This window comes from Nocardia sp. NPDC006630, assembly GCF_040611495.1.
GTDB lineage: Bacteria > Actinomycetota > Actinomycetes > Mycobacteriales > Mycobacteriaceae > Nocardia.
The window spans coordinates 345,891-461,233 of sequence record NZ_JBEXOK010000006.1 but is presented as its reverse complement, the minus strand read 5'-3'; the positions used below and the strand labels follow the sequence as shown (position 1 = coordinate 461,233).

The 115,343-nt window shown below is 66.7% G+C and carries 99 protein-coding genes and 1 pseudogene (2 of these 100 cut by a window edge); 48 read left to right on the top strand and 52 right to left on the bottom strand.

The genetic code is table 11. The features are described 5' to 3' along the window. From ABZX86_RS20330 to ABZX86_RS20300, 7 genes and pseudogenes are all read right to left on the bottom strand, one after another. Positions 1–668: the 5' portion of an alpha/beta hydrolase family protein gene (locus ABZX86_RS20330; RefSeq protein WP_355125541.1), read on the bottom strand. 442 nt of this gene lie to the left of the window's left edge; 668 of the gene's 1,110 nt are visible here — the first part of the coding sequence; the start codon lies at positions 666–668; its stop codon lies beyond the left edge, outside the window. Positions 669–893: 225 nt separating this feature from the next. Next, a pseudogene (locus tag ABZX86_RS20325) lies at positions 894–2,237 on the bottom strand (alpha/beta hydrolase-fold protein); the annotation flags it as partial. Between the two features lie 109 nt (positions 2,238–2,346). After that, the gene (locus ABZX86_RS20320) at positions 2,347–3,354 is read right to left on the bottom strand and encodes an alpha/beta hydrolase family protein (RefSeq protein ID WP_355125865.1); all 1,008 of its coding nucleotides are present in this window, start codon (positions 3,352–3,354) and stop codon (positions 2,347–2,349) included. Positions 3,355–3,645: 291 nt separating this feature from the next. Continuing rightward, positions 3,646–4,623, bottom strand: coding sequence for an alpha/beta hydrolase family protein (locus ABZX86_RS20315; protein ID WP_355125863.1), 978 nt, complete (start codon positions 4,621–4,623; stop codon positions 3,646–3,648). A 191-nt stretch (positions 4,624–4,814) separates the two neighbouring features. Then, complete coding sequence (locus ABZX86_RS20310; RefSeq protein ID WP_355125539.1) at positions 4,815–5,837, bottom strand: alpha/beta hydrolase family protein; 1,023 nt, start codon at positions 5,835–5,837, stop codon at positions 4,815–4,817. 162 nt (positions 5,838–5,999) lie between these two features. Then, on the bottom strand, positions 6,000–6,962 hold the full coding sequence (locus ABZX86_RS20305) for a bacterial transcriptional activator domain-containing protein (protein WP_355125537.1): 963 nt from the start codon (positions 6,960–6,962) through the stop codon (positions 6,000–6,002). Positions 6,963–7,179: 217 nt separating this feature from the next. After that, positions 7,180–7,341: a hypothetical protein gene (locus tag ABZX86_RS20300; protein ID WP_355125535.1), complete on the bottom strand. Its 162-nt coding sequence runs from the start codon at positions 7,339–7,341 to the stop codon at positions 7,180–7,182. A gap of 197 nt (positions 7,342–7,538) precedes the next feature. On the opposite strand from ABZX86_RS20300, the gene ABZX86_RS20295 reads away from it, so the two are divergent. Then, on the top strand, positions 7,539–8,138 hold the full coding sequence (locus ABZX86_RS20295; protein WP_355125533.1) for a class I SAM-dependent methyltransferase: 600 nt from the start codon (positions 7,539–7,541) through the stop codon (positions 8,136–8,138). Here ABZX86_RS20295 and ABZX86_RS20290 read toward each other — a convergent pair. The 9 genes from ABZX86_RS20290 to glf form a co-directional block, all read right to left on the bottom strand. Further along, on the bottom strand, positions 8,104–9,897 hold the full coding sequence (locus ABZX86_RS20290; protein ID WP_355125531.1) for an HEXXH motif domain-containing protein: 1,794 nt from the start codon (positions 9,895–9,897) through the stop codon (positions 8,104–8,106). The two genes, ABZX86_RS20295 and ABZX86_RS20290, sit on opposite strands and share 35 nt — an antisense overlap. A gap of 50 nt (positions 9,898–9,947) precedes the next feature. Then, a complete protein-coding gene (locus tag ABZX86_RS20285; RefSeq protein WP_355125529.1) occupies positions 9,948–11,213 on the bottom strand; it encodes an FxsB family cyclophane-forming radical SAM/SPASM peptide maturase in 1,266 nt (421 codons plus the stop codon). Between the two features lie 182 nt (positions 11,214–11,395). Next, a complete protein-coding gene (locus ABZX86_RS20280; protein ID WP_327143108.1) occupies positions 11,396–12,445 on the bottom strand; it encodes an alpha/beta hydrolase family protein in 1,050 nt (349 codons plus the stop codon). 278 nt (positions 12,446–12,723) lie between these two features. Next, positions 12,724–13,737: an alpha/beta hydrolase family protein gene (locus ABZX86_RS20275; RefSeq protein WP_355125526.1), complete on the bottom strand. Its 1,014-nt coding sequence runs from the start codon at positions 13,735–13,737 to the stop codon at positions 12,724–12,726. Positions 13,738–14,079: 342 nt separating this feature from the next. Further along, on the bottom strand, positions 14,080–16,017 hold the full coding sequence (gene zomB / locus ABZX86_RS20270; protein WP_355125861.1) for a flagellar motor control protein ZomB: 1,938 nt from the start codon (positions 16,015–16,017) through the stop codon (positions 14,080–14,082). 82 nt (positions 16,018–16,099) lie between these two features. Continuing rightward, positions 16,100–17,047, bottom strand: a complete 948-nt coding sequence (locus tag ABZX86_RS20265; protein ID WP_327143106.1) for a decaprenyl-phosphate phosphoribosyltransferase — start codon at positions 17,045–17,047, stop codon at positions 16,100–16,102. Between the two features lie 29 nt (positions 17,048–17,076). After that, a complete protein-coding gene (locus tag ABZX86_RS20260; protein WP_355125859.1) occupies positions 17,077–17,592 on the bottom strand; it encodes a phosphatase PAP2 family protein in 516 nt (171 codons plus the stop codon). A 59-nt stretch (positions 17,593–17,651) separates the two neighbouring features. Then, the gene (locus ABZX86_RS20255) at positions 17,652–19,610 is read right to left on the bottom strand and encodes a glycosyltransferase (RefSeq protein ID WP_355125524.1); all 1,959 of its coding nucleotides are present in this window, start codon (positions 19,608–19,610) and stop codon (positions 17,652–17,654) included. Between the two features lie 23 nt (positions 19,611–19,633). After that, entirely contained in the window at positions 19,634–20,833 is a 1,200-nt protein-coding gene (glf, locus tag ABZX86_RS20250) for a UDP-galactopyranose mutase (RefSeq protein ID WP_355125522.1), read from the bottom strand. A 322-nt stretch (positions 20,834–21,155) separates the two neighbouring features. Between glf and ABZX86_RS20245 the strand changes: the two genes are divergently transcribed. Then, on the top strand, positions 21,156–22,331 hold the full coding sequence (locus ABZX86_RS20245; RefSeq protein ID WP_355125520.1) for a hypothetical protein: 1,176 nt from the start codon (positions 21,156–21,158) through the stop codon (positions 22,329–22,331). A 72-nt stretch (positions 22,332–22,403) separates the two neighbouring features. On the opposite strand, the gene ABZX86_RS20240 is transcribed toward ABZX86_RS20245, so the two are convergent. Next, positions 22,404–23,159, bottom strand: a complete 756-nt coding sequence (locus ABZX86_RS20240) for a MerR family transcriptional regulator (RefSeq protein WP_355125518.1) — start codon at positions 23,157–23,159, stop codon at positions 22,404–22,406. Positions 23,160–23,417: 258 nt separating this feature from the next. Between ABZX86_RS20240 and ABZX86_RS20235 the strand changes: the two genes are divergently transcribed. Next, positions 23,418–24,149 (top strand): S1 family peptidase, encoded by a 732-nt coding sequence (locus ABZX86_RS20235; protein ID WP_355125516.1) that lies wholly within the window; start codon positions 23,418–23,420, stop codon positions 24,147–24,149. A gap of 66 nt (positions 24,150–24,215) precedes the next feature. Here ABZX86_RS20235 and ABZX86_RS20230 read toward each other — a convergent pair whose 3' ends face one another. Beyond that, the gene (locus ABZX86_RS20230; protein WP_355125514.1) at positions 24,216–24,854 is read right to left on the bottom strand and encodes an NAD(P)H-binding protein; all 639 of its coding nucleotides are present in this window, start codon (positions 24,852–24,854) and stop codon (positions 24,216–24,218) included. 182 nt (positions 24,855–25,036) lie between these two features. After that, entirely contained in the window at positions 25,037–25,963 is a 927-nt protein-coding gene (locus ABZX86_RS20225; RefSeq protein WP_355125513.1) for an EamA family transporter, read from the bottom strand. A gap of 101 nt (positions 25,964–26,064) precedes the next feature. On the opposite strand from ABZX86_RS20225, the gene ABZX86_RS20220 reads away from it, so the two are divergent. Next, the gene (locus ABZX86_RS20220; RefSeq protein ID WP_355125511.1) at positions 26,065–26,565 is read left to right on the top strand and encodes a MarR family transcriptional regulator; all 501 of its coding nucleotides are present in this window, start codon (positions 26,065–26,067) and stop codon (positions 26,563–26,565) included. A gap of 132 nt (positions 26,566–26,697) precedes the next feature. Here the strand turns inward: ABZX86_RS20220 and ABZX86_RS20215 are convergent, their stop codons facing one another. Next, the gene (locus ABZX86_RS20215; protein ID WP_355125509.1) at positions 26,698–28,047 is read right to left on the bottom strand and encodes a SpoIID/LytB domain-containing protein; all 1,350 of its coding nucleotides are present in this window, start codon (positions 28,045–28,047) and stop codon (positions 26,698–26,700) included. A 316-nt stretch (positions 28,048–28,363) separates the two neighbouring features. Here ABZX86_RS20215 and ABZX86_RS20210 point away from each other — a divergent pair, with 316 nt between their 5' ends. Then, a complete protein-coding gene (locus ABZX86_RS20210) occupies positions 28,364–30,454 on the top strand; it encodes an N-acetylmuramoyl-L-alanine amidase (protein WP_355125507.1) in 2,091 nt (696 codons plus the stop codon). 63 nt (positions 30,455–30,517) lie between these two features. Here the strand turns inward: ABZX86_RS20210 and ABZX86_RS20205 are convergent, their stop codons facing one another. Further along, positions 30,518–31,318 (bottom strand): HAD family hydrolase, encoded by an 801-nt coding sequence (locus ABZX86_RS20205; protein ID WP_327146340.1) that lies wholly within the window; start codon positions 31,316–31,318, stop codon positions 30,518–30,520. A gap of 233 nt (positions 31,319–31,551) precedes the next feature. On the opposite strand from ABZX86_RS20205, the gene ABZX86_RS20200 reads away from it, so the two are divergent. From ABZX86_RS20200 to ABZX86_RS20170, 7 genes are all read left to right on the top strand, one after another. Further along, on the top strand, positions 31,552–32,529 hold the full coding sequence (locus ABZX86_RS20200; protein ID WP_355125505.1) for an ABC transporter permease: 978 nt from the start codon (positions 31,552–31,554) through the stop codon (positions 32,527–32,529). Further along, entirely contained in the window at positions 32,526–33,455 is a 930-nt protein-coding gene (locus ABZX86_RS20195; RefSeq protein ID WP_355125503.1) for an ABC transporter permease, read from the top strand. Before ABZX86_RS20200 ends, ABZX86_RS20195 begins: the two co-directional genes overlap by 4 nt. Positions 33,456–33,526: 71 nt before the next feature. Next, on the top strand, positions 33,527–35,398 hold the full coding sequence (locus ABZX86_RS20190; RefSeq protein WP_355125501.1) for an ABC transporter ATP-binding protein: 1,872 nt from the start codon (positions 33,527–33,529) through the stop codon (positions 35,396–35,398). An 11-nt stretch (positions 35,399–35,409) separates the two neighbouring features. Beyond that, the gene (locus ABZX86_RS20185; protein ID WP_355125499.1) at positions 35,410–37,074 is read left to right on the top strand and encodes an ABC transporter family substrate-binding protein; all 1,665 of its coding nucleotides are present in this window, start codon (positions 35,410–35,412) and stop codon (positions 37,072–37,074) included. Between the two features lie 35 nt (positions 37,075–37,109). Further along, the gene (locus ABZX86_RS20180; RefSeq protein WP_355125497.1) at positions 37,110–38,783 is read left to right on the top strand and encodes an ABC transporter family substrate-binding protein; all 1,674 of its coding nucleotides are present in this window, start codon (positions 37,110–37,112) and stop codon (positions 38,781–38,783) included. Next, positions 38,780–39,451, top strand: coding sequence for a hypothetical protein (locus ABZX86_RS20175; protein WP_355125495.1), 672 nt, complete (start codon positions 38,780–38,782; stop codon positions 39,449–39,451). The genes ABZX86_RS20180 and ABZX86_RS20175 overlap by 4 nt, the downstream gene beginning before the upstream one ends. A gap of 64 nt (positions 39,452–39,515) precedes the next feature. After that, the gene (locus ABZX86_RS20170) at positions 39,516–40,175 is read left to right on the top strand and encodes an XRE family transcriptional regulator (protein WP_327143061.1); all 660 of its coding nucleotides are present in this window, start codon (positions 39,516–39,518) and stop codon (positions 40,173–40,175) included. A 72-nt stretch (positions 40,176–40,247) separates the two neighbouring features. On the opposite strand, the gene ABZX86_RS20165 is transcribed toward ABZX86_RS20170, so the two are convergent. From ABZX86_RS20165 to ABZX86_RS20140, 6 genes are all read right to left on the bottom strand, one after another. Beyond that, entirely contained in the window at positions 40,248–41,510 is a 1,263-nt protein-coding gene (locus ABZX86_RS20165; protein WP_355125493.1) for an allantoate amidohydrolase, read from the bottom strand. Beyond that, the gene (locus tag ABZX86_RS20160; RefSeq protein WP_355125491.1) at positions 41,507–42,826 is read right to left on the bottom strand and encodes an FMN-binding glutamate synthase family protein; all 1,320 of its coding nucleotides are present in this window, start codon (positions 42,824–42,826) and stop codon (positions 41,507–41,509) included. The genes ABZX86_RS20165 and ABZX86_RS20160 overlap by 4 nt, the downstream gene beginning before the upstream one ends. A 199-nt stretch (positions 42,827–43,025) precedes the next feature. Next, entirely contained in the window at positions 43,026–43,721 is a 696-nt protein-coding gene (locus tag ABZX86_RS20155; RefSeq protein ID WP_355125489.1) for a protein glxC, read from the bottom strand. Then, entirely contained in the window at positions 43,706–44,614 is a 909-nt protein-coding gene (locus tag ABZX86_RS20150; RefSeq protein ID WP_355125487.1) for a glutamine amidotransferase family protein, read from the bottom strand. The genes ABZX86_RS20155 and ABZX86_RS20150 overlap by 16 nt, the downstream gene beginning before the upstream one ends. A 34-nt stretch (positions 44,615–44,648) precedes the next feature. Continuing rightward, complete coding sequence (gene glnT / locus ABZX86_RS20145; protein WP_355125485.1) at positions 44,649–45,989, bottom strand: type III glutamate--ammonia ligase; 1,341 nt, start codon at positions 45,987–45,989, stop codon at positions 44,649–44,651. 40 nt (positions 45,990–46,029) lie between these two features. Next, the gene (locus tag ABZX86_RS20140) at positions 46,030–47,265 is read right to left on the bottom strand and encodes an FAD-binding oxidoreductase (RefSeq protein WP_355125483.1); all 1,236 of its coding nucleotides are present in this window, start codon (positions 47,263–47,265) and stop codon (positions 46,030–46,032) included. Positions 47,266–47,478: 213 nt separating this feature from the next. Between ABZX86_RS20140 and ABZX86_RS20135 the strand changes: the two genes are divergently transcribed. Next, complete coding sequence (locus tag ABZX86_RS20135; protein WP_355125481.1) at positions 47,479–48,828, top strand: ammonium transporter; 1,350 nt, start codon at positions 47,479–47,481, stop codon at positions 48,826–48,828. Positions 48,829–48,972: 144 nt separating this feature from the next. Here ABZX86_RS20135 and ABZX86_RS20130 read toward each other — a convergent pair whose 3' ends face one another. Beyond that, positions 48,973–49,722: a lysophospholipid acyltransferase family protein gene (locus tag ABZX86_RS20130; RefSeq protein ID WP_355125479.1), complete on the bottom strand. Its 750-nt coding sequence runs from the start codon at positions 49,720–49,722 to the stop codon at positions 48,973–48,975. 80 nt (positions 49,723–49,802) lie between these two features. Between ABZX86_RS20130 and ABZX86_RS20125 the strand changes: the two genes are divergently transcribed. Beyond that, positions 49,803–50,381, top strand: coding sequence for a hypothetical protein (locus tag ABZX86_RS20125; RefSeq protein ID WP_355125478.1), 579 nt, complete (start codon positions 49,803–49,805; stop codon positions 50,379–50,381). Positions 50,382–50,425: 44 nt separating this feature from the next. After that, positions 50,426–51,970: a Rieske 2Fe-2S domain-containing protein gene (locus ABZX86_RS20120; RefSeq protein ID WP_355125476.1), complete on the top strand. Its 1,545-nt coding sequence runs from the start codon at positions 50,426–50,428 to the stop codon at positions 51,968–51,970. A gap of 56 nt (positions 51,971–52,026) precedes the next feature. On the opposite strand, the gene ABZX86_RS20115 is transcribed toward ABZX86_RS20120, so the two are convergent. The 3 genes from ABZX86_RS20115 to ABZX86_RS20105 all read right to left on the bottom strand — a co-directional run bounded on the left by ABZX86_RS20115 (position 52,027) and on the right by ABZX86_RS20105 (position 54,610). After that, a complete protein-coding gene (locus ABZX86_RS20115) occupies positions 52,027–52,380 on the bottom strand; it encodes a calmodulin (protein ID WP_327143051.1) in 354 nt (117 codons plus the stop codon). A 154-nt stretch (positions 52,381–52,534) separates the two neighbouring features. Continuing rightward, on the bottom strand, positions 52,535–53,566 hold the full coding sequence (locus ABZX86_RS20110; protein WP_355125474.1) for a MauE/DoxX family redox-associated membrane protein: 1,032 nt from the start codon (positions 53,564–53,566) through the stop codon (positions 52,535–52,537). 96 nt (positions 53,567–53,662) lie between these two features. After that, positions 53,663–54,610, bottom strand: coding sequence for a DMT family transporter (locus ABZX86_RS20105; RefSeq protein WP_355125472.1), 948 nt, complete (start codon positions 54,608–54,610; stop codon positions 53,663–53,665). Positions 54,611–54,853: 243 nt separating this feature from the next. Between ABZX86_RS20105 and ABZX86_RS20100 the strand changes: the two genes are divergently transcribed. Continuing rightward, on the top strand, positions 54,854–55,561 hold the full coding sequence (locus tag ABZX86_RS20100; protein ID WP_355125470.1) for a hypothetical protein: 708 nt from the start codon (positions 54,854–54,856) through the stop codon (positions 55,559–55,561). On the opposite strand, the gene ABZX86_RS20095 is transcribed toward ABZX86_RS20100, so the two are convergent. From ABZX86_RS20095 to serS, 3 genes are all read right to left on the bottom strand, one after another. Further along, complete coding sequence (locus tag ABZX86_RS20095; protein ID WP_355125468.1) at positions 55,550–56,908, bottom strand: MFS transporter; 1,359 nt, start codon at positions 56,906–56,908, stop codon at positions 55,550–55,552. The two genes, ABZX86_RS20100 and ABZX86_RS20095, sit on opposite strands and share 12 nt — an antisense overlap. A 117-nt stretch (positions 56,909–57,025) precedes the next feature. Beyond that, complete coding sequence (locus tag ABZX86_RS20090) at positions 57,026–58,894, bottom strand: bifunctional diguanylate cyclase/phosphodiesterase (protein ID WP_355125466.1); 1,869 nt, start codon at positions 58,892–58,894, stop codon at positions 57,026–57,028. A 53-nt stretch (positions 58,895–58,947) separates the two neighbouring features. After that, on the bottom strand, positions 58,948–60,210 hold the full coding sequence (gene serS / locus ABZX86_RS20085; protein WP_355125464.1) for a serine--tRNA ligase: 1,263 nt from the start codon (positions 60,208–60,210) through the stop codon (positions 58,948–58,950). Between the two features lie 215 nt (positions 60,211–60,425). On the opposite strand from serS, the gene ABZX86_RS20080 reads away from it, so the two are divergent. From ABZX86_RS20080 to ABZX86_RS20055, 6 genes are all read left to right on the top strand, one after another. Further along, positions 60,426–62,051: a GMC family oxidoreductase N-terminal domain-containing protein gene (locus ABZX86_RS20080; protein ID WP_355125462.1), complete on the top strand. Its 1,626-nt coding sequence runs from the start codon at positions 60,426–60,428 to the stop codon at positions 62,049–62,051. Positions 62,052–62,324: 273 nt separating this feature from the next. Continuing rightward, positions 62,325–63,368 (top strand): septum formation family protein, encoded by a 1,044-nt coding sequence (locus tag ABZX86_RS20075; RefSeq protein ID WP_355125460.1) that lies wholly within the window; start codon positions 62,325–62,327, stop codon positions 63,366–63,368. 10 nt (positions 63,369–63,378) lie between these two features. Continuing rightward, entirely contained in the window at positions 63,379–63,732 is a 354-nt protein-coding gene (locus tag ABZX86_RS20070; RefSeq protein WP_327143042.1) for a metallopeptidase family protein, read from the top strand. A 101-nt stretch (positions 63,733–63,833) separates the two neighbouring features. Further along, on the top strand, positions 63,834–64,145 hold the full coding sequence (locus ABZX86_RS20065; protein WP_355125458.1) for a PE family protein: 312 nt from the start codon (positions 63,834–63,836) through the stop codon (positions 64,143–64,145). A gap of 15 nt (positions 64,146–64,160) precedes the next feature. Continuing rightward, positions 64,161–65,348: a PPE domain-containing protein gene (locus ABZX86_RS20060; protein ID WP_355125456.1), complete on the top strand. Its 1,188-nt coding sequence runs from the start codon at positions 64,161–64,163 to the stop codon at positions 65,346–65,348. After that, entirely contained in the window at positions 65,345–66,172 is an 828-nt protein-coding gene (locus ABZX86_RS20055) for an ESX secretion-associated protein EspG (RefSeq protein ID WP_355125454.1), read from the top strand. The genes ABZX86_RS20060 and ABZX86_RS20055 overlap by 4 nt, the downstream gene beginning before the upstream one ends. A 15-nt stretch (positions 66,173–66,187) precedes the next feature. On the opposite strand, the gene ABZX86_RS20050 is transcribed toward ABZX86_RS20055, so the two are convergent. The 3 genes from ABZX86_RS20050 to ABZX86_RS20040 form a co-directional block, all read right to left on the bottom strand. Continuing rightward, complete coding sequence (locus ABZX86_RS20050) at positions 66,188–66,850, bottom strand: histidine phosphatase family protein (protein WP_355125452.1); 663 nt, start codon at positions 66,848–66,850, stop codon at positions 66,188–66,190. Then, positions 66,847–67,764: a prephenate dehydratase gene (gene pheA, locus ABZX86_RS20045; RefSeq protein ID WP_355125450.1), complete on the bottom strand. Its 918-nt coding sequence runs from the start codon at positions 67,762–67,764 to the stop codon at positions 66,847–66,849. Before pheA ends, ABZX86_RS20050 begins: the two co-directional genes overlap by 4 nt. Before the next feature lie 154 nt (positions 67,765–67,918). Continuing rightward, positions 67,919–68,344 carry a hypothetical protein gene (locus ABZX86_RS20040; RefSeq protein WP_355125448.1) on the bottom strand — a complete coding sequence of 142 codons (426 nt, stop codon included), beginning with the start codon at positions 68,342–68,344 and terminating at the stop codon, positions 67,919–67,921. Positions 68,345–68,427: 83 nt separating this feature from the next. Between ABZX86_RS20040 and ABZX86_RS20035 the strand changes: the two genes are divergently transcribed. The 4 genes from ABZX86_RS20035 (at position 68,428) to ABZX86_RS20020 (ending at position 72,102) form a co-directional block, all read left to right on the top strand. Further along, positions 68,428–69,198, top strand: a complete 771-nt coding sequence (locus ABZX86_RS20035; RefSeq protein WP_355125447.1) for a DUF2470 domain-containing protein — start codon at positions 68,428–68,430, stop codon at positions 69,196–69,198. A gap of 34 nt (positions 69,199–69,232) precedes the next feature. Further along, positions 69,233–70,027 carry a CPBP family intramembrane glutamic endopeptidase gene (locus ABZX86_RS20030; protein ID WP_355125445.1) on the top strand — a complete coding sequence of 265 codons (795 nt, stop codon included), beginning with the start codon at positions 69,233–69,235 and terminating at the stop codon, positions 70,025–70,027. Positions 70,028–70,076: 49 nt separating this feature from the next. Further along, a complete protein-coding gene (locus ABZX86_RS20025; protein ID WP_355125443.1) occupies positions 70,077–71,462 on the top strand; it encodes an LCP family protein in 1,386 nt (461 codons plus the stop codon). Between the two features lie 91 nt (positions 71,463–71,553). Continuing rightward, entirely contained in the window at positions 71,554–72,102 is a 549-nt protein-coding gene (locus ABZX86_RS20020; RefSeq protein WP_327143032.1) for a ferritin, read from the top strand. A gap of 143 nt (positions 72,103–72,245) precedes the next feature. Here ABZX86_RS20020 and ABZX86_RS20015 read toward each other — a convergent pair whose 3' ends face one another. From ABZX86_RS20015 to ABZX86_RS20000, 4 genes are all read right to left on the bottom strand, one after another. Next, positions 72,246–73,160, bottom strand: a complete 915-nt coding sequence (locus tag ABZX86_RS20015) for a DUF5926 family protein (RefSeq protein WP_355125442.1) — start codon at positions 73,158–73,160, stop codon at positions 72,246–72,248. Between the two features lie 68 nt (positions 73,161–73,228). Next, positions 73,229–73,996, bottom strand: coding sequence for a glycerophosphodiester phosphodiesterase (locus ABZX86_RS20010; protein ID WP_355125440.1), 768 nt, complete (start codon positions 73,994–73,996; stop codon positions 73,229–73,231). Continuing rightward, entirely contained in the window at positions 73,993–75,096 is a 1,104-nt protein-coding gene (locus ABZX86_RS20005; protein ID WP_355125438.1) for a DUF4328 domain-containing protein, read from the bottom strand. Before ABZX86_RS20005 ends, ABZX86_RS20010 begins: the two co-directional genes overlap by 4 nt. Before the next feature lie 47 nt (positions 75,097–75,143). Continuing rightward, positions 75,144–75,515 (bottom strand): rhodanese-like domain-containing protein, encoded by a 372-nt coding sequence (locus ABZX86_RS20000; protein ID WP_355125436.1) that lies wholly within the window; start codon positions 75,513–75,515, stop codon positions 75,144–75,146. A gap of 368 nt (positions 75,516–75,883) precedes the next feature. Between ABZX86_RS20000 and ABZX86_RS19995 the strand changes: the two genes are divergently transcribed. The 4 genes from ABZX86_RS19995 to ABZX86_RS19980 all read left to right on the top strand — a co-directional run bounded on the left by ABZX86_RS19995 (position 75,884) and on the right by ABZX86_RS19980 (position 79,548). Then, entirely contained in the window at positions 75,884–76,495 is a 612-nt protein-coding gene (locus tag ABZX86_RS19995) for a hypothetical protein (RefSeq protein ID WP_355125434.1), read from the top strand. Positions 76,496–76,784: 289 nt separating this feature from the next. After that, on the top strand, positions 76,785–77,408 hold the full coding sequence (locus ABZX86_RS19990; protein WP_297611090.1) for a superoxide dismutase: 624 nt from the start codon (positions 76,785–76,787) through the stop codon (positions 77,406–77,408). 540 nt (positions 77,409–77,948) lie between these two features. Then, the gene (locus tag ABZX86_RS19985; RefSeq protein WP_355125432.1) at positions 77,949–78,485 is read left to right on the top strand and encodes a peptidase; all 537 of its coding nucleotides are present in this window, start codon (positions 77,949–77,951) and stop codon (positions 78,483–78,485) included. Between the two features lie 319 nt (positions 78,486–78,804). After that, positions 78,805–79,548, top strand: a complete 744-nt coding sequence (locus ABZX86_RS19980) for a TMEM165/GDT1 family protein (protein ID WP_355125430.1) — start codon at positions 78,805–78,807, stop codon at positions 79,546–79,548. 1 nt (position 79,549) lies between these two features. Here ABZX86_RS19980 and ABZX86_RS19975 read toward each other — a convergent pair whose 3' ends face one another. After that, positions 79,550–80,200, bottom strand: a complete 651-nt coding sequence (locus ABZX86_RS19975; RefSeq protein ID WP_355125428.1) for a TetR/AcrR family transcriptional regulator — start codon at positions 80,198–80,200, stop codon at positions 79,550–79,552. 28 nt (positions 80,201–80,228) lie between these two features. Next, positions 80,229–81,140: an SDR family NAD(P)-dependent oxidoreductase gene (locus ABZX86_RS19970; protein WP_355125426.1), complete on the bottom strand. Its 912-nt coding sequence runs from the start codon at positions 81,138–81,140 to the stop codon at positions 80,229–80,231. Between the two features lie 175 nt (positions 81,141–81,315). On the opposite strand from ABZX86_RS19970, the gene ABZX86_RS19965 reads away from it, so the two are divergent. Then, on the top strand, positions 81,316–82,083 hold the full coding sequence (locus tag ABZX86_RS19965; protein WP_297611074.1) for an SDR family NAD(P)-dependent oxidoreductase: 768 nt from the start codon (positions 81,316–81,318) through the stop codon (positions 82,081–82,083). 97 nt (positions 82,084–82,180) lie between these two features. On the opposite strand, the gene ABZX86_RS19960 is transcribed toward ABZX86_RS19965, so the two are convergent. The 3 genes from ABZX86_RS19960 to ABZX86_RS19950 form a co-directional block, all read right to left on the bottom strand. After that, positions 82,181–82,381 (bottom strand): cold shock domain-containing protein, encoded by a 201-nt coding sequence (locus tag ABZX86_RS19960; protein ID WP_033085228.1) that lies wholly within the window; start codon positions 82,379–82,381, stop codon positions 82,181–82,183. Between the two features lie 349 nt (positions 82,382–82,730). Further along, entirely contained in the window at positions 82,731–84,683 is a 1,953-nt protein-coding gene (gene htpG / locus ABZX86_RS19955) for a molecular chaperone HtpG (RefSeq protein WP_355125424.1), read from the bottom strand. Continuing rightward, the gene (locus ABZX86_RS19950) at positions 84,680–86,329 is read right to left on the bottom strand and encodes a TM0106 family RecB-like putative nuclease (RefSeq protein WP_355125422.1); all 1,650 of its coding nucleotides are present in this window, start codon (positions 86,327–86,329) and stop codon (positions 84,680–84,682) included. Before ABZX86_RS19950 ends, htpG begins: the two co-directional genes overlap by 4 nt. Before the next feature lie 461 nt (positions 86,330–86,790). Between ABZX86_RS19950 and ABZX86_RS19945 the strand changes: the two genes are divergently transcribed. From ABZX86_RS19945 to ABZX86_RS19915, 7 genes are all read left to right on the top strand, one after another. Then, the gene (locus ABZX86_RS19945; protein WP_355125420.1) at positions 86,791–87,432 is read left to right on the top strand and encodes a DUF6474 family protein; all 642 of its coding nucleotides are present in this window, start codon (positions 86,791–86,793) and stop codon (positions 87,430–87,432) included. 10 nt (positions 87,433–87,442) lie between these two features. Next, on the top strand, positions 87,443–87,961 hold the full coding sequence (locus ABZX86_RS19940; protein ID WP_355125418.1) for a hypothetical protein: 519 nt from the start codon (positions 87,443–87,445) through the stop codon (positions 87,959–87,961). A 47-nt stretch (positions 87,962–88,008) separates the two neighbouring features. Beyond that, entirely contained in the window at positions 88,009–88,659 is a 651-nt protein-coding gene (locus ABZX86_RS19935) for a YcnI family protein (protein WP_355125416.1), read from the top strand. Further along, complete coding sequence (locus ABZX86_RS19930) at positions 88,656–89,192, top strand: copper resistance CopC family protein (RefSeq protein WP_355125414.1); 537 nt, start codon at positions 88,656–88,658, stop codon at positions 89,190–89,192. The genes ABZX86_RS19935 and ABZX86_RS19930 overlap by 4 nt, the downstream gene beginning before the upstream one ends. Beyond that, positions 89,189–90,157 carry a CopD family protein gene (locus ABZX86_RS19925; RefSeq protein ID WP_355125412.1) on the top strand — a complete coding sequence of 323 codons (969 nt, stop codon included), beginning with the start codon at positions 89,189–89,191 and terminating at the stop codon, positions 90,155–90,157. The genes ABZX86_RS19930 and ABZX86_RS19925 overlap by 4 nt, the downstream gene beginning before the upstream one ends. 78 nt (positions 90,158–90,235) lie before the next feature. Beyond that, positions 90,236–90,697, top strand: a complete 462-nt coding sequence (locus ABZX86_RS19920) for an SRPBCC family protein (protein WP_327143003.1) — start codon at positions 90,236–90,238, stop codon at positions 90,695–90,697. 94 nt (positions 90,698–90,791) lie between these two features. Then, on the top strand, positions 90,792–91,172 hold the full coding sequence (locus ABZX86_RS19915) for a DUF5313 family protein (protein WP_355125409.1): 381 nt from the start codon (positions 90,792–90,794) through the stop codon (positions 91,170–91,172). A gap of 20 nt (positions 91,173–91,192) precedes the next feature. Here the strand turns inward: ABZX86_RS19915 and ABZX86_RS19910 are convergent, their stop codons facing one another. Continuing rightward, positions 91,193–93,427, bottom strand: coding sequence for a serine/threonine-protein kinase (locus ABZX86_RS19910; protein WP_355125407.1), 2,235 nt, complete (start codon positions 93,425–93,427; stop codon positions 91,193–91,195). Positions 93,428–93,606: 179 nt separating this feature from the next. Here ABZX86_RS19910 and ABZX86_RS19905 point away from each other — a divergent pair, with 179 nt between their 5' ends. Continuing rightward, a complete protein-coding gene (locus ABZX86_RS19905) occupies positions 93,607–94,113 on the top strand; it encodes a nitroreductase/quinone reductase family protein (protein WP_355125405.1) in 507 nt (168 codons plus the stop codon). Between the two features lie 4 nt (positions 94,114–94,117). Beyond that, positions 94,118–94,624, top strand: coding sequence for a ribonuclease E activity regulator RraA (gene rraA, locus ABZX86_RS19900; RefSeq protein ID WP_355125403.1), 507 nt, complete (start codon positions 94,118–94,120; stop codon positions 94,622–94,624). 143 nt (positions 94,625–94,767) lie between these two features. Here rraA and ABZX86_RS19895 read toward each other — a convergent pair whose 3' ends face one another. Further along, positions 94,768–94,995, bottom strand: a complete 228-nt coding sequence (locus tag ABZX86_RS19895) for an RNA-binding S4 domain-containing protein (protein ID WP_327142998.1) — start codon at positions 94,993–94,995, stop codon at positions 94,768–94,770. A gap of 164 nt (positions 94,996–95,159) precedes the next feature. Between ABZX86_RS19895 and lysX the strand changes: the two genes are divergently transcribed. From lysX to ABZX86_RS19880, 3 genes are all read left to right on the top strand, one after another. Further along, a complete protein-coding gene (lysX, locus tag ABZX86_RS19890; protein ID WP_355125857.1) occupies positions 95,160–98,456 on the top strand; it encodes a bifunctional lysylphosphatidylglycerol synthetase/lysine--tRNA ligase LysX in 3,297 nt (1,098 codons plus the stop codon). Positions 98,457–98,582: 126 nt separating this feature from the next. After that, the gene (locus ABZX86_RS19885) at positions 98,583–99,200 is read left to right on the top strand and encodes a histidine phosphatase family protein (protein ID WP_355125401.1); all 618 of its coding nucleotides are present in this window, start codon (positions 98,583–98,585) and stop codon (positions 99,198–99,200) included. A gap of 111 nt (positions 99,201–99,311) precedes the next feature. Next, positions 99,312–99,632 carry a hypothetical protein gene (locus tag ABZX86_RS19880; RefSeq protein ID WP_355125399.1) on the top strand — a complete coding sequence of 107 codons (321 nt, stop codon included), beginning with the start codon at positions 99,312–99,314 and terminating at the stop codon, positions 99,630–99,632. Between the two features lie 141 nt (positions 99,633–99,773). On the opposite strand, the gene ABZX86_RS19875 is transcribed toward ABZX86_RS19880, so the two are convergent. Continuing rightward, positions 99,774–100,670 (bottom strand): cutinase family protein, encoded by an 897-nt coding sequence (locus ABZX86_RS19875; protein WP_327142995.1) that lies wholly within the window; start codon positions 100,668–100,670, stop codon positions 99,774–99,776. Between the two features lie 266 nt (positions 100,671–100,936). Here ABZX86_RS19875 and ABZX86_RS19870 point away from each other — a divergent pair, with 266 nt between their 5' ends. Further along, on the top strand, positions 100,937–102,559 hold the full coding sequence (locus tag ABZX86_RS19870) for a cellulase family glycosylhydrolase (RefSeq protein WP_355125396.1): 1,623 nt from the start codon (positions 100,937–100,939) through the stop codon (positions 102,557–102,559). Positions 102,560–102,658: 99 nt separating this feature from the next. Here the strand turns inward: ABZX86_RS19870 and ABZX86_RS19865 are convergent, their stop codons facing one another. Together ABZX86_RS19865 and gltB are read right to left on the bottom strand one after the other, a co-directional pair. Then, a complete protein-coding gene (locus ABZX86_RS19865; RefSeq protein WP_355125394.1) occupies positions 102,659–104,128 on the bottom strand; it encodes a glutamate synthase subunit beta in 1,470 nt (489 codons plus the stop codon). Positions 104,129–104,187: 59 nt separating this feature from the next. Beyond that, positions 104,188–108,861 (bottom strand): glutamate synthase large subunit, encoded by a 4,674-nt coding sequence (gene gltB / locus ABZX86_RS19860; RefSeq protein ID WP_355125392.1) that lies wholly within the window; start codon positions 108,859–108,861, stop codon positions 104,188–104,190. Between the two features lie 849 nt (positions 108,862–109,710). Between gltB and ABZX86_RS19855 the strand changes: the two genes are divergently transcribed. Continuing rightward, positions 109,711–111,528 (top strand): DUF4407 domain-containing protein, encoded by a 1,818-nt coding sequence (locus tag ABZX86_RS19855; RefSeq protein WP_355125390.1) that lies wholly within the window; start codon positions 109,711–109,713, stop codon positions 111,526–111,528. Between the two features lie 215 nt (positions 111,529–111,743). On the opposite strand, the gene ABZX86_RS19850 is transcribed toward ABZX86_RS19855, so the two are convergent. Continuing rightward, positions 111,744–113,342, bottom strand: a complete 1,599-nt coding sequence (locus ABZX86_RS19850; RefSeq protein WP_355125389.1) for an MFS transporter — start codon at positions 113,340–113,342, stop codon at positions 111,744–111,746. 79 nt (positions 113,343–113,421) lie between these two features. On the opposite strand from ABZX86_RS19850, the gene ABZX86_RS19845 reads away from it, so the two are divergent. The 3 genes in view from ABZX86_RS19845 to ABZX86_RS19835 are tightly spaced (at most 37 nt apart) and all read left to right on the top strand, a layout consistent with a single transcriptional unit that may run on beyond the window. Continuing rightward, a complete protein-coding gene (locus tag ABZX86_RS19845; RefSeq protein WP_355125387.1) occupies positions 113,422–114,039 on the top strand; it encodes a TetR/AcrR family transcriptional regulator in 618 nt (205 codons plus the stop codon). A gap of 37 nt (positions 114,040–114,076) precedes the next feature. Continuing rightward, positions 114,077–114,949 (top strand): hypothetical protein, encoded by an 873-nt coding sequence (locus ABZX86_RS19840; RefSeq protein ID WP_355125385.1) that lies wholly within the window; start codon positions 114,077–114,079, stop codon positions 114,947–114,949. After that, a protein-coding gene (locus ABZX86_RS19835) for a DUF4129 domain-containing protein (RefSeq protein WP_355125383.1) crosses the window boundary here: on the top strand, positions 114,946–115,343 show its beginning. 673 nt of this gene lie beyond the right edge of the window; only the first 398 of its 1,071 coding nucleotides appear in the window; it begins with the start codon at positions 114,946–114,948; its stop codon lies beyond the right edge, outside the window. Before ABZX86_RS19840 ends, ABZX86_RS19835 begins: the two co-directional genes overlap by 4 nt.

Sequence of the window (115,343 nt, the reverse complement as noted above, 5' to 3'; positions counted from 1 at the left end):
CGGTGGTAGGCGGCGAGAGCCAGTGCCGACGAACCGCCCATGGAGAGTCCGGCGATCGCGTTCTTGCTGCGGGACACCCCGAGTGGTTCCAGGAAGGCGGGCAGCTCCTGGGTCAGGAAGGTCTCCCAGCGATAGGTGAACTTCTGACCGTTGGTGCTCGAGGGCGCACGCCAATCGGTGTAGAAACTCGATTGCCCGCCGACCGGCATCACCAGCGTCACATTGTCATCGGCGAAGAGCTGCATGGCATTGGTCTCGAAGGACCAGGCATTGAAGTCGTCCCGCGCGCGCAGACCGTCGAGCAGGTACAGGGCGGCGTCACCGCCGCGGGCGGCCCACTGCACCTGCACTTTGATCGGCCCCATGCTGGAGGGAACCATGAGCTCTTCGAAACGCGGGCGCGGCGGCGGCGCGGGTTCGGCGGCGGGCACTGGTGCGTCCGCGGGGGCGGCAGCGGGTGCGGGTGCGGCCGCGGGCACGACGGGCGGCGCCGCCGGAGCCGCGGGCTCCGCCGAGCCGGCGGGCGCACGATGCAGCGGCCCGGACACCGGGGCGGCCTGCGCCGCTCCCGAAATGCCGGGAAGTCCCGACATTCCAGGCAGCACAGCCACTCCCGGTAGTGCGGCCGCCGCGACCGCGGCCGCGACCAGGCGGCGCCAGCCGGGCACCCGGACGCCCCGCGCGGCGGGTATCCGGTGTGCCGAAACAGTTTTCCGAACCGAACGCGGGCATGACGCACCCTGGACTGCCATCAGAATGTGCTCCTGAACCACACAAGGGGGGAACGACACCAAACGTGACCGGCGTCACGGACAGGAGCACTTTAGCGGTGCGGGGAGGGTAACTGGCTGGTATCCCAGTCAGCTGGCGTGTATTTCGGCTTTCCCGTCGTGAAAGACGATCGATCCGTGTTGGAAGTTTTGTTGCACTCCGCCCGGAATGGGAGTTTCGTCGCTAATCGGAAATCCGAGCGCCCCAGTGGGTCCCGCCGCTCCTTCATACGCGCCGCCGATCATTCCGCCCACCGCATGCGCGCCGCCGGCCTGCGACCACAGCACCCGGCCACCGCGGAAATCCTGGGCCGCGCCGCCGGTCAGCGGAATCTCCGGGGTCAGGCAATCTCCCAGCCATGTCTTCCCCTGCGCCACAGGCAGTATCGCGCCGCCGGCCGCACAGTCCGGTTTGCCGGTATCGACCCCCAGCGCGGCCGCCGCCTGCGACCAGGACTGGCGCATCTCGAAATCCCAGTACGGCCAGGAATGCGTGCCGGACGGACGGTAATTCACCTGCACCGGAATGCTGAGCTTATCGAGCTTGGCCACGAACTGCGTCGAGGAGAAACGCGAGAGACTCTCCAGCGCCATCCCGGTGAAATTGGTGCTCACACCGGGAATTCCGGCGGGGATGTCGAACCGGCCCGCCAGGCCGCTGCCGCTCGAGACATAGAGGCTCACACCCCTGAGCTTCTCGGCTATCGCGTACGGATCGTGGGCACCCCACTCCGCATCGGCGGGCGGACCCCACATGGCATCGGAGTCGAAACCGCCCGCATCGTGCATGGCGTACTTGATCGCCTGCGGCATACCGAGAGTCGTGGTCGCGAGCAGTCCGGAGTACGAAGCCGCGTAGCGGACGAACCCCGGATTACGCGCCGCGAGCGTCATGGCCGCGCTGCCGCCCATGGACAATCCCGCCAGTCCGCGCACGTTCGTGGTGCGCCAGTCCTTGTCCAGCAGTGGCGGTAATTCCTTGGTGAGAAAGGTTTCCCACTTGTAGTTCTTGCCGTTGTCCGGTCGCAGCCAGTCGGTATAGAAACCGGCCTGCCCGCCCACCGGCAATACGACCGTCACGTCTTTATCGGCGTAGAAAGCCTGCGCGCCAGCGTCTTTGGTCCAGCCGTTCTCCTGATCGGTGGCCCGCAAGCCGTCGAGCATGAACAGTGCCGGAAATTTCATATCCGGTCTGCTGTTCCATTCCCGCGCGAGCAACAGCTGCACCTGGATCTGCGTGCCCATGGACGGTGAATCGATCCACAGGGCGACCCGTCTGTCGGTCAGCCACACCACATTTCGAATGGCGGACTTCGTCGGCACCTGCGCCGCACCCGGATCCGCGAATGCCGTTCCACCCCCCAGCAGTACCGTCGTAGCCGCCGTAAGCGCCACGAGCCCACCCCACCTGGGTCTCCGTCGTCTACCTCTTGCCACAGGTGCCACCCTAGTTCGCTTCCGCCCCATCGGCTTCCGAACCCTGACAGAGCGAAGAACCGGCCACCCCGCAGGGGTGACCGGTTCTTTTCGTCTGTCGCGCAGGCGCGGCCTACGACATCAGGAATTCAGTGCCGCATCAGGAATTCAGCGCTGCCAGGATGCCTGGGCGTGCTTTCCACAGCTCGGCCTCCCAGTTCTTCCAGTTGTGCACACCGATCGCCGGGTAGTCGTAGGTCACATTGTTCTTGAAGCCCAGCTGATTCATCCGGGCCTGGAACAGGTGCGTGGTGACCATCGCGATGGCCTCGATACCCATGGCGTTCATGGTGTTGAAGGCGCCCGACGCCGCATCGGCGCCACTGGGCAGACCGCTGGCCGCCGAGATGTACATCGGCAGACCCTTCAGCTGCGGCGCGAACACCGACGGGTCCATGCGCAGCCAGGCCGGGCTCCACGGCGCGGCCATGGAGTCCACATTGAAGCGGCCGGCGTCGAGCATCATGACGCGCATGGCCTCACGCATACCCGGTGCGTTCCAGTCCAGCGGACCGGAGAAGGAGGAGGCCTGCTTGAACTGATCGCGGTGGTAGGCGGCCATGCGCAGCGCGGCGGGGCCACTCATCGAGAGACCGACCACCGCATTGTTGGTACGCGAAACACCGTAGCCCGCAAGGAAATCGGGAAGTTCCTTGGTGAGGAACGTCTCCCACTTGTAGGTGTACTTCTGACCGTTGGTATTGCTCGCCGAGACCCAGTCCGCGTACCAGCTGGACTGACCGCCGACCGGCATCACCAGGGTGACATCGTCGTTCTCGAACTGCTGCTGGGCGTTCGTCTCGAACGACCAGGCATTCTTGTCATCGCGGGCGCGCAGGCCGTCGAGCAGATAGATGGCCTTGTCGCCACCGTTCTTCGCCCACTGCACCTGCACCTTGACCGGGCCCATACTGGACGGAACCATCAGCTCGTCGTAACCGCCGGCGGGGGTGCGATGCACCGGGCCGGCAATCGGAGCGGCGATGGCGATAGTCGGAGCCGCCACTGCCGCGGCGGTCGGGATAGCCAGTGCCGCAGCGCCTGTAGCCAGAAGTCGTGCGCTCCAGCCACGGTGAGCACTACGTCCTGACCGGACTCCACCCGGCATGGCGGACCTGCCGAAACGCATGGATACTGCTCCTTCTCTACTGCATAAGTTCAGTTGTTATCACGCAGCGCGCACGGCAATGCCGTTGCAGGCGTGCATGATCAGCGTTCACCGCGAATCCCGACCTTCGAAGTGAACGATGCGCTACCACGGTCTGGTCACATGCGCTCGCTGGAGGGTATTCGACCTTCCACACGGTTGGCAAGGTGACGCTAAATTTCGACCGTAATCGTGCGGTGACCTTATCGCGAAACATCAGTGATGTCGCGGCAACAGCAGAATCCCTTACGGTCAGCCGATGTTCGCACTCAGATCCGGAAGCATGTTGTAGACCTGATCCGCCCAGTAACCCCAGCTGTGCACACCGTTCGGGGTGTAGTCGAAGACGGCATTGCCGGGACCGAGCGAGTCCATACGCGCTTGGAAGGCACGGGTATTCGCGAGTGCGATGGTCTCCAGCCCGGCCGCATTCGTCAGGTTGAAGGCATCCAGTGCGGAGTTCACCGCATCCCGCGGGCCCGGTTGGCCGTTACCCGAGGAGATCCACAGCCGGGTGCCATTGGCCCGCAGCAGTGGTGCGAACACGAAAGGGTCGTTGCGAAGCCACAATTCGCTCCACGGCGGTCCCCACATGGAGTCGATGTTGAAGCCGCCGGCATCGAGCAGCGCCATCCGCAGCGCTTCGCGCATACCGGGCGCGGAGATATTGAGATAACCGGAATACGATGCGGCATAACGGAACTGATCCGGGTGATACGCTGCGAGCACCAGGGCCGCGCTACCGCCCATGGACAATCCGAACACACCGTTCCCGTTCGGATTGAAGCCCAGCCGCCCGGCCAGCGCATTTCGCAGATCTCGGGTCAGAAAGGTTTCCCAGGCATACGGCGCGGGTTGCCCATTGGTATTGCTGGGCGCCACCCAGTCGGAGTAGAAACTGGACTGGCCGCCGATCGGCATGACCACATTGATGTTCCACGCGGTGAGCGCCCGCTCGACATCGGTGTCGATCTCCCAGCCGGACAGGTCATTACGCGCCCGCAAACCGTCCAGCGCATACACCACCCGCTGGGTATTGCCGTCCTGTGCGCGGAAGATGCGCGACTTGATCGGGCCCATACTCGAATCGACCCAGAAGTCGGATCCGGCCGGATCGAATCCGGCTGCCGCCGGGGCCGCTCCCCCGCCTACCGCCACCGCCCACGGCAACACCATGGCGAATGCCAGACCGGCTCCGGCCCTGCGGAGTGAACCCATCGAGAAACGCATCTGTGTCGCCTTTCCGAGTGTGGTCACCGTTGACCACCACTGAAATGCAGAAGCTGTCGCCGCTCTCGCTTCTCTATAGGCCCTTATTCGGAGCCGATCGCTCGAAAAACACCTCGGACGCCGAATTGTGATAAGCCCGATATACGAAGGCCCCCGCCCGGTTCGGGCGGGGGCCTTCGTATTCGGTCGATTTACCCGATATTTGCCGACATGTCCGGAATCATGCGATACGCCTCGTCCTGCCAGTTGGTCCAGGCGTGCAGACCGACGGGCGGGAACGAATACGTGACGTTCCGGGCGCCCAGCGTGTCCATGCGCACCTGGAAGGCGCGAGTATTGGCCAGCGCCAACGCCTCCAGCGGCGAACCCCGCACGATGCGATCCGTGGCCGCGCCGAGTGGGATATCGAGATCCTGCTGCATGGGCAGACCGCTGCCCGCCGCGACCCAGAGCCGGGTGTTGTTCCCGACCAGGGTGGGGGCGAAGACGAACGGATCCATGCGCAGCCAGCGGTCACCCCAGGGCGGGGCCATGGAATCCACGTTGTAACCACCGGCGTCGATCATGGCGACCCGAATCGCCTCCCGCATACCCGGCGCGGAGATGTTCAGGTAGCCGGAAAAGGAACCGGCATAACTGAACTGATCCGGGTGATAGGCGGCCAGGGTCAGTGCCGCACTGCCGCCCATGGACAGGCCGAAGACGCCATTGCGATTGGGGTTGAACCCCAGGCGATCTCGCAGCGCCCAGCGCAACTGGTTCGTCAGGAAGGTTTCCCAGTCGTACCGGTAGCTCTTGCCGGGCCCGGCGCCGAGCGCCTCGGTGGCGCCCGAACCGGTATTGGCCGCGGACGAACCCGCGCCCGCCGGGACCCCGAAGAACGAACTCGGGGAATTCCAGTCGGCATAGAAACTGGACTCACCGCCGACGGGCATGACCACATTGATATTCCAGCTGGCCAGGACGTCCGCGACATTGGTGTCGTTCTCCCAGCCGTTCAAGATCTCGGTGGCGCGCTGACCATCGAGGGCATAGACGACCCGGTCGGTATTGCCGTCCGCCGCACGCAGGACGCGCGTCTTGATCGGACCCATGACCGGTGAGTCCACCCAGAAGTCGAAGGCCGCCGGGTTGAACGCCGCTGTAGCAGGCCCGGTTCCGACCACCGTGAGAGCAAGTGGCAGGACGAGCGTCGCGGCGACGCCCAGGACCATTCTTTTGAAGCCTCTAACCCGCATCGACCTAGCCCTCTCGTTGGAGCAGAACCGAGCTTGCACACCAGTCTTCTTCGATTGATCTTCTTCGATACCGGGCAAATGTCGGTGCATCGCCCCGGCGTGTTTGCGAGCCCGATTACCGCGAGTCCGGACCGAGACCTACCGGGCCAGCCGGGTCCGCGCGTAGACCGTGTACGGCGCGCCGAGCACGGCGGCCCGGCGATAACCCTCGCGCGCCTCGTCGATTCTTCCCGTCCGGAAGAGGAAGTCCGCGAGGCGCACATGCGCTTTGGCGTCCCACGGGTCGTGGTCGGTGTGCCGCCGGAAATAGCGTTCGGCCGAGTCCAGATCACCGGCGGACCAGCAGGCGCGGGCGCGGGTCTCCAGCACGGCGTTCATATTCTCCAGCGCCGCGATCGGCTCGAATCCGTCCGCCGCGCCCATGGCCCAGCGCGCGAGATCTTCGGATCGATCCATCATCCGGGCCACCTCCCCGTGGTCACCCTCCACGAACCGGATCAGTCCGAGACCGCGCCAGTACGCGCTGCGCAGCAGGAGGCTCAGACTGTTCGGGGGTGCGGACGATGCCAGTGACTCGGCGATCGCCTGCCAGCGTTTCGCCGCTCCGATTTCCCCGGACGCCCGCGCGTGGTGGACCGCGACATTCAGCGCGGCCGAGAGACGAGCGGCCGGGGTCAACTCCTGATCCGACGCTTTGGCGATGGCCAGCTCACGCATGCGGGCGCTGCCGGCGGGGTCCCGCGGATCGAGCCGGAAGAGCGCCGCGGCGTGCAGAAAGGCCAGCGCGCGAGCCTTCGCGCCGCCGACCGGGGCCGGGTCGGCCGGCGTGAGAGCGAGGACGAGCTCCCAGAATCCCAGCTTGGCCAGAACCTGCGCCACCCGCAGCTGCTGGGCGCTCGGCAGCGTGCTCCACGCGTCGACCTGATCACACAGCAGACGCCACGGCTCGGAGCGGTGCTGTGGTGGCAGCCGGCGCGGATCCTCGAGATACGGCACATGGGGCGCATCGAGGGATATCAGCGCCCGCAGCGGGCCCGGAGTGATGGATTGATAAGCGGGAAAGGGGGAACCGGACAGCAGGCGGTTCCCGAGGTCGGCCACGATTCGCGCATGGATAGGCCCTCTATCGCTCCGCAGGTCGGAATAGGCGGCCAGGAGTTCATGCGTACGCGGGGCAGGGGCGGGCGTGTTCATATCGTCGAAAGCTGTGGCCGACACCCACGATCGCGAAGAGCTGCACGGCTGGTGCGCGCGGACCATGACGCGGAGTTCGATGCTCGGCGACCGCGCCCTCCGCAATCGGGGCGTTCGTCAACTATCAGGCAAGATCGGCATCGATGAAGGAGCAGAAGGCTCCGTGATCGACGCTTTCATTGTTCGAATCGTAGGCGCGCAGTACAGCACTGCGCAGTGCGGGCGGCACGTTCTCCAACATGCCTTCGAGTTCGATATCGGCCAGTGTCAGAGTGTCACGGCTCATGAGCTTCTCCTTGTGCAGAGTGCGCCGATGCATCGGACCCTTCGGGTACGCGACATCGGCATTGCAGAATTAATTCTGCCGTACGGAACGCGCGCTGGACCTCCCGAAGATGGGAAGCGCTAAAATGTGCTGCACTGGAACATATTTCATATCGAAGGCCGCTCCCCCGGTCCCCGGCCGACCGTATAGTCGGAGCCGTGGACTACTGGAATGCGCTGTACAGCAACGACTCTGCGCCTTGGGTCATAGGCGGGCCACAACCCGAGATCGTCGCATTGGAGCTCGCCGGAGGCATCAGCGGTACGGTGCTCGATATCGGTTGCGGCACTGGCGAGAATACAATTCATCTCGTCGCGCTGGGCTACGACGTGCACGGCATCGATATATCACCGCAGGCGATCGACGAGGCTCGTCGTAATGCTGTCGCCCATCGGATTTCGCCCGATCGATTCACGGTTGCCGATGCGCTCGGGCTCGGCGGACCGGCGTACGACACCATTGTGGACAGTGCCGTGTTTCATACGTTCGATCCCGAACATCGCCTCGCTTATATCCGTAGTCTGCACGCCGGCTGCAAGCCGGGGGGAACGGTGCACATACTGGCATTCGGACCGCACGTCGGTGAATCCGATATCCGCCGCGCATTCACCGGCGACTGGGATATCGAGGAGATTCGCCCGGCCCGCTATCGGGGACGGATCACCGAATCGATCGCCGCTCGGGCCCGCGAAAAGGGGTGGCCGGAGGACGGTTTGATCGACGTCACCGCATGGCTGGCTCGAATCCGCCGACTGTGATCGGCGCGGACAGCCAGCGCAGCAGCTCCACGATGTCGGCATCCGGGCCCACGGCCTCGTAGAGCCGAGCCGCGACCTCGGCACGCTCGTCCAGAATTTCGAAGCCGTTGCCCCCGAATATCTTCCGGCCCGCCAGATTGAGTCCGGCCCACACCTGCGGTCGCAGCGGATCCGCGCGCAGTTCCCGGCTGTACAGGGCGAGCGCCTCGGTGGCATAGCCGGCCAGATACGCCCGTTCTCCCTCGGGCGGGCGGTCGTCCGAAAGCGCCTTCGCCGCACGCGGATCGAGGGTCTTGAGCCGGGCCGCCAGCGGAAGACGCCGGTGCTGATCCGGGATCCGCTGCTGATCGACGAGGGTGGACCGCGGCAGCTCGCCGGTTGCCGAGCGGCCGGCATCCCAGCGGGACACCAGGTCCGCGATGCCGGCCGGATCGGGTTCGAGATTGCGTACCTGCCAGAACGTCCGGTGCCCCACCGCGGCCTCGGTCGCGGCGCGGCGGGCCTCGGGTGGCAGATCCGCACTCGCCCAGGGAATCATGGCCGCGGCGAGCGCATCCAGGAGCCGTCGCCCGGCGTCGCCGAGCAGACCGGATTCTCGCGCTTGCGCGATCGCCCCGGCCACCTGCACCCGCCACAGCTCGAAATCGGTGTGCGCCTGCAAGGACTGATGGCACGCCGAATGCCGGTGCACTCGCCAGAAGTCGGTGACTCCGAAGAAGGCGTAGATCCCGTGCAGCAGACCGTGAATCGGCCGCGGATCGTCACGCCAGGGCGCATAGAACCGGCAGGCCGGATCGGGGGTGCACACCTCGGCCTGATCGGTCAGCATGGCGAACTTGGTGTGCTGGATCTCGTGGATCAGGGTCAGCGCCAACTGGCAGGGATCAGCCGGGGCGGTGGTGTACACACAGCCGACGCCGTGGAAGTCGGTGTGACTGGTGCTGGCCGTCAGCGGCTCGACGCTAAGTGGAACCACGCTGGTCAAGCAGCCCCGCATGGGCGCGAGGTAGGGAGCGTGGTCACTGCGCAACAGTCGCCAGGCGTCCGTGAAGGTGCGCTGCCACCGGCCGGCCTGGCCGGCGGTCAGTCGCGGCGGTGCGGGTTGTCCGGGCGGCAGGGAGCGGAACGGATCGAGGTCGTCGAGCCACACCCGCGCCTCGTCATCGGCTCCGCGCACCCAGCGCAGGGGCAGCCAGTCCGCATGAGACTCGCCGGCCCGGGAGATGATACGGACCGACCCGCTCGACCAGGTGAAATGCACTGCGCCGGCGGCGGTCCAGCTGATCTCGCAGGGTCCGGAGTATTCGGGGGCGGCGAGCCGGGCCAGCCCGAAGGTCGGCAGCATGATCACGCCATTGCGGATGACAACCTGCGCCGTTCCCTCCTCCCGGCAGGTGATGCTCGCGGCCGCGGCCAGCCAGCCGAGATAGGCGCAGTCGGCCCACAGCGGAACGGCATCGCCGTCCGCCCCGGCAGCTCGGCGCAGGACCCGAACGAGCCAGGAACCAGTGGCCGGGTAGGTGAGCATCGAGGAGACCACCTCCGGGCGGTCGGTCTGCAGCTCGGCCAGCGTCCGGTACGCCTCGCGCAATCCCGCCCGCGCGGCCGCTTCGGCGTCGACCGTGGTGATCAGCCTGCGCAACAGGATCATTCGCATCAGAACCAGGCCCTCGATCAGCTGCGCGACACCGGTCTCCGATCCGGGACCGGAGCCCAAATCCGCTGTGCTGTCGTTGATCTGGTCTGCGGCGCCGGACATGGACGAGCTCCTGTGATTCTGGATCTTCGGCAGCGGGCGGGGATACCGCGCTACTCGGATGTCGCGTTCGCGGTGGTGGCGGCTATCGCATTTGCCGTGCTTGCGGCGAGAGCTGATTCGAGATCAGCACGCACACGCGACTCGATATGCGTGATGAGCTTCAACAGATCGGCGCAGTACACCGAGGGATTGCGAAAGCCGCTGCCCTCCCGGTAGCGATGCACGTAATGCCCTCCGCCGCAGACGCTGTGGATCGGGCACTCGAGACAGGTCTCGCACAATGCTCCGGTCCCGATCTGACGGGCGATGACCGACGGATCCCGCAGCGCCTCGTCGAGCGGATCGCCTGCACCCCGGACCGGGATCAGGGCGGCTCCGGCGAAGGCTGACTTCAGCTCGTCGACCTGTTCGAGTGAGCCGTCGGTCTCGACGACGGCCAGGCGAATGGGTTCCAGGCCAACGACTTCCGAAGCCACCCGGCTACCGAGCAGCAGCTCGATGATATTTCCGAACAGCCGTACGCCGGTCTCCCGCACCGGTGCTCCGTACCATCGCTCGAAGATCGTAATCAGCCAGTCGGCATACGGCGTCGCCGTCGCATCCGGGGTGCGCCCCGGCGGTGGTGCGGTCCAATTACCGTGCGGCATCAGGAAATCGAGGGCGGGCGGCTGGAAGCGCAGCAGCGCCTCGTAGGTCCGCACCGGATCGTTCGCCAGGTCTACGGTGCACAGCAGGCCGGAGAACAGATGGCGCTGCGGCGAGGAGAGCAGCCGCTCGAGTCCGGCCGCGACCCGGGCATAACTGCCTCGGCCCTGACGATCGAGCCGATGCCGGTCATGCTCCTGTTCGCCGCCGTCGAGACTGACACCGATCTGCACGTTCCAGCGAGCGCAGATCCGCAGCACATCGTCGTCGATCAGGACGCCGTTGGTCTGAATTCCCAAGCGCACCTCGACATCCGGCTCCAGCACTTCACGGGCGGTACGGGCGAAGAACTCCAGATCACCGGTCCCGACCAGCAGCGGCTCACCACCGTGGAGAACGAGAGCGACCCGCGGCAGGGAGAACCGGACCGCGTGCGCCCTGATCATCCGGCAGGCATCGAGGAAGATCTCACGGCCCATCGACTTCGGCTTCGAACGCCAGCTCTGATCCGCCATCTCGTACATGTAGCAGTAATCGCACGCCAGGTTGCAGCGGCCGTGAATCTTGACCACGAACTCGTTGAACGGCAGCGGGCGCCAGCCACCGCGATGGAGTTCGGTGAACTCCAGTGCCGAACCGCGCCAGGGTAATTCATCCGATATCTGTTCCATCGAGAACGATCCTGACTGAAGAAGGATTCGAGTGCGGTCCCGGCAGATCCACGGTAGGGCAATAGCGGAGAAGGCACCGGTGGCTCCTCCCCGGTGCTGGGAATCAAGACGAAAAAGGCCCCCACCCGAGACGGGTGGGGGCCTTCGTGCCGGAGATTCGGGAGCAGAGCTCCCGAAGATCACTAGCCGATATTGGCGGACAGGTCCGGAACCATGCGGTAGACCTCGGCCGCCCAGTTGGCCCAGTTGTGCACACCGGCCGCGGGGAAGTCGTAGTCGACATTGTTGGCGCCGATGGCGGCCATACGCACCTGGAAGGCCCGGGTGTTGGCCAGCGCGAGCGCCTCCAGCGGCATGCCCTGCAGGACCGACATCACCGAAGTCACATCGCCCGGGCCGGGGATGGCGCTGGCGGCGGAGATCCAGAGCCGGGTGTTGTTGGCCTTGAGTTGCGGTGCGAAGACGAACGGGTCCATGCGCAGCCACTGCGGGCTCCACGGCAGCGCCATGGAGTCGACATTGAAGCCGCCCGCGTCGATCATGGCCAGGCGCATGGCCTCCCGCATACCGGGGGCGGAGATGTTCAGGTAACCGGAGAACGAACCCGCGAAGCTGAACTGATCCGGGTGGTAGGCCGCCAGGGTCAGCGCCGCCGAACCACCCATGGACAGACCGAAGACACCATTGCGGTTCGGGTTGAAACCGAGGCGGGCGCTGAGCGCATTACGCAGGTCCTTGGTCAGGAAGGTCTCCCACGTGTAGCGGAAGCTCTTGCCGGGACCACCGGCCATGATCTGCAGGCCGCCGGAGCCCGAGGAGGAACCGGACGCCGAGCCCGAGGACGACAGCGAGCCGGAGCCGGTGCCGGCGGGAACGCCGAGGAAGGTGCTGGGCGCGGCCCAGTCGGCGTAGAAACTGGACTGGCCGCCGACCGGCATGACCACATTGATGTTCGCGGCGGTCAGCGCGTTGGCCACATCGGTGTCGTTTTCCCAGCCACTGATGTCGTCACGGGCGCGCATACCGTCGAGCGCGTAGACGACGCGGTCGGTATTGCCGTCCGCTGCCCGGAAGATGCGCGATTTGATCGGGCCCATACCGCTGGACGAATCGACCCAGAAATCCATGGCGGTCGGATTGAACGCCGCGTTCGCGGACCCTGCCACACCTGCCACCGACGCCCCGAACGGGAGCAGTAGCGCCAAGGCCATGCCGAGGACAGACTTCCTCATCCAGCCGCCGCTCGATCTCCGACGTCTATCCTGCGCACCTCGCATCATCAGGCCTTTCGTGTTCGTTCGTTTCAACCGCGTGCTCGGGGCCACGGCGGGCGTCTCGGGGAGCCTATCGGTATACGGCTAACGGAGCGTTATCGGAAAGAGACATATGTGATCGGGACCACTAGTACGAGCTTTTGTGGCCCGGACCAGGTAGTTGATACAAAAATGGACACAAAAGCCACGGGGTACGAATACCGCGCGGCACCTGCGGGTGTGACCCGGCAACTATGTCAGCCAATGTGCGCCGACAAATCCGGGGTGAGTCGATTCAGCTCCGACTCCCAGTTCTTCCAGTTGTGCACACCGACGGCCGGATAGTCGTAGGTGACATTGCTGTCGCCGAGACCGGAGAGCCGAGCCTGGAAGGATTTGGTACCCACCAGCGCGATGGCCTCGATACCCATGCCCTCGACGGTGGAGGCATTGATGGCATCGGCCGAGGATGGCAATCCACTACCCGCCGAAATGAACAGACGCGTGTTGTTGGCCTTCAATTTCGGCGCGAAGGTGAACGGATCGAGATGCTGCCATTTCGCGTCCTTGGCCTTGGCGAGCGCGTCGATGTTGTAACCGCCGGCATCCAGCATGGCGACCCGGACGGCATCCCGCATACCCGGCATGGACAAATTCAGCGCACCGGAAAGCGATGCGGCATACGAGAACTGATTCGGATAGAAGGCCGCCAGCACCATCGCGGCGCTGCCGCTCATGGACAGACCGACAACGCCGTTGTGAGTCACATTGAAGCCCAGGCGATCCCGCAGCGCATCACGCAGGTTCTGAGTCAGGAACGTCTCCCACATATAGGCGGAGGTTTTGCCCGGCCCGCCCGCGAGCGCCTCGGTGGCACCGGAACCCGAGCCCGCGAGCGTGCCCGCGGGGATGCCGAGGAAGGTGCTCGGCGAGGCCCAGTCGGCATAGAAGCTGGACATGCCGCCGACCGGCATGACCACATTGATGTTCGCGGCCATCAGGGTCTGCGCCGCGCCGGTCTCGATTTCCCAGCCGCTGTCGTCGTCGCGGGCGCGCATACCGTCGAGCAGATAGACCACCCGGTCGGTATTGCCGTCCGCCGCCCGGAACACCCGAGATTTGATGGGCCCCATAGTCGAATCGACGTAGAAGTCCATGCCCGCGGGATTGAAAGCGGCATGCGCGACACCGGACCCGAGACCACCTGCTGCCACCGACGCACCGAACGGTAGCAAGGCCGCCACGGCCAGACCCACTGCTGATCTTCGCAACCATTCGCGCCCGGCGCCTGTGCCCCGGGCCCGAATCTCCTGCGCCCCACCCACCGTCAAGCCTCGCACGTCTCGTTCGGCCTTTCGTCGGCACGACCGGCTGCCCATGCCAGGGCGCGGGCCGTGTATTGCGACAACCGTTGCGACACATACGAGATGGACCGCGACGGGCTACCCAGGGATGCTATCGCTAAACGACCCCCTGGGTGTTACCAAACCGAGATGGGAGTGCGTTATTCGGTTGCGAATCGGACACAACGGCGGCGACCCTGTGTTAAAGGATCGCCGCCGTGGGTGATTCGATAAATTTGCCCGGAATTGTCCCGGGGACAGACTGTCTCGCTACTTGGGTGGCACCGGGACTGCCGGAGCCGACGGATACGGATCGACCAACCCGCACCGTTCGATCTCGTACTTCGGCACCCGATCGATCCGGTACTTGGAGAAGTCCAGTGACTGCATCACATTGTGCCGGAACCGCTCGAAGGTCAGCGGCGACCGTGAGGACGCCAGCAGATCCTGGGTCTGCGGGCAGGACAGCGCGACTCGCGCCTGCTGCACCCACTTGTCGTCCATGTACCAGGGCAGCCACGGATGCTTGTCGACCATGCCCGCGTCCACCACGACCCAGTCCGGGTACAGATTCTTGTCGTGCCCGATGCGGCCGTCGGTGAGCCGGTCGGTATGCGCCGCAAGCGGATACGCCAGGCCCATCTGATCGATGACCCGCACGTCCAGCGGCACGTTCATGCTGGTCATACCAAGATTCAGGAAGAAGACGGTATGTCCGGCGCCACCGTCGGGGATGGGCGCCGGCGGCGGTGCGACGTACCAGAACATGAAGGACGGCGAATTGAGCAGCAGGCCGCCTTCCGGGGTGTCGGTGATATCGCGGACCATGGCGCGCATGCGCGGATAGTCCAGATAGTCCTCGGCCAGGATCGGGTGATCGTGACCGGTATTGAGGACGTAGTAGATCCGCTCGTCCACGATGCCGGTCGAGGCGATCTTGGTGCCGGTCGTGATGGCCGTCGTATTGGCCGCGAACAGCGCCCAGCCCGCGGTGCCGACGAAGCCCGCCAGCACCACCGCGAGCGCCCAATCCATGCGGCGCCCGCCGCGTTCACCACTGAAGATGTTCTGCGGCACCCGCACCGGCAGCACGGCCACCGGCAGCATGAGGCAGAACAGCTGCGGCAGCAGCATGCGGCCGTGCATGAAGTCGCCGCCGACCCGGATCTCGTAGACGATGAGCACCAGACCGCTGCCGACCATGAGCGCGGCGACGGCTGCGGGAGTGCGCAGCCGGACGCTGAACCGGTGAATCCGGTTGCGCCAGCTGCTGTCCGGCACCTCGATGCTCTCGTCGTCACCGAGGACATGCCGACCGGTCGCCTTGACGGCGTGGCCGGACCGCACCGCGAATACCGCGGCGATCGCGAGGATCAGCAGCGGCAGCCACAACCAGTACGGGCCGACGAAGTTCCACAGGTAGATGAAGCCCTGATGCCATTTGGCGCCACCGGCGTCCTTGGCCACCGCTGTATTCGGGTACGGCAGACCGTAATAACCCATGCGCCAGATCTGGTACGCGACCGGAACCAGCCCGGCCACCAGCACCACGCCGATCCGGAAGAACAGCGGCCGCAGCCGGGTCTCCGGCAGCGGCGCGCAGAAGATCATGATCAGCGCGAGCGCACCGACCAGCGTCATCTCCGGCCGGATCAGCGGGGCCAGTCCGGCGAAGAACACCAGGCCGAAAAAGCCTGGCAGGCGCACCCGTTCGGCCTGACTCCAGCGGACCAGCAGCCACCACAGCACTGCCAGCCAGCAGATGACCAGGCAGTTCTCCAGGCCGGAGGTGGCGTAGTCACGGGCAGGCGGCATGGCGATGTACACCAGCGCACCGGCGGGAACCAGGAGCGCGGATTTCGTTCCGCCCCAGAGCCTTGCCGAACCGAGCATGGCGAAGACGATGGCCAGCACCGACAGCGTGAGCGCGATGCCGAGCACCACGTACTCCAGCCGCAGCTGGGTCAGCCAGCTGAAGAACCACACGAGGTAGGTCCAGGCCGTACTGGTATTGGTTTCGACGCGTTCGCCCGCATTGAAGACCGGGCCGTTGCCCGCCAGCAGGTTTCGCACCGTGCGCAGCACGATCAGCCCGTCGTCGGCGATCCATCGCCGCTGCCAGGCGCCGGCTGCGAAAAGGGTCGCGGTCAGCACGATCCCACCGATGAAGACGGTGCGAGATAGTCGCGAGAAACGGCGCGCGGACACATCTGCCGCACGCCGATGGGCGCTGCCGACCGGCAACTGTGCCGTCGGTGCGCCCTCCCCTCGCTCTTCTCCCTCTACCACGTCAGGTGAGATAGACAGCGACACCTACCGCTCCGATCCAGGCTATTGCGAGGAACTGGAGGATCCGGTCCCCCAGGGCGATCTCTTCGGGTTCACCGGCTTCACCGCCGTCGACGTCCACCGCGTAGCGCAGCACCGCGATGGTGAAGGGCACCATCGAGATCGCGAACCAGTCGGTGTCCTTGATCCGGCCCTGTTCGAACGCCCACAGCCCGTAGAAGACCACCACCGCGGTGGCCGACAGGGTCCAGACGAAACGCAGGTAGGTGGCCGTGTAGTACTGCAGCGACTTGCGAATCTTGGCGCCGGTGTCGAGCGCGATCTTCAACTCGGCGTAGCGCTTTCCGGCCGCCATGAACAGCGAGCCGAAAGCCATGATGAGCAGGAACCACTGGGACAGCTTGATATCGGCGGCGGCGCCACCGGCGACCGCGCGCAGCAGGAAGCCGGAGGAGACGATGCAGATATCGAGCACGGCCTGGTGCTTGAGGCCGAAGCAGTAGGCCAGCTGGATGCCGATGTACACGGCCATCACCACGGCCAGGTGCCACGACGCCACGAACGACAGCGCGAGCGAGGCGACCAGCAGTACGAGCGACAGTGTGTAGGCGAGGTTCACCGGGACCACACCGGCGGCGATCGGCCGGTAGCGCTTGGTCGGGTGGGCCCGGTCGGCCTCCACGTCCAGCGCGTCATTGACCAGGTAGATGCCCGAGGCCGCGAGGCAGAACGCCACGAAGGCGACGCCGACGTGCAGGAGCACCGACATATCGGTGAAAACCACATGGCCGGCGGCATCCTTGCCCGCTGCCAGTGGCGCCGCCAGTACGAGCACGTTCTTGACCCACTGGCGTGGGCGCACGGCCTTGACCAGACCGCCGATCAGGGTCTTCGGCGGGCCCTTGATGACACCTTCGTCCAGGTCAACGCCGGTCGGCTCTTCGCTCATGTCAACAACGGCTCTTTCTTCCTGCGCGGTCACTTCGCGAGTCTCTTTTCGGCGGCAAGCACAACAGCAGCTGATGCGGCGCCCAGCGCGGAACCGGCGAGCACGTCGGATGGGTAGTGAACCCCGAGGACGACCCGGGAAAGCAGCATCGGCGGGACGAGCACCGCGGGCAAGGGTAACCCGGTGAGCCTGCCGAGCAACACCGCCGCCGCCGTGGTGGAGGTCGCGTGCGAGGACGGGAAACTGAGCTTGCCCGGTGTCGACACGTTGACCTGCACCGATGGATCATTCGGGCGCGGTCGGCGGACGATTCTCTTGATCACGACGGAGGCGGCGTGCGCCCCGAACGCGCCGACCGCGACCCCGGCCCACTCCCGGCGGCGCGGTGTGTCGACGAGCGCTCCCACCGCCGCGATGCCGACCCAGCCGAGTGAATGATCGCCGAAATGCGACATTCCGCGAGCGACCTTGACCACGGCCGGATTCCGGCCGATGGTGCCCTGCACCAGATTGAGGATCTTCACCTCGGCGGGCGGGGTGGTCACGGGGGTCTCGGGGACGACGTGCAATCCACGATCAGGCTCGGTGGCCGACTGACTGGCGGTCATTTGCTCTCATTCCCTGAGTCGCTCGTGATCCCAACGGTGCTTATTCCAGCGGTGCTTATTCCAAACGTGTTCTCCCAAGCCGCCTTGCTCGTGAGATGTGAATGCGCCGCACGATACTGCTCGCGCACCTCGGGGAATCGCTCGGCCAGCTCCCTGCGCAACCGCAGCGCCTCACGGAAGAGTTCGGCGGCCTTGCGCGGATCCCGCTTGCGGTAGACCACACCGCGGCCGTCGGCGGTGGTGACGGTGACGCCGTCCACCTGTGACAGCAGGTACCAGCGGGCATCCAGCGTCGGCACATTCAGCTGCGGGACATCGTGGTGCTTGGTGTTGGCCTTGCGGAAGTTGTGCACCACACCCCTGCCGAGCCGCGCGATTTTCGACAGCGGGTTCGACGGTTCGCCGACCGCGCCCACCTCGGCGTGGCTGGGCAGCGGCAGTTCGGTGGAGGACGGCAGCACCACGGCGTCCGGGAACTGTTTGCGCATGGCGTGCACCTTGCCGAGCGCGGTCGGCAGCAGCTCGAAGAGCTTGTCCGGTCCGGCCAGGTAGTCGCGAATGGCCTCGTTCTGGATGGCCACCGTCGAATACTCCAGGCAGAGCAGGTGTTTCAGTGTCGCCTTGATGGTGTTGACCACCATGGGCCGGCCGTCGTTGGGCAGGTGCAGGGAGGCGACCACCAGGCGGTTGCGCAGGTGGAAGTACGCCTGCCAGTCGATGGCGTCGTCCTTGTCGCTCCAGGCCATGTGCCAGACGGCCGCACCCGGCAGGGTGACGGTCGGATAGCCGTGATCCCTTGCGCGCAAACCGTATTCGACGTCGTCCCACTTGAGGAACAGCGGCAGCGGCTGCCCGATCTCCTCGGCCACCTGACGCGGGATGACGCAGGTCCACCAGCCGTTGAAGTCCACATCGATGCGACGGTGCAGCAGCTTGGAGTTGTCGCGGTCGCTGAGCGGATTCTTCGAGAAGTCGTGGTCGTACTCGACATTCGCGGGCGCGGTCCACATGAAGATGGAGCGGTCCACGATCTCGCCCATGGTGTGCAGATGCGAGCGCTCCTGCAGATTCAGCATCTGACCACCGGTGAGGATGGGCGATTTGGCGAAGCGCGAGAACGCGAGTGCGCGCAGGATGCTGTCGGGTTCGATCTCGATGTCATCGTCCATGTAGACGATGAACTCGGCATCGGTCGTCTTCAGCGCCTCGTACATGACCCGGCTGTATCCACCGGACCCACCCAGATTGGGCTGGTTGTGGATGGCCAGGCGATCACCCAGCGGCAGTGCGGCTTCGGCGAAGCCCGGCTCGTCCACGACCTTGCGAGTGCCCTGGTCGGGGATGATGACGGCCTTGATCTTCTCCAGCACCAACGGGTCGCTACCCAGCGCGGTAATGGTTTTCACCGCATCGGTGGGGCGGTTGAAGGTCGGCATGCCGATGGCGATGCTGCCCTCACCCGGCGCCTCGATCGGCGCGTACCAGCCGCCGCTGCGCAGCTGCACCGCGCTGTCGGTGGTGATGTCGAACCAGATCCAGCCGCCGTCCTCGAACGGGCCCAGATCCACCTCGAACTCGACCAGGGTGTCCTGTGCCTCGCCCGGCGCACTGAACTCGTTGCCCTGCACGTGAATTCGCGAGCCGTCGGCCTTGGACCGATACACATCCACGCGCCCGTGGCCGGCGAGTTCCAGCCGCAGCACCATCGACTGCAATACGCTCCAGCGCCGCCAGTAGCTGGCCGGGACCGCATTGAAGTAGGTGCAGAACGACACCTCGGACTCCGCGCCGATGGACAGCGAGGTGCGCGAGGTGGCGTGCGCGCGTTTGGCGTTGGTATCGGACTCCTCGAGGTACAGCTTGCGTACGTCGAGGGGCTCGCCCGGCCGGGGCAGGATGATGCGCTGCAGGAGGGACTTGGCGCGGGTCGCTCCGTGAGACTCTTCTGGCGTCATGTCTTCCAACGTGGCTTGTGCGGTCATTCGGCGGTGTCCACCAGCGCGGCGCCGGACTCCAGGTGCGGGCGCAGCACATTGTCGAACATGCTGAGCGCGGCGCCGATGGCCATATGCATGTCCAGGTACTGGTAGGTGCCGAGACGGCCACCGAAAAGGACCTTGGCCGAAGCGGTTTCGGCCTTGGCGAGCTCGCGGTAGGCGAGCAGCTTGGCGCGGTCGTCAGGGGTGTTGATCGGGTAGTACGGTTCGTCGCCGGTCTGGGCGGAGCGGGAGAACTCGCGCATGATGACCGTCTTGTCGTTCGGGTAGTAGTCGCGCTCGGGGTGGAAGTGGCGCGGCTCGATGATGCGGGTGAACGGCACGTCCGCATCGTTGTAGTTCATGACCGAGGTGCCCTGGTAGTCACCGGTTTCCAGCACTTCGGTCTCGAAATCGATGGTGCGCCAGCCGAGTTCGCCTTCTTTGTAGTCGAAGTAGGCGTCCAGCGGACCGGTGTAGACGATCGGGGCGTCCGGGTTCTGCGCCCGGAGCTCGTCGCGGACGTCGAACCAGTCGGTGTCCACGCGCACCTCGATGAGGTCGCTCTCGGCCATCTTGGCCAGCCACGCGGTGTACCCGTTCTTGGGCAGGCCCTCGTAGGTGTCGTTGAAGTAGCGGTTGTCGAAGGTGTAGCGGACCGGCAGGCGGGTGATGTTGCCTGCGGGCAGTTCCCGCGGGTCGGTCTGCCACTGCTTCGCGGTGTAGTCGCGCATGAACGCCTCGTAGAGCGGGCGGCCGATCAGGGAGATGGCCTTCTCTTCGAAGTTGGCCGCGTCCTTGGTGTCGATTTCGGCGGACTGCTCGGCGATCAGTGCACGGGCTTCCTCGGGCGTGAAGTAGCGGCCGAAGAATTGGGACACCAGGCCCAGCCCCATGGGGAACTGGTAGGCCTGGCCCTTGTGCAGCGCGAAGACGCGGTGCTGGTAGCCGGTGAATTCGGTGAACTGGTTCACGTAGTCCCACACCCGTTTGTTCGAGGTGTGGAAAAGGTGAGCACCGTACTTGTGGATTTCGATGCCGGTCTCTGGCTCCGCCTCCGAGTACGCGTTACCACCGAGGTGGTAGCGGCGGTCGACCACCAGGACCCGCTTACCCAGCAGGTTGGCGGTGCGTTCGGCGATGGTCAGCCCGAAGAAGCCGGAGCCGACGACGATGAGATCGAAGGGGGATGCGACGGTCACGGGAGCCCAGCGTAGTGGAAGAAGATATCGGCGCGCGTGGGCTCCGGTAGGTGGGATTTTCGGGCATCCAGGTTACGGACGGAACCGGCGGTCGTCATCCCCCGTGCGAGGGAGCTGTCGGCCAGGATTTCGCTCAGAGTTAACCGAATTGGGGACAGATCCGTCATCCAGCCTGTATTTCATAACGCAACGAGCTGAACAAACGTCCAGATCGTTGCCGTGCGCAGTACGCGGCCGTGCCTCCCCGCCGACCGGAAGACAACCCCTCACCATGCGGTTAACCCGTTTCGCCCCACTCGTGGGCGCATTCACACTCGCGGCCGTGCTGAGCACCGTCGCCCTGATTCCCACCGCAGCCCCGGCGCACGCCGATGAAGACACTCTCGCCAGTACCCAGGTGGCCGATCCGGCCGGCCTGTGCGGCAATGGCGCGGCAACCTTCGACGATATTGTCACCAATGCCGCCACCGCCGTTCGCACCGTTGTTCCGGCAGGTCAGCAGGCTGCGTTCGATCAGCAGGTGGAAGATTTCCGCCAGACCGTCGCACAGGTCCACGTGCACCGGCGCGGTCTGCCCATGGACCCGACCGGCACCGGCGATCGACTCGAATTCCTCGACGATCCGATCGTGTCCTACCTGGTCAACGACCTGGATGCGATTCGCACCGGCCGCATCGACCAGACCGTCTCGCTGTCCACCATCACCGTCTCCGATGTGATCGAGGTGTTCATTCTCGGCACCCGCATCGTGAAGATTCCGACGCAGCTGGCCTTCAGCCTGATCCCGACCGTCGGTTTTATTCTCAAGCCGATCGTCGGCGCGATGTTCACCGGCGTGAAATCACTGGCCCGTTCGATCCAGGCGCAGCTCGCCCGCACCTGCACCGCCCCCACCGCGTACGAGAAACTGCAATTGGAGCCACTGCCGGACGAGCATGTGGCGGTGCCGCAGCCGCTCCTGGATCTGGCGAACCAGCTGACCAAGGCGGACGGCACCTGCACCCCGCTCGCCGAACTGAAGACCTCCGACCTGGTCGAGCGCACCCGCAACTTCCTCACCCGCACCGCCGGGCTCCCGGTCGATCCGGCCGCGGTGAACGCGAACGCCGATGCGCTGCAGGGCTTCCTGCATGACAACCGAGTCGCGCACTCGGTGCTGATGCGCCGCATCGAGCAGCTCGGCCCCCTGGTGAACGCCATGGACTACGGCCCGCTGACCTTCCTGTCCAACCTCGGCTTCGACATCTACGAGGGCAAGGGCCTGGACACGGTGCCCCTGTCGGATGTGAAGGTGGAGAACGCCTTCGACATGATCACCCTGACCCTGGACACCGCCAGCCTCCTCATGACCGTCGGCAACACCATCGCCGGCTTCACCGGCGTGGCCTCCACCATCACCACCCCCCTGGGCATCGCCCAAACCCTCGCCTTCGCCCCGACCACCTACGGCATGCCGATCCTCCGCGGCGTCATGCAGTCCATGTGCGGCGCAGCCTGATTCGATAGCCCACACACCAACGGCCCGAGCTTGAAGCTCGGGCCGTTCTGCGTTGCAACGCATTTCCTCCTGCTACAGCCGGGTGTCGGCGTACGCGTTCATGGCGTCGCGGACGAATTCGGTGGTGCCGGCACCGTGCTTGTCGTAGTTGGCCGCGAAGCGCGGGTCGGCGACGTACATTTCGCCGAGGTTCTTGAAATACTGCGCAGGCGGGCATTTGCCCTGCCAGCCGAGCGTCACCCAGTCGTAGTGGCGCTGGACGATGGACTGCACCTCGTCGGCACCGACCGCGAGTCCGGCGGCGTGTGCCCGGCCGTAGTCGGCGGCGATATCGAGGTGGGCCTGGAAGTGGGCCTTCTTATCGGCCTCGCTCATGGTGCGCCACCAGCGGTCGCCGCTCTCCCAGGCGTCCTTTCCCCATCTTTCGATGACCTCGTCTTTGTACTGACTGTTGTCGAATCCGTCGAAAACCTCATCGGCCATGAGTGATTCACCCGCTTCCGTCTTGTGCAATGTGGTGTGCACCGAGGCGATCTGCCGCGCGATCCGGTCCTGCTCGTGTTTCAGCAATTCCAGATGCGTGCGCAGGGCGGCGGCGGTGTCCTTTTGTCCCGCGAGAACTTCGGCGATGGCCGGGAGGCCCAGTCCGAGTTCGCGCAGCAGAAGGATGCGCTGCAGCCGTACGAGGGAATTCTGGTCGTAGTAGCGGTAACCGTTGCCGCCGATCCGGGTGGGCGCCAGCAGCCCGAGCTCACCGTAATGCCGCAGCGTGCGGCTGGTGGTTCCGGCGGCTTTGGCCAGGTCCTGGATCGACCATTCGGTTGCCACGTTCGGTCCTTTCCCGCTGTGTTCGACCTCGATGAATTCAGCATGCAAGTTGACGTAGCGTCAAGGTCAAGGCCTATTCATTATGCGCCGGTCGGAGCCCGCGGGGCCCGGTCCCGCGGCCTGCGAATGGGTCATCGAATCCGTCACTGGTCAATCGACTTGCTTCGGTGAGACAGCCCGTGACACGATCCACACGCGCGCTGGCGGAACCGGCTTTCAGCGCGCCGCTCGATTCTTTTCCGGGGGATGGGGAACACCATGTTCGTTACGGGCCGCGCCCGAGTTCTGTCCTGGGCGGCCGTTGTCGCGACTGCCCTGAGTTCCACCTTCCTGCTCACCGGAACCGCAGACGCGGCGCCCGTGGTGACACTCGGTGGCGGCTCGGGCATCTACGTCGAACAGCTCGACGATCCGACAACTCTCGCCGATTGCACGCTCACCACCATCGGCTACGACCGCGACGGCAAGCTGGTCGGCATTACCGCCGGGCACTGCGGCGAGGTCGGCGCGCGCATTGCCGCCGAGTACACACACAGCGGCGGCATCGGCGTGATCGCCAATAAGAGCGCCGGAAACGACTGGTCCGTCATCGATTTCGATGCCAGCCGGGTCGCCCCGACCAAGCAGGTGGCGCAATCGGTGATCAACAGCATCGGGGCGCCCCCGAATATCGGTGATATGGCGTGCAAGAACGGCCGCACCACCGGTTACACCTGTGGACCGGTGTGGGAGACCAATCGCAATTGGTTCCGCAGCCAGGTCTGCGCCAATCACGGCGACTCCGGTGCGCCCGTGATCCTGGGCGATCGCCTGGTCGGAATGGTCGTCGCCGGTACGGATTTCGATGCCGGGCCGATCGATATCCAGCTGCCGGCCTGCACCGGCGCCGGGGATCTGATCCACGCGCCGGAGCTGTCCACGACCATGACGATGGTGCTGGCGGATATCGACCGGCACGGTGGCGTGGGTGCGGGGTTCCACCCGTTCTGAACATCAATTTGACCTGAAAGTGGCGCGGGCTCCGGAGTTTTCGGAGCCCGCGCCATTTTTGTCAGGTCAGTATCCAGCGGTGAAACGGGCCCGGTGGTGCTTGGGTTGTTCCGCCTCGTCGAGCAGCACGATGGCGAGGTCCTCCATCGAAATGGCGGAATTGCCTTCGTGATCGGCGAGGAGTTCGTCGGTGCCGAGCCGGAAGACGCCGGTGCGCGCGCCGGGCTCCAGCAGCGCGGCCGGGCTGAGATAGGCCCAGTCGACCGCATGCTCGGACTCGTGGAACACCGCCAGCTGCTGATTGCAGGCGTCGGCGATCGGCAGGAGTTCAGCGGGGAAGCCCGGCTGCTCGCTGAGCATCGCGCCGGTGCCCGGAACGAGAAGGCTGCCCGCGCCGCCGACCACCAGCAGCCGAATCTCACTGTCCGCCAACGCTTTCAGAAGCGCGGCCGCAACCTCGGCGAGCTCGTGCTCCTGGCCCGGCACCGGTCGCGTCGCACTGATCACAAGGTCGCTCCCTGCGACTGCGGCCGCCACTTGATCGGCATCCGAGGCATCGGCTGCGCGCACTTCGACGGTGTCGGGCAGTCCGCGAATCCGACTAGGGTCACGCGAGACAGCTCGCACATCATGTCCGCGCCACAGGGCTTCGGTGATCACCCGGCTGCCGACATCGCCTGTTGCTCCGAAAACGGTGATATGCATGGCTTCTGGTCTCCTTCGAGGAATGGCGAATGCCGCTGCCACCAAATTCGGCAGCGGATTGGTCGCGGTCGTCGAGCACGGGCGTCGGGCAACGGGTGCGGACGTCGGGCGATGGGTGCGGACGTCGGGCGATGGGTGCGGACATCGGGTTTTGGGCGTCCGGTGTCGGGGAGTTGGGCGTATCAGACCGCGTTGGACACGGCCACGGCCGTTTCCGGCGCGGGCGCTGTCTTACGCGGCGCGGTCGCCAGCTGCCCGAGCAGCGTGCCGCCCAAGGCAATTGCCATCCCGAGCACCTGCAGCGGCGTCAGCGACTGGCCCAGCGCGGCCCAGCCGATAATCGCGGCCGACAGCGGGCTCAACAGTCCGAGGAAGGCGACCGAGGTGGCATTGGCGCGTGCCAGCCCACGGAACCAGATGGCGTAGGCCAGCGCGGTGCCGATGAGCCCGAGGTAGAGGTAACCCCCGACGGCCCGCCCGTCCAGCGCCGGCGGCGCACCCTCGATGCCGAGTGCGATCGGCACCAGCATCAGCCCGCCCGCGGTGAGCTGCCACCCCGTCATGGCAAGTGGCGTAATGCCTTCCGGCCGACCCCAGCGTTTGGTCATGATGACACCGGCCGACATGGACGCCGCGGCACCGAGCCCGGCGATCACACCCAGCGTGTCAAGCGCGGCGGACGCCCGCAGCACCACCAGCCCGACCCCGCCGATACCGATCACCGCCGCAAGCAGTTTCCGGACGGTCAACCGCTCATCGAGCACAATGGCCGCCAGCAGCAGCGCGAACAGCGGCCACGCGGAACTGAGCACCGCCGCCACGCCACCCGGCAGCCGATACGCGGCGAGGAACAGCAGCGGCATGAACGCCCCCATGTTCAGCGCGCCGAGAATCCCTGCCTTCCAGACCCATTCGCCGTGCGGCGCCTTCCGCGTGAGGGCCAGCAACAGCAGCCCCGCGGGCAGCGTCCGCATGAGCGCCGTGAACATCGGCCGATCCGGCGGCAGGAACTCGGTGGTGACGGCGTAGGTGGAACCCCACACCAGCGGCGCGAGCCCGGTCAGAGCAAGTGTCCCGGCGTATCCCCCGGTGCGGGTGCTGATGTTCATCATTAGCTCCTCATTGATAATCTCAACGTTAAGATAAAATCACGCAGATACCTCAACGTCAAGTATCTTAATGTTGAGATTATTTCCCGACAGGAGCCCGCGTGCCCGACGCCGTAGACCAGATCACCGCCGCCTGGCGAGAAGTCCGCCCCGACGTGGACGTCTCCCCCATGGAGATCGTCGCTCGCATCACCCGCCTGGCCCAGATCCTCGACCGCGAGTTGATCGACTTCTTCCGCACCCACAACCTCGAACGCTGGGAATTCGACGTCCTCGCCACCCTCCGCCGCTCCGCCGGCGAAACCGGCCTCACCGCAGGCGCATTGAACAAAGCAGCCATGCTCACCTCCGGCGCCATCACCAACCGCATAGACCGCCTGACCACCAAGGGCCTGGTAGCCCGCATCCCCGACCCCACCGACCGCCGAGCCATCCGCGTCAACCTCACCCCCGAAGGCCGCGAACTAGTCGACCGCCTCCTCCCCCTCCACACAGCCAACGAACAACGCCTACTGGCAGCCCTGACCCCCACCGACCGCACCCAGATCGTGAACCTCCTCCGCCACCTCTCCGAATCCCTCGGCGACACCTCCCTCGGCTGAACGACAAAGAGGGCGGCACTCCGGAAGGAGCACCGCCCCAACGCACCTCGTCAGAACTCGGTGCCGGAGACCTTCAGACCCGCTTGCCGCACCTTGACAAGGCAATGCTGCAAATCTGCGAAATTGGTTGCGTCAGTGCTGGTTCGAATAGGGCATCGTGGCGAGCGGCGGCACCGGGGCGGATGCCGCGCTGAGGGCAGCTGCGCCCGGAGTTGTGCCCGGCTTGGGGGTTGAGCCGGGGACGGGCGGGGGCTGCTGGGTGGCCTCGCGGAGGATTCGGAGGAGGTCCGGGAGGAGGGGGACGCCGACTTGGGTGCGGGGGTTGGGCTTTGCCGGGGCCGGTTTCGCGGGGGCGGGTTTTGCCGGGGCGGCGGGGTCGGAGACGGTGGGCGCGTTGGGGTCTGCGCCTGTAGGGGCCGAGGCCTGGGGGTCGGCGGGGGTTGCCGGGTCCGCGGGGGTCACCGGGTCTGCCGGGGTGGGGGCGTCGGCGGTGGTGGGGTCCGGGGAGGTCAGGTCTGGGGTGGTGGGGTCCAGAAGGGTTGGGGCGGATTGGAATTCGCTCAGGGCCGGGCCGACGGTGAGGTCGTCGAGGGTGGGGGTGCCGGCGTCGGGGGCGGCGGAGTATTCGGCGCGGAGGATGTGGTTGTCGTGGGTCAGGACCTGACCGGCGGTGGAGTGGACGGCGGTCGCGGTGCGGTCGTCTTCCTTGTCCGTGCCGGGGTAGGCCTGGCAGTCGGTGGTGTCGCAGGTTTGGGCGTAGGAGTAGCGCTGGTCGGCGAGGGCGTAGGAGCGGGCCGCGATCGCTTGTGCGCGTAGGGCTTCCGCGCCGCCCTGGTTGGCCCAGTCGGGGACCATTTCGGCGGGGACGACGCCGAGGAGGTAGTCCTCGATATCGACCTCGTTGATGACGCGGGGGGCGTCGCCGTCCAGTGCCACGCCCAGGACGCCGCGGTAGTTGGGGCCCTCGCAGAGTTCGAGGTGTTCGGCGGCGGGGCGGTCGGTGCCGGTTTCCAGGGGGTAGGCGTAGGGGTCGTCGGTGGAGCCCTGCCACAGCACCGCGCCGTCGCAGCCCTGGGTGATGGTGACGTCCGCGCCGGTGGCGGTGGGGGTGAGATGTGCGGCCTGGCCGGGGACGACACGGCGGCCGGCGACATAGAGTCCGGTTTCCGATTCGACGTCGAGGTTCTTGCCGTCCAGCCCCATGAGGCGGACTCGGACCGGCGTGGATCCGATGGCGGCGATACTCGCGCCGGGGTAGTAGTGGGCCAGAATCGTTTCGGCGGTCGAACCGCCGACGGCGCGATCGAACGCGCCATTCTGGCTCAGACCGCGCCCGTGACCGGGGCTGGCGGTGAATTCGTACTCATTGTTCGGCCAGGCCCAGATCAGGCCTGCGCCGGTACCGCCGAGGGTGGTGGCGGCGACTGACAAAGCGACGAGACGCTGGCGTCTGCGCCGCTGGCGTAGGTGGCCGTTCGGCATGTCATACCCGTTCTGTCGATAGCCGAAGCTACATTCGAGTTACCCGAAGCTAATCCTCAACCACACGTTCAGGGATTGTGACAGTTGGGACTAGTGTGATCGTTGGTTCGTCGAGAAGCAACCTCGGCACCGGCGATCCGCAACGGTTTAACTGGAATGGGAGCTGCTCGTGCCGTACCGCAGAAGGAAACACTCGTTTGTCCTACCGGTTGCCACGATCCTGGCGATCACTGCGCCGTTCGGCATCTTGGCGCTCAGCGATCCCCCTGGCGTCCGGAACACCGATGAAAGCAACCTGGCAGCAATACCAGCGGAAATGGCCGAGGTCGCACTCGCCACCGCACCCGATCTGGTGCTGCCGCTCCGGGAGCTGACGGGGCTCAATCTGCCGGATCTGCACCTGTCCGATCTGCGCATGCTGCCGCTACCCAAGTCGATCCCCATTCCGCAGGGATTGCCGCTGCCGCCGGGTGTTCGACTACCCAGCGAGATCCAGCTGCCGAGACTGGGACAACCGGTCAAACCGGGCGCCCACGTCGGCCCCTTCTCCCCCGCACCGGGATACATCGCCGAACCTGGACCCGAGGTCCCCGCGCCGGCGGCGCCTGCCGCTCCGAACAGCGAACCCGCGCCCGCCGATCCCGCCGCACCGAATGCGGAAGTGCCCGCCGCGGCGCCGGAAACACCCGCGATTCCCGAGATCAAGGCCGATCCCCGCACCCCCGCGCTCGCACCCAACGCGGTGCCCGGTGACCTGGCGGACAAGGTCGGCGCACAGGTCAAGGAACTCACCCGCGACACGCCGTTCAGCATGGTCGCGCTCACCGCGCCGCAGCTGCTCGGCACCACCGCTCTCATCCGGGCCAAGCGCGCCGACGGCGGCTGGGGACCGTGGTATCCGACCGAGCCCGTCGACACGCCGGGCAAGAAGCCGGGTCGCACCGGCACCGAACCGATTTACGTCGGCAATACCAAATCCGTGCAGATCCTGGTGACACGCAAGAATGCCGCGCAGGCGGTGGATGCGCCGAATGCGCCCGCAGCACAGCCGGTTCCCAATGCGCCGGCGCCGGACGCGCAGGTGGTGCCCGCCCGACCGGAGCCCGCGCCATTCACCGATCACTCCGGTGATCCCGCTCAGATCAATCTGGAGAAACTCGCGGCGGTTCTCATCGATCCGGGTCGCGGGGCGGCCGATGAGAATCTCACCCAGGTGGCGGCCGCGCTGCCGGGCGGCGGGCCGAAGGTGATCAGCCGCGCGCAATGGGGTGCGGATGAATCGCTGCGCTGCGAGGAACCGACCTATGACGATGCGGTGAATGCCATTACGGTGCACCACACCGCGGGCCGAAACGATTACACGCCTTCGGAATCCGCGGGCATTGTGCGTTCCATTTACAACTATCACGCAAAGACGCTGGGCTGGTGCGATATCGGCTACAACGCACTCGTCGACAAGTACGGCCAGATCTTCGAGGGTCGTTACGGCGGGCTCGATCGTCCGGTCGAGGGCGCGCATGCGGGCGGATTCAATATCAATACCGCCGGCGTGGCATTCATGGGCGATCACGAGACGGAACCGCCGACCGAGGATGCCATTCAGGCTATGGGCAAATTCATCGGCTGGCGTTCGAAGATCGCGGGAGTGGACCCGGAGGGTTCCACCACCATGTATTCGGAGGGCAGCGATTACACCCGCTATCCCCTCGGCCAGGCGGTGAAACTGCCGAATATCTTCGCGCACCGCGATGTCGGCAATACCACCTGCCCGGGCGATGCCGCCTATGACCTGATGGACCGGCTGCGCTCGATCGCCGAGACGGTCACGGGGAAGACAAGCGCTCCGGCGACCAAGCCCACCCGCGTCGGGCCGCAGCAGAATGCCGGGAATCCCGCGCCGGGGAACAGCAATCAGGCGGATCTGGCATCGCTCGCGGATCTGACCACCAGGCTGCTGGGCATGCTCGACAAGAGCCCGGTGGCGAAGTACTACGACGCGTCCGGTGGCCCCAACGGCCCACTCGGACAGGCGAAGTCGGAGCCGAAGCCGACTCCGGACGGCGGGCAGTACGCCGAGTTCGTGAACGGCAATCTGTATTCTGCGCCGGACGGCAAGGTCTTCGCGGTGGTCGGGAAGATCCTGGAGCGCTTCCTGCAATTAGGCGCTGGCACAGGGGTTCTCGGGCTGCCGACAACCGGGGAGTACCCGGTCGAGGACGGGGTCCGGACCGACTTCCAGAACGGCTCACTGATTTTCAGTCAGTTGACGGGGCTGGTGACCACGGTGATGAAGAATTTCACGGGTGGTCAGGATCCGATTCCCGCGCCGATTCCGGCGGTGCTGACGAATGCGCCGCAGGCCGCGCCGATTCCGGCTCCGATACCGGAACCGGCTGCGGGACCGTAGCTTTCAGCGACAGACGAGAAGGCCGGTGCGATGATCGCACCGGCCTCCTCTGCTATCAGGCTGTCAGGACCACCAGCGTTCGAGGACGCGGGCCACGCCGTCCTCGTGATTGGCGGCGGCGACCTCGTCGGCGGCGGCGATCGCTTCCGGATGTGCGTTGCCCATGGCCACGCCGTGACCCGCCATCTTGAGCATGGGCACGTCGTTCGGCATATCCCCGAAGGCGATCAGCGCCGTGTGCTGCACACCGAGCCGCTGCGCCACGGAGGCCAGCCCCGTCGCCTTGGTGACTCCGGGCGCGGAGAGTTCGATCAGCCCGTTGTCCGTCGAATAGGTGAGGTCGGCGCGCCCGGACAGGGCCGGCTCGAGCAGCGCGCGCATATCCCCGCTGGAGGCGCCGGGCAGCCGGATGAGCATCTTGATGGCGGGCGCGGCGATCACCTCGGCACGCGAGACCTCGGTGTCATCCGGATTCAGCCACGCGTGCTCGTACTCGGGCGAGCTGACGAATTGCGGGGTCGCGGCATCGTGCGCGGTGGCGCCGACGCGTTCCGCGGCCAGCCCGCAGCCCGGGAGCAGACGCTCGGCCAGATCCGCGGCCCACGAGAGCGTCTCCACATCGAGCGTGCGGCTGGCCAGAATGCGGTCGGTGGCGCTGTCGTAGATGACCGCCCCGTTCCCGCAGACGCACAGCGGCGCGTACCCGAGTCCGTCGACGACCGGATCGATCCAGCGCGGTGGGCGGCCGGTGGCGAGCACGAACGGCACGCCGTCCGCGATGAGGGCGTCGATCGCGGCTTTGGTGCGCGGGCTCACCTGCTCGCCGTTGTCGATGAGTGTGCCGTCGACATCGGTGGCGACCATCTTTGGTTTGGGCAGGTGGAAGAGAGTCACCTAATCCATCCTGCCTGAAAGCCGCGCCCGAAACGCCCGCGGTGCACGAATTGCCCGTCATTGGCTGCACCTGTTACCTGCCCGCAGCCGTACCCGTTACCCGCCCGATGCCGCCGTTGTAACCCGCCACCCGGTGCGCGCAACGCACAGTTATCCACAGGTATCCCTATGATCTGGGCTAGAACTCGACCCGAGAGGGACTGATGGCCGGTTTTCTACTGCGACGCGCGCTGAACTATGTCGTCTTGCTGGTGCTCGCGTCGTTCCTGGTCTTCACGGTGGCGTCGCTCACCTTCACCCCGCTCGACAATCTGGAGCAGCGCAACCCGCGCCCGCCGCAGTCGGTCATCGACTCGAAGCGTGCCGAGTTGCACCTGAACGACCCCATCCCGCAGCGCTATCTGGCGTGGGCCGGGGGTGTGGTGCACGGCGATTTCGGCAAGACCCTCGCCGGGCAGCCCGTCAGTCAGGAGCTGCCGCGCCGCATCGGGGTGAGCCTGCGACTGCTCATCATCGGTTCGATCGTGGGCACGGTGCTGGGTGTGCTCATCGGTGCGGCGAATGCCATCCGGCAGTACAAGTTCAGCGACTATTTCAGCACCATCGTGTCGCTGCTACTGCTGTCCACACCGGTGTTCCTGCTCGCCACATTGTTGAAATACGGTGCGCTGGAGGTCAATCTGCTCACCGGGCAGCAGATCTTCCTCTACACCGGTGAGACCTCGGCGACCGCGGTGCACGGGCTGTGGAATCAGTTCGTGGACCGCGCCCAGCACATGGTGATTCCGACCCTGGGCCTGGCGCTGGGCGGGATGGCCGGGTACAGCCGCTATCAGCGCAATGCCATGCTCGACGTGCTGGGCAGCGATTTCATCCGCACCGCCCGGGCCAAAGGTCTGACTCGCAGCCGTGCCCTCTACAAACATGGACTGCGCACCGCCCTGATCCCCATGGCGACGCTGTTCGCGTACAGCCTGGGCGGTCTCATCACCGGCGCGACCTTCACCGAGAAGATCTTCGGCTGGCACGGCGTCGGCGAATGGCTGGTGGACGGCATCAACGCCCAGGACATCAATATCGTGCTGACAGTGACCGTGTTCGCCGGCCTGGTGGTGCTGCTGTCCGGCCTGCTGTCCGACATCGTGTACGCGATTCTCGATCCCAGGGTGCGTGTCGGATGACAGACGTCGAGATCATCGTTCAGGGTGCGCCGCAGGCGGCGACCGGGCGACGGAAGCTGGTGTGGCGGCGGTTCCTGCGCAACAAGACCTCGGTGACCGCCACGGTGGTGCTGCTGGTGATTTTCGTGGTGGCGTTCACGCTGCCGCACTTCCTGTCCTACAGCTATACCGATATCGATCCCACGGCGAAATTACAGCCACCGAACGGGCAACACTGGTTCGGCACCACCACACTCGGCGAGGACGTGCTCGCGCAGACGCTGCGCGGTCTGCAGAAGTCGCTGATCATCGGCTTCGGCGCCGCCCTGATCGGCGCCTTCATCGCGACCATCGCCGGTTCGGTGGCCGGACTGCTCGGCGGCTGGACCGACAAGGCCATCATGTGGCTGGTCGATCTGCTGCTGGTGGTGCCCAGCTTCATCATGATCGCGCTCTTCGCGCCGAAGACGAAGGGCAATGGCTCGATCGTGCTGCTGACGCTGCTCATCGCGGGCTTCGGCTGGATGATCAGCGCGCGCATCATCCGAGGGCTGTCCATGAGCCTGCGCGAGCGCGAATTCGTCCGTGCCGCACGGTATATGGGGGCCTCCACCTGGTCGGTGATCACCACGCACGTGGTGCCGAACATCGCCTCCTATCTGATCATCGACACCACCCTCGCGGTCGGTGGCGCGGTCATGGCCGAAACCGGTTTGAGCTTCCTCGGATTCGGCGTGCAGCCGCCGGATGTGTCACTGGGCTCGCTCATCGGCACCTACAGCAAGTCGGCGCTGACCTACCCGTGGACGTTCATGTTCGCCGGCGGATTCCTGGTCGCCATCGTGCTGTGCGCGAACCTCATGGGAGACGGGCTGCGGGACGCCTTCGATCCGGGCGCGAAGCGGGCGCGGGCCAAGTCGGGTAAGAAGCGAAAGGTGCCGGCATGAGCGGTCAGGGCCCGGAGGAGGCAGCCCGCGTAACCGCCGCAGGGCCCCCGAGCATGCCGAAAGGGCAGAGCATGAGCGACGATTCGGCAGAGCGGCGGCGAACGACCACCGCGCCGCTGCTGGAGGTCGGGGACCTGCGCGTGTCCTTCCCGGGCGAGGAAGGGCGGGTCGATGCCGTTCGCGGTGTGAACTTCGCCGTCAATGACGGTGAAGTACTGGCCATCGTCGGCGAGTCCGGCTCCGGCAAGTCGGTGTCCTCGATGGCGATCATGGGACTGCTGCCCGAACAGGCGCGGGTGCACGGGTCGATCCGGTTGCGCGGGCGAGAACTGCTGGGGCTGGGCGACAAAGAGATGTCCACACTGCGCGGCAGCCGGGTGTCCATGGTGTTCCAGGACCCGCTGTCGGCGCTCACGCCGGTCTATCGCATCGGCGATCAGATCGCGGAAGCGCTACTGGCACACCGCAAGATGACCAAGCACGAGGCCGCCGCCAAGGCCGTCGAGCTGCTGGAGCTGGTCGGTATTCCCGAGCCGGAGGTGCGGGCCAAATCGTTCCCGCACGAGTTCTCCGGCGGTATGCGGCAGCGCGTGGTCATCGCCATGGCCATCGCCAATGATCCCGAGCTCATCATCTGCGACGAGCCCACCACCGCCCTCGATGTGACGGTGCAGGCGCAGATCCTGAATCTGCTGCGCAAGGCTCGGGACATCACCGGCGCGGGCGTCATTTTCATCACCCACGATATGGGCATCGCCGCCACCCTGGCCGATCGTGTCGCGGTCATGTATGCCGGGCGGATCGTCGAAACCGCACCGGCCACAGAGCTTTTCCATGAGCCGCGGATGCCGTACACGGTGGGCCTGCTCGGCTCCATCCCGCGGATGGACGGTCCGGCACGGACCGCGCTGATTCCGATCGTGGGCGCGCCGCCCGCCATGCACGCGCTGCCGCCCGGCTGCACGTTCGCACCACGCTGCCCCGTCGCCGTCGACGACTGCCTGGCCGCCGAACCACCCCTGCAGGACACCGGTCCCGGGCATCGCGCCGCCTGCATCCGCACCTCGGAGATCAGCTCCGAGCAGCTATTCACGGCCTACCACAAGGAGATCGAGGCGCCGGAGCAGATCGCTGAGGTCGACACATCGCAGGTGGTGCTGAAGGTGACCGATCTGCGCAAGACCTTCCCCATCACCCGGGGCGTAGTGCTGCGCCGCAAGACCGGCGAGGTGAAGGCCGTGGACGGCATCAGCTTCGAAGTGCGCGCGGGCCGGACACTGGCGCTGGTCGGCGAATCCGGATCGGGCAAGTCGACCACGCTCACCCAGATCATGGATCTGCTGCGCCCGGAGAGCGGCAGCATCGAGATCCTCGGCCACGATGTGACAACGCTGACCACACCGCAGCGCCGGGAGATCCGGCGCAAGATGCAGATCGTCTTCCAAGATCCCTCGGCCTCGCTGGACCCGCGGCTGCCGGTCTCCGATGCCATCGCCGAACCGCTGCGCATCAACGGCCGCTCCCGCGAGGAAATCAATCGGCGGGCCCCGGAACTGCTGGAACTGGTCGGATTGCGGCCCGAGCACGCCGACCGCTACCCGGCGGATTTCTCCGGCGGCCAGAAGCAGCGCATCAATGTCGCGCGCGCACTGGCGCTGGATCCGGAACTGCTGGTCCTCGACGAACCCGTGTCCTCCCTGGATGTTTCGATCCAGGCGGGCGTCCTGAACCTCTTGCGCGACCTGCAGGCCGAACGTGGATTGTCGTATTTGTTCGTGTCCCACGACCTGTCGGTGGTGCGTAATCTGGCGCACGACATCGCGGTCATGTATCGCGGGCAAATCGTCGAATACGGTCCGGCGGAACGTATTTTCGCCGCCCCGGAACACGAGTACACCCGCGCGCTGATCGACGCGGTGCCGGTTCCGGCCACGACCCGATAGGAGAGTGTCCGATGCGTAGTGGACGAGTATGCGCCGCACTGGTATTGGTGGCCGGGCTGGCGCTGGCGGGCTGTAGCGGCGGCACCACCGCGCCGACCGGGTCTGCCGTACTCGGCACCGCCTCGGATATCAATCCGCATCCGCGCGATGACATCCAGGACGGCGGCAACCTGCGGCTGGCCACGCCCGAGATACCCGTCAACTGGAATACGCTCCAGATCGACGGCAATGACGGCGATTACGCGGACATCATCAGGTTCATGATGCCGCGCGCCTACAACACCGATGCGGCGGGCAATCTCACCGTCAATCACGACTACTTCACCGATGTGCAGCTCACCGCCACGAATCCGCAGGTGGTCACCTACACCATCAACCCGAAGGCGGTCTGGTCCGACGGTTCGCCGATCACCTGGACGGACCTCGCCTCGCAGGCGAATGCGCTGGGCGGCAAGAACAAAGACTTCCTCATCGCCATTACGAACGGCTTCGACCGAGTGGCCAAGGTGGAGCGCGGCGTCGACGACCGGCAAGCCGTGATCACATTCGACAAGCCGTACGCCGACTGGCGCGGCCAGTTCGCCGGCAATTCCATGCTGTACCCGAAGGCCGCCACGGCCGATCCGGATGCGTTCAATAAATCGCTGGTGAACGGTCTCGGGCTGTCCTCCGGACCATTCGTACTGAAGTCCATCGACCGCTCCGGCGGACTGATCGTGCTGAGCCGAAATCCGAAGTGGTGGGGCGATACCCCGAAGCTGGATACCGTCACCATCCGCGTGCTGGACCGCAATGCCTGGACCCAGGCGGTCCAGAACAAGGAACTCGACGCGGCGCTGCTCAGCACCGTGGACGACCTGCAGAATCTACGCGGGGTACCCGATGTGTCGATCCGCAATGCGCCGCTGAACCGGTGGCGCTACTTCGCCTTCAACGGCGCGCCGGGCTCGATACTCTCCGATGCCGGTCTGCGCGTGGCGATTTCGAAGGCCATCGACCGGCAGCGCATTGCGGACACCATGCAGAACGGCCTCGTCCAGAAGCCGGAGCCGCTCAACAGTCATGTGTTCCTGCGCGGCCAGCACGGCTATCAGGACAACAGCCTGGGCTTCGATCCGGACGCCGCCGCAAAGGAACTCGACGCGCTCGGCTGGGTACGCCAGGGCAACAACAGGTTCAAGGACGGCAAGAAGCTCGTGATCCGGGACGTCTTCTACAACGATGACACCTGGGTGCAGATCGCCAAGCTGATCCAGCAAGACCTGGGCAAGATCGGGGTCGAGCTGACCATCGACACCCGGCCGGCGCAGCGCTTCTTCACCGATGTCATTCAGCCCGGCGACTTCGACGTCTGCCAGTTCTCGCTCTCCGGTGATGCTTTCGTCTTCAACAGCCTGCCGCAGATCTTCGGGCTGTATCCCAATGACCTGCAGCTCAATTACGGGCGCATCGGCTCACCGGAGCTGAACGACCTCATCGACAAGACCCTGTCGGAGCTGGATCCGGAGCAGGCCATCGCGCTTGCGAACCAGGTGGATCGCAAGGTCTTCGAAGAGGGCCACTCGCTGCCGCTGCTGCAGAACGAAGGAAACTACGGGGTACGGTCCGAGCTGGCCAACTACGGTTCGCCCGGGCTGGCCTCGTACGACTACACCTCGATCGGGTTCTTGAAATAACCACCACGAGCCGTCCCCGGCGAAAGGAGCGGTCCATGCGGATACGTTCGACCACGATTCGACTCGCGATCCCGGTGGTCGCGCTCGGCTTGATCGCCTCCGGCTGTAGTGCCAACAGCACCGTGCAGAGCGGCTCGGTCGATCTCACCAGCGTCAATGCCATCAATCCGCATCCGGTGGAAGATCTGAAGGACGGCGGCAATCTGCGGCTGGCCTTGAGCGCCTTCCCGGAGTCGTTCAACAACCTGCACGTCGACGGCAACACCACCGATGCCAATAGCGTTGTCAGCCCGACATTGCCGCAGACTTTCGTCGCCGATGCCGCCGGTGAACTCAGTGTCGACAAGGACTACTTCACCGATATCCAACTGACCGGAACCAGCCCGCAGCAGGTTGTCACCTACACCATCAACCCGAAGGCGGTGTGGTCCGACGGATCGCCCATCACCTGGGAGGATCTGCGTTCGGAGTGGCAGGCGCTGAACGGCACCAACAGCGCGTACCAGATCGCCTCGAGCGGCGGTTACGACCACGTCGACAAGGTGGAGCGCGGCGTCGATGATCGGCAGGCCGTCGTTACCTTCCGGCAGAACTACGGAGAGTGGAAGGGGCTCTTCGGAATCCTGTATCCGAAGGCCGATACCCAGTCCCCTCAGGCGTTCAACGATTGGGCCCGCAATTCGCTGCCGGTCAGCGCCGGGCCGTTCATCATCTCGAATATCGACCGCACGCAGAATCGGATCACCCTGAGCCGCAACCCCAAATGGTGGGGTGACGTACCGAAGCTGGACAACATCACCTTCAGCGTGCTGGATTACACCGCGACCCTGCCTGCCATTCAGAACAATGAGCTGGACGAGTCGTACATGTCCGGGCTGGAGGCGGTCACCGGCGCCAAGAACACTCCGGGCGTGGAGATCCGACGGGCCTCCGAACCGACGACCAGCCTCATCGCGTTCAACGGCGCACCCGGCGCCATCCTCGAGGATGTGAAGGTACGACAGGCCATCGCCAAGGCCATCGACCGCAAGACCATCGTCGAAACCTTCCAGCACGGCATCGTGGATCAGCCCAAACCGCTGAACAACCACATCTACATCGCGGGACAGAAGGGCTACCAGGACAATTCGGCGGTGGTCGGCTTCGACCTGGACGCAGCCGGCAAGGAACTCGACGCGCTCGGCTGGGTGATGAAGGGCGATACCCGCGAAAAGGACGGGCGCAAGCTGGAATTGCGTGACGTCATGTACCAGCAGGACTCCTGGGTGGACACCGCCAAGATCATCCAGCAGGACCTGCAGAAGATCGGCGTCAAGCTCATCATCCAAACTGCGCCGGGCACCGGGCTTTTCACGAATCTGATCGATCCGGGCAATTACGATCTGGCCCAGTACGGGCTGTCCGGCGGCGTGCTGCCGCTGCAGGTCCTGCGGCAGATGTACTACTACGACCCGCAGAACTGGCAGGGCAACAAGTCCCGTATCGGCTCTCCCGAGCTCAATACGGTCATCGACCAGACGCTGTCGGAGCTCGACCCGGACAAGGCCATCGAACTCGCCAACAAGGCTGATCAGATGATCTGGACCGAGGTGCATTCGGTCATGCTCAACCAGGCATCGGGTACCCATTCTGCACGCATCGACCTGGCCAACTGGGGTGCGTTCGGCCTGGCCACCCCCGACTACACGAAAATCGGCTTCTTGAAGTGACCCCTCGGACAGGTCATCCCCTGACCTATCCGGCAGTCGTGACGATCGGCGCCCTGGCGATTTGCCTCGCTTGGGCGCCGTTCGGCGATCCGGAGCAGGTGGCGATGCTCGGGACGGTCGTGTTGATCATCCTGGGGTACAGCGCTTTTCAGTTCGCTGGGGCGCTCGGGTATCTGCCGGTCGGGTTGCCGAAGTCGGGCAATGCGTGCCGGGATGTGGGGGTGCGGCGGGTGCGGCAGCAGCATCGGCTGGTCAGTCGGTCGTGGTTGGAGTTCACTACCGGGGGGCGGACTCGGTGGTTGCCGGTGTATTTCGATGGTTCGCTGGTGGCGTTGCCGCAGTCGAATGCGGAGTTGGCTGGGCGGACGGTGACTGTCGCGGGGGTGCGGGTGTTTCCTTCGGGGCGGTTGCGGAGTAGTGAGCCGGTGGGGCGGCTCATCGATAATCCGAGTCGGCCGGATGAGGGGGCGGCAGAGACTGTGGTGAAGGTGTCGCGGGTCGGGCGGCGGGTGCTGTTGGATGCGCAGTCCGCGGTGGCTGGGCCGGTTGCGGGGTTGCTCTGGGTTTATGTGGCGGGGGGCGGGCTTGCGGCGTTTGCCGGGGCAACTGTGGTCGCTGCTGCGGCGGCGGTGTGGCTGTCTGCTGTTCGGGGGTCCGACCCCAGTTGAGCAGGGGTGATTCGGGTGTGGTAGTCATCGTCAACTGGTAGGAAACTCGGGATAGGATCGGCGTATGACAGGCCGCGTTGAACACCGTGACAACGGAGATCCCGCCCCGGTACAGCGGGAGATTTCCGCTGATACGCCTACGGGGGTGGATCTCGAGCGGATCATCGGGAAACAGGTGCGGGCGCTGCGGCTGGCCAGTGGGTTGTCGGTGGGGGATATGGCGGCCAAGGTGGGGATATCCAAGGCCATGCTCTCGAAGATCGAGAATGCGCAGACCTCGTGCAGCCTCTCGACTTTGGCGCGGCTGGCTTCGGGGTTGGATGTGCCGGTGACCTCACTGTTCCGGGGGGCGGATACCGCGCGAGAAGCCGTGTTCACCCCCGCCGGGAACGGTGCGCGGATCGTCGGGCGCGGTACGCGGGTGGGGCATCATTACGAATTGCTCGGCGCACTGCGGGGACAGCACAAGCGGCTGGAGCCGGTGCTCGTCACGCTCACCGAGGCCAGTGAGACATTTCCGCTGTTCCAGCATGCGGGGACCGAACTGCTCTACATGCTCGAGGGCGTCATGGTCTACGGGCACGGCGATTCCGAGTACACGCTCCGGCCGGGTGATGCGCTGCTGCTGGACGGTGAAGGGCCGCACGGGCCGAATGATCTCGTGCGGCTGCCGATTCGATTCCTGGCTATCACCGCGTACCCCGACAATCACAGCGAGGAGTAGCCGCCCGGCCTGAGCGGTCAAAAATCGGGGCAGATAGTCAATAAATGCCGGCGCGGGTCGATCTTTGACCGCTCAGGCCGGTTCTGCCGCAACCCACGCCGCCATGACATCCGCCAGAGCCGCCGCGCCCACATGGCAATCCACCGGATCGGCGTGCTCGGCGGGGGAATGCGAGACGCCGGTCGGATTGCGGACGAAGAGCATGGCGGTGGGCACGCTGTCGGAGAGGATGCCCGCGTCATGACCTGCGGCCGTGGGGATTACGGGGATATCGCCGAGATGGGCGAGGGTCCGCGCGAGGCGCTGTCGCGGCCCGGGCGGGAATTCGACTATGGGAGTGATGGATTCGGCCACCACCTGTAGATCGATACCGCCGATGGTGGCGTGACCACGGGCGGCGGCGGTGATGCGCGAGACCATCAGCTCCAAGGTCGATTGGTCGGCGGCGCGCGCATCCAGCCAGGCGCGGACCCGCGAAGGAATCGCATTGGTGCCGTTCGGTGAGACCAGCACCTTGCCGAAAGTCGCTACGGCCGAACGGGCTACCGCCTCCGCGCGCGCCGTGTGCACGGTGGAGGCGAAGGCCAGCATGGGGTCGTGGCGGTCGACCAGGCGAGTCGCGCCGGCGTGATTGGCCTCGCCGGTGAAATCGAATTCCCAGCGACCGTGCGGCCATATCGACGAGGCGAGCGCCAGCGGGCTGTCGACCAGGTCGAGGGCGCGACCCTGCTCGATATGCAGCTCGATGAAGACGCCGACACGCTCGGTAAGGGTGGTATCCACGCCGAGCTGATCCGGGCGGCGGCCCGCACGAGTCAGGGCCTCTGCCAGGGTGATTCCGTCGATATCGCGCAGACCCAGCGCACGTTCCGGGGCCAGCGCACCGGTCGCCAACTGCGAACCGATGCAGGCCACCCCGAATCGCGCGCCCTCCTCATCCGAGAAGGCCACCACCGCAATGGGAATCGACGGTTCGATACCCCGCGCCCGGAGCAAATCCACCGCCGCGAACGCCGAGACTATCCCCAGCGGACCATCGAATGCTCCGCCGTCCGGCACCGAATCCAGGTGTGAGCCGGTGACAAAGGCCCCCTTCGGATCACCCACCCAATCACGCGGCAACCACCACGCCCAGAGATTCCCGTTCCGGTCCTCCTCCACATCCATCGACCGCGCACCCGCGCACCCCCGAAACCATTCGCGCAGTGTGAGATCCGCATCCGACCAGGCATAACGCCGATACCCCCCGGTGCCGCCATCCCGCCCCACCACGAGAATCTCCTCCCACAGCGGATCGAATACCGCCGCGGAGATGGTTGTATCGGGCAGGGTCATGCGAGCGCTCCGGGGATCCAGGTGGTGCCGGCCAGGGGGACGCGGGCCATGGCGGCGGCTTCGACGGTGAGGGCTACGAGGTCTTCGGGTTCGAGGTTGTGGAGGTGGGATTTGCCGCAGGCTCGGGCGAGGGTTTGGGCCTCCATGGTGAGGACTCGGAGGTAGTTGGCGAGGCGGCGGCCGCCTTCGACGGGGTCGAGGTTTTTGGCGAGTTCGGGGTCCTGGGTGGAGATGCCGGCTGGGTCGCGGCCGTCTTGGAAATCGTCGTAGAAGCCGGGGGCGGAGCCGAGCGCCTCGTATTGCGCGGCGAAGCGGGGGCTGTTGTCGCCCAGGGCAATCAGGGCCGCGGTGCCGATGGCGACGGCGTCCGCGCCGAGGGCCATGGCCTTGGCGACATCGGCGCCGGTGCGAATGCCGCCGGAGATGATGAGCTGGACCTTGCGGTGCACACCCAACTCCTGCAACGCCTGAACGGCCTGGGGGATAGCGGCCAGGGTGGGGATGCCGACGTTTTCGATGAAAACGTCCTGGGTGGCGGCGGTTCCACCCTGCATGCCGTCGACCACGACCACATCCGCGCCCGCCTTCACCGCGAGCTTGACGTCGTAGTAGGTGCGGGTCGCGCCGATCTTGATGTAGATCGGCTTCTCCCACTGGGTGATCTCCCGCAGTTCGAGAATCTTGATGGCCAGATCGTCCGGACCGGTCCAGTCGGGATGGCGGCAGGCGCTGCGCTGATCGATACCCTCGGGCAGCGTGCGCATTCCGGCCACCCGCGCGCTGATCTTCTGCCCCAGCAGCATGCCGCCGCCGCCCGGCTTCGCGCCCTGGCCGAGCACGATCTCGATGGCATCGGCCTTGCGCAGGTCATCGGGGTTCATGCCGTATCGGGACGGAAGATACTGGTACACCAGATGTTTGGACTGCCCGCGCTCCTCGGTGGTCATACCGCCGTCACCGGTGGTGGTGGATGTTCCGGCCAGGCTCGCGCCCCGGCCGAGCGCCTCCTTCGCCTGGCCCGACAGCGCGCCGAAGCTCATACCCGCGATGGTGATCGGAATATCCAGGTGCAGTGGATGTTTCGCATGCCGGTCGCCGAGCACCACATCGGTGTCGCAGCGTTCCCGATACCCCTCGAGCGGATAGCGCGACATGGACGCGCCCAGGAACAGCAGATCATCGAAGTGCGGTAGTGGGCGTTTCGCACCCCAGCCGCGAATATCGTAGATACCGGTATCAGCAGCGCGCTGGATCTCGGCAATGGCGCGACGATCGAACGTCGCGGATTCGCGGAGCGCGGGATTCGGGCGAGTCATGGATTCGGACTCCTGTCGAGAAGTTCGGAGGGGCGCCGCCGCCACAGAAAAGCGGCCGGGAACGCACAGCCTCTGCCTGAATCGAACAGCCCACATAGACGCTGTTCCGAGCTGATACGTGCTGTTCGGCTGGGTGCGGGCTGTTCGGTGGGGCGCGGGGTGGGCGGATGCGGGATGTTCTGGGGGCTGGGCGGGGTGGTCAGTAGGCGGCGGTGTTGTCTACGTGGAAGTGATAGAGCTGGCGGGCAGAGCCGTAGCGGGTGAACTCGGCCGGATCGGCGTCGAAGCCGGCGGTGGTGAGCAGGTCGCGGAGTTCGGCGAGGTGTTCGGGGCGCATGGGTTTGCGGACGCAGTCCGCGCCGAGGGAGGCGACGGTGCCGCGCACGTAGATTCGGGCCTCGTAGAGGGAATCGCCCAGGGCCTCACCGGCATTGCCGAGGACGACCAGGCGACCGGCCTGGCCCATGAAGGCGCTCATATGACCGATACTGCCGCCGACGACGATATCCACGCCCTTCATCGAAATACCGCAGCGCGCACCGGCATTGCCCTCGATGACGAGCAGTCCGCCGTGCGCGGTGGCGCCCGCGGACTGCGACGCATCGCCGCGCACCCGGACCGTGCCGGACATCATGTTCTCCGCGACACCCACACCGGCGCTGCCATCGATGGTCACGGTGGCGTGCTGATTCATTCCGGCGCAGTAGTACCCGACATGACCCTCGACGGTGACCTCGATATCGCGGTCCAATCCGCAGGCCAGGGCATGCGCGCCGCGCGGGTTCGCCAGCGTCACCGCCGCCGGGACATCCGCCGCCGCGAGCGCGGAATTCACTGCGCGGGTGCCGGACTCGGCCACATCGAGCACGGTGCGCTCACTCACGATCGCCGCCATACGTACACCTCTTCCGGTTCGGGTTCGAAGATTCGGGCCTGTTCCACGCCGGGGAGATCGGCGAGGGCGCGGTACTCCGACGCCATGGCCACCCAGCGATCGGTTTCCGCGATGATGGCGGGCTTACAGGCGATGGCATCGCGGACCACCGCGAAAGAATCGCTGGTGGACACGAGCAGGGTGTAGAAGCCGTCGAAGACCTCATTGAGCAGTAGCAGCGCCTTCTCCAGGTCAGCACCCTGCGCGAGCTGCTGCGCGACGAAGCGCGCACCCACCTCGGTATCGTTCTCGCTGTCGAATTCGACTCCGGCGCGCTGCAATTCGTGCTTGATGCTCATGTGATTGCTGAAGGAACCGTTGTGCACCAGGCACTGTCCGGGGCCGACCGAGAACGGATGGGAACCCTCGGCGGTGACGGCGGATTCGGTGGCCATGCGGGTATGCGCGACACCCTGCCAGCCCTGCGCCTGCGGGAGGCCGAAGCCGTTCGCCAGCGCGGTGGGATTGCCGATGCCTTTGAGGACCGCGAGGCCTGGGCCGAATCCGATGACGCGGGCGGTCGGGGCGACGGTTCGGACCGCCTGCACCAGAGCCTCGGAATCACTCTCCGGGATCTCGGCGTGCAGCACGATCGTCGGAGCCAGATCCAGGGCGGTCACCGGCAGACCCATTGCGGCAGTGAGCTGTTCGGCGAGCTCAGGTGCGGGCAAGGGGCTGTCGAGCAGGGACACCGTGACCGTGCCGGCGGGCGACCACACCGGGTCGCCGTAGACGGCCATACCGGCCGAATCCGGTCCGCGGTCACACATTTGGTCCAGCATGCCGGTGAGCAGTGCGCCCAGCTGTGGATAGAGAGCGGGGTCGCGCAGGTGCAGGCCGACGATTCCGCACATCGATGATCACCTTCCTTTCGAGGTCGAGGGCCGGTCAGAAGGCCGTGAGGTACTGGTCGATCTCCCAGTCGGAAACCGTGTTGTGCCAGGTGAAGAACTCTTCGCGCTTGCGTTCGGCGAAGTAGGCGGCGACGCCGGGGCCGGCCACATCGAGGGCGGCGGTGACCACCGGGTCCGATTCCATGGCGTCCATGGCGTGGATGAGGGTCATCGGCAGCATGTCGCCGCGTTGCTCGCCAGGTGTGCCGGGGTCGAGTTCGCGGTCTATGCCGTCGAGTCCGGCGGCGATGGAGGCCGCCATGGCCAGGTACGGGTTGGCGGAGCCGTCCGCGCCGCGCAGTTCCACCCGGTGCTGATCGGGTACGCGCAGGTAGTGGGTGCGGTCATTGCCGCCGTAGGTGGCGTAGCGCGGGGACCAGGTCGCGCCGCTGGTGGTGCTCGTCGCGCCGGTTCGCTTGTAGGAGTTGACCGTCGGGGCGATCACCCCCTGCAGGGCGCAGGCGTGATCGAGCATGCCCGCGAGGAAACTGTATGCGGTGGAGGACAATCCGAGCCCACGCGGATCGTCGGCATCCGGAAAGAGCGGATGATCGCCCGACCACAGCGACAGGTGCATGTGCATGCCCGTACCGGTGCGGTCGGTGAACGGCTTCGGCATGAAAGTCGCCTTCATACCGCGCTTTTCGGCGATCACCGAGAGCAGATAGCGGGCGGTGATCACCCGGTCCGCCGTGATCATGGCTTCGGCGTAGTCGAAATTCTGCTCGAACTGCCCGTTGCCATCCTCGTGATCGCTGGCGTAATTGCCCCAGCCGAGCGTGTTCATGGCCTCCGACACCTCGGCCAGATGGTCGTACATGCGCGTCACATCGCGGGCGTCGTAACACGGTTGCAGGCTGACATCGGCGGTATCGGCGGGGATCAGGCCGTTCGGCCCCTTGTCCACCAGGAAGTATTCGATCTCGGCGCCGACCTTCACGGTGTATCCGAGTTCAGCGGCGCGAGCGAGGGTGCGCTGCAGGATGACCCGCGGCGCGAACGGCCACGGCTTGCCCTCCACATGCGGCGTGCAGTGCACCATGGCCAGGCCGGGGCGCACGAAGGGAATCGGAATGAAGGTGGACGCGTCCGGAATCGCGACCAGATCCGAATCGCGCGGCTGCTGGCCCATCATGCCGGCCGCATAGCCGGCGAAGCCGACACCGTCCGCCTCGAGCTGGCCGACCGCCTGTACCGGAACGAGTTTCGCGCACGGCTTGCCGGACAGCGTGGTGAAGACGGCCAGGATGAAGGTGGTACCGGTGGCACGCGCCTGTTCGGACAGGGTGCGGTGGGTGGTGATCGGCGTGACGGTGGCGGTGGTATCTGTCGCCATATCGGCTCCTGAAGCAGCAGGGTTCGGATGAGGTTGAGGTTCAGCGCATTTCGCCCGCGCCCACATAGGGGTGCGGACTCAGCAGGGGGCGGCCTTCGGCGAAACGCTCGTAGCGGAAGTCGGCGGCCTCGACATTCGGGAGCTCGGTTCCGTTGTGCAGCAGCAGATCCGCGACCAGGCGGCCGACCGCCGGGGAGATCTTGAAGCCGTGGCCGGAGAATCCGGTGGCCAGGAACAGACCCGGCGCCGGCGCGGGGCCGATGATCGGGTTGTAGTCGGGTGTGACGTCGTACGCGCCGACATAACTGCCGGTAATGCGCGGATCCGGCATCTGCGGGAGTCGGTGTTCCAGTCTGCCGACCACCTTTTCGACGGTGGAGTCGTCGGCGCGATTCACGAAATCGTCCGGATCGAGGTACTCGGGGACGGCGTGATCGCTATTGCCCGCCAGCAGTTCACCATTGGGCTCCCGGCACAGGTATTGCAGGCTCACCAGATCGGAGAGCACCGGGACCTGCGGGAGCGGTTCGCCCTGATCGATCATGAGCAGCTGGGCGCGCTGGGCTTTCACGGGGACGTCCACACCGGCGGTCGCGGCGAGTGCGGGGGTCCACGGACCGGCGGCCAGCACCACGGTTCCCGCGTGCACCTCGGTGCCGTCGGCCAGTTTCGCGCCGATCACACGGCCCGGCGCGGAATCACCAGCGCTGCCCGCCGCGGAATCACCAGCGCGGCCCGCCGCGGTGAGCAGCTCGACCACGGGTGTCTGCTGGCGAATCCGCACACCCAGTGCGCGTGCCGCCGCGGCGAACGCCATGCCGGTCAGGTACGCCTCACCCCGCCCACCACGGGGTTCGTAGGCGAAGGCGGCGAAATCGTCGACCCGCAAACCGGGCCACAGCGCGGCCATATCGTCGTGGGCGAGCAGATCCACCTCGATGCCCAGCGCCTGCTGCATGGCCACATTCGCCTTCAGCGGATCCAGATTGTCCGCGCCGACGCCGACCGCGTACCCGCACTGCCGGAAACCCAGATCGTCCCCGAGGATCTCGGTCGCGTTCTCGAAGAACGGCACCGACCACCACGACATGGCCGCCAGCGAGGGTGCGCCGTAGTGGCAGCGGACCACGCCGCTGGACTTGCCGGTCATGCCCGAGCAGAGCGAATTCCGTTCCAGCAGCACGATATCGGTGGCACCGCGCTCGGCCAGGGACCAGGCGATGGCGAGCCCTTCCAGGCCGCCTCCGATGATCAGGAACTCGGCGGTGTCGGTCATATGGCATCCCTCGGCTCGAAACTCTCATGTCTTCTACAGTGAATCACTGTTGATTGTCATGAAACCATACGGGGCGCGCTGAAGCACTTCGGTTTACGCAGCTTTCACAGTCACGTACCACGGCGCAACATCCACGATGGTCTACTCCCATGCAACGGTGATTCCCCTCAGGACATCCGTTGGTATGGAATCCGTTTCTAAGTCAGGTGAAACATGGAACAAGCAGTAGCCGCGGCAGACACCGCGTGGATGCTCGCCGCCTTCGCCCTCGTGTCGATCATGGTGGCGGGACTGGCGCTGTTCTACGGCGGCATGGTCAGCGTCAAGAACACACTGAACATGGCCATGATGGTCTTCGGCGCGCTCGCGGTAGTGGGCGTGCTGTGGATCATCGTCGGCTACTCGGCCTCCTTCGGAAACTCGCTCGGCGGCCTCGGCCTGCTGGGTGATCCGCTGGAATACTTCGGATCGTCGAAACTCCTCGACGCACCCGCCACCCCCGGCCTACCACCGGCCATCTTCTCGGCCTTCCAATTGCTGTTCGCCGCACTGACCGTCGCGCTGATCGCGGGCGCGGTGGCCGACCGCATGAAGTTCGGCTCCTGGATGACCTTCGCCGGGATCTGGGCGCTGCTGGTGTATTTCCCGGTGGCACACTGGGTTTTCGCCTTCGACAGCAAGGACGGCTCGGTACACGGCGGCTGGATCGCCAATAAGCTCAAGGCCATCGACTTCGCCGGCGGTACGGCGGTGCACATCAATGCCGGCATCGCCGGGCTCGCACTGGCGCTGGTACTCGGCAAGCGCAAGGTGTTCCCGAATTCGCCGCGGCCGCACAGCATTCCACTGACCATGCTGGGTGCGGGCATTCTGTTCTGCGGCTGGTTCGGCTTCAACGGCGGCTCGGCACTGTCCTCGGGCAACCCCGCATCCGTGGTGGTGCTCAATACCCTCGCCGCCTCCTGCGCGGGCATCTGCGGCTGGCTGGTCGTGGAGAAGTTCAAGGAGGGGCATGCCACCTCACTCGGCGGCGCGTCCGGCCTGATCGCGGCGCTGGTCGGCATCACCCCCGCCTGCGGTGCGGTCTCGCCCATGGGCGCGCTCATCGTCGGCGCGGTCTGCGGTGTGGCGTGCTGCTTCGCCGTCTCGCTGAAATACCGCTTCGGACTGGATGATTCGCTCGATGTGGTCGGCATCCACCTGACCGGCGGCATTATCGGCACCCTGCTCATCGGGCTGCTGGCCGACGGCTCGGCGCCCAATGCCGTGGCCGGACTGTTCTACGGCGGCGGACTGGATCAGCTGTGGCGGCAGACGGTCGCCGTGCTCGCGGTGCTCGCCTACACCTTCGTGGTGACGCTCGGCATCGCCAAGGTCATGGAGCGCTTCGGCGGCATCCGGGCCGATGCGGAGAGCGAGGCCATGGGCCTGGACCTGGCCGTGCACAGCGAAACCGCCTATGTGCTGGACCATGTCAGCATGCCGGCCGCCAAAACCGAACCGGCGGACGCGGTCACGGCCGCGGAGGCCATGACCAGCAAGGCGGCGGTCGCGGTCGAATAACCCGGAAGCCCGCGGCTCCTCCCGATCTTCACCCTCCTCATCAAGGGCGGGAAGGAGCCGCGTTCCACTGAAAGAGGTGGCAGCGCAACGGATCGTCCGGACCCGCGCGCCGCCACCTCTTTCAGTTCGAACTATTACCGCGTGCTATTCGCTGCTCTGCGCGCGACGGGCGGCCTTCTCCTCGGCCTCGGCAAGGTCGAGGGCATTCGCCTCCTCGAGGGTCGGCGCGCTGCCGCCCAGCCGGGCGGGGACCCAGTACGCGCCCTGTTCGTGCACATAGTCCTTCTGCACGTTCAGCAGCATCGCCGACATGCTGGCGTGCAGCCGCTCCGTAAGGGCGGAGGCCGGCTCCGACGGCGGGATGGGCGCGCCGACCTCGATGGAGATCGGAGTATTGGTGCGACCCAGGCGCTTCGGATAGCCCTTGGTCCACACCCGCTGCGCACCCCAGATGACCATCGGGATGATCGGGACATTCGCCTCGATCGCCATGCGTGCCGCGCCCGACTTGAATTCCTTCAACTCGAAACTGCGGCTGATGGTGGCCTCGGGGTAGACGCCGACCAGCTCGCCGGCGCGCAGCCGATTCACGGCCTCGTGGTACGAGTCCGCTCCGGCGGCACGATCGACCGGAATGTGCTTGAGCGCCCGCATGACCGGGCCCGAGACAGCATTGTCGAAAACCTCCTTCTTCGCCATGAAACGGACATAGCGCTTCGTCGTACGCGCAGGCAGGCCCGCATACGTGAAGTCCATGTACCCGGTGTGGTTGATCGCGATGACCGCACCACCGTTCGCCGGGATATTTTCGTCGCCAGTGACAGTGAACTTCAGACCCTGCAGCGCGAAGACGGTGCGAGCCAGCCCGATGATCGGGAAGTAGACGGGTTCCACAATTCCGCTAGCGTAGTCGCAACGCCGGCGAGCACCAGTGACCCAGGCAACACCCGAAGACACGAAAGAGGTTCGTCCGAGTGGAAAACACCCGAACAGGACTGCGTGAAACGCTCCGCAGAGGACTGATCGGAAGTGCCGCGGTGGCGATCGCCTGCCTCGGCGCCGGTTGCGATTCGAATGTCGGTATCGAGGGCACCGATTACAGCACGAAATCCGACAAACCCGCGGTGACGACCACTGCGGCGACCACCACGGTGACCGTCGCCCCCGTGCCGCCGACCACCTCCGCCGCCGCCACGCCCGACCCCGAATCCGTCGCTGCCGTCAGCACGGTGCGGCGCTATCTGTCGCGGCTGACCGGGATTCCGGATCCGGCCGATCAGGACAGCGGATACCCGCTGGTCTGCGGCGCGACCCCGCGCACCTGGGATCCGGACGGCACCGGCACCCTCACCGCCCCGCCGCTCGCGGTGAATCAGGCCGGTCTCCCCCGCCTGAAGTCCTTCGCGGAGGATTCGATGAAGTCCGAATCACTCCGTGACGGCTATATCAGCGTCACCGCATCCGTCACCGACCGTGCCGGAAACACGCAAAACCGGACATTCACCCTGAAGTCCGGCACCGAGGGTTACTGCATCGGCGACGTCTCGGAGTAGCCAGTACGCTGGGTGGCTGGTAACGGTCGAGGAGGAAGCAGCTCGTGCAGATCACCAGCGTCGGACACGCCGGATTCCATATTCGAACCGCAGCGGGGACGATCCTGTGCGATCCCTGGGTCAACCCGGCGTATTTCGCGTCCTGGTTCCCGTTCCCGGACAATACGCAGTTGGATTGGGACGACCTCGGCAACTGCGATTTCCTGTACGTATCGCATCTGCACCGCGATCACTTCGACGCGAAGCATTTGGCGGACAAGGTCAATAAGGACGCCACCGTCCTGCTGCCGGACTATCCGGTGCCGGATCTCAAGCGCGAGCTCGAAGCGCTGGGCTTCCACAAGTTCTTCGAGACCGAGGATTCGGTCAAGCACACCATCACCGGTCCGGGCGGCGAGCTCGACATCATGATCATCGCGCTGCGCGCGCCCGCCGACGGGCCCATCGGCGACTCCGGCATCGTCATCGCCGACGGTGAGACCGTGTGCTTCAACATGAACGACGCCCGGCCCGTCGATATGGATGTGCTGCACGATTCGTTCGGGCATGTGGACATCCACCTGCTGCAGTACTCCGGGGCCATCTGGTATCCGATGGTCTACGACATTCCGGCCAAGACCAAGTCCAACTTCGGCAAGCAGAAGCGGCAGCGCGGTATGGACCGGTGCCGGTCCTATATCGAACAGGTCGGGGCCACCTGGGTGGTGCCGTCCGCCGGGCCGCCGGTCTTCCTCGACGACGAACTGCGCTATCTCAATGACGATCGCGGTGACGAAGGCAATATCTTCCCTGATCAGATCGTGTTCCTCGAGCAGATGCGGATTCACGGCAATGCGGGCGGGCTGCTCATGCTGCCCGGCTCGACCGCCGATCTGCGCGGTAAGGAACTCTCGGCGCTGACGCATCCGGTCGATCCGGATACCGTCTACGGCGACAAGGCCGCCTATATCGCCGCGATGGCGGAGCGTATGGCGCCCGTGCTCGCGGCCGAAAAGGCTTCCTGGGCAACAGGAGACGGGCCGCTACTGCCGCAGTTGCGGGAGCTGTTCGAGCCGATCATGGCGCAGAGCGACCTCATCTGCGACGGCATCGGCTATACGGTCGCTCTGGTCATGGGTGACGAGACCGTGGTGCTGGACTTCCCCAAACGCATTGTGCGGGCGCCGATCGAGGGAGAAGGCAAGCAGCGCTACGGATTCCGTATCGACCCGCAGCTGGTGCGCACCGTACTGCGCGATAACGAGCCCGACTGGGTCAACACCATTTTCCTGTCGACGCGCTTCACCACCTGGCGCATCGGCGGATACAACGAATTCCTCTACACCTTCTTCAAATGCCTCACCGATGAACGCATCGCGTACGCCGACGGCTGGTTCTCCGAGGCGCACGACGATTCGGCCTCGACGGAACTCGACGGCTGGGAAATTCAGCGGCGCTGCCCGCACCTGAAGGCCGATCTGTCGAAATTCGGTGTGGTGGAGGGCAATACGCTCACCTGCAATCTGCACGGGTGGCAGTGGGATCTGGAATCCGGGCGGTGCAAGACCTCCAAGGGGCATGAGCTGCGCTCGCGGAAACTCGACGCCTGACCTGCCTTTCCGGCCGGTACCGATGCCGGTGCCGGCCGGAAGCGGTGACTCGGAGGTCAGCCCTGCACGTCCGAGTCCTGCAGTTCCCGGGTGAGACGTGAAGACCACGGACACCACATGCAGCCCGGCAGGAAAGCGCCACAGGCCTCATCGAGATGGTCTTCGGTGTACTCGATGCTGGAGTCGCACACCTCGATCGCCATGGTGAAGAAGCTGATGGTGTCCGGATCGAGGGAGAAGCTCCAACCCGGGTTGTAGGCTTCCTGCCGCTTCCGGATCCGCCCGAGCACATGGATCGACATCGTCTCCTCCCCGGACAGGATCCGGCGAGCCTCGGCAATACGCTGATCATTGGTCAGCTTGAAAACGAATTCCTTGCCGGAGTAATCGGTAAATGCGAAGTAGGCCATGACATTTCCTCTCGGCCGAGCGATCGAAACGAAAAGCACCTGCCTCTTGATGGTAAGTGCATCGAAGCGAACGATCATCCGAAATCGGTTGCGTAACAAGCGAATTAAGAGACCGGACCGTTTCTCGGGGCCCTCGCCGAGTCGACCCGGGTATCTATGGCGAATTCGGTACCAATCGACCGTTTCGCCGAGGTTCAATGTGCGGGCCAGTCGGTTTCGCCAGGCCGATCAGATCGCGAATCGCCATCGCACCGCGCGCCACCGGGGCCGCGATCTTCCCTTCCCCCGTGATCAGCACCCCGGACGGGGTACCCCGCACCCGATACCGCAGCGCCGCCTCATTGCCCTGCTGCACCAGCATGGGGATATCGCCCAGCCCCTGCTCCCGCGCCCACACCGCATGCGGCTCGACCTCGCCGTTGCCCAGCACCGCGATGGTCAGCGCATCCGCCGAACGCGCCTGCCAGCGCGGTAATTCGCGGGCCAGCGCGGCACACATCTCACAGCCGGGGTGGACGAATACCAGCAGCAGCGCACGACCGGAAGACAGCAGGGATTCCAGGTTCGTCCGGCCGCCCGACATATTCAGCAATTCGAACTCCGGCGCCACCGCACCTGCCGGCAAGCCCTCCGCACCCAGAGTCGACAGCGCCTGCTGATCCAGGCGCCTTCGCAATGCCCGCACCTCGCTCCACAGCCATGCCAGCGTAGCCGCGAATACGGCGACCACCGCCATTCCGACAGCGCGAGCGGCCGGCAGGACCTCGGGGATATGCGAATATCGCAGCGCACCAGCCACTACGGCCACCGCGAGCAGTAGCAGGACCGCATTGCGCACCAGCGTCCGCACGCCGATGGGTGCCGAACTCGCCGCGCCGAAGCACGAACACGACGGATGTTTTCCCAGTCGCAGCAGTCGCGCCACCGCGCCCGAGAACATCAGGAGCAGCAGCACCGCCACCAGCGCGGCGGGGGCGGCCGTCCACGGTGGCAGCAGTCCCGCGGCGACGACCGTCTCCGCCACCGGCAGGCCCCATGCGATGGCGGGCACCCAGCGCAGCGGAATCCCGAACTCCCCCACCGCCGTCCGCGTGCCCGCGAGATCGGCGAACTTCCCCGCCGCCGACAGCCCGAACACCACACCGAGCGCCAGCCGTAGCCCCCACACTCCGTATTCGATCGTCATATTCGCACGATGACACAGCGCGGGAGTGGCCCAAACCATAATGGCACGAACAGTTTTCGAAGATGTTCGGGACGGAGAAGCACACCGACCGTTCGGTCAAGTGCGCGCGGCCACCGCTACCGCGACAAAGGTGAGCGCACAGCCGACCACCGCCAGCGCGGAAACTCCCGCCCCGGTCGGTGCGACCACATCGAGCAGCAGCGACATCAGCAGCTGACCGGCCACCGAGGTGAGCCCGAGCAGCAGCACTCCGATCCAGCGCACCACCACGACAGCCAGCGCGATGAACACCACTCCGATGACACCGCCGAGGTACAGCCAGGGCTCGCTGGGAAACCCGCCGGGCCAACCACTCCCGGCGATCACCGCAGCCTCGACCAGCAGCAGTGCCGCACACCCGGTCACAAAATTGGCGAGCGTCGCCGACTGCGGACCACCGACCGCACCCACTCGGCCGTTCACCGCCTGCTGCCACGCCGTCCCGGCGCCGGCGATCAGCGGGAGCAGAACGAGCAATACGTGCGGGACGCCCCGGAATGCCTCCGGCGCCGAAAGACCGCCGGCCTCATCGGTTCGCCCGATGACCGATACGAGCACCGCGACCAGCGCCAATCCCGCTCCCACGGAACGCAATAGGGTCACCGGCGTCCGGCCGCGCGGGCCCACCCCCAGGCGGTCGACAACCAGACTGCTCGTCACCTGGCCCGCCACCGCCGCCACCGTGAATGCGGTAACCCCGATCGCCGCGACGGTAAGTCCCTGGCAGGCAACAAAGAACGCCCCGCACAACCCGCCCAGCAGCTGCCACCACCGCAACTCCCCCACCCGCAGCGCCGCCCACGCCCGGCCGACCCCCGCCCGCAACCGCCCACTGCCCACGCATCCGACCCCCACCAGCACCAACCCCACCCCGAAACTGATCACCGCCGCCGCCACCCCATCCTGCAACCGCTCCCCCAGCACCCCGTTCACCCGCGCCTGTACCGCCACCCCCGCGCCGATACCACCCCCCAGCACCAACCCCACTCGCCGCCGCATCACCATTCGCCAGATTCTCCCCGCTCGTCCTCGCGACACGCGCTGCCATACCGAGCGACCGACAACGTCGGGCCGCGCAGCCCGAACCACAACAGACTTTCAAGATCATCAGGAACTGGTGGCGGCATCGGCCGAGAAGAATCCGCCACCAGTTCCTGGTGAACAACTGCCCAGGTGGGGGAGGAATACGCGGAGAGGGGCGGTTGGCGGGACGGGAGTTGTTGGGGTGGAGTGGATTACGTTAGGGACGTGACCGAATCTATCGTCGGCGAGACGTATGCCGCTGAGACGTGCCGGGTGCTGAGCTCCGCGTGGGAATCCTGGGGGACGCCCGATGTCGATGTGATCGCCCATCTGATCAATCCCTCGTTTCTGGGTGGGCCCAGTTGGCCGGCGGTGCGGCAGGCGCATGCCATTGTCCGGCGGGAGGATGCGCTGCTGGTGGCCAGTAGCGGGCTCGCCGATCCGACGGAGTGGGACGATGCGGAGCCGACGAATGGGTACGAGCTCGAGGTGTTCGGTATCTCGCCCGATATTCATATCGACAGCGATACGCTCACGGTCGCTACCTCCTGGCTGGGTCAGACCGTCATGACAGTCTCGAATCTGGTGGCGCAGTACGGCTTCCAGGTCCCCGATATGCTGGATCGGCACGGGATCATCACCATTCAGCTCGACGAGGCGCGGCTGCCCGGCGAGGCGGCCGATACCTATCTGGACGAGAACGGCGCCCTCGTGGTCATGCTCGGTCTGGTGGATGACGAACTACCCGCGGCGGTGCGCGGACCGCTCTCCGCCATCCGCCTGATCAATGTGAAGGTGCTGACCGTCGCGGAAGGTCATTTCTGCGTGCACAATTCGATGGGCGACGATGAGGCGCGGCGCGAACTCGCGCGACGTTTCGCCGCGCAGGGCGGGGTGCTGTGGTCGAGTCTCACTCGACCGTCAGTCGTCTGAACCGGCACGCGGCAGCCAGGCCGGGAACACGGCGGCGATCACCAGTAGCGGGACGCCCAGCAGCGCAACCGTCGGCGGGATCGGCAGCCACACCGAAGCCAGGCCGACAAAACCGAATACGGCCAACGCCATGAGCTCGGTGAGGAAACCGCCGACCGAGGTCACCGTCGCACGTGCCGGACCCTCGATAGCGTCCTGCAACCGGGCGGCGGCCACCACCTCGGCGTTGTAGTCGATACCGTAGGCCACGCCGATCGCTGAAAAGCCCACGGCTGTCAGCACATACACGGCATCCGGGTGGCCGGCGGCGAGCCCCGCCAACAGCGCGCCGCCGATGAACAGCACACCGCCGAGGAGGAGGGCTGCGGCTATCACACGCGGACTCATATTCTCGGTACGCCCTGCCAGGGCGGTACCGGCCAGACCACCCGCCACCGTCAGACCTACCAGCAGCGGCGTAATCGACGGTGCGACACCGGCATTGCCTGCCAGCAGCGCGAAGTACTCGTCGAAGGCGGTAATGCCGTTCAACATGGCGGCGAGCAGCAGACCTCGGCGAATCATGCGGATCCGCAGGGACTCTCGCAGTCCGGAGCGCAGCATGCGCAGGTACCGCACACCCGCCTGCCCGTCGGCGGGGTCCCGTTCGAATGGGGCCGGCTCACCCTCACCGCACGGCAGCGGCGAGTCCGAAACCGGCGGGAGCGCATCGGCATCGGGTGGCGAGGCTTCCGCGAGCTCCTCCATGTCGCTGGCGGACACTGTCTTCGGCGCCGCGGGAAGCGCTGCGGCGGTGCACATGTGCAGTGCGGCGATGGCCACACTCGACCAGCCGATCAGCGCGTAGCCGCCCCAGGCGTACAGCGGGGCCGCCGCCAGAATGCCCACCAGCGCACCGGATTCCGCGGCGGCCCGCGCGTAACCGGTGATACGGGGATAGCTCGACGTGGCGGAGCGGGCGGCGAGATCGTCGTACAGCAGGGCTTCGAAGGTGCCCGAGCGGAGCGAACCGGAGGCGCCCCAGAGCACGAAGCCCAGGGCGAAACCGGCATACGACGGGAGAAGGGTCCAGGACGAGAACGCCGCGACCAGCAGCGCGCCGGAGCCGATCAGCAGGGCGCGGCGGGAAACCGTATCGGCCCAGGCGCCGGAGGGGACCTCGAGCACGAACGAGGTGGCCGACCAGATAGCCAGCAGGGAGGAGATCTGCGCGGTGCTGAGGCCGTGATCGGCGAAAAGCAGAGCGTAGAGGGCATAGAGCGGGATCAGGTCCGCGGAGAAGGCGAACAGCACCGCACGCAGGGTCAGGCTGCGAAGGGGATCGGCGCCGGGGCGGCCGCGGCGCACGAGCCTGGCCGGATCGGCACCATGACGTGCTCGGATGGCGGCCGCGCCCGAGACGAAGGCGCGACTAGCTCGGGAGGAGAGCCGGGATCAACAGGCGTAGATCAGCATGCGCATAGGTCAACTCTGCGCGCCGGGACCGCCTGGGTCAAACGGATTGTCGAGCGGAATCCAGCCATTGGTGTTCGGCTCGTGATCGGGGACCGTCGCACCGACCAGGCCGTGGCGGTCGTTCAGATCGTTGATGAGTTCCGACACCGGATGTGAATCGCTGTAGTGGTAGCCCTGGGCGAGCGCGAAACCGAGCTCGGTCAGCACCGCCGCCTGGTACTCGGTCTCGACACCCTCGGCGATCACCTGCAGATCCAGTGACTTGCTCAGTGCCGCAATGACTCCGAGCAGCGGCGGAGCCGGGGAGTCGGAGCGGATGGCGGCCACGAAGGATTGATCCACCTTCAGAATGTCGCTGGGCAGCGTGGCCAAACGGCTCAAAGACGAATAGCCGGTACCGAAATCGTCGATGGCAATGCGCACACCGGTCTCGCGGAGCTTGTGCAGATTCGCGATGGCGGTCTCCGATTCGGCGGCGATCTCGCTCTCGGTGACCTCGAGGACCAGCTGATTCGCCGGCCAGCCGGTATCGGCGAGAATGCCGGAAACCCGGTCCGCGTACTCGGTTTCGGCCAATTCCAGGCCGCTCACATTCACATTCAGCGTCAGATCCAGCTGGGCGAAGGTCTCCTGCAGGCGGGTCGCGTCCGCGCAGGCCCGGCGTAGTACCAACTCGTCCAGATCGGAGATGAGGTCGTATTCCTCGGCCACCCGGATCAGGCCCTCGGTGGTCACATCCGGTTGTGCGTGCGAGGACCAGCGCAGCAGCGCCTCGACCCCGACCGCGCGGGTCGCGCCATCGGAGAGGCTCACGATCGGCTGATACTGCACGTCCAGGGTGCCCTGATCGATGGCCTCGCGTAGCTCCACCGCCAGCGGCAACTGCCGCGAGGACTCCAGCACCGTGCGATTGCGACCGGCCTGCTTGGCCCGGTACAGACCCACATCGGCGCGACTGACCAGCAGCGAACCGGATTCGCCCGGCTGCCAGGAGGTCACACCCGCCGAACATCCGGTGGTCACCGCCGCGCGCAGCTGCTCGGTCAGCAGAATCGCCGCCTGCTCGGTCGAATTCGGCAGCAGCACCGCGAAAGCGTCACCGCCGTAACGCGCCAGGCGCTGCTCCGGCGTCAGCAATTTCTGCCAGGTGTCGCCCACCCGCTGCAGCACCGCATCACCCGCGCGATGGCCCAGATGGTCATTGATCTTCTGGAAACGGTCCAGGTCGACCAGCACCAGCGACAGGCTCTGACCGGTGCGGGTGGCATGCCCGATGGCATTGGCCAGCGCCCGATCGAAACCACGGCGATTGAGCAGACCCGTCAGCACATCGATATCCGCGTCCGAGGCCATGCGCGTGAGAATGCCGACCACAATGCCGATTCCGACCGTGATACCCGCCGGAATCAGGCCCGACCACCACGGCAGCCCGCGCGAAGGCACCACCCACAGGCAGCACACCACCGCGAAAGCTATATGCGCGCCCAGCCATTTCCAGGCGAAGAATATCGCCGCATCGGTGGCCACGAAGACATAGAACGCGGCCAGGCTGATCGCGCCGACCGTATTCGGGAACCAGTGCACCGCAACGGTCACCAGCACCGTCGCAATCGCCACATACACGTGATGGACCGAATGCGGCAGTCGCGGACCCCAGATCAGCAGACTGAGACCGAGCAAAAGCGCAACAAAAGCAGCACTGCCGACGAGCGGCCGATTTCCCTCATCACCCGGGGCGACGGCTGTGATAACCAGACCAAGCACCCCACCCATGACGTAGAACGCCCCGGTGGTCCGAGCCATGACCATTGCTGTCGCCAGCGCCGATGCCGCCCGCACCCGTGTTCGGGTATCGCCGCGAGACCCGATTCCTCGCACGCTGCCTAGCCTAAACGCTGTGTTGATTTTTGCCTCCGCTTCGCTCCGGCCGGTTAGCGAATCGGCTTCAGCACTTCGGTACCCACGAACGGCACCAGGGCGGCGGGCACGCGGACGCTGCCGTCCGCCTGCTGATGATTCTCCAGAATCGCGACGATCCAGCGGGTGGTGGCCAGGGTGCCGTTCAGCGTCGCGGCGGTCTGCGGTTTGTTGTTCTCGTCCCGGTAGCGGACATTCAGGCGGCGCGCCTGGAACGTCGTGCAATTCGAGGTCGAGGTGAGCTCGCGGTAGGTCTGCTGGGTCGGAACCCAGGCCTCGCAATCGAATTTGCGCGCGGCCGAGCTGCCCAGATCACCGGCAGCCACATCGATCACGCGATACGGCACCTCGACGGCGGCGAGCATCTCCTGCTCCCAGGCCAGCAGGCGCTGATGCTCGGCATCGGCGTCCTCCGGCCGGGTGTAGACGAACATCTCCACCTTGTCGAACTGATGCACGCGAATAATGCCGCGGGTGTCCTTGCCATAGCTGCCCGCCTCGCGACGGAAACAGCTCGACCAGCCCGCATAGCGCTTGGCGCCCTCGGCGAGATCGAGAATCTCGCCCGAGTGATAGCCCGCCAGCGGCACTTCCGAGGTGCCGACCAAATACAGGTCGTCCTCTTCGAGGTGATAGATCTCGGCCGAATGCTGGCCCAGGAAACCGGTGCCCGCCATGATCTCCGGGCGCACCAGCACCGGCGGAATCATCATGGTGAAACCGTTCGCGGTGGCCTTCTGCGCGGCCAGCTGCAGCAAACCCAGCTGCAGCAGTGCGCCGTAACCGGTCAGGAAATAGAAACGCGCACCCGATACTTTCGCGCCGCGTTCCATATCGATGATGCCCAGCGATTCACCCAACTCCAGGTGATCCTTGGGCTGGAAATCGAATTCCCGGGGAGTGCCGATGTGGTCGAGCACGATGTAATCGTCCTCGCCGCCGGCGGGCGCACCCTCCTGCACCACATTCGACAGGGCGCGCTGCGCGGCGTCCAGGACGGCGTCGGCGGCGTTCTCCGCGGCCTCCGCCTCCTTGACCTTCGCCGAGTACTCCTGGCCCTGGGCCAGCAGCGCCGGCCGCTCCTCGGGAGATGCCTTGCCGACCTTCTTGCCGAGTGCCTTGTGCTCGGCGCGCAGGCCGTCGGCATTGGCGACGGCCGCGCGGCGCGCCACATCCGCCGCGAGCAGGGCGTCCACCAGGGCCGGGTCCTCGCCGCGAGCCCGCTGCGACGCGCGGACCACGTCCGGGTTCTCCCGCAGGAATCGAAGGTCGATCATAGAAACAGCCTAGTGGGCCGGGGCCAGCGAATTTCCCGTAGGTCCAAGGTGTGCGATGGCACACGCTGTGCGGGACGACCACACTCTTTCCGGCTCATTCCCCCGTTTGCCAGGACACCGTCCACAGGATCGACCAGAGTGGGGCGCATGGACACGGCCGGAAGCGCGTCTGCGCCCGTGCGCGTGGCCCTCGCCAGTTCTCCCGAGGAGTCTCCATGCCCCAATACATGCCGAGCACAGTCGATTTCATTGTCGTCGGCGCCGGTTCCGCCGGGGCGGCAGTGGCCGCGCGGCTGAGCGAAAAACACGGCGTCAGCGTTGCCGTCATCGAGGCCGGCAGCACCGACCGCGATAAATTCATCCACATTCCGGCCGGATTCGCCGAGCTCTTCGAGGGCGACAACGACTGGAACTACCGCACCACACCGCAACCCGAGCTCGCCGACCGCCAGGTGTACTGGCCGCGCGGCAAAGTGCTGGGCGGCTCCTCCTCCATGAACGCCATGATGTGGGTGCGCGGCTTCGCCGCCGACTACGACGAATGGGCCGAATACGGCGGACCCGGCTGGTCGTTCGAGCAGGTGCTGCCGTACTTCCAGCGCATGGAAACCGTGGAGGGCGCGACCGAGGCCGGGGAAGGCGTCGACGGGCCGCTGCACATCTCCCGGCAGCGCAGCCCGCGGCCGCTCACCCAGCAGTACCTGAACGCCGCCGCCGAGGCCGGATATCCGGTGGAACGCGCCAATCTCGATGCGCCGCAAGGATTCACCGAGACCATGGTGAATCAGAAGCGCGGGGCGCGCTGGAGCACCGCCGACGCTTACCTGCGGCCGGCGCTGCAGAAGCACCAGGACCTCACCATCGTCACCGATGCGCACGTCACCCGCGTGCTGTTCGAGGGCAAGCGCGCCGTCGGCGTCGAATACCGGGTCGGCGAGGAGATCAAACAGCTGCACGCCAAGCGGGAAGTCGTGCTGTCGGGCGGGGCGATCAATACGCCGCAGCTGCTCATGCTCTCCGGCATCGGCGACGCCGACCAGCTGCAATCGCACGGAATCCCTGTGCTGCACCATAATTCGGAGGTCGGGCGGAATCTGCGCGATCACCTCGCCGCGCCCATCGTCTACCGGACCAAGGCGGGCAGCCTCTACGGTGCGGACAAGAGCATCGCCGAACTCGCCAACTACTTCGTGCGGCGACGCGGGCAGCTCACCTCCAATGTCGGTGAGGCGTACGGATTCGTGCGCAGCCACCCCGATGTTGGGCTGCCGGATCTGGAACTGATCTTCGCACCCGCGCCGTACATCGGGGAGGGACTCGGCGATCCGGACGGGCACGCGCTCACCTTCGCCGCGATTCTGCTCAAACCGCTCTCGACCGGCAGCATCACCCTGGCCTCGGACGATCCGTTCGCCGCACCGCTCATCGATCCCAATTACTGCGCCGAATTCTCCGACCGCACCGCACTGCTCAACGGACTGCGGACCTGCCTCGAAATCGCCGCGCAGCCGGCGCTGAAGGAGCACATCGGGGAGCTCATGCAACCGGTGCTGCCGTCGGATACGGCCATCGAGGATGTGCTGCGGCGGTGCCTCGAACACCATTCGCACACGCTGTACCACCCGGTGGGAACGTGCCGGATGAGTACCGACCACACCGGCGTGGTGGATCCGGAGCTGCGGGTGCGCGGGGTGGAGGGACTGCGGATCGCCGATACGTCGGTCATGCCGATCATCACGCGCGGGCATACGCACGCGCCCGCTGTGCTGATCGGCGAGAAAGCGGCCGACATCATCTCGGGACAGGCGCCGCCGCAGTTCGCCTCGCGGCCTTCCGAATAGCGTGGTCCCCGCCGGTTCACCGTGGTGAACCGGCGAGTTGGGGTGCGAGATTCGATAGGACATGGCGGGGCAGAGGGTGCGCTGACATGATGGAGCGCGATGTCCGACGAACAGTTGCCTCCAGAACAGCCCGAGTGGCCACCTGCGGAACAGTCAGGTTGGCCATCTCGGGGACGGCAGACGCGGTCACCCTCCGGCTCCCGGCAAGGGAGCGCCGACGATCCCCCGCCGGAAAGCTCCAGGCGGTCGCGACTGCCGGGGCCGCTGGGCCGGTTGAGCTCCAAGCTCGACAAGGACGGTCCGCTCTCGGCGCCGACGCTGCGCTGGGGGCTGCTCGCCGTGGCGATCGGTGCGGTGGTGGCGGCGCTCATCACCATGGTCATTTCCGGCTTCGACTCGCATCGGGTGGAGGCGCATACGCCGGGCGGCACCCAGCCCACCGGTGCGGTCGCGGGTGCGGCCTTCGGCACCGCCAAACAGGGCGACTGCCTGAGCTGGACCAAGGGCAATGCCAGCGATCTGGTGAAGGTGGACTGCGGCAGCAAGCATCTGTTCGAGGTCACCGCCGATATCGACCTGAGCAAGTATCCGGGCGTCGAATTCGGGCCGGGCTCACGCTTTCCCGATTCGCTGCGCTTCTCGGAGCTGCGCGATGAGCACTGCGTCAGCGCCGCACAGGGGTATCTCGGCGGCAAGTTCGATCCGCGCGGCAAGTTCGTGGTCGGCCTGATCAATCCGGGCGAGGCCGGTTGGAAGGCGGGCGAGCGCACGCTGCGCTGCGGCCTGCAGATCACCGGCAGCGCGGGCACCGCCACCCATCCGATCACCGGCAGCGTGCGGAATATCAACCAGTCCAAGATCTTCGATGTGGGCACCTGCGTCGGCATCGCCCGCAATCTGCCCACCGATCCGGTCGACTGCACGCAGCCGCACGCCTTCGAGATCGTCTCCACCGTGGATCTCGGCGCGCGCTTCCCCGGCGGCCCGCCCTCCAAGGACGACCAGGACAAGGTCATGGAGGACCAGTGCGGCAAGGACTCCACCGACTACCTCGGCTCCCCCGACGCCCTGCGCAACAAGACGCTGACCCTGTTCTGGGACTTCCTGGACGCCCGCAGCTGGCTGGCCGGCAGCCAGAGTCTCAACTGCATGGTCGGTAAGGGCGCGGACCAGGAGGGTTTCGCGACCATCACCGGTTCGGCCCGCGGCGATCTGCTCATCGACGGCCAGGCGCCCGTGCCGCCGCCGAACAATGGCCGCTACACCCCGCCGCCGCTACCGGGCGCGGCCCCGCCGGTCATCCCGCAGCCGCGGTGATCGGGTAGCTATGCCGGTCTCCATGTCGGCCGACCGGTTCGAAGAACTGGTCGGCGACGCACTTGACCTCATTCCGCGTGAGTTCGCCGAGGCCATCGACAATGTGGTCGTTCTCATCGAAGCCCGCAGTGCCGAGGACCCGCATCTGCTCGGTCTCTATCACGGGATCGCGCTGACCAATCGGGACTTCAGCCACTACGGGGGCGCATTACCGGACACCATCACCATCTATCGCGAGGCCATCCTCGGCATGTGCACCAGCGAGGAAGAGGTGGTGCATGAGGTGGCCGTCACAGTGATTCACGAGATCGCGCACTACTTCGGGATTGACGACGACCGCCTTCATCAGCTGGGATGGGGCTGATCCGCGACCCCGGGAACCGATCAGCTAACCGGTGCGTCCAATCTTGATGTCGGGGTGAAACTCGGCATCGGGGGGAAAGTCTTCGGGAAGGGAGTTCGCTCATGGTCGGTCATGTCCTCGTGCAGCCCGAGGTGGTTCTCGCTGCTGCGCTGGAGTTGGACCTGCTCGCCGAGCGGCTCTCACTGGCCTCCACCGTCACCGCGCCGGCCACCCACGTCATACCGTCCGGCGCCGAGGAAGTGTCCTTCCTGGCGGCCGCACACTTCAATCAGGCTGCGCTGAGCCACGATCGGGCAACCGCCCAGGCGGTCCTCGAACTGCATCACGCCGCCGCCACCCTGCGCAGCCAGCTCGCCGAGTATCTGGTGCAGGACGCGGTGCGCGCCGCCGGTATCGCCGCCATCCAGGTGTAGAGGGGAACACTTCGAATGACGCTGGGAATCACCGGGGTGTTCTGGCTGCCCCGCATGGCAGAACTGAACTCCGTCACCTTGAACGCGGGCGCGCACGCCGTTCCGATCGCCGCCGCGGGCACCGCCTGGGGCGGGCTCACCGCCGCCTGGGTCGACGCCACCACCACCGTGGCCCGGGTCATGGCCGAGGTCGGCGTCGGACTGCAGGGCGTGAACGGGCTCAATGTGCTGGCCCGGCTCACCGGCTTCACCCTCTGGTCCGAACAGCAGAGCGTGCAGGCCGCGGTCATGGCCGCCAAGGCCGCCGCCAATGTGACCGCGTACACCGTGGCCTCGATCATCATGCCCAGCCTGCCCGAGATCGCGGCCGTCGAGGCCGCGCGGGTGGCGGCGCATTCCACCGGTGGTGCGCTCAATGGCACCGCCGAGGCGGCCGAGGCCGCCAAACTGGCTCTCGATATTCGGGCGGCGCTGGTAATGGAGACGTACGAGGCTGCCACCACCGCGCTGGTCAGTACGCCCGGTGAGTTCTTCATGCCGCCGCCGATCGCCATGGGGGCCGGATCGGCCAATGGCGCCAATGCTTTCGGGGACGGGTCCGGTGATCCCGTTCAGGCGGCGCTGGCCGCGGCGGCCGGGCTCGCCGATAATCCCGCGGTGCTCAGTGCCATGAGTCAGGCGGCGCAGGTTGCCGGGACCGTGGTCACCACGGGGGCGACCGGTGCGGGCAATGTGGCGAGCAGTGCGATTACCGCGGTGGCCAACGGATTTACGCAGGGGGCGGGCACGCATCTGCCGTCCGTCGCCGAGGCCGGAGTGGCTGCTGCGGGTCTGGGCGGGGCGGGGGTCAGCACCAGTGCGGTGTCGTTCGGGGGTGGTGGCGGTTCCAGTGTGAGCATCGGAAACGGTGGCGGCACACTGAAACTCCCCGAGGGCTGGGGTGCGGGCGCCGGAATCGGTGGTGGGGCAACAAATGTCGCACCGGTGGCCGCGCCGATCGCGGAACCCGTTGCGGTGGCGCCGAATGCGTCGGGCGGTGCGCCCGTGCGGCCCGCCTCGAACCCACTGCTCGGCGCTCGGGGCGGCAGTGATGAGGACGAGACGCACGGCGGCAACGACTACGGGCGCTCGGTGGAGCATTTCGCCGACGGGCGGGCCATCGCACCCGCCGTTATCGGCGGCGATCACCAGGACCATCGGTGACCGTGCTCGGCGCGGGCCGGGGGCCGTCCGTGCTGCGGGCGGTCACGCTGTCTCTGGACGAAATGCAGTATCTCCAGGAGACATTGGCGCTGGACGAGCTGCCGGTGGTGCTCGACGCCATGGGGCGCTACGACAATGCCGCCGACCACGATGCGGCCATGGCGGCGGCCGCGGCGACGCTGGCCGAGCGCGAACTGCTCGACGGTGGGGAGGTGCATCCGGAGCTGGCCGAGCGGCTGCGCGTGCTGTACCGGCCGCACTGGGTGGTGGCGCTGCGCTGGTACGTGGACGGGCAGGTCAACCGGTGCTGCCTGGCCAAGGGCGACGATATCGAAGTGATCGCGCTGCGCGGGCCGCAGTCGTATGTGCTCGACGAGGCGGGGCATGATCTCGCGGGCACGCTCATGGCCGCCCTGGGGCCGGCCGAGCCCCTCGCCCTCGACGGAATGAACGCTCCCACCGCGGAATTGGCGCCGATCTTCGACGAGGCCGGGGACTCCACCGCCACCGCACACCGGCTCGCCCGTGTGGGCAACCCGCCCCGCGACGCGAAAACCCTTGCCGCCGCCCTGGTTCAGGTGCACTCACACGCCGAGATCGCCGGCGTCATCTACGGCGACGGCACCCGCGACACCGCGGACAACCACATCGCCGTCTTCAACACCCGGCACGGCCGCTTCCTCGCCACCGCCAGCCGCGCCGACGACGGCACCCCGTGGACATCCCTGGCGACCGGCACACCGGCCCGCCTGCGCACCGCGCTACAGGACCTCATCGCGGAACTACCCCTGCGACAAGAGTTCCCGACACCCCACCTCGGCTGAGCCGATCCCGCGTCGTCAGCCCATGGGGTCGTCGCCGGTGGGGGCGGCGTCTTCGCCGAAGGGCGGGGTGAAGCTGCCCCAGCGGGTGCATTCCCAGGTGCCGACGGCGGTGGGGACCAGTTCGATGGTTTCGGTGTTGTCGAGGTGGTTGTTGGCGGCGAAACGTCGTGGGACGGAGGCCAGTTCGCGGGAGATCAGGCGCATGGCGGCGCCGTGGCTGACCAGGATGATGTCGGGGGCTTCCGGGTCGGTCAGGTAGTCGTCGCGCAGGCGCTCGAGGATCGGGACGTAGCGGTCGAGCACCTCCATGCCGGATTCACCGCCGGGCACCCGCAGGCTCAGATCGCCGAAATGCCAGGCGTGGTAGACATCCTGGAACTGCTCGTGCGCGGCCTGGGTGTTCTGGCCCTCCAGCTCACCCACCTGCACCTCCTGCAGCCCCTCCAGCACCTCGAGCGGCGTGCCGGTGGCGGCCTCGATATAGCCGCCGGTCTGGCGGGCGCGCAGGGCCTCCGAGCAGAACAGTCGCTGCGGCGGGGTCGTGAGCGTGGCGCCGAAGGTTTTCGCCTGCGCCACACCGCGTTCGGTCAGCGGCAGTCCCGGCAGCTGGGTGTCGAGCAGCTTGGCGACATTGCCTTCGGTCTCCCCGTGCCGCACCAGAATCAATTTGCCGGTCACAGGTCGGCCACCCCTTTCTTCAGATCGGCCAGCCAGGCCGCCGCGGGTTCGTCGGCGGGCGGCGGAGTGCCGATCGCCGATGTCGCCGGCCAGGATCCGAGGAAGCGGATCCGGGCGGCGGTGCGGTGCAACGCTTTCAGCGCCTCGGCCACCGCGGTGTCGTCGATATGGCCGACACAGTCCAGATAGAAACGATAGGTGCCCATACCCGTGCGGGTGGGCCGCGATTCGATCCGCGTGAGATCGATGCCGCGGGTGGCGAATTCGGCGAAGGCCCGCATCAGCGAACCGGGCTCGTTGACCAGCTCCAGCACGAACGACGTCCGATCCGCACCGGTGCGCGGCGGCGCGGGCTGCGGCGGCGCGACCAGGACGAACCTGGTCACCGCCTGATCGTGGTCCGCCACACCGGAAGCCAGCACCGCCAGCCCCATCCGCTCCCCCGCCAGTGCGGTCGAGACGGCGGCATCGGCGTGCCCGGCCGCGACATCCTCCGCCGCGGCGGCATTCGACGCCGAGGTGTACATCTCCACGTCGGGCAGCCGGTGCGCCAACCACATTCGCACCTGGGCGGCCGCGACCGGATAGGCCGCCATGCTGCGCACGTCCGTCAGTTCGATGCCGGGGCGCCCCACAATCGTGAAGGCCACATCCAGTTCGGTCTCGGCGATGATCTGCAACCGCGGCCCGAGCGCCAGCGCGTCCAGCGTCGGCGCGATCGACCCCTCCACCGAACTCTCGATCGGCACCACGGCGCCCTCGGCCTGCCCGGCCCGCACCAGTTCGATGGTCGCGCCCTGACTCGGCGCGGGGACACGCTCGACCGGCCCACGGAAGGCTCCGGTGGACTCGAGTTTTGCGAGGGCCATCTCGGTGAAGGTTCCCGACGGCCCGAAATAGGCGATACGCGGCACGGTTACGACCTTACTTGCGTGCGCCGGGCAACCCCCTACTTTGGCTCACTCCTTACCTGCTCCTCACACGACTCACCACCGGCTGAGCCCGCTGTGGGCCGGAGCGCACTCCGGCTCGTGCAATCCGTCCTGCGGTCCGGGGCGGAAGCCGTGGTCAGCGGGTCAGCGCCGCGAGGGCGCTGCTGACGGCGTCCGGGTCATCGGTCTCGATGGCGAGCAGGACGGTGCGGAGGGCTTCCACCGCGGGTGGTTTCAGGCCGGTCAGGAAGGCGATGTCGGGTTTTGCGAGGGCGGCGCGAATGTCGTCGCCGATGAGGGCGGCGACCGTTGCGGCGATGAGCGCGACGGCGCGGTCGCCGGAATCGGTGCGGGCGATGAAACCCGTGTCACTGTGGGCGATTCGAACGAGAAATTCGGATACGAGCTCGTCGGCGGCGGTGAGATCGAGGACTTCGGCAGTGCCCGGATCAGCGGTGATCGGGCGGACGAGACCGTCGGTAATGCCCTGGACGCCCGGTTTTGCGGGGACGCTCAGTTGCATCAGGACCGGTTCGGAGGCGGGGGCGGAATCGTGCGGCACGGGTCAACGGTAGCGAGTGAACAGCTTGCGCAAGATCACACTCTGACTTAGCTTAGGTTTACCTAATTCATTTGGAGGTTGGCATGCCACATACGGCACCGGTCGTCGCGCCCGAAACCGCCGAACGCGTGCACAGCGCGTGCGCCCACGCCGAGAGCGCCATGCTGGCCCTGCCCGGCCTCGACCCGGTCCCCACCTCGGTGCATCTGCTGCGGCAGTGCGGGGACACCGTGCTCGCGGTGCCGTCGAGCTCGGTCGCCGCCCTCCTGGTCGGCGGCTGCGGCACCACCGGCTCGCCCGCGGTCCTGGAACTCACCGATCACGCCCCGCTACCGCTGCGCGAACCCGTGCGCTCGCTGGTGTGGCTGCGCGGGTGGGTGCACGCCGTACCGGGCAATACCCAGCGCGCGCTCGCCTCCGCCGTGGCCGAGGACCATCCGCACCCCGCCCTGCTCGATATCGGCTACACCTCGACACTGCTGCGCCTGGTCGTGGACTCCGCGGTCGTCGCCGACACCTCCGGCGCGGATTCGGTATCCCGCGAACAACTCCGGCAGGCCCGGCCCGATCCGTTCTGTGCCATGGAAGGCGCCTGGCTGCAGCACCTGCACGCCGATCACGCCGATGTCATCGACCGCCTGGCCCGGCATCTCCCGGCGCACCTGCGGCGCGGGGCGCTCATCCACCCACTCGCCATCGACCGCTACGGCGTCACCCTCCGGGTCGAAGCCGTCGAGGCCGATCACGATATCCGCGTACCCTTCGCCACTCCCGCGCACGATGTCGAATCGCTCAGCCGCGCGGTACAGGCCTTGGCGGGCAACCCGTTTGAACAGGGCATTCACCGCATCTGATCAAAGTGCGGCCGGCGCACATAGATTGGCGTCCATGAATTCGGCTGCCGAGTCTGAACCCCACTGGCCCGCTCCGGTCAATTCCGAACAGGAGCGGCGGGCGATCCGGCTGGAGATCGCGGTGGTGCTGGTCATCACCTTCGGTCTGAGCGGAGCCAGCGCCGCCCTGTCACTGCTGGAGAGTGCGCTCTCACCCGGCGGGGTGGGCGGGCAGACCGTGGCCCTGAATCCGTCGCGGGCAGCGCAGTCGACCATCGACCTGCTCTTCCAATTGCTGAGCGTGGCTCGACTACTCGGGTGGGCGGCGCTGGGGCTATACCTGTTGTGGCGCAGCGGAATCGGACCGAAGCTGATCGGCCTGGCCCGGCTGCACCTGCGACCGGATGTGCTGCCGGGGCTGGTCCTGGCAGCGGTGATCGGAATACCGGGGCTCTGCCTGTATCTGGTGGCGCATGCGCTCGGAATGAGCGTCACCATCGTGCCCGGATCGCTGGATCACTGGTGGCGGCTACCGGTGCTGGTGCTGTCGGCGTGGGCCAATTCGGCCGCCGAGGAAGTACTGGTGGTCGCGTATCTGATCACTCGATTGCGGGCCCTGGGGTGGTCCGAGGACCGGTCACTGCTGGCATCGGCGCTGCTGCGCGGCAGCTATCACCTCTACCAGGGCATCGGCGGCGGGATCGGGAACCTGGTGATGGGACTCATATTCGGGCGCTACTGGCAGCGCACGAATCGGCTCTGGCCACTGCTGCTGGCGCACGCGCTCATCGATACGATCGCCTATCTCGGGTACTCGCTGCTGCGTGGACACGTCTCCTGGCTGCCGTAATGCGATCGAGATGAACCCGGAGACGGGTTGGATCAGTAGTCTTTCGATGATGAACGGCGATGACCCCAAACGCCCCCACCAGGGGCCACCACGGCCCGGTGTGGACCCCACCCGGGTCATTCGGCGCAATGAACCCGGCCCGCCACTGGCATGGTCGGAGGCGCCACCGATCGTGAACAATCCGCGCAACCCGCCGCCCCCGCGCAACCCGGGCGGGCCGCCGCGCAATCAGCCTCCGCCGCAACGGAATCAGCTGCCGCCGACGCGTAATCCGGGCGGGCCGCCGCGCGGTGCGGGAGCACCGCCGCGCAATCCGGTTCCGCCGCAACGCGATCGATACGGCGAGCCCGCGGCCATGTCGCATGCGCCGACCCAGCAGCCGGTGCCCTTCCGCGAGAAGCCGCCGACACCGCCGCCGCCCGCGCTGCCGACCAAACGCGGCGGCAGCGGCGATCGCCCGCCGCGCGGGCCCAAGCCGAAACGCAAGCGGCACTGGTTCCGCTGGATTCTCGCGCTGCTGGTGATTCTGCTGCTGCTGCCGATCGCGGCGGCGGTCTACGTCGAGCAGAATCTGAACCGGACCGACGCGCTGGCCGGCTACTCCGGCCGGATCGGCGACACGCCCGGGACGAATTGGCTTCTGGTCGGTTCCGACAGTCGCACCGGGCTCACACCGGAGCAGGAGCAGGCCTTGGCCACCGGCGGCGATGTCGGGAGCGCACGCACCGACACCATCCTGCTCATGCATATGCCCAAATCCGGGCGTGCGACACTGGTCAGCCTGCCGCGCGACTCCTATGTGAGCATTCCCGGCCACGGGAAGGACAAGCTCAACGCGTCCTTCGCCTTCGGCGGCGCGCAGCTGCTGGTGCAGACCGTGGAGGGCGCGACCGGTGTGCACATCGACCACTACGCCGAGGTCGGCTTCGGCGGATTCGCGAGCATCGTGGACGCCGTCGACGGTATCGATATGTGCCTGGACCAGCCCATGCAGGATCCGCTCGCCGGAGTGGACCTGCCCGCGGGCTGTCAGAAACTCAACGGGAGCCAGGCGCTCGGTTTCGTGCGCAGCCGCGCGACCGCCCTCTCCGATCTCAATCGCATGCTCAACCAGCGGAAATTCCTGAACGCGCTGCTGAAGAAGGCGGCGAGTCCGACCACGCTGATCAACCCGTTCCGGGTGTGGCCGCTGCTGCAGGGCACCACGAAGTCCCTGCAGGTGGACAAGGGCACGCATGTCTGGGATCTGGCACTGCTGGGCAAGGCGCTGGCCGGCGATCCGATAGCAACCACGGTGCCGGTCGGCGGGTTCGAGGATGTGGACGGCAGCGGCAATGTATTGCTGTGGGACAAGACGCGGGCCAGTCAGTTCTTCGAGGCGCTGGCCAGCGACAAACCGATTCCGGCGGACCTGGTGACGACAACCGGCAATTAGTGAAATTAGGCAATACTTGCCTCAATAAGGCTGCACTCAATAAGGTTGCACTTGGATGACAGGTGTTCTGACCAGGGCTAATGTCTTGCCCATGTCCAGCCGAACCCAAACCAAGAGCAGCAAGTTCCACGCCCTGCTGCAGGATCAGATTCGCAACGAATTCAATGCCGAGCACCAGTATGTGGCCATTGCATTGTGGTTCGATCACGCTGATCTGCCGGTCCTGGCCAAGTATTTCTACAAGCAGGCTGTCGAAGAGCGCAATCACGCGCTGATGATCGCGCAGTACCTGCTCGACCAGGACTTCATCGTCGAGGTGGCGAATGTCGATCCCGCCAAATCGCAATTCGAGAATGCCCGTGAGCCCATCGCCCTGGCCCTGACGCAGGAGCAGGCGGTCACCGAGCAGATCGTGGCGCTCGCCAAGACCGCCCGCGAAGAGGGCGACTACCAGGGCGAGCAGTTCATGCAGTGGTTCCTCAAGGAGCAGGTCGAGGAGGTCGCGACCATGAAGACCCTCCTCACCGTCGCCGAGCGGGCCAGCGCCAATATGTTCGATCTGGAGAATTTCGTTTCTCGCGAAATGAGTTCTCCGAAGGATGCTTCGGGCTCGCCGCACACTGCCGGCGGCGCGCTGTAATTCCGGCTTGACGACAAGGCCCGGTCCCGTACGGAGGACCGGGCCTTTTTGCTGGGCTGTCGAAAAGGCTCCGAGCTACCGAAAAGGCTTCGGGCCGTTCGCCGTAGGGGGAACCCTCGGCAAACGGCCCGCTAACCGCACGATCAGCGCAGCGTGACCTGACGCGAACGCAGACCGTCGCGCGAACGCCGCTCCTCCGAGCTCATCGGCTCGTCGTTCTTCAGGGCAGCTGCCAGGCGGGCGCCGAATTCCTTTGCCGCCGGCTCCCATTCGACCGCGTGCCGCTCCGGATCGAGGTCGAAGACCGGGACCAGCAGGCCGTGCGTGCGGAACGAGCCCGCGAAGCGCGAACCCTCACCCAGGTGCAGTTCACCGGCCGCGTGCAGCCGCGCCAGGGCCAGCATGAGCTGGTCCTCGTCCTCCGGGCGGACCCAGCGCAGGTGCGCCTTCTCACCGGCGTCGACCCACCAGGCCGCACCGACGGCATCCGCGCCCAGGTTCAGGCGGGCCGACGGCATGATGGCCAGATTGGCCTGCTCGATGGTGGCGGCCACCTGCCTGTCCGGGGTGACGCCCTCGGGCACCCACCAGTTGAAGTCCTGATGCACGGTCAGATCCAGGGCCGCATTGTCGAGCACGTCCGAAAGGCTCGGCGCGCCTTCGACAGTCGCGCCCGCGAGCGATTCGCCCGGCTCGGCCGACTGCGTCCACAGAATCGCGGTCGCGAGATCGGCGGCCGGATTGCCCGACTGGAACTGCACCTGCGTGCCGACGAAACCGATCGGCTCTTCGCCGGCCCGCACCAGCGCGGCCACCGCACCCGGCAGCACCGTGGCGAGGGTGACCGCACGCTCGGCGGCAATGCTCGGCGACAGCTTCAGCGTGGCGGTCGCCGACGGGACGAACTCCCGTAGCGCGACGAGATCACATTCGGCAGCCAGACCCTCGAACGGCCGCGTAATCGTCTGCGACGCCTGCTCCTGCTCGGCCCGGCGCGCGGCCAGCTTCTCCGCCCGGTTGCTGTCCGGCTTGGGACTGTTGCGCTTGCTCTTACCCATGACTGGCAAAACTACAGGGTCAGCCCGCACGCACTTCGACCACGCAGGGTGTTTGCCGCCGCCCAGGACTATGCCGCCGGGAGGAGACCCTTGGTTCGGCCCGGGTGATTGGTGGCGACCCAGCTGACGCCGAGGTCGGCGCAGAGGCGGACGTCCTCCGGATCGTCGACGGTCCAGACGTAGGTGGCTCGGCCCGCGGCGGCGGCCTTGTCGACCAGGTCGGGGTGTTCGCGCAGGGTGCGGACGGAGGGGCCGATCGCGGTGGCGCCCACGGTGGTTGCCGCGCCGCCGGAGAGGTAGAGGGAGGACTCGCCCAGCAGGACGGTGGGCAGCAGCGGCGCGGCGCGGCGAATGCGCCAGACCGCGGTCGCGGCGAAGGAGATCACCACGGCGCGGGAGTGATCGGCGGAGGCCGGGGCGGCGATGCCGTAGCGCTGAAGTTCGCTCAGGAGGGTGGTTTCCACGAGGGCGCCGAAGCGGACCGGATGCTTGGTCTCGATGAAAAGCTTTGTCGGACGGCTCTTCCAGTCCAGCACCAGTTCGATCAGCTCGGCCAGGGTCAGCACCGCGGCCGGTTCCCCGTCCGCACCGAAATCCAGGGCCTTGAGCTCCTCGAGGGTCATCTCGCTGACCGCGCCGGCACCGTTGGAGGTGCGGTCCACAGTGCGGTCGTGCACGCAGACCAGCTGCCCGTCCTTGGTCAGGCGCACATCGCATTCGACCCCGTCGGCACCCTCCTGCAACGCGAGTTCGTATGCGGCGAGGGTGTGTTCGGGTCGCGCTGCCGACGCCCCCCGATGCGCCACCACGAACGGTGCGCGATTGGCCGGGCTCACTTCGCCAATACCTCCTCGTGCTCGGGTTCCGGCGCCCCGTCGGCGGCCGCTGTCGCGGTCTCCGGATTCTGAACGGTCGCCTCATCATTCCCGACAGCGTCGTCCGGCGCGCGCCGCCCGGCGCCCTCGGCCCCGGCCGGGTGCACCGGTTCGATGACCGAGGTGGCCGGAGTGGTCGCGGGCAGCCAGCGCGTGATCCTCGCGGGACGCCCGCGCAGGTCCACACCGGCGAAGGCGCGCACCAGCCACAGTGTCAGCACCGCGACGCCGGCCGCGGCCAGATCGGCCCAAACGGTGACCATCACGCCGTCGGCACGCGCCTGCAGCGAACTCGTGAACCGGTACAGCGCCGCCGCGGTCACCAGCACGGCATTGAAAACCCAGGCGGCCCACCAGATGCGGACGGCCCGCAGCAGTCGCGGATCGTCGTCGCCCTCGCGCACGGCCTCGGTGAGGAACACGCCAGGCCACACCAGATTCACCACCGGGACCAGGCAGCCCAGGAACAGTTCGAAGCGCGGCCGCGGATCCCGCCGTCCCACACCGGCATACGCGGTGCGGCGGGTCTGTGCCAGCCAGCCGACCAGCGCCACCGCCGTCACCAGCGCCGCCAGCGCGGCCGCGATGGCGGAAACCGTCACCGCCCCATCGGATATCCACAGCAGCGCGGGCTGGATCAGGCGGGTGCGATTGCGCAGCAGAATCCCGTAGCGGCCGAGTTCGGCGAGCGCGGCCACCCCGTAGACGATGGCGGTGGTGATCAGCAGCAGCGGCAATCGGGCGATCAGGGCCTCGAAGCGGGTGCGCGGCGCCACCGATTCCTGCGGCAGCCGATCCTGCAACCCCCAGCGCGGAATCTGCGTGTAGCGCGGCGTCTCCGGTGCGACGGGCCGCCGGGACGGCTGCGGCGGAGCGGATTTGCGGCCCGGCGGGCGCGCCACCCAGCGGTAATTGCGGCGCGCGGGCGGCGCGTCCACCGCCGCGGGTGAGAGCAGTACGCCATGGCAGCGCGGGCACCAGTGCAGCGGTTTACCCTGCACCGCCCAGCGGGCGCCGCAGCGGGCGCACGGCTGTACCACCGCGGATCGCGGATCTGCCACGTGTCCCCCGTTCATTCGCTCCATCATTCTGCGCTGGTCGATCGTCGCTAGTAGATCTTCGCTTCGTCACCGTCGCCGGTGAGCGGCCGTCCGGCAAGCTGCCACGCCACCATGCCACCGGTGACACTGAAAGCGTCGAAACCGACATGCGTCAGGTACTGCACCACCGGGAGCGAACGGCCGCCCTGGCGGCAGACCACGTATATCTCGGCGTCGTAATCCAATTCGTCGATGCGGGCGGGCACATCGACCATGGGGATGTGCAGGGCGCCGGGCGCGTGCCCGAGCGCCCACTCATCGTCCTCGCGGACGTCGAGGAGCAGGGCGGGAGCGGGTGTGCCGGGCGCCCACGACTGCGCAGCATCGAATTCCGCAGGCACGGCGTCGATGGGGACCGAGGGGACATCGGAACTGCTCACGGTTTCGATCCTGCCACGGGCACCGAAGGGCCGTGGAGTTCTGTCCCGGCGAAGCGTCCGGAACTGGCGGTTCGTTCTGCCGGACGGTACCCCGTCACACGCCCCGAAGCAGGGGCGCTACGCGGGCGCTCGATGTAGTTATCCACATAATCCACAACCTGATCCACAGGTTGAGAAGTGACGGAAAGACCCGAAAAGTCCGGTCAACCGATCCGAAAAGTCCCCTCCACCGCTCGGAGCGGTCGACCCGACATCTAGTAGGACGGCCCCGGTCAGCGATCGGTTCCGCGCGCCCCGGAAAAAAACGACATACATACATAAAAACGGAATTCCTGGGCTCAGCCAGGCAAGATCGGTAGCCTGGCGCTATGACTGTGAGCAGGGGGCTACTCGACGGACTGGACATCACCGGACTCAACACCGCACTGTCCGAGGCGACATGCCTCGGAATCGACGTCGACGCGGCGGCCGGAAAGTTTCGGCTGGAACTCGACGTCCTGACACTTCCCGTCGACGGGCCACCGCCGGCAGATTGTGATGTGTACCTGTCCCTCACCGGGATCAGCCGCGTCGCCGCCTCGCTGCGCCGCCAGCGCTGGGACGACCTCGACCCGGTGGTACTGCCGCTCGAACTGGACGGGCTGCACGACGCCGTCAACAGCTTCGGCGGCGGCGGACTGCACGGCTGGGAATTCTTCGACCTCGACGACAACGCCTGGACGCAGTGGCGCAAACTGCTCAGCTTCGACACCGTCCTGAACGATCGGCCCGCGGCACACATGCTCGAAATCTCGCAGGAAGAGGGCGTCGATCCACGCGAACTCGATGTCCGGGTGTGGTTCGAGGGCATCACCGTGCAGGACAAGAAGGGCACGGAGATTCCGCTGTCCGACTTCATCGCGGGTGGTGTGCGCTGGTGGCAGGCACACGACGCCGGCGACCCGCGCACCATGCGACCGAATATCGTGCCGCCACTGTGAATATCGTGCCCGCACTGTGAAATCCGTTGTGAAATAAGCGTGAATTCGTGGGGGCCGCGGCCCCCACGGCCGTCACCCCTCAGTTTCAGCGACGGCCGTCGAGGTATGCCTGTACCGGCCCGGCTCCAGTTGTGATCACCACTGTTCCAATGGTTGGGAAAGTGTCGTGAGCACCGGAATGTAGGGGCACGCAGCCCGGTTGCACGGGAGCGGGTGTACGAATGATGGTTGGGTGCGCCTAGGCAAAGGCCCCGGGCACACAGCCCCGACACACTGAGGAAGGGACATCGTGGCTGAGTACACGCTGCCAGAACTGGATTACGACTACAGCGCCCTGGAGCCCCACATCTCCGGGCAGATCAACGAGATCCACCACTCCAAGCACCACGCCGCCTACGTCGCGGGCGCGAACGCCGCACTGGGCAAGCTGGAAGCCGCCCGTGAGTCGGGCGACCATGCCGCCATCTTCCTGAACGAGAAGAACCTGGCGTTCCACCTGGGTGGCCACGCCAACCACTCCATCTGGTGGAAGAACCTCTCCCCCAACGGTGGCGACAAGCCGGTCGGCGAGCTCGAGGCCGCCATCGACGACCAGTTCGGGTCGTTCGACAAGTTCCGCGCGCAGTTCACCGCTGCCGCCAACGGCCTGCAGGGTTCCGGCTGGGCCGTGCTCGGGTACGACACCCTGGGCCAGAAGCTGCTCACCTTCCAGCTGTACGACCAGCAGGCCAATGTGCCGCTGGGCATCATCCCGCTGCTGCAGGTCGATATGTGGGAGCACGCCTTCTACCTGCAGTACAAGAACGTCAAGGCCGACTACGTGACCGCGTTCTGGAACGTCGTCAACTGGGCCGACGTGCAGGACCGCTTCGCCCGTGCGACCCAGCAGGGCAAGGGTTTGATCTTCGGCTGACAGCCGTAGGACTGACGTGGGGGCTGACGCCCCCACACCCCCCGAAGGGGGAGGAATCGGGGGCCATGCCCCCGAACCCCCCGGAAGGGATGTCGTGGGGCTGTGCCCCACACCCCCTGACCGAGGGGCCGGGGACGCAGCCCCTGGACCCTCGACCGGGATACGGAAGTAACCGCTCCTGACCACGGACGGAGTTTCGGGGACGCAGCCCCTGAAGCTCCGGCGGGGTCGGGGACGCAGCCCCTGAAGCTCCGGCAGGGTCGGGGACGCAACCCCGCAAGCTCCGGCAGGGTCAGGGACGCAACCCTTCGACTCTGGCCAGCTTGGGGGACGCAAGCGCCCTGAAGCTTCGGCCAGTTTGTCGGAAAGCCCGCGAACCATGTTGGTTCGCGGGCTTTTTGCGTTTTCCCTGGTGGGTGTTCGACGGACACGCCGGGTGCTAGCACTCTTTGGTACTTGTGTGCCAGTCCTGAATAGGTACAAACTCGAGTACTAGGACGGGCAGAGCCGCCCCGGGATCGTCATATCGGGAGGCACGCGATGAGCGAGCAGATCGGTGTATTGCCCTTCGTTTCATCAACACAGGAATCCGCCGGGGCGCTTCGCGGGTTCGTGATCTCCGGTCGGTGGCCGGATTCCACGAAGGAATGGGCACAGCTACTGGTGCTGGCCGTGCGGGTGGCGAGTCTGCCGGGGCTGCTGGCGACCACAACGGTGTTCGGGGCCCGGGAGGAGCTGCCGGAGGATCCCGAGCCGGGGATGGTCGGATTGGTCATTGCCGAGGGCACCGTGCTGGGCGCGTCCGCGCTGCTGCCCGGAAGGTTTGCCGCACATGTGCCACCGGCCTTGATCCTGCTGCATCCGCCGCGCGAGACGCGGCCGTCGCTGCCCGAGTGCTCGGGCGCGGCCTCCGGCACCCTGCTGCTGCCGGGGCTGCCGCATCTGGGTCTGGAACACCGGGCGGCCTGGGTGGAAACCGATACCGACGGGTCGGTGACATCCATGGTGAGCAGGGTGGGAGTGGATCCGATCAGCGATCCCGACACCGCGGTTCTGGCCATGCTGCTGGCCGCGTGAGGGCACACCTGCCGGGTGCGTAAGGGCACCCGAAACCTTGCGGCAGTGTCTCCAAACTTATTGCGCGCATTGCGATTTCGATGAGATCGGTTTGGCGATGCCGGATTTGCCGGGGTAGTATCGACGGCAGCGAAGGGGAGTAGCCCCCAATTGCGTAGTCGACATACTGATCCTGCTCGGGTCCGGCTGCGTGAACCGGTGGAAGTTTCCGGTGGGCGAGACCTTCGGCCAAGACAAACCAAACCGATTTTTGGTTCGGGTGTCGGCTGAAGCGCCCCCGCATTCATGCCGACAGGCCGGAGACCTGGGAGCTGACACTGTGATCACCACGATTTTGCTGAGCTTCGGCGCGCTGTTCCTCGCCGAGCTGGGCGACAAATCGCAACTCATGGCCCTGACATTCGCGCTGCGCTACCGCTGGTGGGTGGTGCTGAGCGCGATCAGCGTGGCGAGTGTGCTGGTGAACCTGATCGCCGTCGGCGTCGGCCACTTCCTCGGTGCGGCGCTGCCCACCACCGTCATCTCACTGTTCGCCGCGGCCACCCTGATCGGTGTCGGCCTGTGGACACTCCGCGAAATCCTGTCCGGCGCGGATGACGAGGCCGAGGCCGAAACCGCGCCGCCGCAGACCAAGTCGCGGTCGGCCTTCCTGGTGGTGCTGTCCGCCTTCCTGCTCGCCGAACTCGGCGATCGCACCATGTTCGCCACCATGGCCCTGGCCACCAAGAACGGCTGGGTCGCGGTGTGGATCGGCTCGGTGCTCGGCATGGTCGCCGCCGGCGGGCTCGCGATTCTGATCGGCGTGACGGTCGGCAAGCATGTGCCGGAACGGCTGATCGCGCTGTGCTCGGGCCTGCTGTTCCTGTACTTCGGCGCGGCGACACTGCTCGACGTACTGGCACCCGGACTGGGGACGCTGGGCGCGGCGGCAGTGGCACTGGTCCTGCCCGCGATCGCCGGAGTGGTGCTGATGCTGCTGCGCCGGCGGGCCGGCACGCCCATTCCGGCGCGACCGGACAGCGAGGATCTCCCGGACCGCACCATCGAGGAGCGGACCGCATAGTTCAGTCGGCGAGGGGCACGGCGCCGAACAGGCCGCCACTGCGGCGCACCAGGTTCAGCAGCGGGTCACGCAGGGCGCGCAGGCCCTCCACATCACCGACGGCAATGCGATTGGTGACCATGGCGCTCAGTGCGGCCACCAGGGTCTGACAGGCGAAACGCTGCTCTTCTGTATCGGCGTCCAAAATATCGGCGACGACCGCGACGAAGGTTTCCTGCAGTTGGGTGCGGCGGGCGATGGCCTCCGGGCCGACCGCGTAGACCTCGACGAGGAATACCCGTGCGAACGCGGGTTCGGCGGCGAGGGCGTCCAGGTAGGAGCCGAGTACCCGTTCGATGCGCTCGGTCTGGGTCTCCCCGTCGAATTCGGCGCCCGTCGCGGCGAAGATGCCGGTCAGCATGAGTTCCACGGCGCGCTCGAAGGCGGCCTCGAAACAATCTTCCTTGGAACGGAATTGCTCGTAGAAGGTTTCACGCGAAACACCGGCGCGCTTGATGACCGCCGCGACCGGTGTTCCGACATAACCGTTCTCGGTCATGGCCTCGGCCATGGCCAGCAGAATGCGGTCGCGCTGCGCGGCGACCACGATCTCGCGGGGTAGACCGTGCCGGCCGCGAGGCAACTGGCGAGCGGTTACTGCCGAATCGGTCATGCGGTGAACTCCGTTGGGCCGTAGCGGTTCAGGCGAGCTTTCCCATTCTGCGGGGGCGCGCCGGTTGCTCGGTGGTGAATGCCACCCGCTCGGTCCGGGCAACTTCCAGGCCGGTCTCGACCCCGTGGCGCAGAGCGTAGTCGACAACGCGCTGTCCGACGCCTCGGAAACTCAAGATCAGCCCGACCCAGTAGGGCGAGAACACCCGGCGGGAGCGGCGGGCCAGGGCACGTTCCATGGCGTCGATGGCCGGGCCCAGGGGTGCGGTGCCGGACACAGTATTGCGGCCGAGGATGTCCCGGGCGGCATCGGTGCCGAAGCCGCGGCTGGTCATATCGGTGTCGAGTTCGGCGAAGTAGGCCATGCCGACCTTCGCGCCGGTGTGCCGCAGTTCTATGCGCAGGGTGTCGCCGAGGGCCTCCACGGCGGCCTTGGAAGCGCTGTACGCACCCGCCAGGGGTAGGTGGATGGCGGCGGCCAGGGAGGACACCAGCAGCACATAACCGCCGGGGTGCGCGATGTGCGGGCCCGCGGCGCGCAGCGTGTAGTAGACGCCGAGCACATTGACGGTGAGGGTTTCCTCGAGCACGTCCGGCTCGCCGCCGAGCAGTGAAAGCTGGCGGGCGATACCGGCATTGGCGACCACGGCGTCGAGACCGCCCAGTTCCGCGGTGAGCGAGTTGACCACTCGCTCCACCTGGTCCTGATCACCGATATCGCAGTAGCGCCAGGGTGCGTCGCCGCAGTCCGCGGCGACCTCGGCCAGGAGGGCCTCTTCGATGCCCAGTAGTGCCACCCGGGCGCCCCGGGCATGCAGCTGCCGGGCGAGGGCCGCGCCGATGCCGCGGGCGGCACCGGTGATCAGGATGCGTTTACCGGCCACCGATTGGGCCGGGCCTAGGAGACCACGGCGCGGACGTCGGGCCGTGCTGGCGTTCATGCACCGAGATTAGCACTCAACGAACACATGTGTTCGCAAACCGCGAAGTCCGGAACTCCCCCGCTGTACCGCGGGTTGCACCGGCCCCTCGCTGTGGTGTCCATCTCGCCCGTTATGGTGCTTGTTGACGGAGGGCCAGTGAGAGGGCGCTCCACAGTCGAGAGGACCAATCACCGTGGAGATTTCCGGCTCCGCCGCCATCGTCACCGGAGGTGCGTCCGGCCTGGGCGCGGCCACCGCCAAGCGCTTCGCCGACGCCGGTGCCACCGTGTTCGGGTTCGACCTGGCACAGTCGATCGAGCGCGCGGGCGACAGTGTCCCCGCCGGCGTCACCCTGATCCCGACCGATGTCACCAGTGGTGACGAGGTGGCCGCCGCGGTCGCCACGGTCGTCGAATCCGGTGTGCCGCTGCGCATCGTCGTCAACTGCGCCGGTGTCGGCTGGGCGGGTCGCATCCTGTCCAAGAACGGCCCGCACGACCTCGAGCTGTTCCGCACGGTTATCACCGTGAACCTGCTCGGATCGTTCAATGTCATGCGCCTGGCCGCCGACGCCATCTCCAAGACCGAGCCGGTCGACGAGTACGGCCAGCGCGGGGTGGTCATCAACACCGCGTCGGTCGCGGCGTTCGAGGGCCAGATCGGGCAGATCGCCTACTCCGCCTCCAAGGGCGGCGTCGCCGGCATGACCATCCCGGCCGCACGTGACCTGGCGCAGTTCGGCATTCGCGTCAACACCATCGCCCCCGGCATCATCGACACCCCGATGCTCGCCGGTGTCACCGAGGAGTACCGCAAGGGCCTCGAGTCCGGTGTGCCGTTCCCGTCCCGCCTGGGGCGTCCGGACGAGTACGCGCAGCTCGCGCAGTACATCACCGAGCACGACTACCTCAACGGCGAGACCATCCGCATGGACGGCGCCCTGCGCATGGCGCCGCGCTAGTCGCGGAGAACGACACAAGGCCCGCACCGTATTCCGGTGCGGGCCTTGCTATTTCACGAGCTCGTGGTGCGCGGAGTCTTCAGCGCATCTCGGTTTCTCAGTGCGGGCGGACGGCCGCTGCCTGCGGACCCTTCTTGCCCTCGGTGATTTCGAAGCTCACGGCCTGGCCCTCTTCGAGCTGGCGGTAGCCGTTGCCTTCGATTTCAGAGTAGTGAACGAACACATCGGGGCCGTCCTCGCGGGCGATGAAGCCGTAGCCCTTCTCCGCGTTGAACCACTTGACGGTGCCCTGAACCATAACTTTCTCCTGCTGAATGTTGCATCGGCCGCCGCGGTCACGGCGACCGGGTCGAATCCGTAGCGACTGCTCGCAGGTCGCTCGAAACGATCAGAAGGCGACTTGCAACTTGCCTGGCAAGAGAAGCGCCCGCACGATGTTCAGCGCGAGCATGTGAGACACGAACACGAAAAACTTACGACCAAGCAGTACAACGCACACCCGGCCGGGGGGAGTTCCCGGAACCACCGAAAAAATTACCGGCGTCACATCCGCGCGAGATCGGGCATGACCGAAAACCGCTGCCGCACAGTCGCACCCCCGGTGATCGAGCCACCGGGGGTGCGACAGGGACGAGATGTGATGCAGGTCAGAGCGTTCGGGCCAGCCGATCGGCCAGAATGCGGGCGAAGTGCGCCGGATCCGCGAGCACGCCACCCTCGGCGAGAACCGCTGTGCCGTAGAGCAGTTCGGCGGTCTGGGCGAGCTCGGCGGGCTTGTCGGCCTCGTCCGCGACCTTGGCGAACGCTTCGCGCAAACCGGTGACCAGCGGATGTGTCGGATTCAGCTCCAGGATGCGCTTGGAGTCCGGCAGCTGCTGACCGGAGGCGCGGTACATGCGCTCCAGCAGCGGAGTGAAATCGAACACATCTCCGACGATGCAGGCCGGGGAGGTGGTCAGGCGGGAGGTCAGGCGGACCTCCTTCACGGTGTCGTCCAGGGTCTGCTGCAGCCAGCCGAGCAGGTCGGCGTAATCCTTGTCCTGCTGTTCGCGCAGCTGCTCGGAGGCCTTCTTCTCCTCCTCCGACTCCAGATCGATCTCACCCTTGGCAATGGACTGCAGCGGTTTGCCCTCGAACTCCGGCACCGAACCCACCCACATCTCGTCGACCGGATCGGTCAGCACCAGCACCTCCAGGCCCTTGGCCCGGAATGCCTCGATATGCGGGGAGTTCTCGATCTGCTCGCGGGATTCGCCGGTCATGTAGTAGATCCCGGTCTGGGTCTCCGGCATCCGCGATACGTACTCGGCCAGCGTGGTGAGCTCGTCGGTCGCATGTGTGGACACGAAAGACGAGACGGCCAGGATGGATTCGCGATTGTCCTGATCGGAGAGCATGCCCTCCTTGAGAACTCGGCCGAATTCCCGCCAGAAGGTCTGGTACTTCGACTTGTCCTCGGCGCCCTGCAGCTCCTTGATCGTGGACAGCACCTTCTTCACCAGGCGCTTGCGGATCATCTTGAGCTGCCGGTCCTGCTGCAGGATCTCGCGAGAGACATTGAGCGACAGGTCCTGTGCGTCCACCACGCCCTTGACGAAGCGCAGGTACTCCGGCATCAGCTCTTCGCAGTTGTCCATGATGAACACCCGCCGCACATACAGCTGCACGCCGCGCTTGTGCTCCCGGGTGAACAGGTCGAACGGCGCGGTCGAGGGCAGGAACAGCAGCGCCTGATACTCGAAGGTGCCCTCCGCCTTCATGGCGATGGTTTCCAGCGGGTCGTCCCAGGCGTGCGAGACGTGCTTGTAGAACTCCTTGTACTCGTCCTCGGTGACCTCGCTCTTGGGGCGGGTCCACAGCGCCTTCTGCGAGTTCAGGGTCTGGGTCTCGACGAGGGTCTTCTCCGTCTTGTCCTCGCCCTCACCCTCGGTGACGGTCCGCTCGACGTCCATGCGGATCGGCCAGGCGATGAAGTCGGAGTACTTCTTCACGATTTCGCGGAGCTTCCACTCCATCGTGTAGTCGAACATGTGGTCGTCGTCGTCGACCGGCTTCAGGTGCAGGGCGACGCTGGTGCCCTGCGGGGCGTCGGTGAGTTCCTCGATCGTGTACTTGGAGCTGCCCGCGGCGCATTCCCAGCGGGTGCCGGCGGCTTCGCCCGCCTTGCGCGTGGTCAGCACGACCTTGTCGGCCACCATGAAGGTCGAGTAGAAGCCGATGCCGAACTGGCCGATGAGCTCCTCGGCCGCGGTGTCGGACTTGTTCTCCAGCAACTGCTTACGCATGGCGGCGGTACCGGACTTCGCCAGCGTGCCGATCAGATCCACCACTTCGGCGCGGGACATGCCGATGCCGTTGTCTCGGATGGTGAGCACGCGCTGGTCGCGGTCGACCGCCAGCTCGATGTGCAGATCGGAGGTGTCGGCGACCAGGTCCTTGTCGCGGTACGACTCCATGCGCAGCTTGTCCAGCGCATCGGAGGCGTTCGAGATCAGCTCTCGCAGGAAAGTGTCTTTGTTCGAATAAACCGAGTGGATCATCAACTCGAGCAGCTGATGAGTTTCGGCCTGGAATTCGAGCTCTTCAACGTGATCGGTCACGACGCGATATTACGTCCCGCGAAATCGGCGATGCCGGGAACCTCGGCATCTGCCCGGTTCGTCATCCAGTCCCGCAATACCTTCGTGGCCTGCACATCATCCTCGTTGTACTCGAGGATGCGGGTGCGCTGCGACATATCCGGTTCGCTGCCGTCGTAGCCGACGCCCAGCCGGTACCAGCTCATGGACGCCTCGCCGCCGGCCTCCGGGTCACGCCAGGAGAAGCCCGCGACCGGCGCGATCTTCTTGAGGCCCTTGCCGTTCGGGCAGATGAACTGCTCGGAGACGGCCTGGAACATGTCCACCCACTGCGGGCCGTCGACGAACTTCTGGATCTCGCGTTCGGTGGGGATGCCGGGCATACCGGCAAAGCGGCGCGCCGACTCGTACAGCCACTTGTCCTCGGCGGTGCGCGAATAGCAGTAGGCCGCAAAGGTTCTGCCCGTTGCGGCGGCGTCGGCGCGGACCTGCATGAGCCAGGTCCAGAACTCGGCGAAGGAGCGGCCCTCGTCCTCGGTGGGTAGCGGGTCCCAGGTGACGAACGGGCGGTAGACGCCGTCCAGCAGCGTGCCCCACAGGTAGGCGCCGTGCTCCTGGTAGCTCTCCAGGTCCACGTCCACCTCGACGTCGGCGCGCTGCACCTGCACCCGCTCCACCCGGCGGACCAGGGGTGCGCCGGTGGCCCAGGCGCGGGCGGTGACAACGGTTTCGGTGAACAGCTCGAAATGCCAGTCGTCCGGGGCGTCGCCGGTCCAGGCGGCCAGATCGTCGATGGTGTCGACGCCGTGGCGGCGCAGCACCTCGGCTCGGGCGCCCGGTGCCACCAGGCTCACATCGCGATGCGCGACCAGCCATTTCTCACAGCTCTGCGCACCCTCCTCGGGGGCGCGGGTGAACCACGGGCACTGACGGCACTCGGGCACCTTGGACGGAATGGTCGGCAGCTCACCGCGCACCACCGCGATGCGGTCGGCGTAGCGGCGGTCGTAATCGTCGAGCACCGCGCCCAAGTCGTGAATGAGGATGCGGTCGAAGGCATAACCGATGGCGCCGCCCGCCAGGGACGGGCTGGCCAGGCCGTGCCGCTGCAGCATGCGATACAGGTGCGCCAGGCGCTGCTGATCGCGCGGCTGCGGGCGGGTGCGCACATTGCGGTCGGACTTCGGGCGCCAGTCGTAGAGGCTGCTCGTCATCGGATGGAAGTCGGCCGGATCGGGCTGGCGCGGATCGGTCACCTTGTGATTGACCACCACGATGGGGATGTACCCGCCGCGATCGGCATCGCGCCAGAGGATTTCGCAGCCGCCGCGGCGGCCGGTATCGGATTCCTGCGGCAGCAGTCCGCCCCAGATGCGTTCCGCCCCGGCCTCCATGGCGCGCATGGTCGCCTCGGCGCGGCGGCCCGCGGACTGGCCCGGCTCGATCACCGTCCAGAGGTCCGGATTGGCTCCGACCAGCGTGTCCCGCACCTGAATCCGATGCGCGGCCGCCGCCTCCCGCCGCTGCTGCACACCGGCGTCCTCGATCACTCCGGTCAGCACCTGCGGATGGCTGGAGTCCAGCAGCAGCCGGTGCCGGCAGCCGATCAGGGCCCGCGCGTCCAGAAACGCGGCCCGCTCGCCATGGTCACCGATGCCCGAATACACGGTTGAAGTATGAACTCACCCTGTGACAGCAGAACCCGTCGCCCCGTCACAGCGCGGATTCATTACGGGGGCTCCGCCCCCGAACCCCCGAAAAGTGGAGACCGGGGGCCATGCCCCCGGACCCCCCGTGAGAGATGGGGGCCGCTGCCCCCAACCCCGAAGAGACCGAACGGTGCGTCTTCACCGACCGCCGAATGAGGGCCGGGCCCCGAGTGACCGGGACGCCGCGCCGGCAAAGGCCCCGACGCGCTCGGCAAGCCATACTGCCGAGCGCAGAGCCGGGTGACCGGCGACGCTGATGAACCGCCGGGAAGCCTTGCCCGTTCGGTCTTAAACAGGCACGGCGGTCGTCGTTCTGGTTTGGCACCCGTTAGGGTGAGCGCAAACTGTGTTTCATGGGCGGACAGGCACTTCCCCCGGCCCTGTGCTGCCATGGCGAACCAGCATGACGGAGGCCATCTATGGGGTTGTTCACCAAGCGCAAGAAGAAGGTCGGGCGGCGGGCCGAGGCCAAGGCGCTGAAGCACAAGGCCGGTATGGAGGCCAAGCTCGGGGCGCGCAACGAGCGGAAGCGGCATCGCGGCGAGGCGCGGACGCAGCGGAAGGTCGCGAAGGCGGAGATCTCCAAGTTGCAGGCCGAGGAGAAGGCCGCACTGAAGATCGCCGCCAAGGCCGATCGGGATCTGTTCAGTGCCGCGCAGGTGCGTAAGTACCTGGGTGTGGCGCGGATTCTGCTGCCGGTGCTGGCGCCGATCGCCTATCGCGGGGCCACGTTCGTGCGCGGGCAGCTCGACACCCGGCGGGCGCAGCAGCTCGGCATCGGGGTGAATCAGCTCGGCGAATTCGCCGGTCCCGGTGCGAAACTGCAGGCGCGGCAGGTGAATGTGGAGAGCACGCTCGCCGAGCTCGAGCGCAAGAATCCGCAGGACGTCGACACCAAGCAGTTCGTGGCCGCCTCGCGCGACCGTCTCGAGAGCCTGTCGGCCGCGATTCGCACGGCCGCGCAGATGCCGGTGCAGCGGCGCCGTGCCGTGCACGCGTCGATCTCCAACGAGCTCTCCGGCATCGAAGCCGATGTGCTCGCGCGTCTCGGCGTGAACTGAGCCGTATCCCATGCATCGCCGCGCCGAATCCAGCACTGCCCGTGGTTGTCTCGCGGGCGTGACCATGGCGGTGCTGGCGGTGGCGGCGCACGGGGCGGCGGGTGGCGGCTATCCGGGGTCGACGGGGCTGGCGCTGCTGTTGCTCGCGGCCGGAACCATCGGCGCGCTGGCCGCGACGCTGCACTCCCCCGTCGCCCTGCCCGCGCTGCTGGTGCTGGGTCAGCCCGTCTGCCATGTGGCGCTGGGCGGCCTGACCCAGCACGGGCATGCCGCGGGGGCAATGGATTTCCTGGGTACCGGTGCGATGGCGGCGGCGCACACCACGGCCGCGCTCGTCTTCGCCGTTCTGATTCTGGTGGCCGAGCGGCTGTATCTGCTTGTGTCGCAGACCCTTCGGGCGGTCCTGACCCGGCCTGCCGGGCGGCCGGTGCACTCTCCGGCCGGGCGCTGGGCCCCGGTCGTGGCGGCGGCGAGGCAGTTGCTCGCCCTGGGCGCGAACGGTTCGCGCGCCCCGCCGGTTGCGGTGTGACAACTCCCCCTCACCCGTAACCCTTTGCCAGAAGAGGCCATTCACTCATGCACATCTCTCCTTCGCGTGCCTTCGGCACCACCGTCGCCGCCGCCGGTCTCACCCTGCTGAGCGCGGGCGTCGCCGCCGCACACGTCACCGTCGACGCGCCGGGCGCGACGCAGGGCGGCTATTCGGTCGCCACCTTCAAGGTGCCGACCGAATCGGTCACCGCCTCCACCACGAAACTCAGTGTCGCCCTGCCGAATCTGAAGAGCGCCAGCACCGAACCGCTGGTCGGCTGGACCGAGAAGATCGACAAGAACGACAAGGGTGAGGCCGTCACCGCCACCTGGACCGCCAATCCGGGCAATCCGGGTATCGCTCCGGGTCAGTTCCAGCGGTTCGTGCTCTCGGTCGCCCTGCCCAAGCAGGAGACGGTCAGCTTCCCCGCCACCCAGACCTACAGCGACGGCAATGTCGTGGTCTGGGATCAGAAGAACAATGCGGACGGCAGCGAGCCGGAACACCCCGCCCCGACCCTGACCCTGGCGGTCGGCAAGGGCGGCGACGATGACGGCGACGGCGCGGTCGCCGCCACCGCATCGGACAAGGACACCGACACCACCGCGCGCTGGCTCGGCGGCGTCGGCCTGGCCCTCGGCGCACTGGGTGCGGCACTCGGGCTGGGCAGCGTGATCCGCGGTCGCAAATCATGACCCGCAGACTCCTCGCCGGTCTGGTCGCAGGTCTGCTCGTCACCGGGTTCGCCCTGCTGGGCAGCGGTGTGGCGAGCGCACATTCGGTGCCGGTCGGTTCCAGCCCGGAGAACGGCGCGCATATCGACACCTCGCCGGCGACCGCCAGCGTCACCTTCAACGAGGATCTGCAGACCAGCTACCCGTCGATGACGGTCACCGGTCCGGACGGCAATCTGTGGTCCAAGGGCCAGCCGAAGGTGGAGAACCAGACGATCAGCATCCAGGTCGGTGAGCTGGGTCCGGTCGGCGATTACAAGATCGCGTACCGGGTCACCTCCGCGGACGGACATCCGGTCAGCGGCACCCGCACCTTCACCCTCACCAAGGCGGGCACCGGAACCCCGGGCCCGAAGGCGGACTCCTCGGCCAAATCCGGCGGCGGCTCCGACGGCGGGGTACCGCTGTGGGTGTTCATCGTCGGCGCGGTGGTGCTGTTCGGCGGCGGCCTGGCCTTCGCACTCCTGGGCGGACGGGGCAAGCAGCGCAAGTGAATCGATCGGACCGCACCGATCGTCGCCGGGAGCGCGGGACGAGCGGCGGCAGGAGCTCACTGCGCTGGTTTCTGCTGCTGATCGTTCCGCTCGGTCTCGACGGTGCGGCTCTGGCGTGGGTACTGGCCGCGAGCGATCCCGTGCAGGCGGAGGCACCCGTGCGGGTGCTGGCCGACTGCGCGGGCGCCGCGGTGCTGGGTCTGGCCGCGCTGCCGCGACTGTCCGCGCGACTGACGCCGCAGTGGCGACTGCTCACCGTGCTGGCCGGAGCATGGGCGGCCGCGGAATTCACCATGCTGGTGCTGGAAGCGGCCGAGGTGCAGGGCATTCCGGCCGCGCACATGGGCGCCGGGCAGTTCGGTGACTACCTCACCACGGTCAGCGGCGGCCAGATCGGTATCGCGCTGCTCATCGGCAGTGGTGCGGTAGCGGTCTACAGCGCCTTCGGTTTTCGCAATCCGGACCGGGTCACCGCCGATCTGGTGCTGGTGTTCACCGCGGTGACCCTCGCGCTGCGCCCCATCACCGGACATATGTCGCAGCAGACATTCGGTTCGGTGCTGGGAGCCGTGCACGCGCTGGCCGCGTCCGCCTGGTTCGGCGTGCTGCTGGCCCTGGCCCTGACCGTCCGCACCCGCGGCGAATGGGCGGTGCTGCTGCCCCGCTATTCGCGCTGGGCGCTGCCGCTGGCGGGGATCGTGACCGTGACCGGCGTGGTGAACGGACTGGTCCGCCTCGGCGGTCTCACCCCGTTCGTCACCACCGGGTACGGCCGGATCCTGCTGGCGAAGACCGTGATCCTGGTCGCGTTGCTGGCCATCGGCTGGTGGTGGCGGCGCACCTGGGTGCCGCTCGCGACCGAGCACCGCATGGACGCGGAATCCTCTTTGCGCCGTGCGATTTTCGAAGTGCTGCTGATGGCGGTGGTGTTCGGTCTCGCGGCTACGCTGGCGGTAACCGCGTAGGAATCGGACATGGGGGCCGGAATGTGGCCCTCACCTCATGATCTGCGCATTGAAATGGAACGAGTTACTGTCGTGCGCATGACCGAAGTCAAGATCGTCGCGGAATGCGCCGCGTCGGCCGAATCGGCCTTCGCCTACGTCAACGATTACCGGAATCTGCCCCGATTCATCAGTGAGATCAAGGCCTTCGAACCGCTCACCGAGCAAACCGAAGGCGTCGGCGCCACCTTCGACGGCACCATCGGCCTGGGCCCGGTATCGCTGCATTCGACCATCAAGATCGTGCGGCACGAACCCGGCCTCGCCATTGCCGTGAAGTCCATCAAGGGCTTCGAAATCGAATCCACCTTCCTTTTCCACGACAAGGGCGAGGAATCCTGCACCATCGACGCCATCGTCGATTACCGGGTGCCCGGCGGCCTGGCCGGAAAACTGCTCGGCCGGACCATCGAGCCGTTCGTGAAACTCGCCGTGAAGGGTTCCACGCACAATCTGGTCACCCAGGTCACCGCCTTCCACCTCGCGCGCACCGAAGCCTGATCGCCGTTCCCGCCGTGGCCTGACCGCCCGGGGTCGTCAAAGCCGCCGGCCCCCCGACGTTGTCCGGCCCATTCCCTGCGGGGATGCTGGGCATATGCCCGAACCCGCCACGCCGTCCTTCTTGCAGCGGATCGGTTATCTCTGCGGCCGCACACTCCCGCCGGCCATGTCGGACTGGGTGCGCGATGATCTGATCGGCCCCGGCGCCACCCGCCGCTATCTGCTCCGCATGCTGCTGCCGATGATCCCGGTGCTCTGCCTCTTCCTGCTCGTCCCGGGACCGCTGTGGATGCGCCTGGCCATGATGGCGCTGCTCTACCTGCCGCTCATCTACTTCACCGTGGCGCTCACCTATGTGTTCCGGCGCAACAAACTGATCAAGCACGGCTTCGATCCGGCCCTGGCCGAAACGGCCAAGCGCGCCCGCGAATCCGGCGATCGGCAGGCCTACGAACAGCGGCACGGCCGGGGCTGACGCTGCTGCGCTGATATCGATCAGCGGAAATCCAGGCGGGTGGTGACCGCGCGCTCGAAAGCGCGCAGATCCGCCTCCAATTGCCGGAAAAGCCAATAGTCGCCGAGGAATCCGAGCACCCCGGCCAGGCACAGCCATTTGATCGGGCCGATGGCGAGGGGCACCTCGTCCGGGGTCAGGAACAGCAGGCTGGTGATCACGCCGATCAGCGGAATCGCCACCGCCACCGCCAGATACCGGGTGCACCGGCGGCCCAGCGCCCGCAGCGCCTCATGATCCTCGGCGATCTCGCCGTGGGTGAGCAGCCGCGGGTAGAAGCAGCGGACCACGAAAAAGGTCACCAGGAAGAACGGGTAGGCGACCGCGACGGCGCCCGAAACCAGCAGTGTCGCGGTCAGATTCAGCAATTGCCCGGGCGTCAGATCGGTGTACGCCTCCAGCGCGACAGCGGCCACCACCGCCGACACCACCCACCACAGGAAGGCCAGCAGCGCGACCCGATCCCCGTCCACCAGGGTGTCGCGGCGGGCCCGTGCCAGGGTGTCCGGATCGTAGGTGCGCCCCCTGCGCAGGCCGCGCCAGACGATGAAGGCCCGGCGGCACAGGTAGTTGGTCACGACAATCGCCGCGGGAGTGGTGAACAGCGCCAGCCCCGCCCCGACCGCCTGCAGTTTCACCCGTTGATCCGGCGTGAACCACACCTCCCAGAGCGGGCCGTTGTGCAGATTCGCGTAGAGCATGCCGAGGAAGTCGCCGAGGAAACTGGCCGCGGTGATGAGCAGCACCAGCGACCACGGACCGACCTTGGCGCGCAGGCTGTTTCGCGGCGGGTCCACCAGATCGCGGGCGCGCTGATCCAGGCACAGGTCGAGCTGCTGCGCCAGCGCCGCACCGGTGGGCCAGCGATCGGCGCGCTGCGGGGCAAGACATTTCAGTAATACCCGGCGCAGTGTCGGCGGGCAGTCGGGCGGCAGCTCGGACAGATAGCGCGGATCGATATCGTGCCGCCGCAACCGCAGCATGCGCTCGAGCGAGGATTCGGAATCACCCGCGCGGGTTTCGTCGTCGAAGGGCCGGTGACCGGTGAGCAGCTCCCACAGCACCACGCCCAGCGCGAAGATATCGCTGCGGCCGTCGAGTTCCTCGGCGGTATCGGGCAATTGCGGATGGCAGGCGGCCAGCTGCTCGGGCGACATATAGGCGAGCGAGCCACCGAAGTACGCGAGCGGACTGGTGCCCGCCACATGCAGGCTGAAACTGATATTGAAATCGGCCAGCTTCGGCACGCCGTCGGCGGTGAGCAGCACATTGGCGGGCTTGATATCCCGGTGCAGCACACCGTTGCCGGAGGCATAGTCGAGCGCCCGGGCCAGTCGGCTGCCCAGCCATGCCACCGTCTCCGGCCAGCTCCGCGCGGCAATGCCGGAGCGGATGGCCGATTCGCTCGGCACCAGTCCGCCCTTGTCCCGCATGGCCGTATCGACCGCCTCCAGCAGCAGCGCGCCGGAACGCTCCTGCGGCGGGCGCTGCCGCACCAGGCTCAGCACCTTCGACAGCGTGCCGCCGGGCAGGTACTGCATGTACATCAGTTTCAGTTCGCGCTCGTCCATCAGCCGCTGATCGAAAACGCGCACGATGTTCTCGTGATCGAGCTGGGCCAGCGTCTCCGATTCGGTGCCGTGGTTCTGCGAGACCTTCACCGCCACCAGGCGTTGCATGGAGCGCTGACGGGCCAGGAAGACGCGAGCGAAAGCGCCGCTGCCCAATTCGACCAGCAGATCGAAATCGTCCACCCGGTCACCGACCTCGATGCCGTCCAGCGCCGCGCGGGCCCGCGGGCGGGCGATCAGGGTGCTGCGATAGTCGCGCTCACCCCAGGCGGCCTGGGTGAGATCGGCCTCGGTCGGATAGCCGCTGCCGGCGATATCGGCGCCGGGGGATCTGCCGGAGCGGCGCAGCGCGTGGAACTCCTCGTAGGCCAGATCGGGCGGCACAGGGCCGGAACGCAATTCGTCGTATTCGGCGCGGTAGTCGGCCAGCCGCTTCGGGAAATCGTAGTGGATCCACCGGTACTCCAGATCGACCTTGATGAGCTCGATCAGGCACAAACGGCGCAATTCCGGTGCGGCCGGGAGGTATTCGGCCAGCGGGGGCGGCTCCCCCGCTGTATCCCAGGCCGCCGCGAAGCGGGCCGAGACAGCCGTCAGCGCCGAGCGCGCCGCGCCGACTATGTCCGACTCGATCGCCGGTTCCAACCCATGCCCCTCCGCACGAACCAATGACTTCCGGTCCTCCTCCGGTGGGCCAATGCGTCCAGTATGCGCGCGTGTGCAGCACAGATGCATCGGAATATGCACGCCGCACGGGGTTTCCGGGGTCCCCCGCCGAGGGTTCCGGGGTTCGCGCGGCCGATGCGCGCACTAAAGTTCCCGGCATGAGTCAGCAGTTTCCGGACCGCATCTGGGGTTCGCGCACCAATCTTCTGTCCCGCATCGCCAGCCCGTTCGCCGCGACGAAGCTCGGCTCGCTGGTGATTCGCAAGCTGACGCCCCTGGACCGGAAAGTGCTGCAGCGCACCGGCGGCAAATACACGGTGCTCGGGCCGATCGGCGCACCGGTCATCCTGCTCACCACCACCGGGCGCAAATCCGGGCAGCCGCGCACCACCCCGCTGCTGTACGTGCACGACGGCGACACGCTGTATGTGATCGGCAGTAATTTCGGGCAGGAGCACCACCCCGCGTGGACCGGGAACCTGCTCGCGAATCCGGCCGCCGAGATCGTCATCGCGGGCGAGCGCATTCCGGTGCGGGCCGCCCTGGTCCAGGACGAGGCGAAGCAGCAGGAGATCTTCGCGCGCTTCGAGGAGACCACCCAGGCGTACACCGCCTACCGCAATCGCACCGCGCGTGATTTGCGCATTTTCGCCCTGACAAGATAGGCGAGTGACCGAATCAGGCAGTGTTCAGAACCAAGCAGAGGTGGTCGCGACCGCAGACCTGGCCGATGAGATCGGGCCCGGGATCCGCAGCTGCGACACCCAGTTCCTCCAGTTCGGCGGGCAGCCCGCCTTCTCCGGACGCATCGTGACCATCCGCTGTTTCCAGGACAATCTCCTGGTCAAGCAGACGCTCGGCGAGCCGGGCAATGGCCGCGTACTGGTCGTGGACGGCGGCGCGAGCATTCACACCGCACTGGTCGGCGACATCATCGCGGGTCGCGGCGTGGACAACGGCTGGGCCGGTGTCATCGTCAATGGCGCGGTGCGGGATTCGGCGATCCTGCGCACCCTCGATATCGGCGTCAAGGCGCTCGGCACCAACCCGCGCAAGAGCACCCAGACCGGATCCGGCGAGCGGGATGTGCCCGTCGAATTCGGCGGTGTGACCTTCGTGCCGGGCGAGGTGCTCTACAGCGATCACGACGGAATCGTGGTCCGCGCGGAGGACTGATCGCGGCTTCCGGAAAAGCCCCGAAAACGGCTATTCCTGGATGCTGAGAACTGCTTCTCGAGAGACTCTAGGGAGATTCTCAGCGGCTCCGGTCCTCGCTTCACCGCCGACGGTGGACGGCGAGGGCCGGGCTCGCGGCAGTGCTACCGCCGGCGACCCGCCACCCGGACCTTGCGCCCGGCGAGCAGCACCACGTCCCCGGCGAACAATTGGCGTCCGCGGCGTAGCTCTACCTCGTCATTTACCCGCACCAGTCCCTCGGCGATGACCGTCTTCGCTTCCGCTCCGGAATCGATGAGGTTCGCCAGTTTCAAGAATTGGCCGAGTCGAATGACATCGTCTTCGATCGGCACTTCGACTGGATCCGACATGAGGTACATCCTCACCCGCGGCCTCCGGGACCGCCAAACGCCGCCCTCGTTACCCGACGGCACACGATGACAACAAGACACGAACCGGGTTCCGAGTGCACATGGGCGACGCCAACATACACACTGGTGCGGTGACTTCGACGCAGGACCGGCAACACCAGGACATCGCATACAGACCGGAGACGCGGTCGCCTGAGGTGCCGCACCGCGGACACGGCCGTCTCCGTGAGGTTCCACATGTCGCTGGGACGATTCTGGGCGTCTACGCCCTCCTTTGCGCACTGTGGAGCATTTCGCCCGGTCTGCGCTTCCTGACCCAGTCGCTACGGCACTATCTCGACACCTATTACTTCGATTCGCCCGACACCTCACTGGTGTGGGCGCTGGTAGTGGGTCTGCTGGCCGGCGCCACCGCGAGCCGCAAGCGCATCGCCTGGTGGCTGCTGTGCGGCTATATGGCGGTGTTCTCGATCGCCAATGCCCTGGACTTCGCCTCCGAGGGCGATCTCAACGCGCTCGTCGCGCTGGTCGTGCACCTGTCGGTGATCGCGGTGCTGATCGCGGCCTGGTCCGAGTTCTACACGCGGGTGCGCAGCGGTGCGATCGTGCGCGCGGTCGGGGTGCTGGCCGGTGGGCTGGCGCTCGGCTGCGTGGCCGGCTGGGGTCTGGTGCAGCTGTTCCCCGGCAGCCTGCCCGCCGACGAGCAGCGCCCGCTGTGGGCGGTCTCCCGGGTGACCGGCGCCATCCTGGTCAGCAATGACGACTTCGACGGGCATCCGCCGCATCTGGTGAACCTGCTGCTCGGCCTGTTCGGCGCGGTCGCGCTGCTGGCGGCGGTGGCGGTGCTGTTCCGTTCGCAGCGCGCCTCCAACGCCCTCACCGGACTCGACGAATCCGCGCTGCGCGGACTGCTCGAACGCTCCGACGTCGAGGATTCGCTCGGCTACTTCGCCACCCGCCGCGACAAGGCCGTGGTGTTCGCACCCAACGGGCAGGCCGCCCTGACCTATCGCGTCGAATTGGGCGTCTGCCTGGCCTCCGGTGATCCCATCGGCCAGAAGGAATCGTGGCCGCACGCCATCGACGCCTGGTTGCGGCTGGCCGACCAGTACGGCTGGGCCCCGGCCGTCATGGGCGCGAGCGAACTAGGCGCCACCGCCTACCGGCGCGCCGGACTGTCGGCCCTGCGGCTCGGTGACGAAGCCATTCTGGAGACCCGCACCTTCTCGCTCGCCGGACCGGAGATGAAGCAGGTCCGGCAGGCCGTGAACCGGCTCGCCAAACAGGGCATCACCGTGCGCGTGCGCCGGCACAAGGAGCTCGAGCCGGAGGAGATGCGCGAGGTGCTGCGCCGCGCCGACGCCTGGCGCGACACCGAGACCGAACGCGGCTTCTCCATGGCGCTGGACCGTCTCGGCGATCCGCTCGACGGCGACTGCCTGCTGGTCGAGGCCGTCGATGCCGACGACCGCGTGCTCGGCCTGCTGTCGCTGGTGCCGTGGGGTCGCACCGGCGTCTCCCTGGATGTCATGCGCCGTGATCGCCAAAGCCCCAACGGCGTCATGGAATTGATGATCTCCAAGCTGGCGCTCGGCTCCGAGCAGTACGGCATCACCCGAATCTCGTTGAACTTCGCGGTTTTCCGTGCGGTCTTCGAGGAGGGCGGCCGCATCGGCGCCGGACCCGTACTGCGGCTGTGGCGCGGTGTGCTCATGTTCTTCTCGCGCTGGTATCAGCTGGAAGCGCTCTACCGCTCCAATGTGAAATACCAGCCGGATTGGGTGCCGCGCTTCTCGCTCTTCGAGGAGCGCCGGCATCTGCCGCGCGTTGCCATCGCCAGTGCGCTCGCCGAAGGCTTCCTGCCGCGCATCGGCAAGGAGCCGGACGTGTCCGCGCACACCGGTCTGCGGTCCTCGGTGCCGCCGACCATGACCGGCCTGCACGCCGACGGCAGCCTGCCCGACCTCCCGCCGGAGGATCTGGAGGAGTCCGGACCGCGCCGCCCCGAACAGGTGCGGGTGCGCATGGACAAGCTCAAGAAGCTCGAGGATTCCGGCGTCGACGCCTATCCGGTCGCCTATCCGCCCACCCACACGGTGACCGCCGCGCGCAATTCCCCGATGGGCACCACGGTGCGAGTCTGCGGGCGGCTCTTGCGGATTCGCGATTACGGCGGTGTCACCTTCGCCCTGCTGCGCGACTGGTCCGGGGAGATCCAGCTGGTCATCGACCGCGGCCGGGTCGGCGCGGATCGCAGCGCCGACTTCGACCAGTTCTTCGATCTCGGCGATCTCATCGAGATGAGCGGGCAGATCGGGCGCAGCCGCAGCGGCGAGCTATCCCTGCTCGCCGCGGACTGGCGGATGCTCGGCAAATGCCTGCACCCGCTGCCCGACAAGTGGAAGGGCCTCGCCGATCCGGAGGCCCGGGTCCGGCAGCGCTACGTCGATATGGCCATCAATACCGATATCCGCGAGGTGATGGCCAAGCGCAGCGCCGTGGTGCGCTCACTGCGCGACACCCTGCACGGGTGGGGCTTCATGGAGGTGGAGACCCCGGTCCTGCAGCAGGTGCACGGCGGCGCCAATGCCACCCCGTTCACCACCCACATCAATGCCTACGACCTCGACCTGTACCTGCGCATCGCCCCCGAGCTGTACCTCAAGAAACTGTGCGTGGGCGGTATGGAGAAGGTGTTCGAACTCGGCCGCGTCTTCCGCAACGAGGGCGTGGACTACAGCCACAATCCCGAGTTCACCATCCTGGAAGCCTATGAGGCGCACAGTGATTACGAACGCATGATGCACGCCTGCCGCCAGCTCATCCAGGAGGCGGCAATCGCGGCCAACGGCAAGATGGTGGCCCTGCGACCGGGCGAGGACGGCGCGCTCACCGAGGTCGACATCTCCGGCGACTGGCCGGTGAAGACGGTGCACGGCGCGGTCTCGGACAAGCTCGGCGAGACCATCACCCCGGACACCGACGAGGACCGGCTGCGGGTGCTCTGCGACAAGGCCGGGGTGCCCTGGCAATTGGGCTGGGACGCCGGGCAACTCGTGCTCGAGATGTACGAGCACCTGGTCGAGTCGGAGACCCAGGAGCCGACCTTCTATATCGACTTCCCCACCTCTGTCTCCCCGCTGACCCGGGCGCACCGTCATATCGCGGGTGTCACCGAACGCTGGGATCTGGTGGCCTGGGGCGTCGAATTGGGTACGGCCTACAGCGAATTGACCGATCCGGTGGAGCAGCGCAAACGCCTCACCGAACAGTCCATGCTGGCCGCGGGCGGCGATCCGGAGGCCATGGAACTCGACGAGGACTTCCTGCAGGCCCTCGAGCACGCCATGCCGCCGACCGGTGGTCTCGGCGTGGGCGTGGACCGGGTGATCATGCTCCTCACCGGGCGCAGCATTCGCGAGACGCTGCCGTTCCCGCTGGTGAAACCCCGGACCGGATAGGACGAAACCCCGTATCCGACAGCCTGAACCACCGGCGCCGCCGACCTCCCGCCCCGGGAGCCGGCGGCGCCGGTGTGTTCGGACCCACCCCGGAGCGATGCGAGGCGGTGCGGCAGAGTGGAGGAGGTGCAGTTGATCCTCGTCCGCCACGCCCAGCCCGCCCGCGTCCAGGGAGTCTCGGGTCCAGCCGACCCCGATCTCACCGAGGTCGGCATCGAGCAGGCGGCCCGGGTTCCGGCCGCGCTGGCGCAGCACCGGATCGCCCGGGTGGTCAGCAGTCCGCAGCTGCGCGCCCGGGAAACCGCCCGGCCCACCGCCGATAAGCTCGGCCTGGATATCGCGGTCCTGGACGGCCTCGCCGAGTACGACCGTGATCTCCCCGCGTATATCCCGATCGAGGACGCCCAGCGCGATTTCAAGGACGTCTACGACCGCATCAAGGCCGGTTACCTGCCCGGCCAGATCGACGGTCCCGCCTTCACCGCGCGGGTCCTCGACAGTGTCGCGAGCATTGCGGCCACCGCCGACCCGGCCGACACCGTGGTCGTCTTCGCCCACGGCGGCGTGATAAACGTGCTGCTCCAGGACGTTTTGGGGCTCGAGCGCCCGCTGACCTTCCCGATCGACTACTGCTCGATCACGCGGATCCTGTACTCCCGCACCGGCCGCCGCACGGCCGCCACGGTGAACGAGAACGCACACGTCTGGGATCTGCTGCCGCGCAATCGCGCCGGCCGGGACTGAACGGTCGCACAGACGACTCCCAGAGTCGTCGCATCGGGCTCCCAGAGCCGGGGACTTGTATGGGGAACACGGGTCGCGGACAGCGGCTCGGTTTCTGCGAAAGGATTTCCGATGCCTTCTTCCATGAGCTCGACCGCCCCCCGCAAGCGTCGCCTGGGAATGCGCCTCGCCGCCGCCGGCGCCCTGGCCGTCGTGCCGCTCGCGCTCTTCGCTCTCCCCGCCACCGCCTCCGCGGCGACCCCGGACTCCTCGCCCGTCGTCGCCCAGCAGGTCGATCAGGACTGGCAGGGCCACGGTGGCGATCGCGACCACCGTCACGACCACGATCACGATGGCAACTGGCAGGGCGGGAACCCGGGTAACTGGCAGGGTGGCGGCGACCAGAACCAGCCGCCGGTCTGGACCCCGCCGAGCACCGGTTCCTTCGGCTAACCCGCCCGGCGGGTATGCGTGAGCTCAGTGTCGGGGCCTGAATTGCGCAGTGGTACAACCTGTTCAGCACTACAACCTGTGCAGCGGCGAAAGGCCGCCCCCGTTCCGGGAGCGGCCTTTCCATCCTGCTGAGAGCAGCGGTTACGCGGCGTTGGCAATCCAGTTGTGCATCCAGGTGATGGCGGTCTGACCGCCGCCGACCTGGTACGAGCCGTAACTGGTGTGCTCGCCGGTCTTGAAGAACTGCTCGAACTGCGCGGCCCGCTCTTCGTTCGCACCCATGCTGAGCTGTGACTGCAGTACAGGGATGCCGCCCTGTGCCATCAGATCGTTGATGATCGAGCCGATCTCGAGCTGGTAGCGCCAGATGTTCGCGGGATTCGGATCAGAGGTCTGCGCCAGGAATCCGGCGAAGCGGCTGATGAAGTCCGTTGGCTCGGTGGCGCAGTACAGATCGCCGACCGCGCACACGGTACGCACCCGATCCGAGACGAATCCGAAGCCGCCCACCCGGGCGCCGCCCGCACCGGCGCCGGGCGCGATCGGGCCGACCTGGGCATCGGTCGCGGAACGACGCGGATCGGAGATCAGTGCGACGGCCGCGATGCGGTCCGGCGGCACCACGCCGAGGCCGGAGCCGATCTCGGCGGCCAGATCACCCGCGGCGTCGGCGCCCTGGCTGTAGCCGGCGATGGAGATCTTGGTCCCCGGGCAGCGCTGGCCCATGGCCTGGACCAGGCCGCGGGCGTTGTCGGTCGCTTCCTTCTTGGAGGCGCCGTACACATCGCCTTCCCAGGGGAACGCGGTGGCGGCATAGGTCACATAGTCGACCTCGCCGGGTAGCCCGTTGGTAACCCCGGCCAGCATGCCGGGCTGGGGAGTCTTGTCGTGGCCGGTTTCCCAGGTACCCGGAATGGCTACCGTGTACATGACCGGGCATCCCGGATCAGCCGTAACAGGACCGCTGCCGAGCACGATTCCCGACATAAGCACACTCGCAGCTGCGCCCGCAGCCGCGACAATTCTCTTCAACCGCATACTGCTCCAGTTCACGCCTGCCCGAGACGGCCGTCCCGATTCCCGTTCATGGTGTCTGCGCTGGATGACGATCGAGTGCACTGGGGGTTAACCGAAGTAACCGCCCCGTATGAGATGTGCAAAACAGACCGCTCGACAGAGATCAGCGACACAACGCCGTCAACAATAAAGGGACGATTCCGGAAGCGCTACGCGGCGATCACATCTTGTCCGATTTCAGTTTCCGCGCGCGGATTCCCGGTGGGCTGCTAGCGTCTCCTGGTCAAATGACCAGAACATATTTCACATTGCGCCGCCGGGTACTGATCACCCTCGCCACCTTGGCAATACCGCTCGCCGGCAGCACCCCCGCCGTCCACGCCACCCCGCTCACCGATACCACCGCGGACCAGGTACAACGACCCCTGCACGCGGTCATGGGACAGGGCGCCCGCATTGCCGATGACACCGGCCGCACCGTGCTGCTGCGCGGCGTCAATGTCAACAGCGCCGGGCAGTACTACCAGGAATGGCCCGACCTGCCCGCCACCACCACACTGACCGAAGACGACTTCATCCGCATCGCGGCGCTCGGGTCGAATGTGGTGCGTCTCATAATCAGCTGGTCCGCACTCGAACCCACCCGCGGCCATATCGATCAGAACTATCTCGATCGCATCGCCCAGGCCGTCTCCTGGGCGCGGGCGCACGACATCTACGTCCTGCTCGATATGCACCAGGACGCGTGGGGTGTCGCGGTGAATACTCCCGACGGCGTCTACTGCCCGCCCTTCACCCAGCCCGGCGTCGGCTGGGACGGCGCTCCCGCGTGGGCGACCGCCCTGGTCGGCACGAGCGCCACCTGCCGGGTGAGCAAACGCGAACTCTCCGTGGCGGTTCAGGCCTCGTTCGCGAACTTCTACCTCGACGTCAACGGCGTGCAGACCGAACTGGTGAACACCTGGGCGGCGGTGGCGGCGCGCTTCGCGAACGATCCGGCCATCGCCGGCTACGACCTGCTCAATGAACCGAATCCGGGCCTGATTCCGGGTCTCGACGACTACGTGCTGCTCGGCAATTTCTATCGCCGGGCCATGGCCGCCATCCGTTCCGGCGAGCAGTCCGCGCCGGGCGGGTTCCGGCACATCGCCTTCTTCGAACCGTCGGTCATCACCGGTTCGCTGCCTGTTCCCGGGCCGCTGCCGCTGTTCACCAGCGCTTCGGGATCGGCGTCGGGGTCTGCCTCCGGATCGGCGTCGGGATCGGCCTCCGGGTCCGCCTCGGGCTCTGCCTCCGGATCGGCGAGCGATGACGATATGGTCTACGCCCCGCACCAGTACAACGAATCCATCAGCCCGCTACCCGGCTCTCTCGCTTCAGGTTTCGCCGATACCGCCACCGCGGCAGGCGGCTACGGCACCACCTTCTTCAATGGCGAGTGGGGATTCTGGGACTCCGATCCCGCCGTCATCGCCGACAAGACCCGCCGCTACGCCGCGCTCGAGGACAGCCACCTGGTCGGCGGCACCTACTGGCAGTGGCGTCAGGCCTGCGGCGATCCGCACAATATCCAGACCCGCGGCACCCGTCCCACCTGCACGGCACCGGACACCGGCCTGGATCACGACCCCGCCACCGCCGCCGTCATCGCCCGTTCCTACCCCCGTGCCGCACCGGGGCAACTGACCGCCCTGACCTCCGACATCCCCTCCGGCGCAATGACTCTCACCGGCACCGCGGACCGCACCGGCGAATCGGCCGACCTCTGGGTCCCCGAACGCTGCGCCAACCCGGCCCTCACCGGCGCCAACATCACCCAAACCGCCCGCCGGCAGGTCACCGGCGGCTGGCGAATCACCGCCGCCACCAACACCACCGGCGCCTACCGCCTCGCCATCGCCTGCGGCTGAACAGCTTCCGTCATCCCGGCACGACCTCCCGTCGAGCACGAACAGCGAAGCGCCCGTGGACCTACGGTCCACGGGCGCTTTCAGTCTCGGCTCAGCGGGTCAGCGCTGCGCCACATCCGTCGGGCGGATGGGGGACGGCAGTGCGGTGTCGCCCTCGAGGAACTTGTCCACCGCGGACGCGCAGGAGCGGCCCTCGGCGATGGCCCACACGATGAGCGACTGGCCGCGGCCCATATCGCCGGCGGCGAAGACGCCGGGGACGGTGGTGGCCCAGCCGTTGTCGCGCTTGACGTTTCCGCGCTGGTCGTAACCGACGCCCAGGCCCTCGAGCAGGCCGTTCTTCTGCGGTCCGACAAAGCCCATGGCCAGCAGCACCAGATCGGCCTCGAGGGTGAAGTCGGTGCCCTCGACCTTCTCGAAGCGGCCGTTCACCATGGAGACCTCGTGCGCCTGCAGGCCGGTCAGCTTGCCGTCGACACCGACAAAACGCTCGGTATTGACGGAGAACACGCGCTCGCCGCCCTCCTCGTGCGCCGAGGCCACCCGGTACATGAGCGGGTAGGTCGGCCACGGGGTGGAGCCGGCGCGCTCCTCCGGCGGACGGGGCATGATCTCGAACTGGTGCACCGATTCGGCGCCCTGACGGTGCGAGGTGCCCAGGCAGTCCGCACCGGTGTCACCGCCACCGATGATGATGACCTTCTTGCCGCGGGCATTGATGCGCGGCAGGCCTTCCGCATCGGCGACCGGATCGCCCAGCTGGACGCGGTTGGCCAGCGGCAGGAACTCCATCGCCTGATGGATGCCGTCCAGATCGCGACCCGGAACCGGCAGATCGCGGGCGATGGTGGCGCCACCGGCCAGCACGACAGCGTCATAACGCTCACGCAGCTGGTCGGCGGTGATGTCGACGCCCACGTTCACACCGGTCTTGAAGATGGTGCCTTCGGCTTCCATCTGCGCGAGCCGGCGATCGATGAAGCGCTTCTCCATCTTGAATTCCGGGATGCCGTAGCGCAGCAGGCCGCCGATGCGGTCGTCGCGCTCGAACACGGTCACGGTGTGGCCGGCCCGGGTCAGCTGCTGGGCGGCGGCCAGACCGGCGGGACCGGAACCGACGACGGCGATCTTCTTGCCGGTCAGGCGGGTCGGGTACACCGGGGTGACCCAGCCCTCGTCGAAACCGTTCTCGATGATCTCGACCTCGACCTGCTTGATCGTCACCGGATCCTGGTTGATGCCCAGGACGCAGGACGACTCGCACGGTGCGGGGCACAGGCGGCCGGTGAACTCCGGGAAGTTGTTCGTGGCGTGCAGCCGCTCGAACGATTCCTTCCAGGCGCCCTTGTAGACCAGGTCGTTCCATTCGGGAATCAGGTTCCCGAGCGGACAACCGTTGTGGCAGAAGGGGATACCGCAATCCATACAGCGGCTGGCCTGCTTCTGGAGGGTCTCGTGGGAGAACTTCTCCTCGTAGACCTCTTTCCAGTCCAGCAGGCGCAGCTCGACCGGACGGCGCTTCGGCAGTTCCCGACTCGTGTGCTTCAGGAATCCCTGTGCGTCACCCATTTACGACTCCGATTTTCGCGCCGAGGCCGGCGCATCCAACAACTCCAGCGTGGATCGTGTCAGCCACGAGCGGCCTCCATGATCGCCGCGCTGACGTCCCGGCCGTCTTTTTCAGCTTCCGAGATGGCCAGCAGGACCTTCTTGTAATCGCGCGGCATCACCTTCACGAAGTGATTCACCTGCTGCGACCAGTCGATCAGGATGCGTTCCGCGACAGCCGAACCGGTCTCGTCGCGGTGCTGGGCGATGATGTCGCGCAGCGCCGCGGACTCGTCCGCCGTGAGTCCTTCCAGATCCACCATTTCGGTGTTCAGGTGCTTCTCGAAGGTGTTGTTCGGGTTGTAGATGTACGCGGTGCCGCCCGACATACCGGCGCCGAAGTTGCGGCCGGTCTCGCCGAGGATGACCACGCGGCCACCGGTCATGTACTCGCAGCCGTGATCGCCCACGCCCTCGACCACCGCGGTGGCGCCCGAGTTGCGCACGGCGAACCGCTCGCCCACGACACCGCGGATGAAAGCCTGGCCGCTGGTGGCGCCGAACAGGATCACGTTGCCCGCGATGATGTTCCGCTCCGCCACGAACTCGGCGGGCACGTCCAGGGACGGCCGCACGGTGAGGCGGCCACCCGAAAGACCCTTGCCGACATAGTCGTTGGCGTCGCCGACGACCCGCAGCGTGATGCCGGCGGGCACGAACGCACCGAACGAGTTACCGGCGGAACCGGTGAACGTGATGTCGATGGTGTTGTCGGGCAGGCCGACTCCGCCGTAGAGCTTGGTCACCTCGTGGCCGAGCATGGTGCCGACGGTCCGGTTCACATTGGTGATCTTGGTGTCGAACTTGACCGGCTTACCGCGCTCCAGCGCATCCGCGGCCTGCGCGATGAGCTGGTTGTCCAGCGCCTTGTCCAGACCGTGGTCCTGGCCCTTGGTATTGCGGCGGTCCTGCTGCATGAACGCCGTCTCGACATCGTCGAGGATGGACGACAGATCCAGCTTGGCGGCCTTCCAGTGCTCCTTGGCCGCGGTGGTGTCGAGCAGATCGACGCGGCCGATGGCCTCGTCCAGCGTCCGCAGACCCAGCGAGGCGAGCAGCTCGCGCACCTCTTCGGCGATGTAGTTCATGAAGTTCTCGACGAACTCCGGCTTACCGGTGAAACGCTCGCGCAGCACCGGGTTCTGGGTGGCGACGCCGACCGGGCAGGTGTCGAGGTGGCAGACGCGCATCATGATGCAGCCCGAGACCACCAGCGGAGCGGTCGCGAAACCGAACTCCTCCGCACCGAGCAGTGCGGCGATCATGACGTCGCGGCCGGTCTTCATCTGACCGTCCACCTGCACCACGATGCGGTCGCGCAGACCGTTGAGCAGCAGCGTCTGCTGGGTCTCGGCCAGGCCGAGCTCCCAGGGACCACCGGCATGCTTCAGCGAGGTCAGCGGGGACGCACCGGTGCCGCCGTCGTGGCCCGAGATGAGCACCACATCGGCATGCGCCTTGGACACACCCGCGGCGACGGTGCCGACGCCGGGCTCCGCGACAAGTTTCACGTGAATCCGCGCCTGCGGGTTCGCGTTCTTCAGGTCGTGGATCAGCTGCGCCAGATCCTCGATCGAGTAGATGTCGTGGTGCGGCGGCGGGGAGATCAGGCCCACGCCGGGCGTGGAGTGCCGGACCTCGGCGACCCACGGGTACACCTTGTGCGCGGGCAGCTGGCCGCCCTCGCCGGGCTTCGCGCCCTGCGCCATCTTGATCTGGATATCGGTGCAGTTGGTCAGGTAGTGCGCGGTCACACCGAAGCGACCCGATGCCACCTGCTTGATCGCGGACCGGCGCCAGTCGCCGTTCTCCTCCGGCTCGAAGCGGGCCGGATGTTCGCCGCCCTCACCGGAATTGGAGCGACCGCCGAGGCGGTTCATGGCGACCGCGAGGGTCTCGTGCGCCTCCGAGGAGATCGAGCCGTAGCTCATCGCGCCGGTGGAGAAGCGCTTCACGATCGCGGATACCGGCTCGACCTCGTCGATCGGGATCGGGTTGCGCGACTTGGACTTGAACTTGAACAGGCCGCGCAACGAGGCCAAGCGCTCCGACTGATCGTCGACGAGCTTGGTGTACTCCTTGAAGACCTTGTACTGGCCCGAGCGGGTCGCGTGCTGCAGCTTGAACACCGTGTCCGGGTTGAACAGGTGGTACTCGCCCTCGCGCCGCCACTGGTATTCGCCGCCGACCTCGAGCTCGCGGTGCGCGCGCTCATTGCGGTTCTCCAGGAACGCGATTCGGTGCCGCGCCGCGACCTCGGCGGCGATGCCGTCCAGGCCGATGCCGTCCAGCGGCGAGCGCAGACCGGTGAAGTACTCGTCCACCAGCTCCTGCGACAGGCCGACGACCTGGAACAGCTGCGCGCCCCGGTAGGAGGCGATGGTGGAGATGCCCATCTTGGACATCACCTTCAGCACACCCTTGCCGGCGGCCTTGTTGTAGTTGGCGACGGCCTTCTTGAAGTCGGCGCCGTGATCGCCGGTGCTGCCCGGCATGAGCAGCTGACCGCGCTCGAGCATGTCCTCGATGGACTCGAAGGCCATGTACGGGTTGATCGCCGCCGCGCCGAAGCCGACCAGCAGGGCCATGTGGTGCACCTCGCGGGCGTCACCGGCCTCCACGACCAGGCCAACCTGGGTGCGGGTGCGCTCCTGCACCAGGTGGTGGTGCACGGCCGCGGTGAGCAGCAGCGACGGGATCGGCGCCAGCTTCTCGTTGGACTCGCGGTCGGACAGGATGATGATGCGCGCGCCGCCGTCGATGGCCGCGGACACCTGCATCTGCACTGCCGCAATGGCATTGCGCAGACCCTGACCGCCCTCGGCGACCGGGTACAGGCCGTGCACCACGACCGAACGCAGGTCGGGACGCGAGCCGTCGTCATTGATGTGCACGAGCTTGGACAGCTCGTCATTGTCCAGAATCGGCTGGGTCAGCGTGATCTGACGACAGGACTGCTGCCCGGGATTGAGCAGATCGTCCTCGGGCCCGATCATGCTGCGCAGCGAGGTGACGACCTCTTCACGCAGGGCGTCCAGCGGCGGGTTGGTGACCTGCGCGAACAGCTGCGAGAAGTAGTCGAACAGCACCCGCGGACGCGAGGACAGCACGGCGATCGGGGTGTCGGTGCCCATCGAGCCGAGCGCCTCGCCACCGGTCTGCGCCATCGGCGAGATCAGCAGGTTCAGTTCCTCGGTGGAGTATCCGAAGATCTGCTGGCGGATCAGCACGCGGTCGTGCGACATGTGCTCGTGCGGGCGATCCTGCAGGTCCGACAGCTTGGTCGGGCCGTTGTCCAGCCACTCCTGGTAGGGCGCCTCGGCGGCGAGCGTCGACTTGACCTCGTCATCGCTGATGATGCGACCCTGCTCGGTGTCCACCAGGAACATGCGGCCGGGCTGCAGGCGGGTCTTCTGGACCACGCGCGCCGGATCGATATCGAGCACGCCGACCTCGGAGGCCATCACGACCAGACCGTCGTCGGTGACCCAGATACGGCCGGGGCGCAGACCGTTTCGGTCCAGCACCGCGCCGACGACCTTGCCGTCGGTGAAGCACACCGAGGCCGGGCCGTCCCACGGCTCCATGAGGAACGAGTGGTAGCGGTAGAAGGCGCGCTGGGCAGGGTCCATGGACTCGTGCCGTTCCCACGCCTCGGGGATCATCATGAGCATGGCGTGCGGCAGGCTGCGGCCGCCCAGGTGCAGCAGTTCCAGCACCTCGTCGAAACGCGCGGTGTCGGACGCGCCGGGGGTGCAGACCGGGAAGATCTTCTCCAGGCGGTTGTTGCCCTCGCTGTCGGTGCCGAAGGAGTTCGACTTCAGCAGCGCCTCGCGGGCCCGCATCCAGTTCTCGTTACCGGAGACGGTATTGATCTCGCCGTTGTGGGCGACGCGCCGGAAGGGGTGCGCCAGCGGCCACGACGGGAAGGTGTTGGTGGAGAAGCGGGAGTGCACGATGCCGAGTGCGGACTCGACCCGGTCGTCCTGCAGATCCAGGTAGAACGCCCGCAGCTGCGGGGTGGTGAACATGCCCTTGTAGACGAAGGTCTGACCGGACAGGCTCGGGAAGTACACCGATTCCTTGCCGGTCGCGCCCTCGCCGGCGCCCGCGCTGCCGAGCTCGTGCTCGATGCGCTTGCGGACGACATAGGCGCGCCGCTCCAGGTCCATGCCCTCGAGCTGCTCGCTGCTGCCCTTGGGCGAGGCGATGAAGATCTGCCGGAAGGTAGGCATCGCGTCGCGTGAGAGAGCGCCCAGCGACGATTCGTCGATGGGAACCTCGCGCCACCCGAGGACCTCGAGCCCTTCTTCGCGCACGATCTTCTCGACGCGGTATCCGGCACGGGCAGCCTCGCGGCGGGCCTGCGGCAGGAAGGCGATACCGGTGGCGTAGGCGCCCTCGGCGGGAAGCTCGAAGTCGACCACAGCGCGGAAGAACTTGTCCGGAAGCTGGATCAGGATGCCCGCGCCGTCACCCGAATTGGGTTCGGCGCCGGCTGCACCTCGGTGCTCCAGGTTCAGCAGGGCGGTAATAGCCTTGTCGACGATGTCGCGGCTACGACGGCCGTGCATATCGACGACGAATGCGACGCCGCAGGCGTCGTGTTCATTCGCCGGGTCATAGAGCCCGCGGGGTCCGTATCCATAGCTGGCACCGCCAGTAGGGGACCTGTGGCCGGGAAGTTGCGTCATGCCTCTGCCTTCACAAAAAACAGGCCTTCGAAGAATTGCGGCCTTCGTCGAACGCCTCCGGTCGGACTGCGCCCGGACGTTTCGGAGACCAGCGGCGCTGATGGTCGTCCCGTGCAGTCAACTCTCCAGTTGTTCACCCGCTCCGAGTTCGTAGTGGGTGCTCGGCGGTAACCGAACGCTTACGTGTTAGCTACCTGCCGCGCCAATCTCGCCCACTACGCTGAGCACCGATCGGGTCTCTGGCTGTGTAGGGCGATATGCCGAACTTGTCGCATCCGGCGTAAGAGCAAACGATAAGTCAGGACTCGGGTCCAACCAACTTAGGTTGGACTAATACCAGCTTCTAGCTGGGCTTCTTCATCGATCCTCCACTACCTGCGCGTTGTCCAGTGTAAAGCAGGCATGCGCAGGTGTTTCAGTTGACTTGCCCACTGATCTCCGCGCGCGCGAGGGAAAGGGACATCCGCCCCGGCGCAGCTCCGGAACGGCCTCCCACCTGCAATGAAAGAGGTTTCCCCGCAGGGGCATCCGGCAAACCGGACGTGGGGCGGCTAACTTCCCGGCGGTGTGCGGTGAAAGTCGCGGCACTCCGGGCGACAAGCCATTGCAACGTTCCGACCGTACGGAATCTTTACAAACTGTGGGATTCAGCACTCAGTCAGCTAACTGTGAATATGCGATAAGTCACTAATCGAGGCACTATCTCGGCAGGTACCTGCGTGATCAAGACCACGTCGCACGCTGGAAACGCGCCGATGTGAGCCTGACCACATCCCCGCCGCCCCACTCGGTGGAATCGCCGCCCTCCTGTCACGCTGAGATAACACTGTGTCGAGGATGTGAGCTCTCATGACCGTTCTGCTCACTTGGCTCGGTGGCGCGCACGCGGGGGTCACCGAACGCCACGAGCGCACCGCCTATGCGGTGACCGGAGCCGTGGTGGCGCTGTTCGCCGTCACCTCGGCCGTCGTGATCGCGCTGGCCACCGGCGCCGCGCACTGGCCGCTGTTCGCGATCGTCGTCATCGCCCTGATCGCAACCCTGTTGGTGGGAGCGATCTCTCGCGCGCTGGCCACCGCGGCCACTCCGGGAAGAACCGAAACCCCGCGGGTACGAGCCGAATTCGCCGCGCGCATCGGTGTCGCCGCCGTGGTCGGCATCTTCGTCGCCGAATTGGCCTGCACCGTACTGTTCGGCGGCACGGTGAACCGGCTGCTCGACGAAACCGCCCGGCGCGGAGTGGAATCCGCGCCCGCCGTGGTCACCGCCCGCACCGATCTCGACCAGGCGCGCACCGACCGTGCCACCCTCGATCAGCAGATAGCCAAGGCGCAGCACGATTACGACGTCGCCCTGGTGACCGCGCGCTGTGAATACCGTCCGACACCGGACTGCCCGCAGACCCGGATCACCGGTGACCCGGGGCGCGGCCCCGAGGAGCGCACCGCCAATCAGGTGGCCGACGACGCACACGCCCAGCTCACCGCGGCCCAGGCCAGGATCGGCGGGCTGGACGCGGCGATCACCGATAAGGACAAGGCGCTCGGCGCCGCTCGCACCGCCGCCTATACCGACGGCGATCGCGGGCTCGGGGCCCGGTGGGTCGCCATGAACGACTACACCACCGGCCATGCCGGGCCGCTGGCATTGCGCCTGGCCACCGCGCTGCTGCTGGTGGTGCTGGCGCTGCTGCCACTGCTGTTGCGCTGGTGGCGCGGGGAGACCGCGTTCGATCGGGAGCTCGCCACCCGCACCGCCACCGATAGGGTGGAGCAGGCCGCCGCCACCGCCATCGCGGTCAAACAGGCCGAGACCAGGGTCGAGGCCGAAGCGCTGCGGGCCGAACAGCAGCTCACCGCGGCCAAATTGGCGCTGCACGCCGATACCGCCATCGACCGGGAGCGCCAGCGCAAGCGCATCATCGCCTCCATCGGCGGCTTCGAGATCGGCATCACCGAACCGGCGCAACAGCGCGCCATCGACGAATTCGACCGTGCCGCACAGCATGAACTGCCGGCCGGTCACCGAAAGGACGGCTCCGTGTCCCAGGACGGGATCGTGACACCGAACCTGCCCGCCCACCTCGCACCGGGAACGCCGGCGCCGGTGGGCGCCGCGGGTGCGCTCGCACCGGTCGCCCCGGCCCCGCAGCCCGCGCCCGTGAACAAGGGTGGCGGACTGGAACTTCCGATCATCGGCACGGTGCCGTTCACCGATACCGCGGCCCGCTGGATCCGGCCGCTGGTGCCGTCGTTCGTGGCCAATGCCCTCGATACCGCCACGCATCCGCTGCGCACCGTGCGGCAGGCGTTCGAAGAGGCCGAGGAGATCACCTTCACGCTGCGGCGCACCCGCAAGGTGACCTCGAACTTCGAGGATTCCGCGCAACAGCAGCAGATGTACGCCCAGCCGCAGTACGGCTACCAGCTGCCGCCGGGCGCGCAGCCGCAGTACGCCCAGCATGTCGCCTCGAATGTGGTGGATCAGCCGTACCAGCAGCCGTATGCGCAGTACCCGAATTACGGTGCGCTGCCGCCGGGTCAGGTCGTCGATCCGAGCTATCAGCTGCCCGCTACCCAGCAGCAGCACGTCCTCCCCGGCCACCGCGCCCCGGAGCTCGAATACCGCGGCCCGCGCGAACTTCCGCCGGGCGCCGACAAGAAATAGGACTCCTTCGGCATCGTCGCCGAGACAGCTGTGGCCCGGCATGTTTCACGTTGAACACGGAAACATCCGGGCCACAGCCATATTCGCCGGGCCGCCAGCCTCACCGTCGACCCTGCGCCCCCGTTATCCCGGCATGGTTCTGGCCGGGATCCACTGAGATCGGCTGAGGACCCCGGGGCGTGGATCCCGGCCAAAAGCGCGCCGGGATGACGGGGTTACTGCGCCGGGCGCTTCTTGCTCGTCGCGGCGCGGTAGGTGACTACCGCGGTCACCAGCAGGATCAGGGTGGTGCCGGTGGCGGCCAGGTGGATGCCGTCGACGAAGGCGGTGTGCGCCGAGTTCAGCAGTGACGTGGCCTCCGCCGCCGGCAGGCCGCGCGCGGTTTCGACCGCGCCGCCCAGGGATTCGCGCGCCGCGCCGGTGTGCGCGGCCGGGACCGTGGATTCATCCAGCCCGTGCCGGAAGGCCGCCATGACACCGCTGCCGAGCACCGCCACACCCAGGGCCACACCGGTTTCCAGTGCGGTCTCCGAGATGGCGGCCGCATTGCCGGCGCGTTCGACGGGTGCGGTGCTGACGATCATGTCGGACGAGAGGGTCAGCGCCACACCGACTCCCAGGCCGATCAGCAGGAAGCCCACCATGAACGGCAGCACCGAGGCCGAGGGATCGGCGCGTAGCAACCAGAAGAGCGAGGCGCCCACGGCGGCGGTGACCAGCGAACCGGCCAGCACACTCACCGGACGCCAGCGCTGCACCAGCCAGGCCGCGCCGAGCGAACCGGCCATGCTGCCGACGGTGCCGGGGATCAGCAGCAGACCCGCCTGCAAGGGCGCGCGGCCAAGGACCAGCTGCAGATACTGCGATCCGAAGAACAGCACACCGGCCAGCGCGAAGATCGACAGCAGATTGGCCAGCACCGCCGCCCGGAACGGCGGAATGCGGAACAGCGTCAGATCGATCAGCGGCGCTGCCAGCGAGCCCTGCCTGCGCACGAACAGCACGCCCGCCAGCACACCGATGCCCGCCGCGACGAGCTGATTCAGGCTCGGCCCGTGTGCCGCGAATTCCTTGACCGCGTACACGATCGGGATCAGCGCCAGCATGGACAGCGCGGCACTCGCCAGGTCGAAACGGCCCGGATTCGGGTCCCGCGACTCCGGCACCAGGAACGGTCCGAGCACCAGCAGCAGGGCCATGACCGGCAGGTTCACCAGGAAGACCGAACCCCACCAGAAGTGCTCGAGCAGCCAGCCGCCCAGCAGCGGGCCCATGGCCGCACCCGAGCCCGCCATGGCGCCCCAGACCGAGATGGCAATGGTGCGCTGCCGGGCATCGGTGAACATGGACCGGATCAGGCCGAGCGTCGACGGCATCAGCGTCGCACCGGCCAGACCCTGCAGAACCCGTGCGGCAATGAGCATTTCGGGGTTCACCGCGAAGGCCGCGACCGCGGACGCGAGCCCGAAGGCGGCCGCGCCGATGAGCAGCAGTCGCCGCCGCCCGATGCGGTCACCGAGGGTACCCATGGTGATCAGCAGACCGGCGAGCACAAACGAGTAGACGTCGATGATCCACAGCAGCTGTGGAGTAGTGGGTGCGAGATCGCTGCTGATGGCGGGGACCGCGAGATCGAGCACCGTCGCGTCCACCGAGACCAGTAGCAGGGCCAGCGCCAGCACGCCGAGACCGGCCCAGTCACGCAGGGTCGCGCGACCGGCCGAGTCCGGGGCGGGTGTGCCGGACGTGGGCGGGTTATTGCCGGGGGCCGCCGCGGATCCGGGTCCGGACCGGGCGGGGAGGTGGCTGGGCATGGGATCTTTCTCTTCCAGAGGGAAACCGTCTGGACGGTACAGTAACAGACTTACCGTCCAGACGGTACAGTTAATGGCTGTGACAACCTCTCGGACGACCGCACGCGATCCGGTCGGCACCCGCAATCGGATTCTCGACGCCCTCGAATCTCTCCTGCTCGACAAAGGCATGTCCCAGGTGACGCTGGAAAGCGTCGCCGCGGCCGCCGGCGTCTCCAAGGGCGGACTGCTCTACCACTTCAAGAGCAAGGACGCGCTGCTCGCCGGACTGGTGCGCCGGCTCGGCGAACGCGCCGATCAGCAATTGCGCCATGCCGTGGACGAGGGCCATTCCGTCGCCGAGTGGTATCTGCAGACCCCGCAGCCCGACAATGACGCCGATGCACTGGACCTTGCGCTGCACCGGTCCATCCTGGCCACCATGCGCACGGTCGACGGCGCACACGGCCGCGCCGACGACGCGAACAGCACCACCGGCGCCGCGGACGACGCTCCCGCGGAGGAGACCGATCGCGCGCTCGCGGAAATGATGGGCGGCTGGAAGGGCGCACTGGACAACGAGATCCACGATCCGGTGCACGCCGAGATCGTCCGGCTCGTCGGCGACGGCGTCTACCTGCGCGCACTGCTCGGTATGCGGCCCGTGGACCCGGAGTTGTACCGGCAGCTGGTCGCCCGCCTGCTCGCGAAAACATAGAGCGACCGGACGAGGCCGTCCCTATAGACTCGGCCCCGTGTTGCCAGCCGCCACCGATCCTGTCGGTCCGCCGGCCGGCTCGGTGGGGGAACCGCACACCGAACCGGCGGCGGTCCCGATTCGCCCCATGCAGTTCCGGGAACTCCTGGATCTGCCCTTCGCACTGATCCAGACGCGCATCAAAACCCTTGCCGTACTGCTCGGCACGGCGGTGGCCGTAGCCGCCGTCGTCACCCTCGCCGTGACGGTGCTGGTCTCCGTAGCCACCGATGATTCGGACGGCGGAACCTTCTGGGGCGCACTGCTGACCGGACTGGTGGCGGCCTGGGCGCTGCGCATGTTCGTACGCGGTGTCACCGTGCCGATCGGGCTCGCGGTGGTGCACCGGCAGCCGCTGTCCTGGCGGGGTGCGCTGCATCAGCTGGCCTCCGAAGCCGGGCCGCTGCTCGGCTATCAGGTGATGTACACGCTCATCGGCATCGGTGTGCTGGCGCTGGGCGCTCCCCTGCTCATCACCCTCCCGTTCGCCGTGATCTGGCTGCTGTGGTTGCGCGCACGCCGATTCACCACGGTCCCGGCCATTTTCGATGAATCGGCCACCTTCCGGATCGCGACGCTGCGCACCAAACTGCTGATGTCCGGTTCGGACTGGCAGATCGTCGGGCTGCTCATATCGCTGCGCGGGCTGCTGCTGGTGCTGGTGGTGCCGCTGCTGGCACTGCCGCAGTTCATCTCCGGCTTCTCCGGCACACACCGCTGGACGGTGACCGTGCTGATCGTGACCGTCGCGCTGATCATGGTGGCCTTCGGGGAAATGGTGGAGTCGGCGGCCCAGGTCGTCACCTATGTGGATCGGCGCTGCCGCCGTGAAGCCTGGGACATCCGCGTTCCCGGGGCGGTCCGGCCGTGACCGATCCGCGCACCGACGAATACCGCCCGGCCCCACCGGAACCCGCGCTCGGACCCGCGGCCGCACACCTGGCCGCCGCGGAGGAAGCGGCCCGCCGGGCCGATTTCGGCACCGCGCTGCGGGAGCGGTACCGCGCCGTCACCCGCGGGCTGGAGCAGCGCGGCATCCTCGAGGTGCAGCGCGCCCGCACCGCCCGCGAAACCGCACAGGCCGCCACCGCCGTACTGCCCGGCGAGGCCATCGAACTCCCCTCGGCCGCACACAGTTTCGACGAGGTCGTATACGGCGGCCGCCCGGCGGCCGAGGCCGAATACCGGCGACTGGAACAGGCCGACCGCTACTCCGTGGCCCCGCCGCCCAAGCTGGCGCCCGCCGAGATCGCCGAGCAGCGCCG

Bases quoted from the DNA above. Each gene is read 5' to 3' on its own strand.
- ABZX86_RS20320 (WP_355125865.1), bottom strand. From the start codon at position 3,354: ATGCCGGGTGGAGTCCGGTCAGGACGTAGTGCTCACCGTGGCTGGAGC.
- ABZX86_RS20315 (WP_355125863.1), bottom strand. From the start codon at position 4,623: ATGCGTTTCTCGATGGGTTCACTCCGCAGGGCCGGAGCCGGTCTGGCA.
- ABZX86_RS20310 (WP_355125539.1), bottom strand. From the start codon at position 5,837: ATGGTCCTGGGCGTCGCCGCGACGCTCGTCCTGCCACTTGCTCTCACG.
- ABZX86_RS20300 (WP_355125535.1), bottom strand. From the start codon at position 7,341: ATGAGCCGTGACACTCTGACACTGGCCGATATCGAACTCGAAGGCATG.
- ABZX86_RS20290 (WP_355125531.1), bottom strand. From the start codon at position 9,897: ATGTCCGGCGCCGCAGACCAGATCAACGACAGCACAGCGGATTTGGGC.
- ABZX86_RS20285 (WP_355125529.1), bottom strand. From the start codon at position 11,213: ATGGAACAGATATCGGATGAATTACCCTGGCGCGGTTCGGCACTGGAG.
- ABZX86_RS20280 (WP_327143108.1), bottom strand. From the start codon at position 12,445: ATGAGGAAGTCTGTCCTCGGCATGGCCTTGGCGCTACTGCTCCCGTTC.
- ABZX86_RS20265 (WP_327143106.1), bottom strand. From the start codon at position 17,047: ATGAGCGAAGAGCCGACCGGCGTTGACCTGGACGAAGGTGTCATCAAG.
- ABZX86_RS20255 (WP_355125524.1), bottom strand. From the start codon at position 19,610: ATGACGCCAGAAGAGTCTCACGGAGCGACCCGCGCCAAGTCCCTCCTG.
- ABZX86_RS20235 (WP_355125516.1), top strand. From the start codon at position 23,418: ATGTTCGTTACGGGCCGCGCCCGAGTTCTGTCCTGGGCGGCCGTTGTC.
- ABZX86_RS20230 (WP_355125514.1), bottom strand. From the start codon at position 24,854: ATGCATATCACCGTTTTCGGAGCAACAGGCGATGTCGGCAGCCGGGTG.
- ABZX86_RS20225 (WP_355125513.1), bottom strand. From the start codon at position 25,963: ATGAACATCAGCACCCGCACCGGGGGATACGCCGGGACACTTGCTCTG.
- ABZX86_RS20215 (WP_355125509.1), bottom strand. From the start codon at position 28,047: ATGCCGAACGGCCACCTACGCCAGCGGCGCAGACGCCAGCGTCTCGTC.
- ABZX86_RS20210 (WP_355125507.1), top strand. From the start codon at position 28,364: ATGGCCGAGGTCGCACTCGCCACCGCACCCGATCTGGTGCTGCCGCTC.
- ABZX86_RS20205 (WP_327146340.1), bottom strand. From the start codon at position 31,318: ATGGTCGCCACCGATGTCGACGGCACACTCATCGACAACGGCGAGCAG.
- ABZX86_RS20200 (WP_355125505.1), top strand. From the start codon at position 31,552: ATGGCCGGTTTTCTACTGCGACGCGCGCTGAACTATGTCGTCTTGCTG.
- ABZX86_RS20195 (WP_355125503.1), top strand. From the start codon at position 32,526: ATGACAGACGTCGAGATCATCGTTCAGGGTGCGCCGCAGGCGGCGACC.
- ABZX86_RS20190 (WP_355125501.1), top strand. From the start codon at position 33,527: ATGAGCGACGATTCGGCAGAGCGGCGGCGAACGACCACCGCGCCGCTG.
- ABZX86_RS20185 (WP_355125499.1), top strand. From the start codon at position 35,410: ATGCGTAGTGGACGAGTATGCGCCGCACTGGTATTGGTGGCCGGGCTG.
- ABZX86_RS20180 (WP_355125497.1), top strand. From the start codon at position 37,110: ATGCGGATACGTTCGACCACGATTCGACTCGCGATCCCGGTGGTCGCG.
- ABZX86_RS20170 (WP_327143061.1), top strand. From the start codon at position 39,516: ATGACAGGCCGCGTTGAACACCGTGACAACGGAGATCCCGCCCCGGTA.
- ABZX86_RS20165 (WP_355125493.1), bottom strand. From the start codon at position 41,510: ATGACCCTGCCCGATACAACCATCTCCGCGGCGGTATTCGATCCGCTG.
- ABZX86_RS20160 (WP_355125491.1), bottom strand. From the start codon at position 42,826: ATGACTCGCCCGAATCCCGCGCTCCGCGAATCCGCGACGTTCGATCGT.
- ABZX86_RS20155 (WP_355125489.1), bottom strand. From the start codon at position 43,721: ATGGCGGCGATCGTGAGTGAGCGCACCGTGCTCGATGTGGCCGAGTCC.
- ABZX86_RS20150 (WP_355125487.1), bottom strand. From the start codon at position 44,614: ATGTGCGGAATCGTCGGCCTGCACCTGCGCGACCCCGCTCTCTATCCA.
- glnT (WP_355125485.1), bottom strand. From the start codon at position 45,989: ATGGCGACAGATACCACCGCCACCGTCACGCCGATCACCACCCACCGC.
- ABZX86_RS20140 (WP_355125483.1), bottom strand. From the start codon at position 47,265: ATGACCGACACCGCCGAGTTCCTGATCATCGGAGGCGGCCTGGAAGGG.
- ABZX86_RS20135 (WP_355125481.1), top strand. From the start codon at position 47,479: ATGGAACAAGCAGTAGCCGCGGCAGACACCGCGTGGATGCTCGCCGCC.
- ABZX86_RS20115 (WP_327143051.1), bottom strand. From the start codon at position 52,380: ATGGCCTACTTCGCATTTACCGATTACTCCGGCAAGGAATTCGTTTTC.
- ABZX86_RS20110 (WP_355125474.1), bottom strand. From the start codon at position 53,566: ATGACGATCGAATACGGAGTGTGGGGGCTACGGCTGGCGCTCGGTGTG.
- ABZX86_RS20105 (WP_355125472.1), bottom strand. From the start codon at position 54,610: ATGGTGATGCGGCGGCGAGTGGGGTTGGTGCTGGGGGGTGGTATCGGC.
- serS (WP_355125464.1), bottom strand. From the start codon at position 60,210: ATGATCGACCTTCGATTCCTGCGGGAGAACCCGGACGTGGTCCGCGCG.
- ABZX86_RS20080 (WP_355125462.1), top strand. From the start codon at position 60,426: ATGCCCCAATACATGCCGAGCACAGTCGATTTCATTGTCGTCGGCGCC.
- ABZX86_RS20070 (WP_327143042.1), top strand. From the start codon at position 63,379: ATGCCGGTCTCCATGTCGGCCGACCGGTTCGAAGAACTGGTCGGCGAC.
- ABZX86_RS20065 (WP_355125458.1), top strand. From the start codon at position 63,834: ATGGTCGGTCATGTCCTCGTGCAGCCCGAGGTGGTTCTCGCTGCTGCG.
- ABZX86_RS20060 (WP_355125456.1), top strand. From the start codon at position 64,161: ATGACGCTGGGAATCACCGGGGTGTTCTGGCTGCCCCGCATGGCAGAA.
- ABZX86_RS20035 (WP_355125447.1), top strand. From the start codon at position 68,428: ATGCCACATACGGCACCGGTCGTCGCGCCCGAAACCGCCGAACGCGTG.
- ABZX86_RS20030 (WP_355125445.1), top strand. From the start codon at position 69,233: ATGAATTCGGCTGCCGAGTCTGAACCCCACTGGCCCGCTCCGGTCAAT.
- ABZX86_RS20025 (WP_355125443.1), top strand. From the start codon at position 70,077: ATGAACGGCGATGACCCCAAACGCCCCCACCAGGGGCCACCACGGCCC.
- ABZX86_RS20020 (WP_327143032.1), top strand. From the start codon at position 71,554: ATGTCCAGCCGAACCCAAACCAAGAGCAGCAAGTTCCACGCCCTGCTG.
- ABZX86_RS20015 (WP_355125442.1), bottom strand. From the start codon at position 73,160: ATGGGTAAGAGCAAGCGCAACAGTCCCAAGCCGGACAGCAACCGGGCG.
- ABZX86_RS19995 (WP_355125434.1), top strand. From the start codon at position 75,884: ATGACTGTGAGCAGGGGGCTACTCGACGGACTGGACATCACCGGACTC.
- ABZX86_RS19985 (WP_355125432.1), top strand. From the start codon at position 77,949: ATGAGCGAGCAGATCGGTGTATTGCCCTTCGTTTCATCAACACAGGAA.
- ABZX86_RS19975 (WP_355125428.1), bottom strand. From the start codon at position 80,200: ATGACCGATTCGGCAGTAACCGCTCGCCAGTTGCCTCGCGGCCGGCAC.
- ABZX86_RS19970 (WP_355125426.1), bottom strand. From the start codon at position 81,140: ATGAACGCCAGCACGGCCCGACGTCCGCGCCGTGGTCTCCTAGGCCCG.
- ABZX86_RS19960 (WP_033085228.1), bottom strand. From the start codon at position 82,381: ATGGTTCAGGGCACCGTCAAGTGGTTCAACGCGGAGAAGGGCTACGGC.
- ABZX86_RS19945 (WP_355125420.1), top strand. From the start codon at position 86,791: ATGGGGTTGTTCACCAAGCGCAAGAAGAAGGTCGGGCGGCGGGCCGAG.
- ABZX86_RS19940 (WP_355125418.1), top strand. From the start codon at position 87,443: ATGCATCGCCGCGCCGAATCCAGCACTGCCCGTGGTTGTCTCGCGGGC.
- ABZX86_RS19935 (WP_355125416.1), top strand. From the start codon at position 88,009: ATGCACATCTCTCCTTCGCGTGCCTTCGGCACCACCGTCGCCGCCGCC.
- ABZX86_RS19930 (WP_355125414.1), top strand. From the start codon at position 88,656: ATGACCCGCAGACTCCTCGCCGGTCTGGTCGCAGGTCTGCTCGTCACC.
- ABZX86_RS19920 (WP_327143003.1), top strand. From the start codon at position 90,236: ATGACCGAAGTCAAGATCGTCGCGGAATGCGCCGCGTCGGCCGAATCG.
- ABZX86_RS19915 (WP_355125409.1), top strand. From the start codon at position 90,792: ATGCCCGAACCCGCCACGCCGTCCTTCTTGCAGCGGATCGGTTATCTC.
- ABZX86_RS19905 (WP_355125405.1), top strand. From the start codon at position 93,607: ATGAGTCAGCAGTTTCCGGACCGCATCTGGGGTTCGCGCACCAATCTT.
- ABZX86_RS19895 (WP_327142998.1), bottom strand. From the start codon at position 94,995: ATGTCGGATCCAGTCGAAGTGCCGATCGAAGACGATGTCATTCGACTC.
- ABZX86_RS19880 (WP_355125399.1), top strand. From the start codon at position 99,312: ATGCCTTCTTCCATGAGCTCGACCGCCCCCCGCAAGCGTCGCCTGGGA.
- ABZX86_RS19875 (WP_327142995.1), bottom strand. From the start codon at position 100,670: ATGCGGTTGAAGAGAATTGTCGCGGCTGCGGGCGCAGCTGCGAGTGTG.
- ABZX86_RS19870 (WP_355125396.1), top strand. From the start codon at position 100,937: ATGACCAGAACATATTTCACATTGCGCCGCCGGGTACTGATCACCCTC.
- ABZX86_RS19865 (WP_355125394.1), bottom strand. From the start codon at position 104,128: ATGGGTGACGCACAGGGATTCCTGAAGCACACGAGTCGGGAACTGCCG.
- gltB (WP_355125392.1), bottom strand. From the start codon at position 108,861: ATGACGCAACTTCCCGGCCACAGGTCCCCTACTGGCGGTGCCAGCTAT.
- ABZX86_RS19855 (WP_355125390.1), top strand. From the start codon at position 109,711: ATGACCGTTCTGCTCACTTGGCTCGGTGGCGCGCACGCGGGGGTCACC.
- ABZX86_RS19850 (WP_355125389.1), bottom strand. From the start codon at position 113,342: ATGCCCAGCCACCTCCCCGCCCGGTCCGGACCCGGATCCGCGGCGGCC.